The organism is Chryseolinea soli (assembly GCF_003589925.1).
GTDB lineage: Bacteria > Bacteroidota > Bacteroidia > Cytophagales > Cyclobacteriaceae > Chryseolinea > Chryseolinea soli.
Genome location: NZ_CP032382.1, coordinates 3,225,704 through 3,341,046 on the forward strand (window position 1 = coordinate 3,225,704; position 115,343 = coordinate 3,341,046).

The 115,343-nt window shown below is 49.1% G+C and carries 93 protein-coding genes and 1 pseudogene (2 of these 94 running past the window's edge); 48 read left to right on the forward strand and 46 right to left on the reverse strand.

The features are described 5' to 3' along the window. From D4L85_RS13940 to D4L85_RS13955, 4 genes are all read left to right on the forward strand, one after another. Positions 1–2,356 carry the 3' portion of an ABC transporter permease gene (locus tag D4L85_RS13940; RefSeq protein WP_228450889.1) on the forward strand. Its footprint begins 338 nt before the window's first position, so the window shows 2,356 of its 2,694 coding nt (coding positions 339–2,694); its start codon lies off the left edge, out of view; it ends in the stop codon at positions 2,354–2,356. A 125-nt stretch (positions 2,357–2,481) separates the two neighbouring features. Next, positions 2,482–2,778, forward strand: a complete 297-nt coding sequence (locus tag D4L85_RS13945; protein ID WP_119754870.1) for a YciI family protein — start codon at positions 2,482–2,484, stop codon at positions 2,776–2,778. 228 nt (positions 2,779–3,006) lie between these two features. Continuing rightward, on the forward strand, positions 3,007–3,825 hold the full coding sequence (locus D4L85_RS13950; protein WP_119754871.1) for an SDR family NAD(P)-dependent oxidoreductase: 819 nt from the start codon (positions 3,007–3,009) through the stop codon (positions 3,823–3,825). An 81-nt stretch (positions 3,826–3,906) separates the two neighbouring features. Beyond that, entirely contained in the window at positions 3,907–4,818 is a 912-nt protein-coding gene (locus D4L85_RS13955; protein ID WP_119754872.1) for a helix-turn-helix domain-containing protein, read from the forward strand. Positions 4,819–4,834: 16 nt separating this feature from the next. On the opposite strand, the gene D4L85_RS13960 is transcribed toward D4L85_RS13955, so the two are convergent. Then, positions 4,835–5,257 carry a VOC family protein gene (locus tag D4L85_RS13960; RefSeq protein WP_119754873.1) on the reverse strand — a complete coding sequence of 141 codons (423 nt, stop codon included), beginning with the start codon at positions 5,255–5,257 and terminating at the stop codon, positions 4,835–4,837. Between the two features lie 168 nt (positions 5,258–5,425). Continuing rightward, positions 5,426–5,836, reverse strand: a complete 411-nt coding sequence (locus tag D4L85_RS13965) for a DoxX family protein (protein WP_119754874.1) — start codon at positions 5,834–5,836, stop codon at positions 5,426–5,428. A gap of 306 nt (positions 5,837–6,142) precedes the next feature. On the opposite strand from D4L85_RS13965, the gene D4L85_RS13970 reads away from it, so the two are divergent. Together D4L85_RS13970 and pnuC are read left to right on the forward strand one after the other, a co-directional pair. Beyond that, on the forward strand, positions 6,143–7,243 hold the full coding sequence (locus D4L85_RS13970; protein WP_119754875.1) for a family 20 glycosylhydrolase: 1,101 nt from the start codon (positions 6,143–6,145) through the stop codon (positions 7,241–7,243). Positions 7,244–7,406: 163 nt separating this feature from the next. Beyond that, positions 7,407–8,036, forward strand: coding sequence for a nicotinamide riboside transporter PnuC (gene pnuC, locus D4L85_RS13975; RefSeq protein WP_119754876.1), 630 nt, complete (start codon positions 7,407–7,409; stop codon positions 8,034–8,036). A 40-nt stretch (positions 8,037–8,076) separates the two neighbouring features. Here the strand turns inward: pnuC and D4L85_RS13980 are convergent, their stop codons facing one another. The 4 genes from D4L85_RS13980 to D4L85_RS13995 all read right to left on the reverse strand — a co-directional run bounded on the left by D4L85_RS13980 (position 8,077) and on the right by D4L85_RS13995 (position 12,244). After that, the gene (locus D4L85_RS13980; RefSeq protein WP_119754877.1) at positions 8,077–8,763 is read right to left on the reverse strand and encodes a DUF2461 domain-containing protein; all 687 of its coding nucleotides are present in this window, start codon (positions 8,761–8,763) and stop codon (positions 8,077–8,079) included. A 55-nt stretch (positions 8,764–8,818) separates the two neighbouring features. Continuing rightward, complete coding sequence (locus D4L85_RS13985) at positions 8,819–10,279, reverse strand: sulfatase family protein (protein WP_119754878.1); 1,461 nt, start codon at positions 10,277–10,279, stop codon at positions 8,819–8,821. 143 nt (positions 10,280–10,422) lie between these two features. After that, positions 10,423–11,331 carry a sphingomyelin phosphodiesterase gene (locus D4L85_RS13990; RefSeq protein ID WP_119754879.1) on the reverse strand — a complete coding sequence of 303 codons (909 nt, stop codon included), beginning with the start codon at positions 11,329–11,331 and terminating at the stop codon, positions 10,423–10,425. Between the two features lie 277 nt (positions 11,332–11,608). Next, positions 11,609–12,244, reverse strand: coding sequence for a Spy/CpxP family protein refolding chaperone (locus tag D4L85_RS13995; protein ID WP_160143716.1), 636 nt, complete (start codon positions 12,242–12,244; stop codon positions 11,609–11,611). Between the two features lie 387 nt (positions 12,245–12,631). Between D4L85_RS13995 and D4L85_RS14000 the strand changes: the two genes are divergently transcribed. Next, positions 12,632–13,753 carry a helix-turn-helix domain-containing protein gene (locus D4L85_RS14000; protein ID WP_119754881.1) on the forward strand — a complete coding sequence of 374 codons (1,122 nt, stop codon included), beginning with the start codon at positions 12,632–12,634 and terminating at the stop codon, positions 13,751–13,753. A gap of 135 nt (positions 13,754–13,888) precedes the next feature. Next, positions 13,889–14,344: a GyrI-like domain-containing protein gene (locus tag D4L85_RS14005; RefSeq protein ID WP_160143717.1), complete on the forward strand. Its 456-nt coding sequence runs from the start codon at positions 13,889–13,891 to the stop codon at positions 14,342–14,344. Between the two features lie 73 nt (positions 14,345–14,417). Here D4L85_RS14005 and D4L85_RS14010 read toward each other — a convergent pair whose 3' ends face one another. The 3 genes from D4L85_RS14010 to D4L85_RS14020 all read right to left on the reverse strand — a co-directional run bounded on the left by D4L85_RS14010 (position 14,418) and on the right by D4L85_RS14020 (position 17,244). Continuing rightward, positions 14,418–15,224 carry a hypothetical protein gene (locus D4L85_RS14010; RefSeq protein ID WP_160143718.1) on the reverse strand — a complete coding sequence of 269 codons (807 nt, stop codon included), beginning with the start codon at positions 15,222–15,224 and terminating at the stop codon, positions 14,418–14,420. 2 nt (positions 15,225–15,226) lie between these two features. Beyond that, positions 15,227–16,567 (reverse strand): vanadium-dependent haloperoxidase, encoded by a 1,341-nt coding sequence (locus D4L85_RS14015; RefSeq protein WP_119754884.1) that lies wholly within the window; start codon positions 16,565–16,567, stop codon positions 15,227–15,229. 119 nt (positions 16,568–16,686) lie between these two features. Beyond that, complete coding sequence (locus D4L85_RS14020) at positions 16,687–17,244, reverse strand: hypothetical protein (protein ID WP_119754885.1); 558 nt, start codon at positions 17,242–17,244, stop codon at positions 16,687–16,689. A gap of 207 nt (positions 17,245–17,451) precedes the next feature. On the opposite strand from D4L85_RS14020, the gene D4L85_RS14025 reads away from it, so the two are divergent. Then, on the forward strand, positions 17,452–17,934 hold the full coding sequence (locus D4L85_RS14025) for a YdeI/OmpD-associated family protein (RefSeq protein ID WP_119758791.1): 483 nt from the start codon (positions 17,452–17,454) through the stop codon (positions 17,932–17,934). Between the two features lie 6 nt (positions 17,935–17,940). Here D4L85_RS14025 and D4L85_RS14030 read toward each other — a convergent pair whose 3' ends face one another. Next, on the reverse strand, positions 17,941–18,888 hold the full coding sequence (locus D4L85_RS14030) for a DMT family transporter (protein ID WP_228450890.1): 948 nt from the start codon (positions 18,886–18,888) through the stop codon (positions 17,941–17,943). Positions 18,889–19,132: 244 nt separating this feature from the next. Between D4L85_RS14030 and D4L85_RS14035 the strand changes: the two genes are divergently transcribed. Next, entirely contained in the window at positions 19,133–19,918 is a 786-nt protein-coding gene (locus D4L85_RS14035; protein WP_119754886.1) for an outer membrane beta-barrel protein, read from the forward strand. Positions 19,919–20,022: 104 nt separating this feature from the next. Here D4L85_RS14035 and D4L85_RS14040 read toward each other — a convergent pair whose 3' ends face one another. From D4L85_RS14040 to D4L85_RS14055, 4 genes are all read right to left on the reverse strand, one after another. Beyond that, positions 20,023–22,776 carry an IPT/TIG domain-containing protein gene (locus D4L85_RS14040; RefSeq protein ID WP_160143719.1) on the reverse strand — a complete coding sequence of 918 codons (2,754 nt, stop codon included), beginning with the start codon at positions 22,774–22,776 and terminating at the stop codon, positions 20,023–20,025. Positions 22,777–23,227: 451 nt separating this feature from the next. Beyond that, entirely contained in the window at positions 23,228–23,578 is a 351-nt protein-coding gene (locus tag D4L85_RS14045) for a VOC family protein (RefSeq protein WP_119754888.1), read from the reverse strand. Beyond that, positions 23,575–23,913 (reverse strand): ArsR/SmtB family transcription factor, encoded by a 339-nt coding sequence (locus D4L85_RS14050; RefSeq protein ID WP_119754889.1) that lies wholly within the window; start codon positions 23,911–23,913, stop codon positions 23,575–23,577. The genes D4L85_RS14045 and D4L85_RS14050 overlap by 4 nt, the downstream gene beginning before the upstream one ends. Further along, positions 23,900–24,349, reverse strand: a complete 450-nt coding sequence (locus tag D4L85_RS14055; RefSeq protein WP_119754890.1) for an SRPBCC family protein — start codon at positions 24,347–24,349, stop codon at positions 23,900–23,902. Before D4L85_RS14055 ends, D4L85_RS14050 begins: the two co-directional genes overlap by 14 nt. 164 nt (positions 24,350–24,513) lie before the next feature. Here D4L85_RS14055 and D4L85_RS34685 point away from each other — a divergent pair, with 164 nt between their 5' ends. Next, positions 24,514–25,086 (forward strand): hypothetical protein, encoded by a 573-nt coding sequence (locus D4L85_RS34685; protein ID WP_185154866.1) that lies wholly within the window; start codon positions 24,514–24,516, stop codon positions 25,084–25,086. Between the two features lie 272 nt (positions 25,087–25,358). Next, on the forward strand, positions 25,359–27,773 hold the full coding sequence (locus D4L85_RS14065; RefSeq protein WP_119754891.1) for an ABC transporter permease: 2,415 nt from the start codon (positions 25,359–25,361) through the stop codon (positions 27,771–27,773). Between the two features lie 237 nt (positions 27,774–28,010). On the opposite strand, the gene D4L85_RS14070 is transcribed toward D4L85_RS14065, so the two are convergent. From D4L85_RS14070 to D4L85_RS14080, 3 genes are all read right to left on the reverse strand, one after another. Next, complete coding sequence (locus tag D4L85_RS14070; protein WP_160143720.1) at positions 28,011–29,132, reverse strand: acyltransferase family protein; 1,122 nt, start codon at positions 29,130–29,132, stop codon at positions 28,011–28,013. A gap of 80 nt (positions 29,133–29,212) precedes the next feature. Next, entirely contained in the window at positions 29,213–29,749 is a 537-nt protein-coding gene (locus D4L85_RS14075) for a YceI family protein (RefSeq protein WP_119754893.1), read from the reverse strand. Beyond that, entirely contained in the window at positions 29,749–31,263 is a 1,515-nt protein-coding gene (locus D4L85_RS14080; protein WP_119754894.1) for a hypothetical protein, read from the reverse strand. The genes D4L85_RS14075 and D4L85_RS14080 overlap by 1 nt, the downstream gene beginning before the upstream one ends. Positions 31,264–31,457: 194 nt before the next feature. Between D4L85_RS14080 and D4L85_RS14085 the strand changes: the two genes are divergently transcribed. Continuing rightward, entirely contained in the window at positions 31,458–32,219 is a 762-nt protein-coding gene (locus tag D4L85_RS14085; RefSeq protein ID WP_119754895.1) for a LuxR C-terminal-related transcriptional regulator, read from the forward strand. A 124-nt stretch (positions 32,220–32,343) separates the two neighbouring features. Here D4L85_RS14085 and D4L85_RS14090 read toward each other — a convergent pair whose 3' ends face one another. The 3 genes from D4L85_RS14090 to D4L85_RS14100 all read right to left on the reverse strand — a co-directional run bounded on the left by D4L85_RS14090 (position 32,344) and on the right by D4L85_RS14100 (position 34,694). Then, a complete protein-coding gene (locus tag D4L85_RS14090) occupies positions 32,344–32,784 on the reverse strand; it encodes a nuclear transport factor 2 family protein (RefSeq protein ID WP_119754896.1) in 441 nt (146 codons plus the stop codon). An 84-nt stretch (positions 32,785–32,868) separates the two neighbouring features. Further along, complete coding sequence (locus tag D4L85_RS14095; RefSeq protein WP_119754897.1) at positions 32,869–33,135, reverse strand: hypothetical protein; 267 nt, start codon at positions 33,133–33,135, stop codon at positions 32,869–32,871. Between the two features lie 56 nt (positions 33,136–33,191). Continuing rightward, complete coding sequence (locus tag D4L85_RS14100; protein ID WP_228450891.1) at positions 33,192–34,694, reverse strand: DUF1593 domain-containing protein; 1,503 nt, start codon at positions 34,692–34,694, stop codon at positions 33,192–33,194. A 533-nt stretch (positions 34,695–35,227) separates the two neighbouring features. Between D4L85_RS14100 and D4L85_RS14105 the strand changes: the two genes are divergently transcribed. The 3 genes from D4L85_RS14105 (at position 35,228) to D4L85_RS14115 (ending at position 40,178) form a co-directional block, all read left to right on the forward strand. Beyond that, positions 35,228–36,886 (forward strand): ArnT family glycosyltransferase, encoded by a 1,659-nt coding sequence (locus tag D4L85_RS14105; protein WP_160143721.1) that lies wholly within the window; start codon positions 35,228–35,230, stop codon positions 36,884–36,886. Between the two features lie 190 nt (positions 36,887–37,076). Continuing rightward, positions 37,077–37,325, forward strand: a complete 249-nt coding sequence (locus D4L85_RS14110) for a hypothetical protein (RefSeq protein ID WP_119754900.1) — start codon at positions 37,077–37,079, stop codon at positions 37,323–37,325. 489 nt (positions 37,326–37,814) lie between these two features. Then, on the forward strand, positions 37,815–40,178 hold the full coding sequence (locus tag D4L85_RS14115) for an ABC transporter permease (RefSeq protein ID WP_119754901.1): 2,364 nt from the start codon (positions 37,815–37,817) through the stop codon (positions 40,176–40,178). A 111-nt stretch (positions 40,179–40,289) separates the two neighbouring features. Here the strand turns inward: D4L85_RS14115 and D4L85_RS14120 are convergent, their stop codons facing one another. Then, positions 40,290–42,371 carry a beta-galactosidase gene (locus D4L85_RS14120; protein WP_228450892.1) on the reverse strand — a complete coding sequence of 694 codons (2,082 nt, stop codon included), beginning with the start codon at positions 42,369–42,371 and terminating at the stop codon, positions 40,290–40,292. Between the two features lie 226 nt (positions 42,372–42,597). On the opposite strand from D4L85_RS14120, the gene D4L85_RS14125 reads away from it, so the two are divergent. Beyond that, entirely contained in the window at positions 42,598–44,247 is a 1,650-nt protein-coding gene (locus tag D4L85_RS14125; RefSeq protein ID WP_119754902.1) for an alpha-L-rhamnosidase-related protein, read from the forward strand. 55 nt (positions 44,248–44,302) lie between these two features. Here D4L85_RS14125 and D4L85_RS14130 read toward each other — a convergent pair whose 3' ends face one another. After that, positions 44,303–45,991, reverse strand: a complete 1,689-nt coding sequence (locus tag D4L85_RS14130; protein ID WP_119754903.1) for a leucine-rich repeat domain-containing protein — start codon at positions 45,989–45,991, stop codon at positions 44,303–44,305. Positions 45,992–46,197: 206 nt separating this feature from the next. On the opposite strand from D4L85_RS14130, the gene D4L85_RS14135 reads away from it, so the two are divergent. The 4 genes from D4L85_RS14135 (at position 46,198) to D4L85_RS14150 (ending at position 48,398) form a co-directional block, all read left to right on the forward strand. Beyond that, entirely contained in the window at positions 46,198–46,527 is a 330-nt protein-coding gene (locus D4L85_RS14135) for an ArsR/SmtB family transcription factor (RefSeq protein ID WP_119754904.1), read from the forward strand. Next, entirely contained in the window at positions 46,520–46,975 is a 456-nt protein-coding gene (locus tag D4L85_RS14140; protein WP_119754905.1) for an SRPBCC family protein, read from the forward strand. The genes D4L85_RS14135 and D4L85_RS14140 overlap by 8 nt, the downstream gene beginning before the upstream one ends. Before the next feature lie 9 nt (positions 46,976–46,984). Continuing rightward, positions 46,985–47,422: an LIC_13387 family protein gene (locus D4L85_RS14145; RefSeq protein ID WP_160143722.1), complete on the forward strand. Its 438-nt coding sequence runs from the start codon at positions 46,985–46,987 to the stop codon at positions 47,420–47,422. 214 nt (positions 47,423–47,636) lie between these two features. Further along, complete coding sequence (locus D4L85_RS14150) at positions 47,637–48,398, forward strand: GNAT family N-acetyltransferase (RefSeq protein WP_119754907.1); 762 nt, start codon at positions 47,637–47,639, stop codon at positions 48,396–48,398. A gap of 23 nt (positions 48,399–48,421) precedes the next feature. Here D4L85_RS14150 and D4L85_RS14155 read toward each other — a convergent pair whose 3' ends face one another. Next, positions 48,422–49,657, reverse strand: coding sequence for a S41 family peptidase (locus D4L85_RS14155; protein ID WP_119754908.1), 1,236 nt, complete (start codon positions 49,655–49,657; stop codon positions 48,422–48,424). A gap of 382 nt (positions 49,658–50,039) precedes the next feature. On the opposite strand from D4L85_RS14155, the gene D4L85_RS14160 reads away from it, so the two are divergent. Next, a complete protein-coding gene (locus tag D4L85_RS14160) occupies positions 50,040–50,867 on the forward strand; it encodes a helix-turn-helix domain-containing protein (RefSeq protein WP_119754909.1) in 828 nt (275 codons plus the stop codon). Between the two features lie 47 nt (positions 50,868–50,914). Here the strand turns inward: D4L85_RS14160 and D4L85_RS14165 are convergent, their stop codons facing one another. Beyond that, positions 50,915–51,598: a GDSL-type esterase/lipase family protein gene (locus D4L85_RS14165; protein ID WP_119754910.1), complete on the reverse strand. Its 684-nt coding sequence runs from the start codon at positions 51,596–51,598 to the stop codon at positions 50,915–50,917. Between the two features lie 114 nt (positions 51,599–51,712). Between D4L85_RS14165 and D4L85_RS14170 the strand changes: the two genes are divergently transcribed. The 8 genes from D4L85_RS14170 (at position 51,713) to D4L85_RS14200 (ending at position 61,848) form a co-directional block, all read left to right on the forward strand. Continuing rightward, the gene (locus tag D4L85_RS14170; RefSeq protein ID WP_160143723.1) at positions 51,713–52,660 is read left to right on the forward strand and encodes a helix-turn-helix domain-containing protein; all 948 of its coding nucleotides are present in this window, start codon (positions 51,713–51,715) and stop codon (positions 52,658–52,660) included. 179 nt (positions 52,661–52,839) lie between these two features. Next, complete coding sequence (locus D4L85_RS14175) at positions 52,840–53,415, forward strand: RNA polymerase sigma-70 factor (protein WP_119754912.1); 576 nt, start codon at positions 52,840–52,842, stop codon at positions 53,413–53,415. A 60-nt stretch (positions 53,416–53,475) separates the two neighbouring features. Next, entirely contained in the window at positions 53,476–53,667 is a 192-nt protein-coding gene (locus D4L85_RS34420; protein WP_160143724.1) for a hypothetical protein, read from the forward strand. Between the two features lie 74 nt (positions 53,668–53,741). Then, positions 53,742–54,725, forward strand: a complete 984-nt coding sequence (locus D4L85_RS14180; protein ID WP_160143725.1) for a FecR family protein — start codon at positions 53,742–53,744, stop codon at positions 54,723–54,725. A gap of 207 nt (positions 54,726–54,932) precedes the next feature. Further along, the gene (locus tag D4L85_RS14185; protein ID WP_160143726.1) at positions 54,933–58,268 is read left to right on the forward strand and encodes a TonB-dependent receptor; all 3,336 of its coding nucleotides are present in this window, start codon (positions 54,933–54,935) and stop codon (positions 58,266–58,268) included. 6 nt (positions 58,269–58,274) lie between these two features. Beyond that, positions 58,275–59,816 carry a RagB/SusD family nutrient uptake outer membrane protein gene (locus tag D4L85_RS14190; RefSeq protein WP_119754915.1) on the forward strand — a complete coding sequence of 514 codons (1,542 nt, stop codon included), beginning with the start codon at positions 58,275–58,277 and terminating at the stop codon, positions 59,814–59,816. A gap of 151 nt (positions 59,817–59,967) precedes the next feature. Further along, the gene (locus tag D4L85_RS14195; protein WP_119754916.1) at positions 59,968–61,122 is read left to right on the forward strand and encodes a geranylgeranyl reductase family protein; all 1,155 of its coding nucleotides are present in this window, start codon (positions 59,968–59,970) and stop codon (positions 61,120–61,122) included. 228 nt (positions 61,123–61,350) lie between these two features. Further along, positions 61,351–61,848 (forward strand): hypothetical protein, encoded by a 498-nt coding sequence (locus D4L85_RS14200; RefSeq protein ID WP_160143727.1) that lies wholly within the window; start codon positions 61,351–61,353, stop codon positions 61,846–61,848. A gap of 41 nt (positions 61,849–61,889) precedes the next feature. On the opposite strand, the gene D4L85_RS14205 is transcribed toward D4L85_RS14200, so the two are convergent. The 3 genes from D4L85_RS14205 to D4L85_RS14215 are packed head-to-tail and all read right to left on the reverse strand — an operon-like array spanning position 61,890 to position 63,173. Beyond that, positions 61,890–62,255, reverse strand: a complete 366-nt coding sequence (locus D4L85_RS14205) for an iron chaperone (protein ID WP_119754918.1) — start codon at positions 62,253–62,255, stop codon at positions 61,890–61,892. Between the two features lies 1 nt (position 62,256). Further along, entirely contained in the window at positions 62,257–62,745 is a 489-nt protein-coding gene (locus D4L85_RS14210) for a DUF4199 domain-containing protein (protein WP_160143728.1), read from the reverse strand. Positions 62,746–62,747: 2 nt separating this feature from the next. Then, a complete protein-coding gene (locus D4L85_RS14215; RefSeq protein ID WP_119754920.1) occupies positions 62,748–63,173 on the reverse strand; it encodes a VOC family protein in 426 nt (141 codons plus the stop codon). A gap of 107 nt (positions 63,174–63,280) precedes the next feature. Here D4L85_RS14215 and D4L85_RS14220 point away from each other — a divergent pair, with 107 nt between their 5' ends. Next, a complete protein-coding gene (locus tag D4L85_RS14220) occupies positions 63,281–64,255 on the forward strand; it encodes a GlxA family transcriptional regulator (protein ID WP_119754921.1) in 975 nt (324 codons plus the stop codon). A 28-nt stretch (positions 64,256–64,283) separates the two neighbouring features. On the opposite strand, the gene D4L85_RS14225 is transcribed toward D4L85_RS14220, so the two are convergent. Next, complete coding sequence (locus D4L85_RS14225) at positions 64,284–65,408, reverse strand: acyltransferase family protein (protein ID WP_119754922.1); 1,125 nt, start codon at positions 65,406–65,408, stop codon at positions 64,284–64,286. A gap of 234 nt (positions 65,409–65,642) precedes the next feature. Between D4L85_RS14225 and D4L85_RS14230 the strand changes: the two genes are divergently transcribed. Both D4L85_RS14230 and D4L85_RS14235 read left to right on the forward strand, forming a co-directional pair. Continuing rightward, entirely contained in the window at positions 65,643–66,302 is a 660-nt protein-coding gene (locus D4L85_RS14230; RefSeq protein WP_119754923.1) for a hypothetical protein, read from the forward strand. Positions 66,303–66,376: 74 nt separating this feature from the next. Beyond that, positions 66,377–67,063 (forward strand): ArsR/SmtB family transcription factor, encoded by a 687-nt coding sequence (locus tag D4L85_RS14235; RefSeq protein ID WP_119754924.1) that lies wholly within the window; start codon positions 66,377–66,379, stop codon positions 67,061–67,063. Positions 67,064–67,214: 151 nt separating this feature from the next. On the opposite strand, the gene D4L85_RS14240 is transcribed toward D4L85_RS14235, so the two are convergent. Together D4L85_RS14240 and D4L85_RS14245 are read right to left on the reverse strand one after the other, a co-directional pair. Next, positions 67,215–67,586, reverse strand: coding sequence for a VOC family protein (locus D4L85_RS14240; RefSeq protein ID WP_119758794.1), 372 nt, complete (start codon positions 67,584–67,586; stop codon positions 67,215–67,217). Between the two features lie 198 nt (positions 67,587–67,784). After that, positions 67,785–71,921, reverse strand: a complete 4,137-nt coding sequence (locus tag D4L85_RS14245) for a hybrid sensor histidine kinase/response regulator transcription factor (RefSeq protein ID WP_119754925.1) — start codon at positions 71,919–71,921, stop codon at positions 67,785–67,787. Between the two features lie 207 nt (positions 71,922–72,128). Between D4L85_RS14245 and D4L85_RS14250 the strand changes: the two genes are divergently transcribed. From D4L85_RS14250 to D4L85_RS14280, 7 genes are all read left to right on the forward strand, one after another. After that, positions 72,129–73,196 carry a glycoside hydrolase family 130 protein gene (locus D4L85_RS14250; RefSeq protein WP_228450893.1) on the forward strand — a complete coding sequence of 356 codons (1,068 nt, stop codon included), beginning with the start codon at positions 72,129–72,131 and terminating at the stop codon, positions 73,194–73,196. 4 nt (positions 73,197–73,200) lie between these two features. Further along, positions 73,201–74,466, forward strand: coding sequence for an MFS transporter (locus D4L85_RS14255; RefSeq protein WP_228450894.1), 1,266 nt, complete (start codon positions 73,201–73,203; stop codon positions 74,464–74,466). Beyond that, a complete protein-coding gene (locus D4L85_RS14260) occupies positions 74,463–76,235 on the forward strand; it encodes a hypothetical protein (RefSeq protein ID WP_228450895.1) in 1,773 nt (590 codons plus the stop codon). Before D4L85_RS14255 ends, D4L85_RS14260 begins: the two co-directional genes overlap by 4 nt. Positions 76,236–76,246: 11 nt before the next feature. After that, a complete protein-coding gene (locus D4L85_RS14265) occupies positions 76,247–79,330 on the forward strand; it encodes a SusC/RagA family TonB-linked outer membrane protein (RefSeq protein WP_119754926.1) in 3,084 nt (1,027 codons plus the stop codon). An 11-nt stretch (positions 79,331–79,341) separates the two neighbouring features. Beyond that, positions 79,342–80,829: a RagB/SusD family nutrient uptake outer membrane protein gene (locus D4L85_RS14270; RefSeq protein WP_119754927.1), complete on the forward strand. Its 1,488-nt coding sequence runs from the start codon at positions 79,342–79,344 to the stop codon at positions 80,827–80,829. 51 nt (positions 80,830–80,880) lie between these two features. After that, positions 80,881–81,933, forward strand: a complete 1,053-nt coding sequence (locus tag D4L85_RS14275) for a LamG domain-containing protein (RefSeq protein ID WP_160143729.1) — start codon at positions 80,881–80,883, stop codon at positions 81,931–81,933. Between the two features lie 159 nt (positions 81,934–82,092). Next, on the forward strand, positions 82,093–85,161 hold the full coding sequence (locus D4L85_RS14280) for a LamG-like jellyroll fold domain-containing protein (protein WP_160143730.1): 3,069 nt from the start codon (positions 82,093–82,095) through the stop codon (positions 85,159–85,161). A 28-nt stretch (positions 85,162–85,189) separates the two neighbouring features. Here D4L85_RS14280 and D4L85_RS14285 read toward each other — a convergent pair whose 3' ends face one another. After that, on the reverse strand, positions 85,190–85,945 hold the full coding sequence (locus D4L85_RS14285; protein WP_119754930.1) for a phosphodiester glycosidase family protein: 756 nt from the start codon (positions 85,943–85,945) through the stop codon (positions 85,190–85,192). After that, positions 85,942–86,550 carry a hypothetical protein gene (locus D4L85_RS14290; protein ID WP_119754931.1) on the reverse strand — a complete coding sequence of 203 codons (609 nt, stop codon included), beginning with the start codon at positions 86,548–86,550 and terminating at the stop codon, positions 85,942–85,944. The genes D4L85_RS14285 and D4L85_RS14290 overlap by 4 nt, the downstream gene beginning before the upstream one ends. A gap of 348 nt (positions 86,551–86,898) precedes the next feature. Here D4L85_RS14290 and D4L85_RS14295 point away from each other — a divergent pair, with 348 nt between their 5' ends. Beyond that, the gene (locus tag D4L85_RS14295) at positions 86,899–89,430 is read left to right on the forward strand and encodes an ABC transporter permease (RefSeq protein ID WP_228450896.1); all 2,532 of its coding nucleotides are present in this window, start codon (positions 86,899–86,901) and stop codon (positions 89,428–89,430) included. A gap of 88 nt (positions 89,431–89,518) precedes the next feature. Here D4L85_RS14295 and D4L85_RS14300 read toward each other — a convergent pair whose 3' ends face one another. The 3 genes from D4L85_RS14300 to D4L85_RS14310 all read right to left on the reverse strand — a co-directional run bounded on the left by D4L85_RS14300 (position 89,519) and on the right by D4L85_RS14310 (position 93,432). Then, positions 89,519–89,998: a nuclear transport factor 2 family protein gene (locus D4L85_RS14300; protein ID WP_228450897.1), complete on the reverse strand. Its 480-nt coding sequence runs from the start codon at positions 89,996–89,998 to the stop codon at positions 89,519–89,521. Between the two features lie 168 nt (positions 89,999–90,166). After that, positions 90,167–91,096 carry a retron system putative HNH endonuclease gene (locus D4L85_RS14305; RefSeq protein ID WP_119754932.1) on the reverse strand — a complete coding sequence of 310 codons (930 nt, stop codon included), beginning with the start codon at positions 91,094–91,096 and terminating at the stop codon, positions 90,167–90,169. Then, positions 91,093–93,432, reverse strand: a complete 2,340-nt coding sequence (locus tag D4L85_RS14310) for an AAA family ATPase (RefSeq protein ID WP_119754933.1) — start codon at positions 93,430–93,432, stop codon at positions 91,093–91,095. The genes D4L85_RS14305 and D4L85_RS14310 overlap by 4 nt, the downstream gene beginning before the upstream one ends. 408 nt (positions 93,433–93,840) lie before the next feature. Between D4L85_RS14310 and D4L85_RS14315 the strand changes: the two genes are divergently transcribed. Further along, on the forward strand, positions 93,841–94,611 hold the full coding sequence (locus D4L85_RS14315) for an alpha/beta hydrolase (protein WP_119754934.1): 771 nt from the start codon (positions 93,841–93,843) through the stop codon (positions 94,609–94,611). A gap of 86 nt (positions 94,612–94,697) precedes the next feature. Here the strand turns inward: D4L85_RS14315 and D4L85_RS14320 are convergent, their stop codons facing one another. The 3 genes and pseudogenes from D4L85_RS14320 to D4L85_RS14325 form a co-directional block, all read right to left on the reverse strand. Further along, the gene (locus D4L85_RS14320) at positions 94,698–97,103 is read right to left on the reverse strand and encodes an ABC transporter permease (protein WP_160143731.1); all 2,406 of its coding nucleotides are present in this window, start codon (positions 97,101–97,103) and stop codon (positions 94,698–94,700) included. A gap of 99 nt (positions 97,104–97,202) precedes the next feature. Continuing rightward, positions 97,203–97,319, reverse strand: a pseudogene (locus D4L85_RS35115) (permease prefix domain 2-containing transporter); the annotation flags it as partial. Positions 97,320–97,335: 16 nt separating this feature from the next. Next, positions 97,336–97,668: a PadR family transcriptional regulator gene (locus D4L85_RS14325; protein ID WP_119754936.1), complete on the reverse strand. Its 333-nt coding sequence runs from the start codon at positions 97,666–97,668 to the stop codon at positions 97,336–97,338. Between the two features lie 422 nt (positions 97,669–98,090). Between D4L85_RS14325 and D4L85_RS14330 the strand changes: the two genes are divergently transcribed. The 3 genes from D4L85_RS14330 (at position 98,091) to D4L85_RS14340 (ending at position 101,694) form a co-directional block, all read left to right on the forward strand. Continuing rightward, positions 98,091–99,287 carry an FG-GAP repeat domain-containing protein gene (locus tag D4L85_RS14330; protein ID WP_160143732.1) on the forward strand — a complete coding sequence of 399 codons (1,197 nt, stop codon included), beginning with the start codon at positions 98,091–98,093 and terminating at the stop codon, positions 99,285–99,287. 164 nt (positions 99,288–99,451) lie between these two features. Then, the gene (locus tag D4L85_RS14335; protein WP_119754938.1) at positions 99,452–99,973 is read left to right on the forward strand and encodes a dihydrofolate reductase family protein; all 522 of its coding nucleotides are present in this window, start codon (positions 99,452–99,454) and stop codon (positions 99,971–99,973) included. A 65-nt stretch (positions 99,974–100,038) separates the two neighbouring features. Next, positions 100,039–101,694 (forward strand): apiosidase-like domain-containing protein, encoded by a 1,656-nt coding sequence (locus D4L85_RS14340; protein WP_119754939.1) that lies wholly within the window; start codon positions 100,039–100,041, stop codon positions 101,692–101,694. Positions 101,695–101,825: 131 nt separating this feature from the next. On the opposite strand, the gene D4L85_RS14345 is transcribed toward D4L85_RS14340, so the two are convergent. From D4L85_RS14345 to D4L85_RS14355, 3 genes are all read right to left on the reverse strand, one after another. After that, positions 101,826–102,719: a carboxylesterase family protein gene (locus tag D4L85_RS14345; protein WP_119754940.1), complete on the reverse strand. Its 894-nt coding sequence runs from the start codon at positions 102,717–102,719 to the stop codon at positions 101,826–101,828. Between the two features lie 296 nt (positions 102,720–103,015). Further along, positions 103,016–103,888, reverse strand: a complete 873-nt coding sequence (locus tag D4L85_RS14350; RefSeq protein WP_119754941.1) for a carboxylesterase family protein — start codon at positions 103,886–103,888, stop codon at positions 103,016–103,018. A gap of 341 nt (positions 103,889–104,229) precedes the next feature. After that, the gene (locus D4L85_RS14355) at positions 104,230–105,015 is read right to left on the reverse strand and encodes a class I SAM-dependent methyltransferase (RefSeq protein WP_119754942.1); all 786 of its coding nucleotides are present in this window, start codon (positions 105,013–105,015) and stop codon (positions 104,230–104,232) included. Between the two features lie 273 nt (positions 105,016–105,288). Between D4L85_RS14355 and D4L85_RS14360 the strand changes: the two genes are divergently transcribed. From D4L85_RS14360 to D4L85_RS14375, 3 genes are all read left to right on the forward strand, one after another. Then, positions 105,289–106,107, forward strand: a complete 819-nt coding sequence (locus tag D4L85_RS14360; RefSeq protein WP_160143733.1) for an alpha/beta hydrolase — start codon at positions 105,289–105,291, stop codon at positions 106,105–106,107. Positions 106,108–106,208: 101 nt separating this feature from the next. Beyond that, positions 106,209–106,664: a KTSC domain-containing protein gene (locus D4L85_RS14365; RefSeq protein WP_119754944.1), complete on the forward strand. Its 456-nt coding sequence runs from the start codon at positions 106,209–106,211 to the stop codon at positions 106,662–106,664. Between the two features lie 429 nt (positions 106,665–107,093). Continuing rightward, a complete protein-coding gene (locus tag D4L85_RS14375; protein ID WP_119754946.1) occupies positions 107,094–107,753 on the forward strand; it encodes an START domain-containing protein in 660 nt (219 codons plus the stop codon). Positions 107,754–107,950: 197 nt separating this feature from the next. On the opposite strand, the gene D4L85_RS14380 is transcribed toward D4L85_RS14375, so the two are convergent. The 5 genes from D4L85_RS14380 to D4L85_RS14400 all read right to left on the reverse strand — a co-directional run. After that, on the reverse strand, positions 107,951–110,455 hold the full coding sequence (locus D4L85_RS14380; RefSeq protein WP_119754947.1) for an ABC transporter permease: 2,505 nt from the start codon (positions 110,453–110,455) through the stop codon (positions 107,951–107,953). A gap of 360 nt (positions 110,456–110,815) precedes the next feature. Then, positions 110,816–111,913: an MBOAT family O-acyltransferase gene (locus D4L85_RS14385; protein ID WP_119754948.1), complete on the reverse strand. Its 1,098-nt coding sequence runs from the start codon at positions 111,911–111,913 to the stop codon at positions 110,816–110,818. Continuing rightward, positions 111,897–112,838, reverse strand: coding sequence for a hypothetical protein (locus tag D4L85_RS14390; RefSeq protein ID WP_119754949.1), 942 nt, complete (start codon positions 112,836–112,838; stop codon positions 111,897–111,899). Before D4L85_RS14390 ends, D4L85_RS14385 begins: the two co-directional genes overlap by 17 nt. Next, on the reverse strand, positions 112,839–114,674 hold the full coding sequence (locus tag D4L85_RS14395; protein ID WP_119754950.1) for an AMP-binding protein: 1,836 nt from the start codon (positions 114,672–114,674) through the stop codon (positions 112,839–112,841). A 539-nt stretch (positions 114,675–115,213) separates the two neighbouring features. Then, a protein-coding gene (locus tag D4L85_RS14400; protein WP_119754951.1) for a helix-turn-helix domain-containing protein crosses the window boundary here: on the reverse strand, positions 115,214–115,343 show its 3' portion. 785 nt of this gene lie beyond the right edge of the window; 130 of the gene's 915 nt are visible here — the last part of the coding sequence; the start codon falls outside the window, past its right edge; its stop codon occupies positions 115,214–115,216.

The following is a 115,343-nucleotide window of genomic DNA, read 5'->3' on the forward strand; positions in this document are numbered from 1 at the left end:
GTGCTGTATGGCCATCTTCCTTTGGGTGGCCGACGAGAAAGCCGTCGATAACTTTCACGCCAAAGGCGATCATCTTTATAATATCTACATGACCGTTCGCTCGGCGACGGATGTAGAGGGTGTATACAACACGCCGCGACGCTACGACAGTGTGACGCACGTGCTCATCGATGACGCCAAGGAGGCAATTGCAGAGGTACAGGGCCTGGCCTTTTATGCCACGGGGTATTCGATGCCGTGGGGCAAGGCGGAGACCTTTCAGGCGGGAGACAAGATCTACAAGTTGGAGGGTTCCCGGGCCAGCAACGATTTTCTCACAATGTTCAGTTACCCGGTCATCGCCGGCGATCCCAAGACAGCGTTGAAAGATATCAAGGGGCTTGCTATTTCACGAAAGATGGCCAACCTGTTTTTTGGAAGCCCCGAAGAAGCGATCGGCAAAAGTATTCGCTATGAGAATAAGCGCGACTTCGAAATAACCGCCGTCTTCGAAGACCTGACACCACAAAGCTCGCGCAGGTTCGAATTTCTGGCCAATTGGGATGCGCATATGATGCGGGGCGGTATGGAATGGTCTTCGAACAACATGGAGGCTACCTTCCTCCTGGCCGATGGCGCCGACCCCGATCAGGTCGCCGTGAAGCTCAACAAATTGGTGCAGCCCCGTCTCGACAAGGGCCTGCCTTACACCATGGAGATTGGCCTTCAGCCCTACCGTGATCAATATCTCAAATCAAATTTTGCCGATGGCAAGCCCGTGGGAGGTCGCATCGAATACGTACGCATTTTTAGCGGCGTAGCGATCTTCATTCTCATCATTGCCTGTATCAATTTCATGAACCTGGCCACGGCCCGTTCCGTGAAGCGAGCAAAGGAAGTGGGCGTCCGGAAAGTTATCGGTTCGCCGCGCCTCTATCTCATTGGACAGTTTTTTGGCGAGTCGCTTTTGTTGTCATTCTTTGCGCTGGCCTTGTCGTTACTTTTGCTGCAGGTGCTGCTGCCTGTGTTTAATACGGTCACCGGAAAAAATCTGGTGGCACCCATCACCAGCATACCCACGTGGATCACGCTGATTAGCCTGGCGCTGATCACCGGAATCTTGGCAGGAAGCTACCCAGCCTTATTCCTTTCGTCGCTGAAGCCCGTAAGAGTTTTGAAGGGCGCGGTGCAGTTCACGCAAAACGCGATCTGGTTTAGAAAGGGATTGGCTGTGTTCCAGTTTGGCCTTTCCATTTTGCTGCTCATCGCCACGATCGTGGTATCGCAGCAAACCGCCTTTATGCAAAGCATGAACCTCGGTTACAATAAAGAGAACCTGCTTTACTTCACCATCGAGGGTGAACTCTCCAAATACGACAAGTTCCAGGCCTTCAAGCAAAAGGCGTTGCAACTCCCCGGCGTTCGGGCGATCGACCGGAGCAGTGAAGCGCCCCATGCCATGAAATTTATCGTCGACGATAACGACGGCGCGGCCGAAACAGGCGAGGAGGACAACACCGCCATCAAGTGGGAAGGCAGGGAGAAAGGTGAAATGGTGGGCTTCAAACCTACTTCCGTGGGATTCGACTTTGTGAAGCTCATGGACCTGCAGATCGTGGAAGGCCGCAGTTTTTCACGGGAATATGCCACCGACTCTGCCGACGCCTTTCTGGTGAACGAACAAGCCGTTAAGGAAATGGGCATGAAGGATCCCATCGGTAAGTGGGTGTCGGCCTGGCAAAAAAAGGGACACATCATCGGGGTGCTGAAGGACTATAATACCAACTCTTTGCATGAGCGCATTCGTCCGTTGATCGTAGATGTAAAGGAGTATGAATACTTCGGCGTCATTCTCGTGCGCACGGAGGCGGGCAAGGCCAAGGAGGTGCTGGCCGGTATGGAGCAAGTGTATAAAGAACTCAATCCCAACTATCCGTTCAGCTTCCGGTTTGTAGATGAAGACTACAATGACATGTATCGCAATGAACAGGTGATGTCGAAGCTGTCAAACGCCTTTGCCATATTGGCCATCCTGGTATCGTGCCTGGGCTTGTTGGGACTGATCATGTTCTCGGCGGAACAACGCACCCGCGAGATCGGCATTCGCAAAGCGTTGGGTGCCACTGTGTCGAGCATTGTCGGTCTGTTGTCGCAGGATTTTGTGAAGATCGTGCTGGTGTCTTTTGTGTTGGCCACACCCATCGCCGCCTACCTGATGCATCAATGGCTCAATGGGTTTGCTTTCAAGATCGATCTATCGTGGTGGATATTTGGCATCGCGGGAATCGCCGCGTTGCTGGTGGCGTTGGTAACCATTTCGTTCCAGGCCATACAATCGGCGCGTGCAAATCCTGTGGAATCTTTACGGTCTGAGTAGATGATGTAGTTTGTTTGGGTTACAAAAGTTGTTTATTTTAAGACCGAATAAGAACATTGGGATAACGGCAAGGGGCCGCGATCCCTTTGTTTTTTATGGTCCATCCGAAAGCATCAAGCATTACTATGTTCATCATCGATCTGAAATACATCGTCCCCCTCGAACAACTGGATCTGCACATGGCCGATCATGTAGCGTTCCTGCGAAAGTATTATAAGCAAAATCTATTCGTTGCCTCGGGCCGCAAGGTTCCCCGCACGGGTGGCATCATCCTGGCGATGGGTCCGTCGAAGGAACATATCGAAGGGGTGATCCAGGAGGATCCGTTCTATGTTCACAAGTTGGCGGAGTTCACCGTCACTGAATTTCTCACGTCGCAGTATCACCCGGATTTGAAGAAGTTTTTGACGGGGAAGGTTTGATTTTGGTTCTGTTTTGACATTTTCTACGGAGAGCGACGTCCATTTCTTTGCTAATTCAACCGATTGCCTGCAGTTTTCTTGGCTAACGGCCAGATAACCACGTACGATGATTTCATTTATACTTTTTTCACGGGGAAGTAAAATCGTATCATTTTTCCCGATTTCCGTATAAGACCCGCCGCCCACGTCCGCGATAGCTTTGCCTCATCAAATTAATTCACAACACAAATGGCAAAGACAATCTTTATTACCGGCGCTTCCAAAGGATTTGGAAGAATTTGGGCCGAGGCATTTTTGAAACGCGGCGACAAAGTGGTGGCCACGGCAAGAAATGTGGAATCCGTAAAAGACCTGGTGCAACGTTATGGCGCTTCCGTGCTGGCGTTGGCGCTGGATGTAAACAATCGCGCACAATGCTTTGAAGCGATCGCGAAAGCAAAAAAGCATTTTGGCACCATCGACGTGGTGATCAACAACGCCGGCTATGGACTGTTCGGCTCCATAGAAGAGACTTCCGAAAAAGAAGCGCGCGACCAGATTGAGACAAACGTTTTTGGTTTGCTCTGGGTAACGCAAGCGGCACTGCCGGTGATGCGTGAGCAAGGACAGGGTCATATCATTCAAGTGTCGAGCGTGCTGGGCATTGCTGCCTTGCCGGTGCTGGGTCTCTACAACGCCTCGAAGTGGGCCGTGGAGGGGCTGAGCGAAACGCTGGCCTCGGAAGTGAAGGGCTTTGGCATCAATGTTTCCATCGTGGAGCCCAACGGATTTACGACGGATTGGGGTGGAGCGTCCGCCTTCCATACCCAACCCCTGGCGGTATACGACGGCGTGAAAGCTGCGTTCCAAGCCGGTATCACAGAAGATAGTTTTGGAATCCCGGAAGCCACGACAGACGCCGTTTTAAAGCTGGTCGATGCGTCCAACCCACCCCTGCGCCTTTTCCTCGGCAAAGTGGCCTATCCTTGGGTGCAAAACGTCTATGCCGAACGCCTGGCCACCTGGGGCGAATGGAAAGAAGTTGCCGAAAAAGCGCACGGAAAGTAAATTAAAATGCGCGGCGTTTTGTTACCGTAAATATTTCACGGCAGCTGCGGCCAAACCCGCAGCTGCTTTATCTATTGCCTCATGACACATTACAAGACCATCAGCGAACTCCATCGCACCAACGGCTATCCGCTACCCGAAAATCCATTGATGAGCATGGTGACCTGCGATCACAACGAATCGTGCACGCTGAGACAAGACGCATTCACGACCGACTTCTACATGATCGGCTTCAAAAAACTAAAGTCAGGGGTCTTCCGCTATGGCCGTACAAAATACGATCACGACAACGGGTGTCTCTCGTTTGTCAAGCCCAGGCAGCTCATTGAATTGAGGGATATTGCCTTGGAAGAGGACGGCTTTCTTTTGTTCTTCCACGAAGACCTGTTGAATGGTCATGACTTGCACCATGCGATAAAGAAGTATGGCTTCTTCGACTACGAATCCAATGAGGCGCTTCACCTCTCGCCAAAGGAAGAACTGGTGATCTGGGAACTCTATCGCAAAATTGAAACGGAATACCACAACAACCAGGACGAATATAGCAGGGACATTATCCTCACGCACATCGATTCCATTCTCAAATATTCACAGCGCTTTTACAAACGCCAGTTCATCAACCGCGCCACCCTCACGGGCAGAATTGTTTCCCGCTTCAACGACATCCTGGCCGCCTATTTCGAGAAAGGCGACCTCCAACAAAAGGGATTACCTACGGTAAAGTTCATGGCGTCGGAATTGAATCTTTCTTCGCGGTACCTGAGCGACCTGTTAAAACAAGAAACCGGCAAGACGGCCCTGGAGTTGATCCATATCTTTTTGATCTCGGAAGCGAAGAACTTGCTGAAAGGCGCCGATAACACCGTGGCGGAAATTGCCTACGCGCTGGGCTTCGACAATCCTCCCTATTTTTCAAGGCTCTTTAAAAAGGAAGTCGGCGTCACCCCAAACCAATTCAAAAAACAAAACGTGTACGAACCCTCGGACATTTGATTGCCCGGGTGAACGACTACAGGTTTACACTTTGACCACCCCAATCTTCGGGCACCAGGTCTTGGATGGACTGTGAAAAGGTCCAGACGTAACCGTTGAGATCAACGACGGTGTATTGTCGTTCGCCATACGGAAAATCGATCGGCGCATGCAGGATTTTTGCACCGTGTTGCTGTGCACGTTCAAAATGCTGTGTCACATCGCCGACGCGGACCATGATCGAAATGGTAGACAAGCTTCCGTTGGGTGGCGGTCCGGGCTGTCGCGTAACGGCAATGGCTCCGCCCTCGAGGCTCATTTGTGCCCGGTGATCGCCGGCAATCCATCGCACCGAAAAACCAAAGACCCGCGAAAGCCATTCGATGGCCACGTGAAGATCGTCATAGGCCAACACCGGGATCATGGTGCCGGCGGGCATGGTGCGGTTGGTGTTTGACATAGCGGAGAGGTTTTGATGTAAGTAGTCACGTCGACGCATGACAAGTTAAGCTTTGAAGCCTGACCAATCAACCAAGGCACCCTGGATTTTATTGATCGAATAGACGTCATGCAAAAAGCCCGGTAATGTTTTTTACCAGGCTTATGCGGAGCAATCGTGTGAGCGCGATCAGCGGTTGGACGTTTTGAGTTGAAAGAAGCCTTTCAAGACCGGCTGCTGGCAAAGTAGTCCAACCCAAGCCAGCGTACAAAATACTACGGGGAAGGCGAACGCTTGTCCTTGCTGGACCATGATGGCCACGGCACCTCCAAAGTAGGCGGTGAGAAACAGAGCCCCGATGATGGCCGTGCGGGGAATGGTATAGAGGATCGTGATGAGCAGCAACACGATGCCAAGCGGCTGAACCAAGCTGACGGAAAATCCAAGCTGTTTGGTGCCATCCACATAGTGCGATTCGCGGATCAGTTTCATGATCGAGTCCATCAGCAAGAAAAGGATGATCAGTCCGCTGATGATGCGACCGGTCCAGAGCACGGCCTTTGAAGGCGATTTTGCGTTTTGAATTGATAAGGTTTCCATACGTTTTGTTTTTTAGATGATGGTTTTGTTTTGTTTGATGAATCAAAATTACAGCACACCTCGAAACATCACGCTGTGTAAAACCGACAGAATGCAGGGCACATTGCGACATCGTGATTTTCGATGATTCATGTTAGTGTATAGATCACACTTCCGCGAAGAAGGCGCTCCTCATCTCCTTTTTTTACCATTCGTAAGACAATATTGAAGGTATACATAGTGTGTTTGTGTGTGTCGATCGAAGCCTGCTCGCATTGACACATTATTGGTATCTTCGTTTCAGTCAACGATTAAACCTAACTCCCTATGCTTCGTTCTCAACGCCTCTTCTACCTTCTAGGCTGGTTGCTGCTCGGCAGTTTGCCGCTCATAGCCCAACCTAAACTCATCACCACTTTTCCCACACGCGGATTTTGTATTGCCGCCCCCAGGCCTGCCGGGGTGGATGCCTTTGTAAAATTTATACACGAAGAGCTCGCGCCACGCCAGGTCAACGTGCTCATCTTGCGCGTGGATTGGAATTACCAATTCGAAAAACATCCCGAACTACGCGACTCGATCGCCTTGTCGAAAGCGGACGTGAAGAAGTTGGTGAAGGCCTGCAAGGATCATAACATCCGGCTCATTCCCCAGATCAACCTGCTCGGCCATCAATCGTGGGCGGGTACGGTGTATGCGCTCCTCCGTGTCTATCCACAGTTTGACGAAACGCCCCACGTGAAGATGCCCGAGAAATATGAGTGGCCCAATGCCGACGGCCTCTATTGCAAAAGCTACTGCCCGCTGCACCCCGAAGTGCACAGCGTGGTCTTCTCGCTGATCGACGAGATCTGTGATGCCTTTGAAACCAATGCCTTCCACGCCGGTATGGATGAAGTGTTTTATTTAGGGGACGACAAATGTCCACGCTGCGGCGGCCGCGACAAAGCCGAATTGTTTGCAGGCGAGGTGCGCACCCTCCGCGATCACCTGGCCCAGAAAAATCGCGAGCTCTGGATCTGGGGTGATCGCCTGCTCGATGGCAAGACCACCGGCATGGGCATGTGGGAAGCGAGCTTCAACAATACCTACCGCGCCATCGACATGATCCCTAAAGATGTCATGATCTGCGATTGGCACTATGAACGCCCCGACAAAACGGCCGTGCTCTTTGCGATGAAAGGATTGCGTGTGGCCACAGCGCCTTGGCGCAATCCCCAGGTTGGCGCCGCCCAGGTGGCCGACATGGCCAACTTCCGTAAAGATGCTACGCCCGAAACACGCGAGAACTACCAGGGCATCGTCCAAACCGTTTGGTCGGACGCTGAGAATTTTTTGAAAGGCTATTACGCCAAGAAAGACGATCCGAAGTATAACAAGGATGAGAATACGCCCTGGAATTGTTTCAAGACCGTGTTTGCAAAATAGAATAACGACGCAACAAGAATAGTCAAAAGTACTTCACTCAGCCCATCGCATAGTCTCTCCGTTTTTGGGGAGCTATGCGTTTTTTTTTGTCCCGTTATTTTTTCTGGCGCTATAGAAAGCCCGATAAAACCGTACTTTTGGCGGCATCAATTCACTATGTTCCATGGATCTTTTTGCCTGGTTTGATCTTTTTAAGCAACAACTCAAGGAAGCCGATGCTGCACAGTGGGCGGTGTTGATCTTGGGTGTCGCCGAGGTGTTGCTCGCAAAAGCAAATAAGATCTGGTTGTATCCCGCGGGTATCGCGGCCACGATCTTGTCTGTGTACGGCCTTTTCCAGGCACAACTCTACGCCGAATCTTTTCTAAATGTGTACTATCTCGTCATGAGCATCTATGGCTGGTGGTATTGGGTCGCCAAAAAGAATGAGCCTCCCGTGCGGATCACGCATGCGTCGGCCAAGGATTGGAAGATCACCGTCGCCATCGTTGCAGGGGCAGGGGTGTTGCTTTATTTTATCCTGAAGTTGTACACGCCCTCGAACGTGCCAGCCTGGGATGCTTGGGTAAGCGCCACGGCCTGGGCGGGAATGTGGTTGCTGGCCAAACGCAAAGTAGAGAACTGGATCCTGCTGAATATTTCCAATGCGTTTGCTATTCCGTTGTTGTTTTACAAGTCGCTGCCCTTATACGGAGTGCTGACCATCGTTCTCTTTGTTGTGGCCTGCTTTGGTTATTTTGATTGGAAGAGAATAGAAGGGCTGGCCGTTCGTACGGGTGATAAGAATGCCTGAGGCCTGTCAATGCACGAGCGCGTATGAATAAGGAAGGCTTTTAGCGTATGGGCTCCCCGTTCAGATCCGTCCCCAATACATCGCTCATATAATCAAAGAACGGCCGGATACTTTTATACGTTTTGTTTACCTCCAGTAAGAAATCGGGCGATAACGCTTCGCGATCCGTGAAGGATCGTTCGAACCAATATTGTTTAAAACGCAGTAGATCGATGGCCGGATCGTCGGCGGAGAAACCACGGGGTGTGGTTTTCACTTGTTCGCCCACCATCTCACCGAAGTGCGAAGTGATGGCTTTTGAGCGGAGCATTTTTCTCCAGTCGCCTGGATTAGCGGTGATATCAAGACGAATGCGTCTGAGGTCATCGGCATGGGGGTAGGAGAACCCACAGCCTACCCGTGTAACACCGGGGGCGATCCAGATGTAATACCCACCCCGGAGCTGGGGCTTGGATCGCCTCATGTAACCGGCAAAGCGCGGGTTGTAGGGTGATTTGTCTTTCGCAAACCGGACGTCATTATAAATACGATAAAGGCTCTTTTTACCAGATGGTGTTTCCAGCCGGTCGTGTGTATTCATTTTAGCAATGAGTGCATCCATAAACTGCTCCACATTTCCTTTGGCCTTTTCATATTGCGCCTTGTGTGCATTGAACCAATCACGGTCGTTGTTGGCGGAAAGTTTCTTTAAAAAATCGAAGGTTGTTTTTTCAACGAAGGCGTTCATGCTGTGTCGGTCTGTGGGCCAAAATTAGTGCAAACCTTGTACAACGAACGCTTTTTTAGTACTGCTTTGAAAATTTATTATCAAACTTCGGCACATCATTCCGCTTCAACGGTATCTGCATGCCTCCGGTAGCTTCGAGCCAGTCGAACAATTGTGTTGATAATTGTTTTGAAATCTCGCGATACTCGGGGTCGGCAATGAGGTTGTTCATCTCATTCGGGTCCTTTTTCAAATCGTACAACTCATTTTGCGTCCACAATCCATAATAGTGGATGTATTTGTATTGTTCGGTCCGGATGGAAAACATTGTAGGCGTTTGTGGAAAGGCATATTCCCAATAGTATTCATAGAAAATTTTGTCCTTGTGTTGCGTAGCCGTCCCTTTCAGCACATCGAGGAAGGATTTGCCCTGCATAACCTTGGGGATGGGAACGCCTGCCAGTTCCAACAACGTGGGAGCGATGTCGACATTCTGAACCATGGCGTCGGTGGACGAGCCTGCCGCAACGAAGGCAGGATATTTGATCAGCAGGGGCACACGCATCGATTCCTCGTAGGCATGCCGTTTGTCGATGAGGCCGTGTTCGCCAAAGGAGAATCCATTGTCGCCCATGTAGATCACCATCGTGTTTTCTTCCAGGCCGTTCGCCTTCAGGTAGTCCATCACCTTGCCCACGCTTTCGTCGACGCTGAGCAACGTTTCGAAATATTTTCTGTAGAACGTGTCAAAATCGATTTGACCATGGTACATATAGTCCACCCCATGCCAACTGTGCCGTTGCTCCTTTACCCATTCGGGAAGATTGTGTTTTTTATATTCATCCGTCGCCGTGAGCGCGTAGGAGGGTGGCAGGGGAACGGGCTTGTTTTTATAACGGTCGTTGTGCCGCTTGGCGGGCTGGAAGGGAGCATGTACGCCTTTGTGCGATAAGTAAACAAAAAAGGGTTTGTCCTTGCTTCGCTTGTTCAACCAGTCGATGGCGTGATCGGTGAGCAGGTCGGCCACATAGGTGGAGTCTTTGAATTGGATCCGCTGTCCGTCGATGTTCAGGCTGGGATTGTAGTATTCGCCCTGGCCCTTCAACCCTTCCCAATGATGAAAGCCTTTGCGGGGGTGATCGTCGTCGTTGCCCATGTGCCATTTGCCAAAGAAGGCCGTTTGATAATTTGCTTTTTGAAGCAATTGCGGGAAGTATTCAATGTCGCTGGGTTCGGGTGCTGTATTGTCGACCACCGTATGTTTGTGGGCATACTGCCCGGTCAGTATAGAGGCGCGGCTCGGCGAGCAGAGCGCGGTCGATACGAATGCATTTTTTAGATGCTTACCCTCCCGGGCCAGCCGGTCGAGGTTGGGCGTTTCGGCCCAGTCGTTTTTTTTCATGAAGCCCATGGCATCGTAACGATGATCGTCGGCCAGAATGAAGATGATGTTCTTCTGCTTGGCCTGCGCAGACTTTTGGGCGCACACCGTCGTGGTCAGGAAGGGCAACAACAGGAGGAGGAGGCTTTTGTTCATGCGCTTTTCGGGTTAGGTCGGGCCTTGGCTTTCAGGTCGCGTCAGGCCGGTAAGGCAATATAGCCTTCCGCGGGAAAATGCATGTAAGAATTTTGGATATTCTCTGATCAACCAGCCGGTTTAGGGTATGATCGCAGCGTCATTTATTTGCGCACGAGGTTCCCATCCTCTACCAAAAGTTCAGCTTCCAGGGCAAAGTGATCGGAAAGGTCGGCATGTTTCGGGCACCACTGTTGGCGGATGGTTTTGATCTCCCGCCGCAGGAAGGTGACGGCGCCTTGTTCGTTGTTGCGCAGCAGCACATAGTCAATCAGGTGTGGCGGTTCACCTTCGTTGTTCTTTAAATCATTTTCCAACGGATCAAACGAATAGAAGTTGCTACCCGACAATTCCCCATCGGAGGCTTTCAGGATTTGCAGCATCTGGCCATAACCATCCTCGTTCTTCTTGTTGATGTTGAAGTCCCCGCAAATGATCTGGGGAACATAGGGGCGGCCATATTCTTTGAGCAGCTTATGATAGAACTCCACGCACTGGCTATGCCGGATCCAATCGCGGCCAGAGCTTTGAAGATGCGTGCCCACGATTTGAATGGGTTGGTGGTCAACGGTGATCTCGGCAAGTAACCCGCCCTTTCGCGAAAAGGCATCGATGCCCGACCGGTTCTTGAAAATGATGGCATGCGAACCGGTGATGGGATACTTACTAAAGATCCACAGCCCGCTATTGGTTCTGCAGGAGAGCAGTTTCCGGTTGGCCGGCCCCGCCTGGTAGGGATAAACGGCGTCGAGGTAGCGATGGATCTGATGACGTGCTTGTTGGTGAAACGCTTCCTGGAACACAATAATATCGTAGTCACTTTGGGCGAGGATCTTTCCGATCGCTGCCGCGCGGGCTTCGCGCCCCTTCACCTTCACGATGCCGGGAAGCATATAGATGTTCCACGAAAGGATCTTGATTTTTCTGGAGGTCGATGGAGCGGTATCCGCAGACTGGCAAAAGGCGCTGGCGGAAGTAAGGAGAAAGATGACAAATACAAGTTCAGGTTTCATCCTCTAATGGTTGAGCAAAGATGCGCCGAAGATGTTGCTCGGAAGTAAAACCAGCATTATCAATGAATCATCGTATGGCTGGAAATATTATCGCAATCTTACTTTGTCTATTCTTTAGTGACTTAAATAGTTCATAAGGTGGAAAAACGGTTGACCTGGTTGTCCTTTCTACTGGCGACAGTTTCCGTTGTGTGAGTTGCTCCAGTCAAAAATATCGAAAAAAGCAAGGCCCCGCTCTTGACGGGGCCTGCGATTTAATTGATCCTTATTCTTGTTCTTAACCTTTCTGCGTGTGTCCATGCTCATGCCCATGTCTCTTCCGCAAATCGGCCCTCATCGCGGTCCACTTCTGAAATTGCTCAGGCGTGAGGATGCCCTTGATGGCGGCTTCATGATCGGTTTTCAACTTCTCAAAGGCGGCTTTGTCCTTCGTGTCGCTCTTGCGCAGGGCGCTGAATTTTTCCATGAACTGTTGATTGACCGTTTTCATTTTTTGCGATTGGTCGTCGGACAAGTTCAGTGTAGACTTCAGCTTGGCTTCGCGTTGTTCGGAGATCTTTTGAAAATGTTCCTTCTGCTTTTCGCCGCGGGCGGTCTTCAGCTGGTCCCATTTTGTTTTTTGCTCGGGTGTGAGCAAGGCTGCGATCTCGTTCTCTTCGTCGGTGCGCATCGTTCTGAAGGCGGTCCCTTTTGCTTCCCGCGTTTGGGAAGTATCGCCCTTAAGCGCCTCGCGCTTGTTGACGTACTTTTGGTCGATGCTTTTAATAGAAGCATACTGCGCGTCGGTCAGCGCCAGATCGGTTTTCATTTTTTCGAACCGGTCGGTATGTCCTTTGTGTGAATTTTTGGCGTGTTGTGCAAAAATGATCGTACTCGTCATCATCACAATTGCCAGCATTAGGCTCTTTTTCATAATCATTTGTTGTTTTGTTTATACCCTCTTTGACTCAACAAACGCACCAGGGATTAATAAGGCTACACGGTATTAGACGCACGCCATCATTCCATCTATAAATAGGTCAAAAAATACGACCACCGTTTTCTTCTTCAATAACGCCAAACAGCCATCCTGAACCAGCAAAAAAGCCGCTTCTAACAAAATGGACTCTCAATAGGTCTCTTTTTTGATTTTTGAAACTCACCGAAGCTTGAAATTAACACGACCACCAAGAAAGACGGGCAAACGTCGCCATGGATGCAAACTTCCGTGCAGTCGGCGGGTAGGGATCGGCTGCCCTTGAAAAACTCTAAATAGTTTGCAATTTGCAACGGTCCCGTGCGCTGAAACTATCGGCTACTTATGGTCTGGTCGTACCTATTTGGAATCACTATCGCTCATGGCATCTTTTTGCTGGTGCTGATGGTTTTGAAACGTCCAAAGAAAACGCTGGCCCTCTGGCTGATCGCCGGTGTCATCCTGGCTGCCGTCATCACCAATGCCGATTTTTTTCTGATTACATCGGGCTTATATAGAACCGTTCCAAAATTTTTTGGGATGTCATTTGGTATGCTGCTCCTGCTGGGGCCGCTGTATTTTTTATACACGAAAGCCACCACCGATCCTGAATTTACCTGGCGATGGATTTACGCACTTCACTTTATTCCATACGTTCTTCACCTGGTTCTGAACATCCCGCTGTACGTCATGGACACGCCGGCCAAGATCGCGTTTGTGGAAACCTTGCTGAGCGGGCACCTGGCGTTCCGGCCCGCAGAGGTGCTCGTCAATGCTGTGCAGATTGTGATCGCCACGATCTATTTCAGTGTCGCCATCGTCCAGATCAGCAAGGCGAAAGTCCGGTTAGAGGCTGTTCCGTATGTGGTGCCGGTTGGCGAACGGATCCGGTGGCTGAATACCCTGCTGGTTTGCTTTATGGCCTATGTGGCATGCATCATCATCTTGCTGGCTTACCTGGTCGTGAAAGGAAGATTTATACCCGAAGCCAACTACCTCTACACGTTGGCCTGCTCGGCCATTCTTTACATGCTGGGCTTCCGGCTGATCCTGAACCCGGAATTGGTGAACCCCGATTTTCTAAAGAAGTATCAAAACGCCAAACAATTTTCCGACGAAGACCAGGCACGCCACCTCGCGAAACTTCACGACCTGATCGACAACGAAAAACTATTTCTCGATCCGGCGCTGAAACTGAACGACCTGGCCGCCAAGATCGGTATCCCGCCACACCAGCTTTCCAAACTCGTCAATGAACGCTGCGGCAAATCGTTCGTGGAGTTTATCAATGAAAAACGCGTACAGGAATTTATTACCCGGATGGACGACGATCAATACAAGAATTTGTCTCTTCTCGGCATTGCCCTGGACGTAGGCTTCAACAGTAAATCGTCTTTCAACCTGATCTTTAAAAAGGTCACGGGATACACGCCCTCTGAATTCAGGGAAAATAAACACCAGCCATAGATCGCCCGTTCGGGCATGATGCCAGCTCGTAAAAATTTACATGCTAAGGCGTCCTATCTTATGAGATAGGTCGATTCCAGGTGATTTCGCAGATTTCTTTGCGCAAATATTTCAATTACAAACCCCATGATCACGATGAGCAACATTACCGTGCAGCAAATTTCTATTGTCCAACCCATAAAAGCCGTGGGAAAAAACTTTACGGGCGATTACCGCCAATCCTTTGCGTACATAAAAGAAGTGCAAACCCTCTTAGACGCCCTCTCGGTGAAATGGATACCGAACAAAGTACTGGGCATCTACTATGACCATCCCGCAGAAAAAAAGGCTGAAGACCTCCAAAGTTTCCAGGGTGTTTTTACAGAAAACGAACAAGTCATCCCTACCGGGGCCTTATCCACTATAGAACTGGCGGGTTCATTTTTATATACCATAGTTTCGGGCGACCCAACCCAGACCATCGGCGAGGGCTATGCGGCGTTGTTTGAGTATGTCGGGAGACATGCCATAAAGCTTAAATCGAACGCGGGCATTCAAATCGTCACGCTCGAGAACGGCATGGCTCAAACGGAGATCTATTTGGAGCTTTAAACGACATTTATCGGGGCGCTCGTGCCGGGTCAGGGAAGCAATCGCCCAACCTAACCCGGCCGTTGCGACCCGGTCATTTGGCGCTGGCCAGTGGGGCAGCGGTAAAGAAGTTGAGGATCGTATAGTTTCGTTCACGCAAGACCAGCCACAATCCCAACAGCACGCCATAACTTCCCCCGCGTTCCACCCATTCCCAGAGTTCATAGGACGGGTAAAATAGTTCGCTGGCCATCTTCCAAACGAAAACCAATAACACCACTTGCCGGAAGGGTTTCACCAGCAAGAGCGCAGCGCCCCCTACTTCGACCAACCCAACCCGGTGCGCTACCTGAAGCGGGTCGCTAAAGCCCAACGCTTCGTATTGTTTTAATAAACCGGCTTTTCCGATCAGGTTCAACCAACCGTGTCCGGCCAGTAGAGCAAAAGCAATGAGCTGCAGGCCGATGGTGATGGTTCGCCAGTGTTGCTCGTCGTCGATTTCGCGGGGCTCAAGCTTTTGGAGCCAGCCTCTCGGCGTAAACGCACCGGCATGGCTGACGAAAAGTAGGATGAGGGGAGCGCCGTAGTTGCCGGCGCGCTCAAAAAACTCACCAAAGGATTCTCCCGACAGCGGACGCAACAGGGCCGTGAACAATCCCCAGACCACCAGCCACCCTGCGGCTATACGCAGAGGATACGTCAACAGGATGATCCCGAAAGTAATGTCCATGACACCCACGACAGGCATGAGTTGGTAGGCTGTATCCGGACCGATCCCAAACACACCAAAGTAATTGCACCATACCGCCTTCGTGATAATGCCGAATGCACCATGACCGATAAAGCACATGGCGCAGGCAATGCGGAAAATATAGTGCAAGGAATGCGACGTTGTTTTCATGATCATTGGTTTGATGCCACGGCCGTGTTACGTGTTCTCAACCGCCGGTTGATAAACTCCCCAACGGACGTTCCCATGACCACTCCTTTTTCGTTGGCCGGCCGGTAATGAATGCCGCCATACAACCGGCTGCTCGCCGCTTCGAGGGCAGCCTCGCGGAACGATTTGAAGCTGCGTGTCGTCAGACCAAATTCGGTTTCCGTAGAGTCGGTAAAGGCAAAGTTGTCGCCAAAGACACCGGTCAACGTGGTGGCTGCGGCGCTGGAGATCACGCTGTGACCACTCAGGTATTCCGGGAAGGGAGGTGTTTGCAACAAAGGCGCCCAGGTCTCTTCAATATACAAATTGATATAGGTCTCGGGCCGGATCAGCAAGTGACGGTACTTTTCATCCCAACAGGCGATAAACCCATCAGCCAGCCCCAGGGCTACCCGGGCATAAGCTTCGGCGGCGTGCGGCGCATCGGTATGTTCTTTCAAACAGGCCAGGTGCGTGATGTTCATCCAATGTCCACCGGGTGATATTTTTTTTGTGGCAAACATCACATGGCCTTTCACATTCATCACAAAAGGATTGCAGTCCCAGAAACGCGCGATCTCTTTTTGTTCTTCCGTGAGGTGTTTGCCGGTCTCGTATACTTCTATGGCCAGTTTGTAGAACTCGCTGTTCTTGTCCTTCGAGAAAGCGGGCGGTGGCACACCTTTGAATTGAGAAGCCGAGTCGATCACGAATGTGCGGATCTTTTTCCAATGCGGCTCAACCGCATCCATGTAGGCCGGTGGTGTGGGCTTCCAGGTAGACTCGCTGTCCTGGATGGAGTATTTCGGGAACGAACGGGTTTGTTTGTAGTTATCCTTCGACGCCCATTTGAGAATGTGCTCTGATACTTTCGCACCATAATCGATCGAGCGCTGGTAAACTTCTTCGGGCAATCCCGACTGGTGATATTCTTCGAGCAGGGCTTTGTGAAACTCGTCAAGCTTGTCTTCCGAAAAAATAAGCGCCCGTCCCGTCAGCAGGAGGGCTTGCACGGAGGCCAGCGGATAACAATACGCCTTGCCGGCTTCGGGTTGGGGCAAGGGCTCCAATCCATTCAACTGGCCGGCCATCGACACGAGTGTTGAGTCCTGGTGGCGCGCCGCTTCATAGGCGGCAACGCTGGTGTAGGCGTAGATGCGGCTGGCCACGGGTGGCGAGAAAATGTCGTGAACAATAATGTCCGTTATCTTTTTAACCGAACGATGCAAACGGTCCGGGTTTTGCACGTTGGCTTGATAGTCGCTATGCGATGTACAGGAAAGCAGGCATGCTATCGTGCACACCAGGAGTAATAATTTTTTCATTGCTAAAATAAAAATTGAAAAAAGGGAAAGTGTATCACACGTTCATGGGCAAGCGTGGCGCGAGGTCCTGTCAAAACAAGACAGCGTGGTCAGGCTTTACGAATGAAGCGGACAAAAAATCAAGACACTGATTTTGGAGGATGAAAAATGGGCGGGTTGGAATCGTAGCGATAGCGACTGGTAATTTCCGCGAAGGCGCGATCGATGGTCCATCCGGAGTTTAACGACTCGAGGGAGTTTGTTTTTGAGAAACAATATTTTGCCGAAGAGATCACCAGTTTGATGCCGGAGCTTTGCGGCTGCTTGCTCTCGCTGGCAAACGACTTTGAAAAATCTTTGATCTGGTTGCTGGCCTCAGTGGTTTTATAGTCGCGAATACACACCACATAGAGCGTGTCTTTATATAACCGCTGTTTGACGAGTTGATAAACGGTGCCTTCAAAGGAGATCTCGCCGTGGATGGGTTCGTACTCGTGGGAGTCGGCCCCATAGGGAATGGACAACGGCATTTTGATGATCATCTGGGCGCCGGGCTCGTTAAAACCCGATTGCAGTTTTTCGGTGACGCGGCTGGTGAGCTGATTGCGCACCATCACCAAAAAGGAGTAATACCCCACCGTATTCAATCCCATCAGGAACAGGAAGAGGATACTGAAATATTTTCTTAGCGGGGCCATGGCGTAAACAGCAGTGGAGGCTTGGGTTATGGGGATTTCGAAGGATAATATTACGCAATTACAGGTATAACCACAACCCCCCGTTTTGTGGCGGACAGCGACCAACCAAAATCAAGTCTGCAAGGCTTTTGGCCGGCGAAACCCGGGGTATTTGCGTTTATTGGAATACCTTATTTTTGTTTTTACTGCCCGGCGATGGCAACCCGCATGAAACCCCTTGTGAATAAAAAATACGTGCTCGAAAGATTCAACGGCAAAGGCGGATGGACCTTCGCGCGTCTTCCCGAAATACGGAAGGACAAGAAAAATCCTTTCGGCTGGGTAAAGGTGCGGGGAACGATAGATGGTTATGAAATACGCAAATACCACCTGATGCCGATGGGCAACGGTGATTTGTTCCTACCCGTAAAGGCCGAGATACGCAAGCAGATCGGCAAGAAAGCCGGCGACAAGGTTCACGTGATCTTGTTTCCGGACAACGAGCCGCTCGAAGTTCCGGAGGAGATGTTGCTTTGCCTGAGGGATGAGCCGGCAGCTTTGAAATTCTTTAACGCCCTCTCGGAAAGCGAACGCAAGTTCTATATCACCTGGGTGTATTCGGCCAAGCGCGAAGAGACCAAGATCAGCCGCATGGCGAAGACGATAGACCGCCTGGTACGCGGGCTAAAGCTTTATGAAAAGGAAGCGTAAGTCGCTTTAATTCTTCTCTTCGACCGTAGAAAACTTTACGGCAGGTTGATCCGTCGCGGTCGCCGTGTTCTTCTTTTTATTGAGGATATATACCGCTGCGATGCCCAATAGACCACCAACGATCGAGTGGACCTCCGGGATCTCGTTCAGAAAAATCCACGAGCCGAGGGCTGCGGAAAAAGGAACGAGGAAGATAAAGCTGCTGGCTTTGCTTGCTCCAATTTTGGAAGTGGCAACAAAGTAGAACGTTGTGGCGATGGACGTGGTGATGGTAGCACTGAAAAACAGGTTGCCCCAGAAGACGCCGTCGGCTTTGCTGAGAAGTGAGACTGAAGTCGCAGGACCGGAAAAGAAGAACATCATCACGGTACTTACCGCATACATCCAGCAACTGAAAGTGGCGGGCGATCCATAACGCGACGCCCGGGCGGTCACCAAACTCAGCACCGCCCATGCCAGCGAAGCGAGCAAGAAGTAAATGTTGCCTGCACTAAAAAGCGCGGAACCGTCGGTAAAGATCTTTAGCAGGATGACACCGGCCGAGATGCCCAGGGCAAGTCCCCAGAATTCCTGGCGCGTAGGTTTGCGCCGGGCGATGATCAGCATCATGCAATAAGAAATGATCGGGTTTAGCACCGTCACCAGGATCCCCCCGGCACCGGCTTTGCCTACGGTGAGTCCTTTGAAGAAAAGGAAAGTATATAAAGAAATGAGCACCGACGCCAGCAGCATGTCGGGCAACCCTTTCTTGCTGATGCGCAGCGATATTTTGGAGATCCACAAGATGAGGATCAGCGACACGAACGTTAGGGCAAACCGGTAGAAGGAGATGGTCAGGGGAGAACCATACACGGAAAGGATCTTTCCCGAAGTCCAACTGAAACCCCAGCAGGTCATGCTCAGGATCATGCCCAGCAGGAATAGCTTTTGGTTGGAGGCTGTCTTTTCGGTCATGCGCGTTTTGATTTTAGTGGGCGAAAGATAGGGACAGAAATTGTTCCCGGCGTGGATTTAGGAGGGGTTATTTACAGCGGGTTAACGTCGTTGCCCGGGGAAAGATTCCTGGGAAGAAAGATATAGGGCGTGTTTGTATTTATTTTTTTATGAAAATGATGTGATCTAACCTGTCGCGCTTCACGATAAGGCCAGTTTGAATTTCAACCGAATTCGTTAACTTCGGTATACGACCCTCTACGTTATGACAAGAAATTTACTGTTTGCCCTTCTTTTACTGTCCGTCCTAAGTCATGCGCAAACCCACCGCTTCATGTTCCACCTGGGAGCCAACCAGGTGATGCTGCCGGCCGTCGACGCGCAAAGCGAATTGTCCCTGATCATCCCCGTGAACACTGGTACCGGCGACTACAAATATCCGGTCACGATACGCCAGCAGTTCTCGGGTAAAGTAGGTTTCGATTTGGGCGCGAAAGCGGACCTTGTTGTGACCAAACGATTTTTTATCACCACCGGTCTGCAAGCCTCATTCGTAAGATATCAGAGGTCAACCACCCTTGAGGATTTTCCTTTGGCGATTGGATTCTCCGGTGTCCCCACGGGCTCTCCCATGGGCGCTGTGATCCTCCGGCCTGCTCCGTCGGGAAACAATGCGGTGACGCTCAACGGGGGGGATGGTAACACCTCCTTGTGGTATGGACAAATTCCCGTGATGGCGGGCACATCCTTTCTTCATTCCAAATTGGTGGTGCGAGCCGGGGCTCTGTTTTCTGTTCTGGCCTATGCCTCCGAAAATAAAACCCGCTACAGCCTGAGCGCGCCCTACGCTGCCGAGACATACAAAGACACGGATAAAAGTGCGTATCAAACCTTTCAAGCTGGCGCGGCCGTGGAGGCTACCTATTTTATATGGCCTTGGATGGGCATTGATCTACGCTTTAACCATTCGCTCACATCGCTTTATGGCGATCAAGCGAAACCACGAATGTCCGTGGTTTCGCTTGGATTGAATTATTGCATCAGCAAATAATCGCGACGCGCTTCGCACCCTAAGAAATTTTTTAGTCCCTGGTGTCTTCAGTCAGTCTGAATCTTTCATTCACCCGGTAGAGATTGCGTCGAGAAATCCGGTCATCAATGGTTGATGGTAAATGTCAAACTATTGGAAAATTCAACTGGGGTATACGCAATGATCGTCCTTCGGCCGACCCCTAGCCCTGAGGGGACAACGACTTCCAGGGACGTGGTGGAACTTTTGACGATTACGGCCCTCGTCCCCTCAATGGCTACTTGGGTTACTTTGTCCAAATTGTAGCCGCTAATCATAATATGCGCACCGGCCCTTGCAGCAGGAGGGGTGACGGAGTTGAGGACTGGTGTTAAGGAAAGCGTAAAAGAAATGTTGTCGCTTCCCGCACTATTGGAAACAACCACATCACCCGAAACTGCCCCTTGAGGCACTGTAGCGATGATCTGCGTGTCGCTGTTTACGAAAAAAACAGCGGCCACACCGTTGCTGAAGGTAACTTTGGTTACATCCCCCAAGCCGGAGCCATCGATGGTAACCGTACTGCCCACAACAGCCGGTGTGGGATTGATGGAGGTTACATCGGGTGTAACGCCAAAGACGTATCCGGAAGAACCCGTGCCTGCTGCGGTGGTTACGGTGATGGCCCCGGTCCGTGCACCCGGCGGAACCATGGCTTCAATGGAGGTCGTCGATTGCACGGTGTAGGAGGCGGGGACGCCGTTGAACGAGACATCGGTTGCATTGTCAAAATTGGCACCACGGATGCGGACCGGTGTACCGATCGGTCCGGTGGCGGGAGAAAATGAAGTCACTGCCGGCGCCACCGTAAAGCTGCTAGCCGTTGTGTAGGATCCCGCCGGCGTGGTCACCGTAATGCTGCCGGTGGTTGCACCGACCGGGACCTTTGCCGAGATCATGCTGGACGAGTTCACTTGAAAATTTAAACTGCCGGTTTCCGTTCCATTGAACTGCACGGACGAGGCCTGGTCAAAAGAAGAACCCGAGAGGGTGACCGTCGAACCGACGACGCCCATCGACGGACTGAAGGAAATGATTTGAGGCGGCGGAACAACCGTGAAAATCCCGGTGGATGCATCGCCTGCCACGGTCTTGATCTTGATCGCCCCGGAGGTAGCAGCGGTTGGGACATTAAACGAAATCGTATTGGACGTTACCCTGAGCCCTGAAGTGATAGCCATACCGTTGAACTCAACTGTGGCATTGTCGAAATGGGAACCGCTTATGGTGACTGGGGTACCTGCCGGACCAGACGTCGGCATGAAACTGTCTATGTCAGGCGGCTGGATGACCGTAAACTCCTGTGGACTGCTCAAGGTGATGTTTTCAGTGGTCACCGTGATCCTTCCGGTAGTTGAATTCGCCGGTACCCGCACCTGGAGAGAAGTTTCCGACTCCCATGTGAATCCACCCGGGTCTACAGCGACCCCATTGAATTTAACCTTGGACGTATTGTCAAAATCAAAACCGGTAAGGGTGATCAATGTACCGACCGGGCCGCTTGTGGGCGAAAACGCAAGCGCGGATGATGGGTCAACGACGGTGAAGATCGCTGCCGAAACGCCTGTGCCCGAGGGGTTGGTCACCCGCACAGTACCCGTGGAAGCCAGGGTGGGAACTTTCACATCCAGGGAAGTCAGAGAGTTTACAGTAATATTGGCTTGACCCGCCTCTGCGCCGTTGAACTTCACCGATGAAACGTCTTTGAAATTGGTCCCGATGATGGTTATCGTTGTTTTACCGGCCACGCCCCTCACTGGCGTAAAACGATCGATCGATGGCGCCGGGATGACCGAAAAATTATCGTTGCTCTTGCCCGTACCTGCCGCCGTTTCCACGACGATAGGCCCGGAAGTGGCGCCTGCCGGTACCGTTGCTTTTAATTGGTTTTCGTTTACGAAAGTGGTCTTGGCGTAGATGTTGCCGAACAGTACCTTGGCATCCGGAAGAAAATTGCCGCCGTTGATGGTCACTTCCGTGGTGAGCGTTCCGCTGGCAGGGGCAAAGGACGCGACTACGGGGGCGCCTTCTACGACAAAGTCTGTATCGCTGAGGGCCTCTCCTCCGTCGCCAACGACTTTCAACTTCCCGGTAGCGGCTGCCGCGGGAACAATGGCGTCGATCAAGGTGGTGCTCTTCACTTCAAACACAGCGGCCGCATCCTGGAAATAGACTGCCGTGATGCCGTTCAGGCTTGCGCCATAAATGGATACATGTTTCCCGGTTTGGCCCGCCGTTGGAGAAAAGGAAGTGAGGGAAGGTGGAGGCACGACGGTAAACGTTGCTCTTTTGGACACGCCGCTCGCCGTGGTTACCATCACCACTTTTTCTCCAAGCGTGCTGTTGCCTGGAATTTTGATCACCAATTGTGTATTGGAGGAAGCCTCAAACACCGTGATCTTTTGGTCGCCGAAAGTAACTTCTTTCACCTCTGAGAAATAACGGCCAGTCAACGTCACCCGCATGCCTCGCGACCCTTTGGCCGGCACGATCGCCGTGATCTCGGGGATAGCTGCGAGGATCGTGAATTCCACCAGGTTTGAAATGCCGCCAGGGGTCTCGACCGTCAGATTGACTTTCCCCACCGGCAACCCGGCCGGCACTTGCGTGGACACCGCTTTGTTTTCGGCTGCGGTCACCGCACTCTCCACCGTGCCGAAGACAACGCGCGTCGCCTGGCCGAGGAGCAGACCGGAGACCATGATGACGTCACCGGCCTGCCCGCTGTCGGGCGACACCTTTACGATGATGGGTTTGTCTTCATCTTTCTGACACGTGGAAAACATGAGCATGCCAGCCAGCAGCAGGGTTGGGAGGCGGTAGCTAAACATTTTTTTCATACGGAGCATGGATTTATTAAAGCCTTTAAGCGCCGCGGGCGCTGTGGAATCGTGGAGAGCTGATGCTACTGCGAGGGTCGAAAAATGAAAGAGAGGGAGGATTCAAAAAGCAGTTTTGCCGCTGCTAAAAAGCAGTGTCAAAAAACAGGTCAGCTTTGATAAAGAATGGAATCGCCGGGATGTGCTGAAGAAATGCGCGTCAAAAAACGCCACTCAACGAGAGGGCGATAACATGGCCAAACAAAAACGCGATTTCAATGTAGTATAAAATCGTTTCAGTGGAAGGGATGCAGATGAAATTTTTCTGGCTATGCCAGGGGCCTTATTTTTTGCCATTTCTCCGTTCGGCTATGCCGAAATAAACCGGCGCTTCCGCGTTGTGCGTTTTGGAAAAAAAGAAAAACCCGGCGTCCCGGGTTTTGTGATCATGCTGTAAGGCTAAACTTGCGGGTCACGATTGATGCAGGCTCCAGCGATTGCCATCCGGGTCTTTCACGCCGGCAAATCTCCCCCACGGTGTTTTTTCGATTTCTTCTACGGCAATGCCCAGGGATTCGAGCCGCGTCTTTTCTTTTTCAATGTCGTCGGTGCCAATCACAAAGCCTCGCAGGCTGCCGGTGGGCATTTCGGGAAACCAGTTCACCAGCGTGATGGTGGTGCCGCCACCCGGGAGACCCATTTGGATCCACTGCTGGTTGCCAAAGGGTGCTTCGACCACGATGGTGAATCCGAAGGTGAGATAGAATTTCTTGGCGATCTGTTGATCGGATACCGGAACGGAAATGATGTCGATACTTTTCATCGCTTTTTGTTTTTAAGGTTTGCTCTCTTCTTTAACAGTTGTTCGAGGTTGTGGACTTTCGTTTCCCAGAATTGTTCAAAGTGTTCCACCCATTCTTTCACGCCGTTGAAACCGTCGGGGTTCAGACGGCAGAAGCGCTCGCGGCCCACATCTTCATAGTGTAGAAAGCCGGCGTCGTGCAACACCTTGATGTGTTTGGAAACGGCGGGGCGGCTCACATCGAAGTTGGTGGCCAACGTGTTGATGCTTCGTTTCTCTTTGCGGATGAGCATGAGGATGGCGCGCCGGTTTGGGTCGGCCAGTGCGTAGAAGGGGTCGGTGTTATACGTGGGCATGGGTGCGCTTGGTTAAAATTTCCGTAAATCGGCGGATCACATGGTGCGCCCAGCCTTTTTTCATGATCATGGAAGCAATGAGTCCTTTGAATCCACTGAAGCCGGTGTGATCCAGCACGAGACGCGTGCCCCCCGGCTGGGCGATGAGTGTCCAGGTCACTACGCTGTCGAGGGTGAGCGAGCCGTCGCCGGGTCCGCCTTGCCAACGGAAGGAAAGTTTTTCTTCCGAGATCACCTCCAGCACCTGGCAGTAGACGATGCCGTCCCATCCAAAACCCTTCTTTGGCTTATCGCGAAACTGGAACCGGTGCCCGACCACGGGTTGAAAATCGTTTTTCATCAGCCACTGGCCGATCAGCTCGGGGTCCGTGAGACAAGTCCAGACTTCTTGCCGGGGGAAGGCCAGGAACCACTCCAGGTGAATGTCGCGTTTCATATCGTGTAACTTTTAAGTTACGCAAATAAACGTGTAACTTTTGAGTTACACAATAGTTAGCGGATTTTTTTCGCGCTGGAGATTCATCGAAATCGATTATCTTGTCGCTTATCCCGAACACCGGGGATTCAGCTATAGTTTTAGAACTAGCGGCCATCAATATTATGAGAACTGAACTTGCTTATGTTGAATTAAAGTCAGGATACAGCGACAACGGCCCTGCCTGGATCGGCCGTGGCATGTATAATCGGACAGGACTTACTTTTTATTTTAACGGCCGAGTATTTAAAAAGGGACCAGCAGGGACTGAAGGAAACTATTTCGATGTACAAACCGGGGAAGAGTATTGGATTTCCGGTGTAAAAAAGAAAGGCGGAGACAGACATTGGGCAGGTTCCGGGACCATCGCGATCGATAGCAGTGTGGTGGAAGCTTACCTGGAATTGAGAGGATTGATTTCGTTGCCGAAAGGATACAGGGTCGTAACACTTGACAACGTTCCTGCTAAGGAAACGTCCGTTGAATATGAAAACCAAAGTCGTGGAGAGTTTTTTGATGAAAGCCTGCGATTTAAGGACGTTGCGACGTTGACCGATGCTCAGTTGGATGAGTTGATCGACTATTATCGGGACGAGGATTTACCTTCCCTGTATAAAAAAAGAAGAAAAGAATATATCGACACGCTCAACGTGCTGCTGCAGGTTAAGGCATCCCGCGAGACAAAGAATCCTGCTTAGCGAAGGGCCGGATGAAGTCACGAATCCCATTGTATTTGTAACGTACGCACCACGCACAAAATAGCCTTACGGTAGAACCTCTCAGGGAAAGCGGACCATGCACTACAAATCCGAAGAAAATTCTTGGGTCTCTGATGATCCTTGCCTAATTTACTTACACGACATCGTAACCAGGGAATCGGCGATGTAGAAGGACCTTTCTTGCATATTTTATTTCCCAGGCTACGAATTCTTTCGCGACAATCTTATTCTCACCGTAATCGAATTTGCTTATGATCGGTAGTTACATCCGCGTCGCCTTCCGGAATTTTCGTTCCCAAAAGGCATTTACAAGCTTGAATGTTGCCGGCCTTGCGTTGGGGCTAACGGCCAGCTTGCTGATCTTTCAATACGTGAAGTATGAAAGAAGTTTTGATGCTTTTCACTCACGAGCAAAGGACATTTACAGGATTCAATACAATTCCTGGAAAAACGGCCAGTTGGATTTTGAAAGCGCCGTGGCGGTGCCGGCAGTTGGCCCCGCGCTAAAGAACAACTTCCCGGAAGTAGAAGCGTTTACGCGGCTCTATCCGGTGGGCGGATTAATGACCTACCGCAGCCCAACGCGGGGAACCATTTCGTTTCAAGAGGAGAAGGTCCCTTATGCTGACCCGGCACTTTTCACGGTGTTTGATTTTCAGTTGATCCGGGGTGATGAGAAGACGGCCTTGCTGGGGCCCCGCAAAATTGTTTTGTCGGAACAAGCGGCGAAGAAATATTTTGGAGACGAAGACCCTTTGGGAAAAACCATGACCTATGGGGGAGATGAGAATTTTGAAGTGACCGGGATCATGGCCAACATCCCGGAGAACTCACACATCCGGTTTGATCTTCTTTTGTCCTATGAGTCGTTGAAAGAGCACTACACCGATCACTATCAAACTTCCTGGGGCTGGTATGACTTTTATACCTATGTTTTACTGAAACCGGGCACCGACGTAAAAGCGCTGCAAGCCAAATGGGATAGCTATCTTTTAGCCGAAAGAAAAGCCGATTGGGGAGAGGGAAAACAAGAGTTCATTCTCAGGCCGTTGACCGACATCCACCTTTATTCGAATTTACTCTACGAGGCAAACCCGAACGATCAGCGCGACGGCGACTCCATCCAAGCCCTGGAGACCATTGCGTTCTTTATTTTGATCATTGCCGGGATCAATTACATCAACCTGACCACCGCCCGTTCCTTTAGTCGCGCGAACGAAGTGGGTGTCCGGAAGGTGATCGGTGCCATGCGATCGCAATTGATCATTCAGTTTTTTGTTGAGTCTTTCCTGCTGAACGTCATGGCGCTGGCACTGGCCATCGCACTGGTAGCGTTATGCTGGCCGGCATTTTCAAAGCTTTCCGGTTGGAACATCCCGATGGATTTTCTCGCGAAGACCGATTTCTGGATCCAGGTCCTGGCGGTGGTGGTGGGTGGCGTGATCCTTTCGGGTTTTTATCCGGCGCTCGTGATGTCGTCTTTCAAGCCTATTGCTGTGTTGAAGGGCAAAAATGTGAAATCACCCGGAGGAAATTGGTTGCGTCAATCGTTGGTGGTTTTTCAATTTGCTACCTCGGTATTTTTGATTTGTGGCGCCGTGCTCGTCTACCGGCAATTGGAATACATGAAATCCAGCGACCTGGGTATCGTCATCGACAAAACCATTGCTTTGAAAGGTCCCGGGAACGTCGACTCCCTCTACCATCAACACCTCGAGGTCTTCCGGAATGAAGTGATGCAGATCCCCGGCGTGAAAAGTTTTACCTCATCGACCAATATCCCAGGGGTTGAGATCTACTGGACGGGAGGGATCAAACGATTTTCAGAGGGACCGGCAGACTTTATCATGGTTTCCCACGTGGCCGTCGACTATGACTACGTCCCTGGGTTCGGCTTGAAGATCATCGCGGGGCGGAATTTCAGCAAAGACTATCCCGGAGATGACAGACGGCTCCTGGTGAACAGAACGTTCACCAAGGCATTACATTTTAAAACTCCGGCAGATGCCATTGGAGAAAAAGTCTCCCAACAAGGCGATACCTTGGAGATCGTTGGTGTCGTAGAGGACTATCACCAAATGTCCCTAAAAAGTGCGCTGGCGCCGATGGCCTTTATGCTACGGCCGGCGGCCAGATATTATGCCATCAAATTCGAGTCTGCAGACGTGCGACGGGTCTTGGGCGCCATTGAAAAACCCTGGCGAACTTCATTCCCGGAAACGCCCTTGGACTATTTTTTCCTGGATCAGTTCTACAACACACAGTACGACAAAGACAATCGCTTTGGAAAAGTTTTTACGTTGTTCACCGGCCTCGCCATCTTTATTGCATCCCTTGGCCTGCTGGGACTCGCCTCGCACGTTACCGCCGCCCGCGCCAAAGAGATCGGAATCCGCAAAGTTCTTGGCTCAAGCATAGCGGGCATCGTCGTGCTGTTGTTGGAAGGATTCATGATTCCCGTGGCGATCGCTTGCCTTTTAGCATGGCCCCTGAGTTGGTGGGCCACCGAAGTTTGGCTCCAATCCTTTCCTTACCGGGTGTCCACAAGTCCTTTGATGTTCGTCATCTCGGGCGTCGCCATCCTGGTGATCGCATTCTTATGCGTCTTCTATCAAACGTTAAAAGCCGCGCTCCTTTCACCCGCTAAAATGTTAAAATACGAATGACGGCACGCGTCGCCGTTGTTGGTGCTCATCAACAAAGATAGCTCCCGTCACAATCTCAATAATCCCCATACGTATCACCCGTCCCCAACGCCACCAAAAACATAATGACAGAAATTCCAATCCGCTTTATTCCAATTTTAATACGACCCAATAAAACCACGTAAACAAACATTGTTCTGGAGGGGAAGACCGGAACTCGAGGCAAAATGTTGTATGTCGTACTTATTTTTATTCTTGTTACACAATGTCCTTCACCACCGGCACCCGCACGAGCAACGACCCGACCGCAAAGCTGAGGCTCACCGCAATGCTCCCCGTGAGCAAAAACTTAAGAAGCGATGATAGGTGCACATCTTTCAACAGCAGCGAAACCAGCAACAGCACCAACGGGTGAATGATATAAACGGCATAGGCACTCCTTGAAAATTCTTTTGTCGCAGGTCCCTGGTCGTTCCACTTCTGCCGGGCGATGCCCAGCCATGCCATGATCAGCGATATGCCGAGCAGTTGTTCCCACAACGAATTTACGAACGACTGAATCGTCAATCCACCCAGAAACGCATCGAGCTCACTGTGGGTGACGACTTTCAGTAAATAGATACACGGGAATCCTACCACGATCAGCAGCAAGGCAATCCTCAACCAAAACTTGCCCTGTGCATACGAAACGGACGATAGCCATTGATTTGGATACGCCCACAGTCCCACGGTGAATAAGGCGATGTACTGTGGAAAATGCGCGAATTGAAATCCTACCGGATCGAGTGTCCAGCCGATGGGAAACACGAGGCGTACCACGAAGGAGATGAGGCCAAGCCCAAGGCCGAAGAGGAAAATGGTGAGATTACCCGGCAAAGATTTTGGATTGTTCACCTTTGCGGGAACGAGCGACCGGCTCGCCGCATACACTATGGTAAAAAGCAACAACGCTGCCGTAAACCAAAGCACGCCGATATTGATCCATTCATCGCGATCGATAAATACGGCATACCAGGATATCGGTTCATTCATCTTTAACCGGACCAGCATGTAGATCATCACCGGGGTGATGACGAGCGAGTAAAAAACGATCGGTATCCCTAATCGCTTCAGCCGTTCCAGCAGGAAGCGATAGCTGCCTTTGCGCACATAGGAAGCTGGGATGAAGTACGACGACAGCAGGAAAAAGAATCCCATGAAAAAGGCCTGGTTCGTGGAAACAAAAATGGTGAGCAATAACCCCGACACCAGTCCATCTGCCGGCTCGGAATAATACCATCCGCCCGGCCCGCCGTAGGTGATGGCGGTGTGGTGCAGGATCACCAGCGCGGTCAACGCGATGCGGATGTTGTCAATATAGTATTCGCGGGCTTTCTGCATGGGTTTATGTTCATGGACCGCCCAAGATAGGAAAGGTTGCTTGGGGATCAAGATGAACAACCGTCTTTTAAAATAGGCTGTCAATTCCGACGGTATTCCCTAGCCTCTAAGTTGATGCGGACGACGTCATCCAAAACCATGCTCTTCTCGCCAAGAAAAAAGTCGAGCCGGTTTATTTCGAAATGTCCTTCGTAGCGAATGACATTTTTTTCCAGGACACGCGAAAAGACAAGCGTAACAGGCCGGGTGATCGATTTTATGGTGAGGTCAAACTCGCCCGTGAATCTTTGGTGACCCGTTTTTCTGAACTGTTTGGATTGGAGCACCATCAAGGAGTATTGCGCGGTGTTGAAAAAATCTTCCTTCTGCAGATGCTTGTCGCGAATGTTGATGCCCGTTCGAACGGTAGCGGGGCTCGCCGTGGCACGAACCGTACTGTTTTGAAGATCGACGGGATTAAAGTTGATCTCGGCGTGGCCATCGAGCGTGCCGGAGACGGTGATGCCGGCATTTGTTGTCGTGAATGATATATTGACGAGAGTGGTTGGTTCAGGTTGGGTGTTCGCCATCAGGAACAACCCTATGATCGGTGTCAGCCAGGGAATAGATCGGGTCATCACAGGGTTTTTAAAAATGCGATCAATGCTTTCTTATCCGCATCGCTGAGGTCAAGCCCAAAGGGATGGCCTTTCACCGCCATGGTTTTGACATCAGGAGGCAAATAACCGGAAGGAACATAGCCGGCCCGGAGACGCTTGGGATCCAACACCTCTTCCAACGTAGTGAGCTGCCCATGGTGAAAGAAAGCGCCGCGGAACCACACGCCGCGGAGCGACGGGATCTTGTAATAGCCCGTGCCCCGGCGCGCATACAACGCGGCGACCGAATCGGTCTCCACCGAAACGTTGAAGATGTCATATTTCCGGAAGTGATCCGGCGGTGGTGTAAATCCATTGACGGGCGTTAATTTATTGTTGGTATACAAAGGCGGCGTGTGACAGGTTACGCAACCGGCTTTAGCGAATACAATTTTTCCCCGGTTTGTCAAAGCCGCCGGAGAGGCATTCGGATTTTTGGGAGGTTGGAGCGAATAGAGGTATTGTGTCAGGGCATACAGTTGTGCGTCGGAATATCTTTTTCCAACATAGCCAAAGGGATGATTCCACTCGGTGGGAGCGGGCAAGGTCGTGTGATCGCCTTTGGCCGCAGGGATGTAGCCGTTGTAGGCCGTGAGCATGTCCATGCCTTGGTTGAAGGCCGCATAGCGCATCATGTCACCGGGATTGTCATGCCGCATCAGTCCTGTGTGATCGAGGTATTTGATGTCCTTGATGCCGATGAGACTGGGGACGGTCAATGGATACAGGTAGCCGCAGCCTTGGCGATCGACCACGCCGGTGGGTATGGCTTGAAAATAGCGAATGAGTTCTTCCTTTGTGTCGGCCATGGCTTTGAAGATGGCCGGCGCCCAGGGTGCCCACGAGAGTTGTCGCGTGGCTTGCTGCATCACCGGAAAAGGAATCCTTTCCGAGCGGATGGCCTCGACCAGCCCGGCGCTGCTCACCACATTGCCTTGACCCCCGGGCACTATTTCGCCCGATTTCAATATGCGCGTATGACAAGAAGCGCAAGACAGCGAGCCGATCAATAACTTTCCTTTTTCAGTGATCACGTAGCGGTTAAACTCATAGCGACCATCCAAGGTTAGCGATGTCTTCCCCGGAGTGAGATTGCCGGCTTTGAGTGTGGTGTTGTGGCCATTGAACGGAGTGTAGGCCACCGGCCATTGAAAGACCAGCTCGCCGGCCTTGATCCAATCGTCGGTCGTTTTGAGCTTTGCCGGATCGAACATGATCTCCGGCTCAAGCGTTCGCAGCGAATCGACATAGCCGGGCTTTTCAAACTCCTGTACATACACGGGGTATGTTTTGTAGATCACATGCTCGGGGAGCGATTCGTAGTATTCGCGGGGTGCGTACTTCACCGACGCCGTAGAGTCAGGCGGGGGCAAATGAAAATGTTTTATGGCGGCCATATCCCAGGTTACCGGAATGGTTTCGGGAAATCGGCTGAGCACCAATAAAAAAGCGGTGGCAACCAGTGCCACGGAAACAGTGATACGTTTTAGCATAGCAGTAAAAAACAGCCTGCGCTGTAGATGAGGTTTTTTTGAACACGCAAATTTTCACAGAATGAAATCGCTGCGGTATAGCTCCAAAGAACCATTTGGCGTTTCGTCTGTCCGGTGTCACCGTATGGTTGACGTGAGGCGATTCTTTTCTCCACGGGTAATTTCCAATTTCACGTCATAAAACATTGAAACGGATGAGAACTGCCGAGAAGACCGCACGTGCGTTTTTGGATTTGTTTCCTAAGAAAGAAGAGCGGGAAGCTGTCGCGAATTATACAGCGGAAGCGGATCGCGAGATCATTCTGCAAAAACTCCGGTTTGCCGAAAGCGTTTTCCCCGACCGGGCGTTGACCATGTGCCCGATTTCCCATCCCAACTTGTCTTACTTCAGCGTAAATTGTGAGTACATATTGGGTCACCCACACGAGAAACTGGCCAGCATGCACATTTCAGAGTTCCTTCAACTGGGTCACCCGGACGACATACCGTATGTGCAGCAGTGTTTCGCCTTCATAAAGCGCCTGGAACCGTTCGATCCCACGACGCATCGGTTTTCTATTTATTATCGCTTGCGCAATGCTGCGGGCACGTATTTCTATATCCGGAACGAAAACCTGGCGATACAAACTGAGAATAACGCGTGTTTGTACCTCATGCTTTTTAGCAATATTTCCAAGGAAGAAAAGTTTTATCACGTGAAGCTGGAAGTGAGCCGGAAATCAAAAGGCAAATTCATGCCGGTCTATACTTACAATCCCAAACAGGAAGAGCACCCGATCACGCCGCGTCAAAATGATATCGCGCAGTTGATCGCCAAAGGCTACACCAACCAGGAGATCGCAGAGCAACTGCATGTGAGCATATACACCGTTAAAAATCACAAGCAGTTGCTTTTCAAAAAGGTGAACGTCAAGAATTCTGTCGAGCTGGCACACTACGTGAGAAGCCAACGTTAGTCGACTGTTATATAAGCAAGCTATTCCTATTAGACGCGGCCATTCAGGCCACAGTCGATCTTTGGAATTCAAATCACTATCGCGCACTGTCAATTAAGCTGTTTATCCGCCGATGGGGTCAGCATCAAGGTTGTTTTTCATTTGTAGGAAAGCCCTGGCCATTGCCTCCAAAAAAAACTTCGATGGATTTTATTTTCCCGTTGATAAAATTAAAATACTCGACGTTTCGGATCACCTTGTTCTCCTTGGTGATGACGTGGACAATGGCAAAGGCTTCGCGTTCGTTGCCGATAATTTTCGTAAACTCAAATCTTTGGATGTGTTGCGCCTGCACCCAGCATTTCTCCTTGAATTTGGTTACCGAAATGTGGTCATCGGGCGCTGCACTGGTGAACGTAAATCCTTCCGCGAGGTGGGCCGAAACCTGGTTCCAGTCTTTATTGGCCCATCCTGCAAAATAGTCTTTGATGATTTTCTCGTACGCTGGGTCTTTGTCGGAAGTCTGGGCAACGGCGGTGCCGAGGGTTGCAAAAATGCAGAGGAGGGTTAGGATGAAGAGTTTCATAGTGTCTTTGGTTTTGGGGATGAAAAGATCCTTACCCTAAAGACAATCCCGGTTTTGAATTCCGGACATTCCCCCGTAATTTTTTTAATCCTTTAGCCGTGATTTATTTTTCTCATAGTCCCATCCGCCATAGCTTTTTGTCCAGCCCTCGGTTTTGTGCCGATACCAGAAATGCAAAGCAAATGAAGGAACCAGTAGAATGAGAAATGTGATCCACAGCCACGGACTGCCCCAAAGGAAGTAGATCAAAGCCACGATGACTATATATTTCACGATCCTAAACCAGACGGGTTGGGCGTGTTTTGAAAAGGCAACTTCCAGTTCTCGTTTGAGGGCGTGTTTGAGTGGCATTTTCTTTTTTGTTAGTGTAAATGCGGTCGAAGTTGCGGCGCTTATCGCATCATTTTCTACGCTTTGACCGTTACGATAACCCGCTGATAACGCGTCAGTTTTGGTGTTCCTACATCCGTTGCTTCCAAAATTATATGTATCGTGTCTCCCGATTTTGCATCGACCGGGATAGTAAAAGATGCTTTGCTTTTGTCGGCGTTCTGAAGTGACACCTTTCCCGCATACGTGTCAACTTCCTCATATTGCCACCACTTGTAATTTACGGCATTTCCGTCGGGGTCCTTTGCGGATCCCACTAATTTAATTTCTTGTCCCGGTTTTGCGGTTATCAGGTTGGCGTGATTCAATTTCACCAGGGGCGCATGGTTCGCTTTGGCATACGGCAACACGCACCAATCGGCCCGCGCGGCAAAGTCATTTTGCAATACATCGATCCAACGCGTCTGCGGATAGGCGGCGTCGTACTTTTTTGTGTAGGGATTATAGTCGGTCACTTGTTCGCCGTCTTCCCACCGGTTGGGGTCGCTGGCCGATTGCACCATTCTCCCTCCCCAGCCGCCGTACGATGCGTCTTTCAGATTGTCGAGTCCCACGTCGATCAGGTGAAAGAACGCGGGGGAGTCGCCTTCTGAAATAAAATCATATGACGTCATGTTATGTTTCTTGAGTTGGGTAGTGTCGCCGTGCGTATGATCGAAGTCATTTTTTATGCGTGTGCCGTCGCCCCACAAGTAATACGAGGAAAGCAACGGGCCGTGATTGAACTTGATGTGTTCTTTAAACCAGGGGCCTCTCAGGTACGGCTGCAGTTCCGCCGGCACGACGCGCGGCCAGGGATAGGCGAAGTTCCAGAACTGTGCGGAGTTGTAGAGTACTTTGATCTTTGGCCAGTGTGGCGCTACATATTTTTTATAGGTAGCATCCTGGTCGAGCACGGCATAGAGAATGGCTTTGTCGGACACCTTTTGCTCGATGGCCGCCCACTCCCGGGTGTTTTTGTATTCGTCTTCGATGGACTTCAGCGCCCGTGCCACGGTGTTGGTGCCACCCCAGATCTGGAGATAGATCGGATCTTTGGTGTCGTCGAGTAAAAGCTTTTTGATGAAGTCCGAACCTTCGGTGTCTTTTTCCATTTCGCCTTCAAATTCGATGTTGCCCACTTTGACCAAACCATTCAGATAGGCCGGTGAAGGATAGCCGGTGGCATGCTGGCTCAGATTTTTATATACAGCGGCATATTGATCGATAAACTCCTGCATCCAATCGGTTCCCGGCCAACGCAGTTCGGTGCGCTCGCCGTAGAGTTTTTTGGTCATGGCCATTTCGGACGTGAAGGGTGTGCCTTTGCCATCGCCGGTGTAGTGCCATTGTGAACTGCTGTAGACGAGACCGATCACATCAAATTCGTTGCTGTACAACAGCATGCGGATAAATGAATCCTGGTCGTCCACTTCGCCATCGGTGGTGATGATGGTGCGGGTCTTTGCCGGTTTAGGTTGGGCAATTCCAACGTGGCCCGCGAGCGCCAACCCGAGGAGAATATACAGTAGTCTTTTCATGCGCATGGGAGGAAGTAGGTTAGCTCGTTTTGCAGGGATCCTGGCGGAGTCAAAAGTCCGTCGTTCCCGGTGATTGTATTTTATTAAAAATCAATTGGTTATGGTGAATCGAAAGCAAGTCGTCCCGGGGGATGCACCCATCCTAAATCAATCGGGCATGGAAACCTGTCTAAAGTAGAAATGAATCTTTGATATTCATAATGTCGGCGGTGATCCGATCGGATTCGCACGGCTTGGTTCGGACCAATTTTTGATGCATCAAAATCAAAGAAAAGTTCTTCAGATGTGGGTTATCCACCGGAGCATCGCGCAGAGACATTTCAGGTTTCGAAAATTCTGCAACATCATGAACTAAACTAAAGGGATGACGTTCATCATAGCTTAGAGGTGGTACCGGTTTAGGATGAATCGTTAACATTCCCATAACCTGTCAACATTAGAATTCCTGGAATTTTTGGTTTGCCCCAGGCATGGGGTTGTAGAAAGCTGGAGAGAACATGGTTGAAGTGTCGATGCAAGTAAAGACTTTTCGGTTGAAAGGAGTTTCAATCCCGGAAGTGCTGGTTTTTGTTTTGTTGATTGGAAGTTACTTGCGCGGGTTGTGGATCCCTTTGATGGACAACGATTCTGCGCACCACGCCCTCATTGCCATGCGCATGGTGGAAACCGGGAACTATCATGAGCTGATCTTCCGGGACGCAGACTATCTGGACAAACCTCATTTCTTATTTTGGACGGTAGCGCTGTTCTTCAAAATGTTCGGCGTGTCGGCATGGGCCTATAAATTGCTGTCGCTCTTGTTTTCTGCTGCCGGCATTTATGCGACCTATCGATTGGGAAAACGAGTGTTCAATGTGCAGGCCGGGCAGCTCGCCGCCGTCATCTTAACATCGTCTTATGCGTTTTTTCTGGCCAACAACGATGTTCGCATGGATGCCATCCTGACCTCGGCCATCATTTTTACAACGTGGCAGCTAGTGGAATGGATCCACACGCACCGGTGGGGGAACATGTTCATGGCAGCCCTCGGATTTTCCGTGGGCTTTGCCACAAAGGGGGCTATCGGCCTGGTGATGCCGGCTCTGGCGGGTCTGTTATACATGTATCAAATCAATAACTGGAGCGTGTGGAGCAGGATGCGTTGGGCTGGGATGGTCTTAGCGGTAGCCCTCCTGTTGCTCCCGGTTTTTTACAGCCTGTATCTCCAATTCGACCTGCATCCCGAAAAAGTGATCCGGGACACGACCGGCAATTCCGGCGTGCTCTTTTTATTATTTGGACAAAGCGTGGGGCGCTACAGTGGCACAGCCTGGGGCACGTTGGCTCAAAACGAGCCTTTGTTTTTTGTTCACACATTCTTGTGGGCCTTTCTGCCCTGGAGCCTCGTGGTCCTGCTGGCGTTGGCGGATGCTGTGAGGAGCCTTTGGAAAAGCGGCCGTACATTATGGAAAAGAGACGCCATTAAACCCGCTTCATTTTTTCTGGTCGTGACGTTCGCGGTCATATTTGTATTGATCTCCGGTTCGCAGTTCAAGTTGCCACACTATCTCAATATTTTATTTCCATTTTTTGCTATCCTGACCGGTTCTTTTTTCGCTACCCATGCTACATCGCGCATGAAGTTGATCCGCGTCCTTCAATACTTCACCCTCGGAGCCTTGCTTATCGCGACCTGCTTTCTGAATGCTTATGTTTTTCCGGTAGACGGTATAATCGGAAGGGCAGTTGTCGTGGTTCTGATGATCGCCATCGCCGTGTGTGTCTATCAAAGGCGGGAGCAAATACTGCTCGTCACCGTGCTGGTAACGTCCTTTTGCTATGCGTTACTGAATTTTAATTTTTATCCTAAAGCACTCGCCCTGCAAGGTGGCAGTCATCTTGCCGCCTATGTGAAGGAGCAAAACATTTCCGTTGACGATGTGTTTTACGTACAGAACTATGGTCAGTCGAATAGTTTGGATTTTACGTTGGGCAAGGTCATTCCTGCCAAGACCATCGATCAACTCGATGGGTCGGCTTACGTCGTTACGGATGAGCACGGAAGGGATGCCTTGCTAGATGCGGGTCGGCAATTTGTCGAAGTAAAAACGGTCCAGGATTTCAGGGTGTCGGTGTTGAGCAAAGATTGGATGATACCCAAAAACAGGCGTGCGTTTCAGGATAAGCTATACCTGCTTTTCCTGCAGCATTAATTCATTTTGAGAAGCGTGCAAAATGTTGTCATCGTCGGAATTTTTGCAAGTGCTGAAAATTTTAAATTTCAAAAAACCGTGAAATCAACCTGAAATCAAAGACTATCCTAAGTCAATGTTAAGTTTATGTTAACTCATTTAACATTTAATTAATATGAAATATCTTTGTATAGCATAAAAAAACCAACCCATGGACAAAACAAAGAAAGCCGAAATAAAGGAATCTGTAAATAAGGCTTTATCACAAGTACTGGAGCATCTGAAGATCTCCCAACCTTCCAAGAAAACGACGAGGGTCATCACCAAGGCCTCCAAGGTGCTGAAGAAAGAACTGAAGGACATTCTGAAAAAGGAAGACCGGAAGGCTGCGAAGCAAACCAAGGCATCGAAAGTGAAAAAGGAAAAAGGACTGACCAAGGTCATGAAGCACGCCGTGTGAATTTTTTGGAGCAACCTTTTTTCAAAACGTCATTAACCTAAACAGCAAACTTTCGCTTGCGGGTGGAGGCTGCACAAAGCCTTCACCCGGAGAGAAAGATCATCACCCCGCTTCCCGTAAGCAAGCCTCCGGACACTGGCCGGAACGTCCGCTCTGGGCGTCATCCGGGCAATTTTGATTTGCCCCGGTAATTCCATAAATAAATCCCTGAATAATTCCCTAAATTCAATGCACGACCGTAACCATCGCGTGCAGTCGGAGTTTACGCATATGGCTTAGATCCTTGTCGAAGCATGAGAAGTTGAGTGTTATTAACATTCCAAGGTCTGGTCATCGGATTTACCAGCCCTCACAAGGACAACGCTCGCTATGGGAAAGTCGCGCGATGGCACACCATCGTTTTGAGCATCGCCAAAACATTAAACGCAAATCGCTCGCGCCCTGATCCAGGAACAGATGGAAATTGAAGACCACTTAAAATAATACGATATGTTTAGAAATTACCTGAAAGTTGCCTGGAGAAATATCCTTCGCGACAAAGTGTATTCCTGCATCAATATCGGGGGCTTGGCCATCGGCATGGTGGTGGCCGGTCTCATCGGTCTCTGGATTCATGATGAATTGACGATGAACCGTCAACATGCGAACTATGATCGCCTGGCGCAGGTCATGCAGCATGCTTCCGTGGATGGAACGATCGTTACATTCACCTCGCTGCCCATGCCCACATCGGCAGCCATCCGCGATGCATACGGGGAAGATTTTGAGAGCGTCGCTTCCACCTGGGTTGGCGAGCGGACCGTTGCATATAAGGAAAAAGTATTGCTGCAGACCGGGTGCTTTGCCGAAGCTCCCTTTCCCGGCATGATCACACTCGAGATGATCCGTGGCACCACGACCGGTCTCAACGATCCCTCCGCGATTTTCCTCAGCGAGTCGCTGGCCACGTCGCTCTTTGGCGCGAGCGACCCGATCGGGCAAACCGTCACCGTCGACTATGCCAATGCGCAACAGGTGAAAGGCATTTACAAAGATCTGCCCTCCAACTCAAGCTTCACTGGGTTGGCATTTATCGCGCCCATTAAATTGTTGTTTGCAAGCGGACAAAACATGGACAACTGGTATAGTAGTTCCTTTCATATTTTCGCGCAGCTCACACCCAAGGGTGATTTCAAAAAGTCGTCCGAGAAAATAAAAAACATTCTCTACGAACATTCGGAGGATGCCACGAAGCCGGTTCTTTTTCTCAACCCGATGAGCCGTTGGCATTTGTATGAATTCAGAAATGGAATAAGCGTTAACGGCCGCATGAAATTTGTTTGGCTCTTTGGTATCATCGGGAGCTTTGTGCTTTTGCTAGCCTGTATCAATTTCATGAACCTGAGCACAGCGCGCTCCGAGAAAAGGGCAAAAGAAGTCGGCATTCGGAAAGCGATCGGTTCGTTAAAGCAGCAGCTCGTCGGTCAATTCTTATGCGAGTCGTTGCTGGTCGTCAGCATCGGCGCTGTGCTGGCCATGGTTTTGGCGACACTTTGTTTGCCGTTCTTTAATGAATTCTCCGGAAAGAACATAAATATCCCCTGGACACAACCGGGGCTTTGGCTTGTGGTTGCTGGGTTTATTTTTATGGTCGGTCTCTTGGCCGGCAGCTATCCTGCATTTTATCTCTCGTCGTTCCGGTCCATCCGCGCCTTGAAAGGAAGCTTGAAGGCGGGTCGTTTTGCGACCGTTCCTCGCCAGGTGATGGTCGTGGTGCAGTTCACGGTGTCGGTGGTGCTGGTCATCGGGACGTTGGTGGTGTATGAACAGATCCAATTTGCAAAGAACCGGCCGGTGGGTTATAATCGCGAAGGGTTGGTGACCATCAACCAGATCACCAACGAGATCCGCCAACACTATGAAGCCTTCCACCGGGAATTGCTCGCGACCAACGCTGTGACGGGCATCTCTATGGCATCGACGGCCACCACGAGCATCAACTCCTCGGCCGACAACTTGGACTGGACCGGAAAAGATCCGAACACACAATCCCTCTTCGGAACGATCGCTATCGATCAGGAGTATGGCGACGTGGTAAACTGGAAAGTGATCGCCGGTAGGAATTTCTCCCGTGAACTGTCGTCCGATTCACAAGCGTTTATCTTCAACAAGGCGGCCATTCTGCAAATGGGATTGAAAGAACCTGTGGGCGAGACCATCAAGTGGCATGGAAAGAATTGGCATATCATCGGCGTGGTGAACGACATGGTGATGACCTCGCCCTTTGGCACGGCCATGCCCACGGTGTTCATGATCGACAGCCGGGAAAGAACGTACAATGTGATCAACCTAAAGCTGAATCCCGATGCAGGTGCCGCGGAGGCGCTGGTAAAAATTGAAGCCGTCTTCAAAAAATATTCCCCGGCGGCGCCCTTCAACTATCGATTTGCCGACCAGGAATATGGGTTGAAGTTTGCGGCAGAAGAACGGGTTGGAAAACTGGCATCGATCTTTGCTGTGCTCGCCATCACCATCAGTTGCCTGGGCTTGTTTGGATTGGCTTCTTTTATCACCGAGCAACGCACGAAAGAGATCGGCATACGCAAAGTGCTGGGCGCCTCCGTGACCCAACTCTGGCAAATGCTTTCCCGGGATTTTATGATACTCGTTGTCATTTCCTGTTTCATCGCCGTGCCCGTGGCGTGGCGCCTTATGGATCAATGGCTTCAGGCCTACGACTACAAGACCGACATTTCGTGGCAGGTCTTCCTTGTCGCCATAGCCACTGCGGTAGTGGTGACCTTGGTGACCATCAGCTACCAGGTTGTGAAAGCCGCTTTGGCCGACCCGGTGGATAGTCTTCGTTCAGAGTGAGTCTATCCATGAATACATTCTACATTGCAAGACCACCTTTGCGGCTTCTTTGCGTCCTGGCGTTTAAAATGACGGTGAGTAACGTACCCGCCTTAAATAGGGGATGCCTCCCTAATTCTCCTCAATTATTTTCACTCCCCACGGTTCGATCGTCACCTGCTCATCCTTCACGGCAACTTTGTTGGACAACAATTCCGTGCCCTTGCCATGGGGATACCGGATCATGCCTGCGGTGGGGGAGTAGTTGAAATAATAATGAACCACCTTGCCTTTCTGATTCACGCCGCGTTTTGTGATCAACGGGAAGGCAATCTGTTGATCTTCCTTCCAAAGACCGGCATCTTTGATCACGCCCGCTAAGATTTTGGAAGTGACCTCATCACTCGTCCGGCAGCCGATGTACGTGGCGACACCTTTACCAAAAGTATTCCGGGTGATCGCAGCATATTTTCCCCACGCCGGATGATCGTAGTAGGCCAATACTTTTGCTGTAGTGGGCGTAATGAGTTCCATCCAGGTCTTTACTTCATTGCCCGATTTCCCCACCCTGAAGGGATCGCCCTTCAACGACACATTCTGAGGGATAGTAAATTGACTGTATTGAATCCCGCAGGCTTCCCCGATAATCCCCGGCTGAGGGGTTGTTCTTACCTTGACATTTTCATCCGAGAATCCGCTTTTGAACGTGTAAACGATCTGCCCGCCATTTTTTACAAACTGATTTAATCGCTGCAACAAGGCATCCGGCGCAGCGTACAGCAGGGGCACCACCAGCACTTTGTATTTCTCCAACGTCGTGCTGGACGGGTCCACAAAGTCGACACCCACATTCATTTTATACAACGCATCATAAAACGGCCTGAGAACGTCGTTATAATTTTCGCGCACACCATAGCCAAAACCAAACCATTGAAAAGCGGTTTGTGCCTCGTTGCTGAACAGGATGGCTACCTCGTTTGTCTTCTTCAACCCTACCAGCGAGGGACTTAGTTTTTCAAAATCCTTTCCAATGGTTTTCGCTTCCTCATACGTGGGGTTGGGTTCGAAGTCGTGACTCAATAAACCTTTCCAATAGGTTTCCACCGAATTGTGAATGGAGTGCCAATGCCAATACGCGACCATGTTGGCGCCCGAAGCGGTGTGACTGAACGCCTGCAACCGGAGTTGGCCCGGATAAGGAACCCACTGCGGAAAACCCTGTGCCTCCGTTTCGATCACCAGGTAGTTTTGCCCCGATTTCATGGACCGGGCAACGTCACCGCCCAGCGATATTTCTATGCCGGTCAGTTGGTCTTGCGTGGGGTGATAGATGTCTATCCCAGCGATGTCCATCGCCTTGGCGGCAGCAAAGTGATCGACGTCGGGTTGAATCCCATAGGAATAGCCACGCCACTCGAGGTCAAAATTTTGCGTCACAAATTGTCCGGGTTTCTTATACGAATTCACGATTGCCACCTGCCAGGCGAGGTAGTCGGTGACGAGCTTGCGCTGAAACTTGGCGTACTCCGCCGACAGGCTGGCATTGACAGTACCCACCATCGATGGGAAATCTTCCCAGCGATTGATGCGGTTGCTCCAATAGTCGAGTCCGAAGGCTTTGTTGATGACGTCCAGCGAGGTGTACTTGTTTTTCATGTATTGCACAAAAAGTTGCTGCACGTTGTCGCCCGAGGTATGATAGTGTTTCGTCTCGTTGTCCACCTGGTATCCAATGATCGCGGGGTGGTCCTTCACGTGCTCCATGATCTTGCGGATGACCCGTTCGGCGTGGAAACGGAAATCGGTGTTGGCGATGTCCATGTTTTGCCGCATGCCGTATTTGTTCTGGCCGGCCGGCGTGGTGGCCAGAACGGCGGGATACTTTTTTACCAGCCAAGTGGGAACGGCATAGGTTGGCGTTCCCACAATCACCCTGATCCCCCCTTTGTGCATGGCATCAAGAACGCGGTCGATGTGCGTAAAATCGAATACGCCATCCTGGGGTTCCACCGTGCTCCAGGTGGATTCTGCGATACGCACCACGTTGATCCCGGTCTCCTTCATCATCTTCACATCTTTTTCAAGACGGTCATAGGGCATGTATTCGTCATAGTAGGCCACGCCATAAAGAAGCTTGTTCATTTTGAGCTCTTGCGCTTCCGAAAAGGACACCACCGTAAAGATCAGGAGAAAGCAGGCTGGGAGAATCTTCATATGATTAAGTGTAATTATTACATTTGTAAATATAGCAATTTTAGGACACAAAGTGTATTTATTACGCAATGAATAGACTTTTTTCAGAACCCGACCGAACGTACCTGTGTATACTCAACAGAAAGTTGGTCGCACGTTCGGTATGGGACGGGCAGGAGCAGGACGGTTCCGGAAACGGGAAACCTAATTTGCGCGCGAATACAAGTTCTGCTGACCATCTTTGTATATGAAAAATAAATACCGCTTTCGCGTTTTCGTGGTGCTGATCACAGCGCTGTGCTCTTCAAAAGTTGTAACCGCTCAGGATGTTTATCAGGAACAGCGAAACGGATGGCTGCAGTTGGCGGAGAAGAGTCAACCGAAGTTGATCGAAAGCACGAAGGAGCCCGTGTCGCTCGTTTCTATCGAGAAAGACGAAAATGCCTTTCAACATTGGAAAGCGGTGCGATCTTTTCCTGTGGATTCGCTCTACAGCCGTTCGTTTAAAAAACAATCCGGCGTGGTCGCAGATTTTGGCGAGCACCTGACGGGCTTCTTCACCTTTTCGGTGGAGGCTTTTGGGAGAGCGGCCGACGCACCGTTGCGGCTGAAATTTACGTTTGGTGAAGTGCCTTCGGAATTGGCGACGCCCTTTGATCCTTACCCCGGGGGACTGAGCCGCGCCTGGTTGCAAGACGAGATCGTCACCATCTCGGATGTGCCGGCTGTGATCACCATTCCCCGGCGTGTTGCTTTTCGCTATGTGAAGATCGAACTGCTGGGCAGTTCCGTCTATTCCGATTTCCGGATCAACCACATCACGTTCAAAGCGACGACTTCCGTCGATAGCACGCCTTCGCCTTTGGAATCGTCAACAGACAAAATGGTGGCGGACATTGACAGGATCAGCCTGGTCACGCTAAAGGAATGCATGCAGACCGTTTACGAAGACGGACCTAAACGGGATAGGAGATTATGGATCGGCGACTTGTACCTGGAGTCGCTGGCCAATATGTATTCGTTCAAAAATTATGAACTCACAAAACATTGCCTCTATCTCCTTGCCGGGCTGAGCTATGAAAATGGCGTGGCCCCTTCCAATGTTTTCGAACGACCCAGTCCCCACCCGCAGATCAATCCACTCTTCGACTATGCGTTGATCTACAACGTGGCCGTCAAAGAATACTTGCAAGCCACGGGCGATCGCCAAACGGCTGCCGACCTGTGGCCGATCGTAAAGAAACAATTGGAGGTCCCCAAGAAATACCTGGGCAAAGACGGCATGCTGGACTATGAACGTGCGAATAAAGAGTGGTGGCTGTTTTTCGATTGGCGCGTGGGGCTCGACAAACAAGCTGCGTTACAAGGTGTGGTGATCTGGGCCTACAAAAACACCTACGAGCTGGCCAAGATGCTCGGCAAAGAAAAAGAAGTATCGGAGTTGCCCGATCTCATAAAGAAAATGATGGCGGCAACGCATAAGAATCTTTACGATAAGGCAGAAGGCGTCTTTGTGAGTGGAAAGGACCGGCAGGTTTCGTATGCATCGCAAGCGTGGATGGTGCTGAGTGGTGTGGCCACCAAAGCCGAGGGGGCAAAGGCATTGCGCAAGTTACCCGGTATGCAAAACGTAATTTATCCCGGTGCACCTTATTTATATCATTATGTGATCGAAGCGATGATCCAATGCGACATGAGAAAAGAAGCCAAGGACCTGGTCGTCGACTACTGGGGTGGCATGGTGACCAAAGGTGCAGACACCTTTTGGGAAGTCTACGATCCGAAGGATGACTTTTTATCGCCGTATAAATTTTTCCCGGTCAATAGTTATTGTCACGCGTGGAGTTGTACGCCGGCGTATTTTATCCGGAAGTATCCGGAGATTTTTCAACATTAAGAGCAGCGGCGGCGCGATAAGAAGCGTGCAAGGCGCATGATGGCGAGCTTATAGTTTAGAATACGATTTCAACATTCTCAAAAGATTTTTTCAATAGCTCCTTGTCTTTCGGATCGATGGGATTTCCCTGCAGGTATATTTTTTTCAACTTCTTGAGCCCATAGATCGCCTCTGGAAGGTGCGTGATGTGGTTGTCGTGAAGCACCAGGAATTTTAAGTTTTTCAAGGCCCCGATGTTTGCCGGGAGGGACGAGATCTCATTGCCTCCCAAATCCAATACTTCTAATTTTTCCAACCACGTAATTTCCTCGGGAAATGTCTTTAGTTGATTAGAACCCAGTCCGAGAATTTTCAACTTTCGGAGATTTCTAAACGTGATGGGGAGATTTTGAATTTTGTTTTCGAACAAATAAAGTTCTTGAAGTTTCGCTAGCGATTGAATATCGGGGGGCAGACTGGAGAGCTGATTTTTTTCAAGATCCAGGTAGTCCAGATTTTTTAATTTCAAGATCTCCGGTGGAAAAGAATTTAAACCCTTATTGATCAGCGACAGACGCGTGCCTTTCCATTGAAGGGCATCTTTTAGGTTGACAAACCCTTGGTTTGTGCGTTTGCCGCCCAAGGTTACGGAGGAATTTGGATCGATGTATCCCAAAGCACGCCGCTCTCTTTCAATCCCGATGGCGGTCACTTGGATCTCGGTCAACAAACAGGCTCCGGTACTTGGAAACGAAATTTTGGTCTTAAGCGGTTTGCCAATGCCAAAGGCAACCGGCAAAATGAACACGGTGGCCTTGGTCTTTTCCGACAAAGACTTTCCAAGCGAGGCTGGAAGGGTTGACAAAACTCGCTTCACTTCGGCACCACAATTCGTCCCGATGTCTTTCAAGAGCGCGACGGAAATCACATCACCCGCGTCGTTGAGATGAAATTGAGCGTAGACAACGCCTTCAACACCTAGCCGTCTGGCTTCCGCGGGAAACCTGATATTTCGCCCAATGTAGGTGCTGAGATCCTCGACGCTTATCGATTCAGCGGGAGGAGCTGGCGGGGAGCCGACCGGTAATATAAAGTGCTGGGCAACATTTGTTTGTTGCTGGGTCGCGGGCACCCAGACCGGCATGCTTTGAAGAATACGCGCTACCGTGACAAGTTGTGACGAATCCGAGACGGCAATGTTTGAGGCTTTGCCAGTTTCGTCTATCGTAAAGGTGATCGTAAAATCAGGAGGAGGTAGTTTGGGAATTTCTTTGACTAAGGCGTTTCCAATAAACGTATAGAAGCGACCCATTCCCTTGGGAAAAGTGGCATTGGATTCGGCAATCGTAAATCCGGTGGGAGTGATCGGTTCCAGTGTACGATAGAGACTGGTTGTGTCTTTGGGATAAAGACTGAGGTCCAGTGTATGCAATGGAACATAGGCTTTCTTTAAAAAGAACCGGAAATTTTCTGCATCGGGGATCGTCACATCGGCCGTTTTGAAACTCATATGCGAAACCACCAGCGTTTTGTGTTTGGAGGGATCGACCTTGAGTTGAAAGAAGCCGAGGTGATTGCTCACCGTTCCGTCGGTCGTGCCCAACAGGATGATCGTGGCGTTCTTTACAGGCCTTTGCGTTTCGGCGTCAAGAAGGCGCCCGGTAACGGTACGTTCCTGCGAAAAAACGGCGTTGCTCAGGAGCAAGGCGACCAGGGACGTTGTAAAAACCAGTCTCCGGGAATTTGAAATGAACGGTTGTTCCATACATCGATTTGCAAATCAAAATAGGGCTCATATTCCGAAAGTCCAAATGGAGCGTGGGGCATTTTGTGATGCATCACGCGGATTCTGCTTACAAAAACGACGCAATACCTTGCGGGTGTAAAATTTAATGGTAAGTTTGTACTTACGGTAAGTAATCAATTACCGTCAAAAAAGTATCATTTCTTAGACCAGACCCCCAAAACGAAGTGAAAAAGCAACCCCAAAGCAGTTACGACAAAGCCTTCAATGCGCTGGGCGACCCGACCCGCAGGGCCATTTTCGAAAAGCTGCGGGTGCGCCCGCTTGCCGTCGTGGACATAGCCGATGGGTTGCCGGTGAGCCGGCCGGCGGTGTCGCAGCACTTGAAGGTGCTGAAGGATGCCAGGCTGATTCGTGTTCACCGGGAAGGCACCCGCAACCTTTGCCAAATCGATACCCGGGGTGTCCTGGCGATGCGCAATTACTTAGACAATTTCTGGGACATAGCCCTTTCGGCATTCAAACAAGCAGCGGAAAAACACAAGAAACATGAATAATGTAAAAATCGATTCGATTCGAAAGGAACTCCTGGTGGAGGTTTCACAAGAGACGGCCTTTAAAGTATTTACTGAGAAAATGGATCTGTGGTGGCCGCGCACGCATCACATCGGTAAATCGCCCATGACCGAGCTGGTGCTGGAGTCCAAACCCAGGGGGCGCTGGTATTCCCGCCACGAAGATGGTAGCGAGCAAGACGTAGGTTATGTGCTGACGTGGGATCCTTATGGACTTTTGGTCCTTGCCTGGCAGATCAACGGAAACTTTCAGTTTGATCCCGGGCTCATCACCGAGGTGGAAGTTTTTTTTATTGCCGAGGCTCCGGAAGTGACCCGTATTAAATTCGAACACAAAAATATGGAACGTCTCGGCGGCGGCAAAGCGGTGGAAAGTATGGATGAGGGCTGGGGAAAAATTTTGGACCTGTATAAAAATCAGACAAAATAAAGATCATCTATGGCATACAAAATAAAACCAACGCACCTCGTTCGCGTCGCCGCATTATTGATGGCGTTTCATGCGCTCGGACACACGATGGGTGCACTCAACTGGAAAAAAAATCCAAACGAGAACGTTAACCTCGTCATCACCAGCATGCAGACTGAACATTTTGATTTTATGGGAAGATCGGCCACGCTGGGGCAATTCTATGAAGGCTACGGGATCATCATGATCCTGGTGCTGGCCCTGATCAGTTTGCAATTGTGGATGCTGTCGGATGAAACGGGCAATCCGAAGGCCGTGAAAATACTGACATCCATGGCCGTGTTCCTGATCCTGATGGCAGGCTTCGAGTATATTTATTTTTTCCCGCTGGCCGCTACTATCTCGTTCCTGGCTGGAATATGTGTGATCCTTTCTTTGATTGGCAAAAAGACAACAAAGCCCGCCTGATGGGCCAGTGATCTCATCTAACCTCAAAAGCATAAATAATAATGATCAACGGCGATCCTGGCGAACTGCAAGTGGGCATGCCGGCGGCGCGAGCATGGAAAGCGATCCGTAACAAGTAAAGGACGGTGGTCAACCAACCCGGAGATTTGAACAGATTCGATATTCGAAGTGAATTTATTATTATAAATTAGCTGCAGGCCGACTTCATAAGACCATGCATTTGGAAGCTACCCGGTGCGAACTGCGAGACATACAGATCTTCCGGACCCTTTTTCTCACCGAGTCAAATACGCAGATACGGTATAATGCCCGTCACGAACGGGGATGGTCTGATTCATACTTACTATTCGTCGACAATGCCCCGATAGGATATGGGTCCGTTACAGGACAAGAACTATCTGACCGGGATACCATTTTTGAATTCTATATTGTTCCCCCATACCGAAATCTAGCCCAGCAGCTTTTCCGGAAACTCTGGGCAGCCTCCGGGGTTAAATTTATAGAATGCCAAACCAACGACTCCCTATTGCATTCCCTGGCACTTGAGTTTTCAAAGAGCGTCAGTTCATCGGTCATTTTATTCAGCGACCATACCGTCACCCATTTGTATATCCCTGCACTCACTTTCAGGCAGAAGACGGAGGCCGATCTGCTTTTCAAACACCAGGTTGAACCGGAGGGAAGTCACGTTATTGAATGGAAGGGTGAAGTGATTGCAACCGGAGGGTTTTTACTTCATTATAATGTTCCGTTCTGTGATCTGTATATGGAAGTAAGGGAGGATGCAAGAAAGAAGGGTGTGGGGAGTTACCTGATCCAAGAACTTAAAAAGGAATGTTATCGGGCTGGGCGAATTCCTGCGGCGCGTTGTAACATTGAAAACCACCCGTCGAGAGCGACGTTGTTGAAGGCCGGAATGAAGGTGAGTGGATTTATGGTGCTGGGTACATTGGAGAATGCTAATGGATCTTTTTGAATGGTCTACGATGGCGAGTGTCTCTAATGCTGCTTTAACACTTCTTCCAATACCAGGTCACGTCCATTAAAATAGTCAGTGGAGGTAAGCAAGATCTTCATTTGCGGCTCGATGCCTTGCCGGTGATCGCCGGGAATGGATTCGTGGTAGCGATTGGAGATGCTGCAAATGGCCTTGCTGTGCGGCAATTGAATTCCATTTTCTTCTCCCACAAAGTTAGGCTTGGAGCTACTCATCTCTCCCGCAAAAACAGGTTTCAAAAGCAGATCGGCTTTGCTGATAAATATTTGCGCGGCAGAAAACGTGTTGCGTCCCGTAAGAATATAGAGTTGTGCTTTTGCCGAAGAGGATTTAAAGCGCTGTAAGGTTTGTAAAAACGGATCCAGCAGATCGGCATTGCCTCCGTTGTTGTGCCGGACATCGACAACCAATTTTTCAGGGCCCAACGCCTTGACACTGTCGTCGAGACGTTTTGAGAATTGGGCCAGGGACTCGTTTTGGTCGTTCATCACCTGGTTGAACTGAACGTAGACCGTCTTCTCATTTTTTAGCGACTTGATCCAGTAAGCCTGCTCAACATGCTGCAAATAGAGAGGAACCGAAACCTGATTTGTTTTCGACGGAATAAGTTTGGGGATTCCCCGGACCGGCTGAAAGGGAACGACCGGGAACTGTTGTTTCACTTTTTGTCCCGCCTCATCGAAGGTGAGGGAATAGGTTCCCTTCCCATCAACACCCAACGCCTGGAGCATTCCTTCAAGAGACAACATGAAGGGACCGATCCAGTTTATACCCTGATCGTTGTCGCGACTAATGAACCGCCCGACGTCCTTCATGATTTTCTCAGCAGAGACCGCACCGAATTGATCCACCCTTTTCCCGATCCATTTTTCATAGCCGGGTTGTGCGTCGATAACAAAGAGCCCGTCGGCGAACAAATAGAACCGAAGGGGGAGGGCTTTCACGTCTATTCCTTCTGCGCCCCAGGGTAGCACGTAGGTATGGCCATCACCCAGCAGGGCCGATAAGCCTAAAAGCTCAAACAAAATTCGCTGGTCGCTATAGGTATTGAGGTTGGATTTGACTTTTTCAAATTGAAGCTTAAACGGGGGAGGGAGTTCTTCCGAACGATAGACGTAGTGTTGTTTTTTGACTTCGCCCAGCCAGAAATCCATGTCTTCTTTCCAATGGGTGACCCGCTGCGCCTCGCAAGATATGAGGGTCGATAGTGCCAGGAGCAAGAGTAGTTTTGTTTTCATACCGGATTCATTCGGATCATTGAAAATGAGGTGATGTAACCTTCTGGTCAAGTGCTGTGCCATTATCAAGAAAGCCTCAAATTACCGGTTAATCGAGGCGTGCCTAGTTTTGTGTTCAGGCCTGAACAAGTTCTGATCGAATTCGATCGGGGTTACCCTTTAGCTGGGAACTCTAATTCGCAAGCATGACTATTCGGAGGGGAATTTCCAAACGCTCTAATGGATGTGAGTTAAAATTGAAGATTTCAGCGCAATGGATCATCCCAAACTGGTTTGCCGGGCCATTTCCTTCAAATGACGGGCAAATGGCGGGTGAAAATCATATGTGCTGGCTCGCTTCCGCCCGTTAAATCCGTAACATTGTGCCTTTAAAAAAACGACGATGCAACAACCGGAACTGGGAAGACGACTGACCGCTTTGCGCAAGGAAAGGAACCTTACACAAGAAGAATTGGTGGAAAAAAGCCACGTGAGTGTGCGCACGATCCAGCGCATTGAGGCCGGTGAGGTGTTGCCCCGTATGTCGACCGTGAAAATTTTATTGGAGGCACTTGGAGAACGCTACGAGTCATTTTCAGCAAACCCACCCCAAGCCATGGAAACACAAAAAAACATTTTGCCAAACGCCAACCGAAACGCCGTCTTAGTAGCCGCATTGGCCGGGGCGGTTTACCTGGTGTCTCAAATTATTCTCGGAACGCTGGACTTTGCCTGGATCACCGGCGATCGCGACTGGGGATTTGCGACGAACGCTATCTACACGGGCCTCACCGTCGTGACGGTGGTTTCGTATGCCTTATTTGCCCGGGGATTTATCGTGTTGAGTAGGGTATTCGAGAACGCGTTGCTGAAGGCGATCGCCTATATGCTTGTGATCGCTACGGTCGGCTTAGGCATTTTAGATGTCACTTCGTTGTCCGTGGAAGATGTAGAGAGTTTATGGATTCCTTACGCCATGGCCGCGGTGCTCTTTGGTGCTTTAAGCATTGTCTTTGGAGTCGCCCTCATCCGCTTGCAGGACGGCATGGGCGAGCTCTCGCGGATAGCCGGCATGTTGGAAATTGTGATCGGCTGCGCGTTGGTAACCGTGGTGCTATTTTTTATCACCTATGTGATCATGATCCCGGCTGTGATCGTAGAGATCTTGGTACTCTATCGCGGCTACGAATACCTCTCCCGCTCTGCATCTGCCGAGGTTGTTGGTGCATAACCGGTCGCGCGCCGGAGGCAAGAAATCGGGATCAATTTCCCCTGTCCTTATAAATATCTCTTTGCTTTTAAAAGCTTGACCCAAACCTGGTAACCGACTGGGTTAAGGTGGAGCCCATCCGCTTCGGCATACCTCACATCAAGGTTGCCATGCTTGTCGCTAAGGGCTTTGCTCAGATCGATATAGACAAAGCCCATCGGTGTTGCCTGCTGTTTTACTTTTTCGTTGACCCGGTTGGCTATATCATTTTTATGAAAAGCATCAGGGTATTCATTCTTCACGTTGTCGTTCGTAGGCAGGATGCTGTGCACATAAATTTGTGTCCCCGGCGATTGATTTTTTACCCGCGTGACAATGGTCATCACGTTTTTTACAATAAGATCGACCGGGATATCCTGTGCAATGTCATTGATGCCGATCTTGATGAAAAGTTTGTTCGGCTCACGGACGATCACATCGTTCAAGCGGTCTAGAACACCAAACGTATTGTCGCCGGCTATCCCCCGGTTGACGATGGTGGAGTCGTTCAGAAGTTTCTTCCAGTCTCCAAACTCGGTGATGCTATTCCCCAGTAAAATAACCCGGCCCTTTTTTATGGGCTCGCTTTTGAAAAGGGCTACGCGTTCGGCATAATACGCCTTTGCATACCGAATGGTGTCATACCTTAAGTTTTGTCCGTTCGAAAGGGTGGACGTCAGCCCAAGAGAAAGTATAAAGAGAAGCTTTTTCATTTTGTGGTTAAGTCAGTGGGTCTTCACGGGTTCTTTGTCACGCGCAAAGCTATGCCCGGGTGGATGAAATGGAATGTGCGGAAATTCTCAAAAAAATAAAGACGGGCCGGTATTTTGCGTTATTCGTTTGGTATATTAACCTGTACTATGTACTTCACTTCTTTGCCGGATCATACGAAGCCAGGGTTTGATGAGCAGTTGCACTTCAGCAAATTCAAAAAGCACAACATTATTTTTAATGCGCAGAGCAGCCATGCGCATTGCGATGATCATATAGGTTGTCTTTCTTTCAAGACCGTGTTGCGCGGAGAGGAGTGGTATGGGATTAATCATCGCCGGCTGGCCGTAAGCCCGGGACGGTTCCTGATCTTAAACGATGACCAAACGTATTCCTGCCACATCCATAAAGGTGAGCAGGTAAACGTGCTCTCGATTTTCTTTAAAAAAGAATTTGCCTCGGCCGTGCTTCACGATGCCCTGCACAACGAGGAGAATCTGCTCGATGATCCTTTTTCGAGGCCGGGGAAGATACTTGAATTTTCTCAAACTCTCCAAGGTTTGGAGTCACCGCTGAGGTTACAATTGTCCAGCTTGATAGCAGCTTTGGAAACATCCGGTGGCGACGCCGACCAAACAGACGAGCACCTGGTTTTTCTTTTACATGATTTGATCCGGTCGCATCAATCGGAAATAGCCCGTTCGAAAAAAGTAGATGCGGTGAAACCGGCCACCCGGGCGGAGTTGTACAAACGGCTGTGCACGGCCAGGGATGTCCTCCATTCCTCCTATATGGACAAGCTGGATTTAAATAAAATAAGTGAAGTATCGTGTTTGTCTGTTCCTCAATTGATTCGTCAATTCAAAGCGGTTTTCAATACAACACCCCACCGGTATCTTGGAGCGGTCAGGGTGAGACGCGCCGCCGAGCTGTTGGAATTTACCGACAAGCCGGTGCATGAAATCACCTGGGATTGCGGATTTGAGAATGTCAGCGCTTTCTGTCGTGCATTTAAATCAGCGTATGGCGTTCAGCCGCTTCGCTTAAGAAAAAAAGGCGCATGAAGAAAATCACGCCATTGCCCCGGAATCAATGAGCAGCCTAGGCCTGGTTTGAGATTATTATAAGAATACATATCTTCGGTTATAAATCAGAGGGGGCTATTTTTTAACATAGCCTTAATCCATAATGATTTTCACTCACACCCCGCTGCTCTATTTTTGAGATATAATTCCAGACGTTCATGATTTCCCCAACCGGATACATTGATCTTAGCGACGAGAAACTTCTGGCCCTGCTCAAGGATGGCCACGAAGAAGCGTTTGATCAGCTGTATTTCCGTTACCGCAACAAACTGCTTTCGGTTGCTTATAACCGGCTGAAGTCAAAGGAAATAGCGGAGGAGATCGTGCAGGATGTTTTTGCGGACATCTGGCAAAAACGGCAGATCCTTCAGATCAGGAATAACCTCTCGTCGTACCTCTGCACGGCGATCAAATATGCTGTACTGGATTACATCCGCTCACAGGATACCAAAGACGCCTATGTCGCCGAGATGATAAAAGTGTCGGAAACCGCAGCTTCTCCCGTGGAGCAGGGCGTGGAATTCAACGAACTGGATTTTCACCTCAACAAAAGCATCGACGCGCTGCCGGAGAAATGCCGGGAGGTGTTCACGTTAAGCCGCTATGAAAATTATTCCGTGCGCGAGATCGCAGAAAAGCTCGACATCTCGCCCGAAACAGCCAAGTACCACATTGCCCACGCTTTGAAAACGCTCCGGCTGAACCTGAAACACATCTATAACTTTTTTTTATAGTCCACCTACCCATCCGCCCTTCTCATCCGACATACCGGTGTACCCTAACACCCACCGGAAATGAAAAAAAAGGAGAAGCGACTAGAGGATTCTTTATCTGGTAAAAGATTGGAAGACGGAAAAGAGATCCTCGAATTCGAGGACCAGGCCGTGCGTAAAATCGCCGAAAAGCTCAAAATTTCACCCGAAACGGCCAAACATCACATCGCACAGGCCCTGCACGCGGCCGATAAGACCAAAACCATTCAATAATTTTTTTTTGTGGCGCACCTACCCGTTCGCGCTTTTGATCCGACATACTGATATACACGAAATACCGTTTGGCCATGGCAAACAAGAAAAAAGGGCTTCTGGATTTTTTATCCGGCAAAAAATCGGAGGAAGGAAAAAAGATCTTCGAGACCTGGTATAATGCCATGCCCGAAACGGATCATCCCGAATTCGAAGCCTCGGAAGCGACCTTGAAAGAAGAGTTGGCGAAGATCAAAAACAGGGGCGTCGTTCCCTTGAAACAAGAGGAAAGAAGTCCGGTCATGGTCTATTGGAAAGCGGCAGCGGTTGCTTTGCTGGTCGTTTCCGCGGGCATTCTGCTGTATGTGAAGCGCGATCTCTTTACAAAGGAAGAGATCACCTACACCGAGCACTACGTTCCCAAAGGCAAACTCCTGCAGCTTTCATTGTCGGATGGTTCGCAGGTGTGGTTGAACTCGGATACAAAATTCCGCTATCCTGAAACATTCGGCTCGGGCGACCGCGAAGTTTACCTGGAAGGCGAAGCATTCTTTAACGTGAGCAAAGATCCCTCAAGGCCGTTCCGGATCCATTCCGGAGGAAAATTAACGACCACCGTTCTCGGCACCAGCTTCAATGTGAAAGCCTACCGCAACGACGATTTCAATGAAGTAGCGGTCATCACCGGCAAAGTGTCGGTGGTGCATACCACTTCCGATAATCGTTCGTCGGAAGTATTGCTGCAACCCGGACAGAAGGCGGTGCTGGTAAAGACACAGGATCTGCTGAGCAAAGAAACCTTCAGCGATGTGGATCACTACACCTCCTGGAGAGAGGGTAAACTCATTTTCGAGGACGCCCCGGTAGCGGACGTCATTTCATCGCTTCAACGATACTACAACATCGAGATCAACCTGAGTTCCGAAACCCTCAAGGCGTGCCGGGTGACGGCGACGTTTGATCCGATGCCGCTGGAAAAAGTCATGTATTTACTCTGCTTCACGCTGAACGCCGAATACACGCATGCCGGCAAAAAATATTCTATCAGCGGTGCAGGATGCAACCCGAATCACCCCTAATCCCCTAAAACTATGAAAACCTTCAGCAACAAAATAGACTATGGATGATCGCCGCTGCGGACATCACCGATGTCCTGTAAAAAAGAAATAGCGGAGGAGACCCTTGCAAAGCCATTCCGCTACTTCAAAACATTATCCTGATGAACAGAATAACTTCATAAAAATATGAAAATAGAATCTCTACGACATGACCATTGGTTAAAAATAATGAGACTGACCACTGTAGCCTTCCTCCTGACAACCACCGTTTTATCGGTGGCCCGGGCCAGCGACGCCTCCGGTCAGAGCGTGCTCGATCAGCGGGTTTCGTTGCGTGCGAAAGACCAGCCCTTGCGGGACGTCTTTAAGACGTTGCAACAACTGGCAGATGTGAATTTCATGTACAAAAACTCGGATGTAAATGCCGACAAGAAGATCACCTTTTCCGCAGCCAACAAAGAGCTGAAAGAGGTGCTCACCAAGCTGTTAAAGCCGATCGGGCTGGAATATACCGCGGTGGGAAAGAATATCGTCGTAAAGCCGATCCCCAAAACCGAGCCGACGTCGTCGGTGCCTAAGATCAGGGTGACCGGTATGGTTACCACGGCCGACACGGGAGAAACGTTGCCCGGCGTGAGCGTGCTGCTAAAAGGAACCGAAAGAGGAACCACCACGGATGCCGATGGAGCCTATTCCATCGACGTGGATGATGAAGCGTCGGTGTTGATCTTTTCTTTTATCGGCTTTAAGGCGACCGAAGTGATTGTGGGAGCCCAGACAAAAATTGATGTCAAGCTGGAGATCGATGCGGTTCAACTGCAGGACGTCGTGGTGGTGGGCTATGGAACGGCCAAGAAATCGGAAGTGCTCGGTGCCGTGGGTTCACCCAGCCTGAAAGAAGCGTCCAGCAGGAACTATAATACGGCGGCTGAATTGTTGCAGGGTACGGTGCCCGGCGTGACGGTGATGAACAATGGCGGTGATCCTACCGGTTCACCGGATATTCGGATCCGGGGCGTTGGCTCTCTGAACACAGAGTCGCCCTTGATAGTTTTGGATGGAGTGATCTATTGGGGTGCTTTGAGCACGATCAGTCCCAACGACATTGAATCCATTTCGGTATTAAAAGACGCAGCTTCTGCAGCGATCTATGGGGCAAGGGCTTCGGGAGGTGTGATTCTGATCAAGACAAAATCGGGAAAGGCCGACAAGGTGAACGTGGAGGTGAACTATCAATTGGGTGTTCAGCAGGTGGCCAAGAAACTTAAGCCGCTGAATGCAGCAGAACGCGCGGATGCGGCCAACCTTGCTACCGATAATGCAGGGCTGCCGCGCATCCCGGCATTTGATGCGGCACTGAATCCGGATTCACGGATCACCAAAACCAATTGGATGGATGAGATCTTTCAAACCGGTGTGATCGAAAGCCTGGACGCTTCCGTGAGCGGAGGAAGCAAGGCCTCCAGTTATTTTATTTCGGGCGGATACCGGAAGAACGAAGGGATCCTGCTCAATACACAGGCAAAGCGGTATACAGCCCGGATCAATTCCGAGCATGAAATATTCAAGGGCGTACGGCTCGGCGAAAATATGACCTACATGTTTTGGGATGGCCAGACGGGAAACACGTCAAGCGCCTACACCGGTGCGATCATGACGGCACTTTACTATCCTGCCAATGCTACGGTCTATCGTGAGGATGGTTCAGGCAAGTTTGGCGGTGTTCCCGATGCCTATTCAAATGCCTACGGCGATCTGATCAACCCGGTTGCCTATTTGAAACGCCTGGATAACCATACGCCTACCTCAACGTTGGTGATCAATCCGTACCTGGAAGTGGACCTTATCAAAGGTCTTAAGTTCAGAAGTAACTTTGGACTCACACAGATCCGTCGCAACAACAAACAGTTCAATGTGAAGGTGCTGGAGACGGGGAAGATCTTTGACTTCAACGAACTCTATCAGACGACCGATAATCAAAATGTTTTCCTGACGGAGCAAACCTTGTCGTACGAAAAAGCCATTGGCGAAGACCATCATATTTCCGCGTTAGCCGGTTTTACCTACGAGCGAAAGAAAAGTGAATGGTCGACCGTGAAAGGCACCGGTTTCGACAATGAAGACCCTGCGTATCGCTACATGTCGAATGCCACAACGCTCCAAACGATTGGCGCGGGCGGCCCGGAAGAAAAAGTGATGTCGTACCTGGGCCGGGTGAACTATAACTACAAAGGCAAGTATTTGTTAACGGCAGTGCTCCGTAGAGACGGAACGTCCAGGCTGATCTCCGATCTTCGCTGGAAGAACTATCCCTCTGTTTCGGTGGGCTGGAACCTTGCTGAAGAATCGTTCATGGAGGACGTATCGTTGGTTTCAGACCTGAAATTGCGGGCCAGCTGGGGAAAGATTGGAAACTTGGGTGGCTTGCCGCTGTATCCTTTTGCCGTTGGACTGGCGCGTACGCGTGCCTGGATTGGTGGCGACCCCATCATCAACTATGGTTACGCCGAATCGGGTCTGTCAAACCAGAACCTGGTGTGGGAAACTTCCGAGCAAAAAAATATTGGTCTTGATTTCGGTTTGCTCCGGGGAAAACTTAGCGGATCGTTGGATGTATTCCGGAAGACAAACTACGACATGCTTTTCCAAAAAAGTCTTCCCGGCACCGCCGGATCGCCGGACGGTCAATGGATCAACGGTGGCGATGTGGTAAACAAAGGCTTTGAGTTGGGCCTTACCTACCGGAAAAACGAAGGCGCGGTTAAATTTGACATCACGGCCGGCTTCTCCAAAGTGAAAAACGAGATCCGCTCGATCACGGAAGACAATAAGTTCCAGAACGCAGGTCCCGCCGTGAGAACGATGCCCCAGGCAAACATCAACATTGTGGGCAGCGCGTGGAATTCGTTTTACGGGTATCAGACCGCCGGGCTGTTTAAGTCCGACGATGAAGCCGCCAACTACGTGAATGCGAACGGCGTGAAGTATCAACCTGCTGCAAAAGCCGGTGACTTCAAATTTGTGGATAAAGATGGCGACGGCGACATCGACAACAATGACCGCACAATACTGGGAAGTCCTTTTCCGGATTTCACCTATAGCCTCAACGGAAACATCTCTTTCAAAGGTTTTGACCTGAATGTATTCTTTCAGGGCGTACACGGCAACAGCATTTTCAATTCAGCACGGGCACTCGGCCTGAACGCCGGCTATGGTTATAACCTGCTGGAGGAATCGAAGAATGCCTGGAGCCCCACTAACCCGGATGCTACGATCCCGAGACTTTCCATGTCGGATCCCAACAACAACTGGACGCGGGTGTCCGACTTCTTTATCGAAGACGGTTCTTTCCTGCGCCTGAAGAATGTTACACTGGGCTATACGCTGCCGACCCGGATCTTCAACAAAGTGCAGATGAGGATCTATGTTACGGCGCAAAACTTGTTCACCATCACCAACTACTCCGGAATGGATCCCGAAGTGGGGATCACCAATTCGGGTGTAGATGTGGGAATGTATCCACTGGCAAGAGTTTATATGTCTGGTCTTACGCTTAAATTCTAATCACCTATGAAAAAAATATTTTGTGTAGCGGCCATAGCAGGATTGTTGATGGCCACCGGTTGCGATCTGGATGTAGTGCCGCAGGGCTCTCCAACGACAGGAACGTTCTGGAAGACCGAAGCGGATGCGATCGCCGGTATCAATTCGGCGTACGCCGAATTTTCGAACGACGACATGTACGGCCGCGGATTCTTCTGGCTCAGCAATGCCAGCAACGACATCGGCACCAAACCGCGCGCTTTCTCCGAGAACGTAAAAGCCTTTAAGATCACCGGAAACGAAAGTGAAGTAAAGAGCATCTGGAGACTGCACTACCTGACCATGAAACGCTGCAACGACGTGATCCGCAATGTGCCGAACATCCAGATGACAGAATCGCTAAAGAACCGGATCCTCGGAGAAGCCCACTTCCTCCATGCTGTCATGCACCTGGAGTTGGCGTACCACTATGGCGATGACCGGAAAGGTATTCCGATCATTGACCGGGTAGATTATGAAAATGCTTATGTTCCCCGTCCGGCAAACGTGAAGGTCAACTACGATTACATCATCGAAGACCTCAAAGCAGCAGCCGACCTGCTGCCGTATTTCGACGACTACGGACAATCCGATAAAGGACGCCCGCATAAAACGGCTGCCTGGGCATACATCGCCAGGACCGCGCTCTATGCAAAAGACTGGGCAACGGCCGAACTGTATGCCGACAAAGTGATCAGCAGCGGAAAGCACGCGCTGGTTGCAAATTTTGCGGACGTCTTCAAGATTGCGAACAATTTTTCTCCGGAATACATCTGGTCCGTTACATCCAGTGCGAAAGACACCGGTTTGGGCTCGATCTTCCCCGGCGTTCTCCTGGAAGACAAAGGCTGGGGACAGTACAACGGTTGGGGCGTGTTTTATCCCACGCAAGATCTCTATCAAGAGTTCGAAGCCAATGATGAAAGAAGAGAAGCCACGATCCTCAAGACCGGCGACGTGTTTAAGTATTTTGGAGCCGATGCTACATTCAACCAGGGCGCTTATGTCGTAAGTTCCAGTAACCGTACCGGTCTTCAGTTCAGAAAATTCATGGAGCCTTATGGCTATCCGAAAGTAGGCGGTTCGGTGGACATCAACTATGTCAACACCAACGCCGACAAACCGACAACGGCCCTGAACGTACCGCTGTTGCGTTATGCCGACGTGCTGCTCATGATGGCAGAAGCAAAACTGATGCAAGGCAAAAATGCCGACAGCGAGATCAACCAGGTGCGGGAACGCGCAGGGTTAGGAGATCTGTCCGGCGCTACCATGACGGACCTCAAGCATGAAAGACGCTGCGAATTGGCAGGGGAGTGGACCGATCACCACTTTGACCTTGTGCGTTGGGGCGATGCAGAAGCTACGTATGCAAAACCGCTCTACCATGCGTATGCATTGGATAACGGACAGCCGAAAGTGATTTACGCCGGCCGGGTATTCAACCCCGCCGTACACCACGTATGGCCGATCCCCCCGGACGAAATTGCTGTGAGCAAAGGAACGTTGACACAGAACGAAGGTTGGTAGATTTCGCTTGTGAGAATAAAGCCGGTAGCTCCTAGCGACCGGCTTTTTCTATTTCTGGCCATGCGGATCCCCGCAGCAGACCCCACCCACTTTTATTTTCTTCCAATTATTGGTCGCCAATGACTAAATTTCATTTGGAATCCGGGTTTTTATGGCTGATACAGGCACGAAAGAATTTGACGTCATCATTTGTGGAGCAGGTCCTGCGGGGAGCACGTGTGCCCTGGCGCTGGGCGATTCAGGTTTACGCGTTGCCGTTCTGGAGAAAAGCAGTTTTCCGCGCGACAAGACGTGTGGCGATGCGGTGGCGGCCTATGTGCCCAAAGTGCTGGCGACCATCAATAGCGGGTTGACCAAAAGCCTGGAAGGGTTTACAGAGAAGGTCAACGTGAATACCTGCCGTCTGGTAGCGCCCAACCAAAAAGCGTTCGACCTCCGCTTTAGCCAAACGGGATTCATTTCCCGAAGAATGGACTGGGATAATTTTCTCTTTGAAAACGCCGCGGCGCAAAGCAACACCACCTTTTTTTTAAACCATACCATCAGTGATGTAACGATCACCAGCGATGGGGTGACGGTCACGGCCGGCAACACAGAATTTAAAGGCAAAATGGTGATCGGCTGTGACGGTGCGCATTCTGTACTGAACAGAAAAGTAACCGGCACCAGACCGGATCCGGCGCATCATTGTGGTGCGGTTCGCGCATACTACAGCAACGTGTCCGGCATCCCGGATCATACCTTTGAGATCCACCTCGTGAAAGATCTTCTGCCGGGATATTTTTGGATCTTTCCGGTTAAAAATAATTTGGCAAATGTCGGTCTGGGCGTTTTGTCGTCTGTGGTCTCGAAGCGAAGAATGGATTTGCGTGCTTCCCTTCAACGGGTGGTGGATGAAATCCCCTACATCAGCGACCGGTTTAAAAATGCAGAACGCGTCGGGAAGGTCGAAGGATTTGGTCTGCCCTTGGGATCGAGGAAGGTGCCCATGAGCGGCGATCGTTTTATGCTCTGCGGAGATGCGGCGTCGCTTATAGATCCTTTATCAGGCGAAGGCATCGGCCAGGCCATCGTGTCGGGGCGTTATGCGGGGTGGCACGCAAAAACATGTTTTGATAAAAATGATTTTTCCGCTAGCCACATGAAACAGTACGATGCCCAGGTGTATCAGAAATTTTGGTCGAGGCACCGTAAGAACTATTACATCCAACAATTGATGAACAACGAATGGCTCCTGAATGGCGTTTTTAATGCGGCGCTTAAAAGCAGCGTATTCAGGAATGTTGTGTCGAAAAGTTTTACCTGACCCTCGTATGAGAGAGATGATGTTTTTTAATTTTTACGTGAGAACAAATCGAAAAGCCTCTTGAGAATAGGAATCCCCAATTTCATACCCCTTTTTGGATACTTTTTCTTCGGAGCGGGTGGTACAGTCATGGCGATTTCGTTTTTTAACAAAGTCGATTCTGCGACAACAGGAGCAACCATTTTCGTTGTCATCATCATTCTTTTATGTTATGCGATGCTCGGGATTATGAGTTATCGGTTCAAGATCATCGTCATGACAGGCCAGGAACTCATTGCTATTATGCCTTTCAGACTTCAATACAAATGCCTCAAGCTGGATAGCATTAAAAGCCTGAAGTGGGAACTGTGGGAGATCCAGCGGCTGCCCGACTTTCGTAAGCTGAACATTTTGACGGCTTCGGGTTATCGGTTGAATATCTCCGACTTGGAGTTTGTCAACTACGATCGTCTGGAGAAATGGCTGATCGAAAATACCAACGCAGAACGAAACTTAGACTGGAAACTAAATGTCGAGGTAAGACAGGCGAAATACAACCGGTGGGTCAACCTCGTGACCCTCGTGATCATGGTTGTCTTTTTCTTTGTAGTTCCTTTGTCAATAAGACGCGGCGAAAATGTTAAGCTGGTCATTCTCATCACACTATCGGTAATTATTTGGCGACTGGTTGCGCAGCTGATTCGCTATCAAGAGCGAATAGCCGCGGGCAGACGAAAAAGAAGATAGAGCCCAAGGGGCCACCGCTAACCGCCCGGTTTTTTTTTGCGTTAAGTCTTAGCGCCCTTTCGGAATTTTGCCATTTCAGCGATCAATTTTACAGGCACAGGCTTCTCATAGGGAAACTTGATGGCGCTTTTGGAAACTTCGAACGCCGACAATTCATCTTTATATTTTTCAAAAACGGTGAAAGGCGGCGGACACGAGAGCGAGTAATGGTTGGTATAGGTCGAGTAGTAGAAGATCCATACACCATTGCGTTTAAACGCCGGGATTTGATAGCTGATCAATTCTTCCGCATCCGGCACGGCCTTCTGAATGGTTTTCTGAACCAGGCGAAGAATTTTCTGCACGTCCGCTGGAAAACTGGCGATGTAGTCGTCTACGTTTTCAAATTTCTTTTTCGGTGTGGCCATTTTAAGTGTTGATTAATGTTTTTGGATTTTTTGATCTCAGGAAAATGGAAATGATGGCCGCATAGACTAAGCCAAAGACCAGGGCACCAAAAATTCCCTGGACAATAAAACTCGAGAGCGTGAACTGTTTTACCGCATCGGCTTCACTCATTTGGTTGGTTGCAACCACGAATCGGATGGAGTTGTCGAACAGATCCGGTGAGATCAGGTTCGTAAACAGGGGATAAATCGGGCCGAGAATTGTGACCAACAGGGTGAGGACAAGCCCGCTCATGAAAGCCTGTTTGTAGGTGATCTGACCGCCATAGTATCTGATCTTTTTTTCTCGCATCGAGAGCATATAAAGGATCACCGAAGGAATAATGATCAGGGTGTTGAAGATCACACCCGCGGCCAGGTTGGCGTCATGAAACCCCAACCCTTTTCCAAGCAACGACCACACCATCGTCATGACGACATAGACCACGGCCCATTTTAGTTCTGTTTTCATATTCATTTTTGTTTTGGTCTGAAGTTGATCATCCATTGAATTCCGAACGGGTCTTTGCAAATACCGAAAAGGTCGCTCCAGAATTCCTTGCCCAAGGGCATAATGACATCGCCACGCTCCGATAGCGCATCGAAGATCCGGGTCGCTTCCGCTTCATCATCGAGCGTGATGCTGATACTAAAATTGTCGCCCGCCGAGATTTTTTGATTCATCGAGTCCAGTGCATCGGTTCCCATCAAAACATTGTCGCCCACGGGCAGTGCCACATGGAGGATTTTCGTCCGGTCTCCCGGAGACATTTTTTCTCCGCCAGGCATATCGCCAAATCGCATGAGGCTGGTGAAATCGTTCTTGAACACTTTTTTGTAAAAGTTGAATACTTCCTCGGTATTCCCATTAAAATTCAGGTAGGGGTCTAATCGCATCATTTTGGTTGATTTTTAAACAAAACTATGTCTTTAAACCCCGAATCAGTATGGATATTTCGACATTTTGAGGGGGCTATTGCGACAATCAATTGTGTTATCTTCGCTGTATGAAAACCATTGCCATCGTGATCGCGGAAAACGCCGTAGCCTCCAGCATCACGGACACCGTGAGGCTTTTTGATAAGGCAAACGAACTCCTCCAGGCAGGTGGTAAAAAAAAGATGTTCGATGTCAGCCTCGTGGGTTTCTCAAAAGAGATCTTTATCGGCAACAAGCACTTGTTTTTCAAAGCCGACAAAACGCTGGAGGAGGTAGACCACGCCGATCTGATCATTATCCCGGCACTCCTGGGCGACGTCATAAAATCTACGCAGCAAAACAGGCATTACTTTCCCTGGCTGATCAAGCAATACAAACAGGGAACGGAGATTGCAAGCTATTGCGTCGGCGCATTCCTTCTGGCGGCGACCGGCCTTCTGAAAGGAAAGAAATGCGCGACACATTGGATGTATTCGAATGAATTTAATTTTTACTATCCGGACGTTACGTTGGTGGACGACAAGATCATCACGGAACAAAATGGCATTTACACCAGCGGAGGCGGCACATCCTATTGGAACCTGCTTTTGTTTCTGCTGGAGAAATATACGGACCGGGAAATTGTGATTGCCATCACGAAGTTTTTTCTGCTGGACATTCAACGCACCAGCCAGGCTTCGTTTATGATGTTCCGGGGTCAGAAAGGACATGGCGACAAACTGATCGAAGCCGTGCAGGCGTACATTGAAAATAACTTTCATGAAAAATTCAATGTCACCGACATCGCTTCAAAGTTTTCAACCGTCAGGCGAACGCTGGAGCGCAGGTTCAAGAAGGCCACCAAGAATTCGATCGTTGAGTATATTCAGCGTATCAAGGTTGAGGCTGCGAAAAAGGAGTTGGAACTTGGGCGAAAGACCATCAATGAGATCATGTGGGAGATCGGCTATTCCGATATGAAGACGTTCAGAGATCTCTTTCTGAAGACCACAGCCTTAACGCCTGTAGAATACCGGAATCGGTATAACAAGAATGCGGAGTGACAATGGAGAATGCCGGGAAAGAGCCGCATCAATAGAATTTTTTTCGCAGATTCAAAAAGTAAGATTCAATAAACCTGTAGCTGAGCATAGAAAGCGCCATAGACGCTATCAAGGCGATCAAGGCATACAACACCCCGTAGAAGAATCCAGCGAGGGGGTCCAATTTCGAGAATCGGAAGATCAAGATGCTTGCCTGGATCCCAATCGGGTGAAGCAAGTAGAGGGAATAGCTGTACTTGCCAAGGGATGATAAAAGTTTGTGGTCTCCGAATTTATAAAACGATCGTTTTGCAAAATTCTGGTCCACGATGACAAAGCCAAAAAATAAAGATACCACGGTGCTGTCCACCGTATGGGTACCGTACATCAACAGCAGAAAGCCGGACGCATAGATCACACAGACCACCCATCTTGGCATCTGCTCCATCCGGGTAACAAAGGTCTTGTTGTAATACGACAGATAGCCCAACAGTCCACCCACAGCCAAATCGGACATGCGCGAGAAGGTGTGATAGTATAATGCAGGACCCTGCAGAACAAAGGTCCTTAGAAAAAAACTGGATACGATGACGAGAGTGATGGCGATCCAAAATCTTCGTCCACGGAAAAGCAAAAAAAGCACCGGCCAAAAAATATAGAATTGCTCTTCTATGCCAATAGACCAGTTAATCCCAATCATCATGGGAGCGAGGCCGACCAAATCGAACTGGTGTACCTGGATACTATCGAAGTTTCCTAAAAACAGCAGCTGGTATAAAAAATGGTATGGGTTTTCGTTTGGATAGCCCAGTTTAACTTTAATGATCGGGTAGATAAAGAATGTAAATAACAGCGTGGCATAATACAACGGCCAGATCCGCAGCGCTCTGCGTATGTAGAAGTTCCGTATATGAAAAGCTCCCGAGGTTTCCTTTTCTTCGATGATCAAATAGGTGATCAGGTAGCCGCTGAGGGTAAAGAAAAATGAAACGCCGAGGCCGCCGTTTGAAAAAACGCTGACCAATCTTTTAACAAAGTCGAAGGGAATAACCGAGATCAACGTCACACCGAGACGTGAATGGGCAAAAAAGACGACCATCGCCAATACAAATCGAAGACCGTCTAAGTTTGAAAAGTACCGCTTTGGAGCAGTCAGGGAGTCTGTAGTGGTCATGTAAAGTATTTTGTGCCGGCGGTCCGCCCTTTCTTTTTTATTTCTTGACGAGGTTTGATCCCGGCGGCACGTTGAAACGAGCACACGGGTTCAAAAATAGCAACTTAAAAGGAAAGCAAATCGTAGTTTTTTGCGAAATTCTTACGCATCCACCCGGATCGAATTCCATACTTAAGCCGTCGCTGAACTATCGAAAGGGCGGTGACCCTACCTTTGATAGAAAAGCCTTGGACAATGAAAAAATGCCTTCCTTCCGTCGCGTTTTTGTTTTTTATATTTCTGATCCCCTCGATCCGGGCCCAAGTCCCGGTAGAGGAGGATCCCTTCCATAAAATCGTATTCGAAAACAAATTTGTGCGCGTTCTGGACCTGACGATCAGGGGTTCGGATACTACGACAATGCACGTTCATCGCGCTGCGTCCGTGGTAGTGTTCTTGACAAAGTCACCCTTGGTTATTCAAGCCCCCGGCGAAGCAGCGGTCGTCACGCCGGTTGACATTGGGAATATGCTATACCGGCCGTACGACGAGACCCCGACAACACACCGGGTCTGGAGTCAGGATGGGTCCACTATGCGGTGTATGGTGATAGAGATAAAACACGACGCAACACAACGCGATGGTAAGCCCATCGTGGCGCCGGACGTGAACTTGTTGTCCAATCAAAAGCGGGTGAATGTATATGATCTGAAAGGGTCACAAGGCAAAGCATTATCGCTCAGTTCATCTCCGTGCCCGTATTTCTTACTGAATATTTCCGGGCCCCTAACGGCATCGGTATCGGGGGAGAAACATTTTCTGAATGCGGGCGACTTCATTTTTATTCCCGCCCAATCGCAGGCCACCCTGCTTGCAGCGAAGGACAACAAAAGCATTTTAATCCAACTAAAATAAAACCTTTAAAAAATGATCGCCGTAGTTTTGAGGACAGGTCCGGCACCTGTCGGGCTCATTGATTACCTTGCTGTATGGAAAAAGTAAGCCACTTTAGCACCATCGCGCTGCTCATCGGGGAGCCTGCACGCGCTACAATGCTCTGGAAGATCCTGGATGGACGCATGCATACCGCCACGGAACTTGCTATCGCCGCCGATCTGTCCGCGCAAAATGCCAGCATGCATCTGGCCAAACTTGTGAAAGCAGGACTTCTTTCGGTTGTGAAACGCGGCCGGCTCCGGTATTATCAATTTGCCAATCCGAACGTGGCTTACGTGATCGAGGCGATTGCCAACCTGGTGCCAAAAGAAAACCTGATGCCGCCCGATGACATTTCCAATAGCAGCCGCATCAAGTACTGCCGCACGTGCTACGACCACCTCGCCGGCAAAGTCGGGGTTGCCATCACTGAAAAACTTTTGTCCAGGAGGATCATCGAAGTGAACCAGCGAGACTTCGTGATTTCAAGCAGCGGAATAAAATGGTTTGATCGCCTGGAGATCTCCATACCGGAACTGAAAGAGAGCAAGCGAGTCCTTGCCCGCCAATGTCTCGACTGGAGTGAAAAGCGCCCGCACATCTCGGGCGCTGTGGGTGCCGCGCTGGCCAATCGGCTCTTTGAATTGAAATGGCTGCAGCGGGTTAAAAATTCGAGGATCGTTTCCATTACGCCGCTGGGTCAGAAGAAAATTTATGACCTGCTTGGGTTGGTAGTGTGACGGACAATGTTCGTTTGCGCTCCAACTTCGAAGCAAATTTTTCACCGCGGAGACGCAAAGTCAACGCACAGCTTTTCTCTGCGCTAACTTTGCGCCGCTGCGTCTTTGCGGTTCAATTTTGAGTTCCGCCCGGAGCACTCCAACCGATTCGTCATTTCCGTTGACGAAGCTCGATCCGATTTCCATCAGGATCAAGCGCCGCGATTCTCACACCAAAAGCATAATCTTCCGGTTCAGGCTGTAAAAATTTGACACCTTTCGAACGCAACACTTCAAAGTCCTTTCTTAGATCAACTGACTCGATGAAGATGGACCCGAGATTTAAGTCCTTGGAAGTCCCGGGCATCGCTGCTCCTTTCCAAAGCATTATCTCGACATCCTGTCCCTGGTAGCCCAGCGTTAGAAACCGACCTTCAGGACCGGGATAATCTACGCGCTTTTCAAAGCCGAGTTTTGTGTAAAAGTCAAGCGCTTTGTCCTGGTCGCTGACAAACTGTACGAAGTACATGATTTTGATAAACATAAAAGTATATTTTAGTTGTTGCCCTGGTAATGCTCGGAAGACGAGGGATTGGACAGGGAAATCAAAATAATTTGCCGCTGACCCAGGCCGCGCATTTATGCTTGACTGCTTCACCCGTCGATGCATAAAACAAAACCCTCAAATCATTCGACTTGAGGGTTTTTTACTTTCAGTGGATCCTGATAGGAATCGAGCCTCCTAAGCCCCTTTGGCGCGGTCGAAATCTTTCGGATGGCAGTGGAACATTTCATTAAAAGATTTATAGAAATAAGACCGGCTGTTGAAACCGGTTTCGTAGATCACTTCGGAGACACTCAGGTTGGTGTTTCTTAACAGGTCGGCCGCTTTTTTCAGGCGGTATTGTTTTATTAAGCCGTGTGGCGTCATGCCGGTGATGGTCTTCACTTTTTTGTACAGCGAAGCTTTGCTCATGCTGACGTGTTCGGCAATGGTGTCGGCGTTGAATTCGGGTTCGCTCAGGTGAAGCTGGATGCATTCGGTTATTTTGGAAAAGAAGTCGTCGTCTTTTTCGCCGATGCCGGTGGAGAGGTGGGTGAGCTCGAGGTCGTCGAGGTTTTTGAATTTTTTGCGGATCAGCTCCATGCGTTCGATCAGCTTTTCGATGCGGATAAAAAGATGTTCGGGGTGAAAAGGTTTGGGAATGTAAGAATCCGCGCCAACCTGGAGCCCTTCGATGCGGTTCTCGATCTCTCCTTTGGCCGTCAGCAGGATCACGGGGATGTGACTGCTTTGAATATCCTCCTTGATGTTCTTGCACAACGTGAGGCCATCCATGTCGGGCATGATCACGTCGCTGATCACCAGGTCGATGCGTTCTTCTTCGAGGATCTCCAGGGCCTTTTTTCCGTTACGGGCTTTATAGATCTTGTACTTATCGGAAAGCATGTTCTCGAGCAACGAGATGATATTGACATTGTCGTCCACCACCAGCAGCGAATAGGCATGCGCATTTGCAGCAGCGTTCAGGGCCTTTTCGGGTTGATCCGTCACGTAGTGATTGGTGTCAAACTCAAGGGATATTTTCTCCACCAGGTTCGAAGAGGGGAGGATCATGGCATTTTCTTCCGGCAGATCAAGATAGTATTCGCGGGCGACCGGGATCATCACGGTGAAGGTGCTGCCTTTTCCGATCTTGCTTTCTACCTGTATTTCTCCCCGGTGTATTTGCACCATGCTTTTGGTGAGTGACAGCCCGATGCCGGTGCTTTTGGCAAAACCATTGGGGTCGAGCACTTCCGCCGGGTTGTGGTAGAAGCTTTCAAAGATCTTGTTCCGGTTCTCTTCGGCAATGCCGATGCCTTCATCGCGGATGGTGAAAAACGCCCGGCCTTCCCGTTCCTTCAGCGACACGCTGATCATGCCTCCCTTTGTATTGTACTTGATGCCGTTGGAGATCAGGTTGATCAGGATCTTTTCTATTTTTTTATAGTCGACCCGCGCGGGCAGCGATTCCGGCTCCGGATAAAATTCAAGATGCACCTCATAGTCGGTCGCATGCTGCTGGAAGGACTCCACGATTTCCTGCGTGAAGGGTACGAGGTCGATCGTCGAGAGCGTCAGCATGTCCTTGCCGCTTTCTATTTTCCGGAACTGGATGAGTTCGTCGATCAACTTCTGAAGCCGCAGCGAGTTGCTGTAGACCGTTTTCAGCTGCTGCTGGTCATTGACGTCCTTGTTCTTGTGCAACAGGGAGGCTACCGGGCCGAGGATCAAGGTTAGCGGAGTGCGGAACTCGTGGGCGACATTGGTGAAGAACTGCAGCTTGTAGTCGTTGAGCTCTTTTAACTGAAGGGCTTTAAATTTTTCAATCGCCAGCGCTTTCTTTGCCCGCGTTCTCCTCCGGATATACAGGATGATACCGAGTTGCAAGGCAATCGCCAGGAGGATATAGAACCCGTACGCCCAATACGTCTTCCAGAACGGTGGCGTCACGATGATGTTGATGGTTTTGGCTAGCGGAGCCCAATCGCCATTTTCATTGGTGTAGTTGATGTTCAGCTTATATTGGCCCGGCGGAATGTTGGTCAGCGTCACGGCCTGCTGCTGACCGATGTAGTTCCAGTCTTTGTCAAAGTTCTCCAGGAAATAGGCGTATTCGCTTTTCTGTTTATTCCAGTAGTCCAGCGTCGTAAAGAAAAAGCTGATGAAGTTCTGATCATACTTCAGCGTCACGTTTTCGGTCCGGTCGATATTCTCGGTGAGGATCTGGCTGCCGTCGCGGGGCATGATCACGGCGTTCCGCACCTGAAATTCAGTGACCGTGAGGCGTGGGAAATAACTTTGTGTGTTCACCTTGGTGGGGTAGACGACATCCAATCCTTCGATGCCGCCGAAGAAAAGTTTCTCAGAAGTCCTGGACCGGAATGCCGCGCCATCGGTGAACTCGTTGTTCTGCAAGCCGTCGTTCGTATCAAAATTCTTGAACGTATTTTTCGCGGCATCGTGCATGACCAGGCCGTGGTTCGTCGAGAGCCAGATGTTGCCCTTCGGATCTTCGAGTATGCCGTGGATGGTGTTGTTGGGTAGCCCCTCGTGTTGTGTGAAGTGCTCCAGGCGATAGGGCCTGCTTTGAAGGAAGAGCCGGTTCAATCCGCCGCTGGTGCCGATCCAGAGTTGTTCATGCTGATCCAGGTACAGGCTCAGCACATCGTTGTTGCTCAGCCTGTTTTTGTCGCGTGGATCGGCTTGAATGTGATCTTCAATTTTCTTGGTCAACGCATTGTACCGGTAGACGCCTCCTCCGCGTGTGCCAAACCAGAGGGTGTTTGGTTTTTCTTCTACGATGGCGTACACAATATTGCTCTTGATCCAGATCGGCCGGCCTTTGTCGGGGTGCGACAGCTGATCATATTCCTTGAGCCGGTATCCGCGCGGGGTCTTGATCACTTTCAGGTGAATGATGCCATACCCGCTCGTGCCGAGCCAGATGTCGTTGAACGCATCCACGCAGATGGCATAGACCGAGCTGAACGAAAGGTCGTTGTCGTTTTCAAAGTCTTCCGGGAAGTGAAATATTTTGTGCGTGCCCGCTTCGATCATATCGATGCCTTCGCCGTCGAGACCTACCCAGATATTCCCTTCATGGTCTTTGTTAATAGAGAGCACGGCGTTGTTGCTCAGGCCATTCGTGGTGTTGACGATCTTTGTTTTTGTCTGGCCGGGATTGATAATGTTCAGTCCGCCGCCGCGCGTCCCAATATAGAGTGTCCCGGCATTGTCTTCGTAAACCGAGCGGATGATGCTGTGCGAAAGCTGACCGTTTTCCGGCTGGCCTTTCGGGATGGAGTAGAAAGTTTTTGCCCGCGTCAGAAATTTATAAACGCCATCACCATCGGTGCCCACCCACACGATGTCCTGTTTGGTTTCCGTGATGGTCAGGATCTTTATATGCGCTTTTGAAAAAGCCGGGAAATAGGAATTCATGGACTTGACTGAGAGTCCTTCGGCGGCTTCTGTGATCTTGAAAATATCCCCGGCCTCGGTGCCCAGCCAAAGCGCGGTGTGGTCAAGGTTTTCCGATAGCGAGGAGACGGTGACGCTTCCCAGATCAATATGGTCCGGTCCTTTTTCAGCATCGGCCAGATCATATAAGAGCAGTTGACCATCGGTGGTGGCGATGGCCAGCAGGTAACGCGTTCCAAGACGAAGAAAGGTGTGGAAGGCGATCGGCTTTCGGTTTGCCAGCTGTTTGCTGAACACCAACCGGTTGTTGACCGTACACACCAGCTTGCCATCACTGCCAAGAAGATACAGCAGTCCTTCATGTTGTCCAAGGTTGATCACGGACCGAAGCCACGATGCATCAACGCCTTCAAAGTTCACCGGCATGAACGCATTCTTTTCTGCCGCATACCGGCTGATGCCTTTGCCGATGAGGCTGGTCCACACCGCGGAGTCTGCGCCGATGCAGGCGCGGATATTGTATTCCAGGAATGGAATGTCGTTCAGGCTGTCGAGGTAAGTTTGAAACGAGTCGGTGGTGCGGTTGTATTTGTTGATACCCTGGTGGGTCACGATCCACAGGTTTCCTTTTCCGTCTTCCAGGAAATTTCGGATAATGTTGTTGCTGATCGTCCCTTTCAGGAAAGGATCGGGCTTGTATACTTTAATAGAGCTGCCGTCATAGCGGTTCAGTCCGTCCCAGGTGCCCAGCCATACATAGTCATATTGATCCATGTAGACCGAAGTGATCGCGCTGTTGGAGAGTTTTGCCCTTTTGTCGACATGCTGAAAGGGCCAGGGGGAAGCACTGTCGCCCTGTACCAGATTCGATAGCGCCGTAAGAAGCAGAACACCAAACATGATACCGGCCATTCAAGGGGGCCTATACAAACCTAAAGATTCCGGCGCTGGCAAACTCCATTTATTTGTCCACCCGGGTGCTTTTGTGTCCAGCCGGTTCTCAATTTCCAAGGTTGATAACCGGGAGAACTTAATAAAAAGGATGGCGGACAGGTTGGGGGGCGATTTTGGTCACATTGCGCCATGCAATCGAGTGCTATTTCGATTGCAACCCTAACCATGGAGAATGCACTTGCGATCGATCTTGCCAAAAGATTCAAACAAAATCCCCTGCTCAAACCGGCGGATCTGGAGCCCAGCCGGGCTGGGATGGTCATTGAATGCCTGCTGAACCCGGGCGTTTTCAGATTCCAGGACATGACCTGGTTGCTGGTCCGCGTGGCCGAGCGCCCCGTGCAGCAGGCAGGGCACATCAGTGTACCTATATATAATGACTACGGGGGAATCGAGATCCTCCACTTCCGGAAGACCGATCCCGACCTGGATGGTTCCGACCCACGGGTGATCCGCTACAAAGGAAAAGATTACCTCACCACCCTCTCGCATCTCCGGTTGGTTTGCAGCCCTGATGGGAAAGTATTTCACGAGCCGGAAGGCTATACTCCCATCTTCGGAAAGGACAAACTCGAAGCTTACGGCATCGAGGATTGCCGCGTCACCGAGATCGAAGGGACCTTCAACCTCACGTATACGATGGTGTCGGCGTTGGGCGTGGGCGTTGGATTGATCCAGACGAAAGATTGGAACAGCTACGATCGCAGGGGCATGATCTTTCCGCCCCATAATAAAGACTGCGCCATTTTTGAAGAGAAGATCAACGGAAAATATTACGCACTGCACCGCCCCAGCAGCCCGCAGTTGGGTGGGAATTTTATCTGGCTGTCGGAGTCGCCCGACCTGATCCATTGGGGAAATCACAAATGCATTGCCACGACGCGCGCAAATATGTGGGACAGCGCGCGGATCGGGGCCGGTGCAGCACCCATCAAAACCTCCGAGGGCTGGCTGGAGATCTATCACGGCGCGGATGCCGATCACCGGTATTGTCTTGGCGCCTTACTGCTCGATCTGAACGACCCTTCCAACGTACTGGCTAGAACCGAATTTCCCTTGATGGAACCCTCGGAGCCCTATGAATTAAAAGGATTCTTTGGCAACGTGGTCTTCACCAATGGCCACCTGGTGAAAGAGGATACCATCTCCCTATACTACGGCGCCAGCGACGAAGTGATCTGCGGCGCCGAATTGTCTGTCAAATCTATACTCCGGACGCTTTTAATAAAATAAGCCCATGACGTTAACTGCCCTATTAAAAAAGCCACAGGAAGAATATCAATACTTCCTGCACATGCCGAGAGAGATGCGTGTGCTGCTGGTGACCAACATGATCTATGCGTTTGTGCTTCCGGTCATCGAGATATTTGTGGGCGCCTACATCATGCGCAGCTCGAATGATCCGAAAATTGTCGCCGTCTATCAGCTGACCGTATACACGGGTATTCCGATAACCTTTTTGCTCAATGGTTTTTTGCTGAGCCGCATAAAAATTTCCACGCTGTACAGTTTCGGGATGCTATTGAGCGGCCTTTCCATGCTGGTGATGATGAGCCTCCAAAATCTTTCGGTGGCCGGCGTGGGAATAGCCGGGATCCTGATGGGATGCTCCTTTGGTTTCTTCTGGTCTAACCGCGACCTGTTGGCGTTGAACACAACGAATGATTCCAACCGGAACTACTACTACGGACTGGAGACTTTCTTTTATACCATCACTTTTATTCTGGTCCCCGTTGTCGTCGGTGCGTTTCTGGCCACGGCGGATTCGCGCAGATGGTTTGGTGGCAATATGAGCAGCGGCTATCAGATGGTGACGATCGTCGTGTTCCTGCTCACGATACTTTCCAGCGTGGTGATCCACAAGGAGAAATTCAAAAATCCCGAAGAGAAAAAATTCCTCTACTTCAAATTTCACACGCTGTGGAGAAAAATGCTGACGCTGGCCGGGCTAAAAGGTTTGGCGCAAGGCTACCTGGTTACGGCGCCGGCGATCCTGATCATGCGCATGGTGGGTAACGAAGGTTCCCTGGGATTGGCCCAGGGTGTGAGTGGTGTAATAACGGCTTTGATGCTGTACCTCCTGGGGCGCACGACAAAACCCGAACATCGCATTTACATTTTCTCTGCCGGACTGGCCATCTTCTTGTTGGGCACGCTGGTCAACGGCATCCTCTTCTCGGCGTTTGGTGTGATGGTGTTTGTCCTGTGCAAAGTGCTGTTCCAGCCGCTGCACGACATTGCGTACTTCCCCATCCAGATGCAGGTGATCGATGTGGTTTCCAAAATTGAAAAACGGAACAAGTTCACCTACATCTTCAACCATGAGTTCGGACTTTACGTCGGCAGGTTCCTGGGGCTGGGGCTTTTCATCGCCTTTGCCACCTACATCTCCGAGAGCTTTGCTTTAAAATATTCGCTGATCGTGATCGCCGTTGTTCAGCTGGCTTCCATACCGTTGGCGAGACATATTGTTCGGGAATCTTATAAACTACAAACGTCATGATCTTACTGAAGAAGATACGGAATGAGAAGCGGATCGGAGCCCGGGGACAGGTATACTTCCTGCTTGCTTTACTATTCGTTACCGCCTGTCATCCGAAACCTGAAAAAGTCCAGCAAGTCGTCATCGACCGCATCGCGATGATGCCGGACGAGCCCTCACCTTTTAAGATGACGGATTGGTACGAGAAGGCGCACCACTTTGATCAGTATGTATTCAACCTCGAGCTGAAAGGCCAGTATCTTCCATTCATCTGGATCGACAGTGCAAAGCGGAACATGCCGCAAAACACCTTTGGTATGTTCACCGTCATCGGCGACACACGACAAGGACCTGCCGGGAACAAAGAGTATCACGAAGCCCTATGCGCCATGGGTTCCTTACTGGGTGCGGGACTGGTGGGGATCGATAAAACGCATCAGAATGGATTCAACTATGTGAAGATGACGCAGAATTATTTCAATTCTGCCAACGGCTGGAACATCATGATGAACAACACCAATCCCGCCGTCGCTTCGTTGGGGGGTGGCTATGGCCGCGACTGGTGGTATGATGTGTTCCCGAATGTTTTATACTACGGCCTCTGCGAGTTGTTTCCCAACGTACCCCAGGCCGATAGCCTCCAGCACATCATCGCCGAGCAATTCTTTAAAGCGGACTCGGTGTTGAAAGGAAATTATGATTACTCCTACTTCGACTACAGCCAGATGAAGGGTGTGTCCAACAACATCCCGCATCAGCAGGATGTTGCTGCCGGTCATGCGTATGTATTGCTCTGTGCCTATGAGAAATTCGGTGACGAACGTTACCTGCGTGGCGCCAAGTCGGCGATGGATGCGTTTGTGAATCAGAAAGAAAGTCGCTTCTATGAAGTGCTCATGCCGTTTGGCGCGTTGGTGGCCGCGCGACTGAATGCGGAACACGGCACAAATTATCCCGTGAAAAAGATCCTCGACTGGACCTTCGAAGGCTGCAAGGCAAAAGACGGCAGGACCGGCTGGGGCGTGATCGCCGAACGCTGGAACGAATATGATGTGCACGGTTTGCAGGGAAGCATTACCGATGGCGGCGGCTACGCATTTCTGATGAACTCCTTTGATATGTCGTGGCCCTTGGTGCCGATGGTGAAGTACGACAGCCGCTACGCCGAAGCGATCGGCAAATGGATGCTGAACGTGAGCAACGCCGCCCGGTTATTTTATCCCTACGATATCGACGACCAGCATCAATGGCTGCCCGAGAAAAAGGAGATCACCAAGAATGTCATTGCCTATGAAGGACTTCGCAAGGAAGACTATATATATAAGAAAGCATCCTTAAAGGGAACCAGTCCCGTTGCCCTGGGCGATGGCCCGCAGTGGGTGAAGGGCCAGCCGGAAACGTCCATGTTCAGTTTGTACAGTTCTGCCCAGGTGGGGATCTTCGGCGCGATCGTCAAAAAAACGAACGTTGAGAAAATACTCCAGCTTAACTGCACCGCCACAGACTTCTACCAGAAGAATTCACTGCCGACGTACTTGTATTATAACCCATACGATACGCTGAAGTCGGTTTGCTTTTACAACACCGGCAAAGAAAAAGTAGACCTCTACGACGCGCTCACCCACGAGTATGTCAGCCGGGACGTAACGGAAGAAAACTGCTTTGAGATCCCGTCGAAGAAAGCGCGGCTCATTGTGGTGTTGCCTTCCGGAAGTAAAATGGAGATCCACGATGGAAAGTATACCATCGGCTCCAAGATCGTCGCCTATATCCCCTCACTAGCCCGATAAAGTTCAAGTCTATGAAAAAATGTATACATCTTTTTTTGTTCACACTGGCAACGATTGCTGTATCCGTGCAAGCCTCCGCGCAAACCATCGTGACGGGGACGGTCAAATCGCAATCCCAGGAAGCGCTCCCCGGCGTGAATGTGGTCATTAAGAACACGACCTCTGGTGCCATCACCGACCCCAACGGAGTTTTCAACCTCCAGATCCCCGAAGGCCTCAACAACGCTACGCTGATATTCTCACTGATCGGATATATCAGCCAGGAGATACCGGTCGGAGGACAGAAAAATTTCTCCGTGATCCTCGCGGAAGATTCCAAGCTCCTGACGGAAGTCGTTGTGACGGGCTATACGGCACAGGAAAAGCAAAAGATCACCGGCGCCGTCAATACGGTGAGTGCAGAGACCCTGAACAAAGTGCCGGTAGGTTCTATCGATCAGGCCTTGCAGGGCCGGGCACCGGGGGTGGTCGTTTCACAAAACACGGGTGCTCCGGGCGAAGGAGTTTCCGTCCGGATCCGCGGTGTCGGTTCGATCAACAGCGGGAACAGTCCGCTGTACATTGTGGATGGTGTGCCAACACTGGATATCACCTCTGTATCGATGCAGGATGTTGAGAACATCAGTGTGCTGAAAGATGCCAGCGCTGCGGCGGTTTATGGCGCCCGGGCGGCCAACGGTATTGTGATCGTCACGACAAAATCCGGAAGCAGTGGTGCTCCGAAGATCCAGTTCAACAGCCAGGTGGGCATTCAGCGGCCGAGCCGTCTGATCAAAATGGCGAACACGGCACAGTATGCGGAGATCTACAATGAAGCAGCCAACACAGACAACGCCACGAAAACCAACCCGTTGTTTTTCCGCAAGCTGATCACCGACGACATGCTCGCGACACTGCCGGACGTAAACTACGTCGACGAGATCATGCGGCAGGATGCCGTTTTGCAAACCCATAGCATTTCCGTATCGGGTGGGGACAGTAAAACAAGATACTTTGTAGCCGGCAATTACTTCGGACAGCAGGGCATCATCAAGAACAGCGACTATTCGCGGGTGACGGGCCGCGTGAACGTGGATTCGCAAATAAAAAAATGGTTAAAGGCCGGTGTCAACCTGAACGTAGCCAAGGCAACGACCGATCTGGTCGGCAGCTCCGGTGATGGCGCCGGTGGTAATGGCGGCAGTGTTGTGCGCTATGCTTTCTTCCGCACACCCGCCATTCCCATATACGATGGCCAGGGCAATTTTACGGATTTGCCGCAACGGTATGATCTATTCGGCGATGGTTATAATCCCGTGGGCATGCTGGCCTACAATAACAACAAACTGGTGAGCAACCGGTTGTTTGGAAAATTCTTTATTGTCCTTGAGCCTATGGAAGGGCTTAAGTTCACATCGAATGTCGGCATCGACTTTACCAGCCAGAACCAACGAAGGTTCGACCGGATGTGGGGGACCAACAACCGGATCAACAACATAAACCGTCTCGACGTGACGGACGCAAGATTCCAAACCATCACGTTCAGTAATTTTCTAACCTACACGAAGAACTTTAATGATCACCACTTTGCATTCCTGCTCGGCACCGAATCGGTTAAAGTAGACAATTATATACTCAACCCCAGTCAAAAGAATTTTCCGGACCAGGAATCAAACCTGGTCTATCTCGGCAAAGGACTAGGCCTCATTGAAACAAATGAGTCCAAGACCGGCAATGCGCTGCTTTCATTTTTTGGAAAAGTAGATTATGACTTCAAAGAAAAATACGTTGCCTCGGTCACGCTGCGGAGGGATGGCTCTTCCCGGTTTGGGCCGGACAACCGCTGGGGGAATTTTTACGCCGGATCTTTGGGATGGCGACTTGATAAAGAATCATTTCTCGTCGACAACGAGACGATCGACATGTTGAAGCTGCGCGCGGGCTACGGTTCGATCGGTAACCAGGAGATCGGTAACTATGCTTTCACCGACCAGATCAACACCGGCTATAATTATCCATTCGGTGCGGTGAAGGGCGTGGGGTATGCTGTGACCGATCTTGGCAACAGCCGCGTACATTGGGAAACCAGCAACCAGCTTAATGTCGGCGCAGACATCGCGATCCTCAACGGAAAGTTCACGGCCTCGCTGGATTATTTTTATAAAGTAACCACAGACCTGCTGGTAAGACGGCCCTTGCCGTCATCTTCCGGAACAGCAAGTGCGCCCTGGGTAAACGATGGCGAAGTATTGAACCGCGGCGTGGAACTTGCCGTGAGCTACTCCAATGCGATCGGAGCTTTCCGGTATACCATCAGTGGTAACGCGGCGACGTTGCATAACGAAGTGGTGGATATAAGCGCTCCGTTAAGAGCAGGAACTTATGGATCCGATTTCCTAACGCTCACCGAAAAAGGCCATCCCATCGGATCGTTCTACCTCTATGAGACCGAAGGGATCTTTCAGGATGCGGGCGAAGTCTTCACGCACGCTTTACCGGTAAGTGGTGTAAAGCCGGGAGACGTCAAATACAAAGACCAGAACCAGGACGGCGTCATCGATGCCGATCACGACCGGAAACACGTAGGCAGCGCCATTCCCAAAGTTACGGGTGGGCTTACGATCAACCTGGGATTTAAGAACTGGGACTTTTCTGTATTCTTTCAGGGAGCTTACGGCCAAAAAATATTCTCCGTCCTGAATCGTGATATTGAAGGATTCTACCGGCCGTTCAATGTTACGGAACGCTACTACCAAAATCGCTGGACAGGTCAGGGTACGTCGAATGAAATTCCGCGCGCGTCCTGGGACGCATCGGGTAACAACAACATTGTCTACTCCAGCAGATTTCTGGAAAGCGGATCCTATACACGCCTGAAGAACCTCCAGCTTGGCTATACACTTCCTGCGTCTTTACTGGCGAACTATGGATTCTCATCTGTCCGCATTTATTTCTCCGGAACAAACCTGCTCACCTTTACAAAGTACTCGGGGCTTGATCCTGAAATGACGGTAAGCAACAATGCTTTGGGTGAGGGTGACCGCGCCTCCGGAATGGATTGGGGTACATATCCTTCCGCAAAATCATTCAACCTCGGTGTCAGTGCTACTTTCTAAAACAGACAACTATGAAAAAGATCAATACACTCTTTCTGACAGGCTTCATACTCGCGGTAAGCGCCTGCTCTGATTTTTTAAAGGAAGACCTCCAGGGTGCCTACTCGAGTGCCACCTTTTATAAAACAGAATCACAAGCCACCCTGGCGCTGACAGGCATTTACAACGCCGCTTCGTTTACGACGACCGACAATGCCTTGTGGGTATTCGGAGATGTAGCATCCGACGATGCCGTGCGCGGCGGCAAGCCCGGTGACCTGATCGACATTCAGTACATCGACGACTTTAACTACTCCCGCAACAACGGCATCCTCGACAGAATGTGGAAGCGGTTTTATGAAGGCATATCCCGTGCGAACTATTTGCTGTATTACGGTAGCGGAATCGACATGGATGTGACGCGGCGCGAACGCCTGCTGGGTGAAGCAAAATTCCTGCGAGCGTACTTTTATTTTAGCCTCGTCAATATTTTTGGGGAGATCCCTTTAAAGCTGAACCCACCGCTCAACGACAGCGAACTTTACAAACCCAAAGTATCGGTAAGCGACGTTTATGAACAGATCGAAAAAGACCTGAACGAAGCCGCCGCGGTACTGGACGAGTCCTATACCGGTGCCGACATCGGCAGGGCCACAAAAGGTGCGGCCTGGGGCATGCTGGCGAAAGTTTATCTCTACCAGGAGAAATGGACGGAAGCTTTGAACGCCACGGCAGAAGTCGAAGCGATCGGGATCTACCAGCTGGTGCCGGTGTATAAAAATAACTTCATCGACTCCACACAGAACAATGTCGAATCGATTTTTGAGATCCAGCATCTCGCCGGACAATCACCGCTGCTGGGCAGTTACCTCAATCAATATTTTAGTCCGGTGATCTACAATGGATACGTGGTGAATGTGCCCGTGCAAAATTTTATCGACGAGTTTGAAGTAACGGACGCAGCCGTGGTTGATCCGCGACTTGATTACACCGTGGGGAGGGAAGGCCAACTTTGGGTGAACAGTGAAGCATACGTCCCGGCGTGGTCTCCGACCGGGTATCTGCAGAAAAAACATATCCAGCCTTTGCGCGAAGGTCCGGTCAACAATGATGGTGCGCTGAACTACGTCTATATGCGCTACGCCGATATCCTGCTGATAAAAGCAGAAGCGCTCAACGAATTGAATCGCACCAATGAGGCTTTGACCCCTTTGAACGCCGTGCGAAAACGCGCTCGGGAAAGTTATTTATACGATGTGGATCTTCCCGGCGCGGGCGCAGTGCCGACCGACCTCTTGCCCGATATAGCCAACACGGGGCAGCAAGGCGTTCGCACAGCCATCCGTCACGAACGAAGAGTGGAGCTCGGCTTTGAGTTTCACCGCTTCTTCGACCTGATGCGCTACGGCAAAGTCGTCGCCGAAGCCGCGCTGGAAGGAACCGGTTTTTCCTATGACAAGAACCGGTATTTTCTCATACCACAGTCCGAACTCGATACGAATCCTGCCATTGATCAATAGCCCAGTCCAACATGTCGAATTTAAATTTTTAACAACTTAAACTTTATGAAAATGAAACCAGTAAAATTAATGCTCATGGGGATAACACTGCTTTCGGCAATGTTCATTGCCTCCTGCTCCAGTGATGACGGCCCGGTAGAAGGTGATAAGACCGCGCTTAGCGCAGCCATTACAGAGATTGAAGATGCTCTTAGCAGCGCAGAAGAAGGAACACTCGAAGGTCAGTATCAGTCAGGCTCCAAAGCCACACTACAGGCTGCCGTTGACGCTGCTAAAGCAGTCGTCGCCGACAAAGGTGCCGAACAAGCTAAAGTCAACAGTGCGCTGGCCAATTTGCAGGCCGCATTGGTGGCCTTCGAGGCCAAAGTAGTGGAGCCGATTGACCTTGCCAATTTAGTGGCTCGCTGGAAGTTTGACGAAGGTACCGGAACTACCGCAAACGATGAATCGACGAATAATTTTGATGGCGCGTTCAAAACCGGTCCTGCCGGCTGGGGTGCAGGTGTTCCTACATGGTCTACCGATCGTTTTGGCGCAGCAAACAAAGCGCTTCACTTTGACAAAGGTGCCAATATTGAAGTTCCCTATAACACCGCGTTGAATCCGACCAAGATCTCGATTTCCATTTGGGTAAAGGCAGACGAGATCAAACCCGGAAACCGTTTCATCGGTTTACAGTCCTGGATCGGTTATAAATTCGAACTGCAGGAAGCTAACCGTCCTTTCCTGAGCATTGGCAAACCCGATGGTGGAACCTACGATAGAGATTCCCAACAGAATCTTCCGATCAATGAATGGCATCACCTGATTGCCACCTTCGGCGGTGGTAACATGGTCTTCTATGTCGATGGAGAATTGGTGTTGGCATGGGACAATACGCCCGGCGATGCGCGGTCAATCTCCGGTACGCCGTATAATTTTGTGATCGGTCAGGATTTCCCGACGGACAAATACGCTGCTACCGATACGAACTTCGACAACGATCACATTATTCCCTTGGCATGGGGTGGATTCTTCCACGGTTCACTCGATGACATTAGAATTTACAAATCCGTTCTCACGGCTTCGCAAGTGGCCAGCATCTACGCTTCTGAAAAACCGTAATCCACCGTGTTGATAGAAAAAAGGAACAGTGAAAATTTTACTGTTCCTTTTTTTAATTCCATTGCACAAAGGCCACAGACGAAGACACAGGTTCAACCGGGAACTTTAACCAAACTGAAAATGATAAAGGCATGCGCTAGAAAGATAATTTGGTTGAATTTGTTATGGATCAATTTGATCAATGGCTACGCACAACCCGGGCAAATTGACATAGCCCGTGTTCAGCAGATGCCCAATCTTCCTTCGCCCTACCTGATGCGCGATTGGAAAGATGTCGCCGTGAAGTACGATGAATTTATTTTTTCTACCGGTGCCACCGGCGAATTTTTGCCCGTGATCAGTTTGAAATCAAGCGGCACGAATTATCCTGCATTGCAACCTATCCTTCTCGATACCTATGTAGGTTCTCCCGGCAACCCGGCCGAAGCGATCAATATCATTCCGTCTATTGTGGGCGCGACGCTTGTCGGAATTGATAAATCAAATCAGAATGGCGTCAACTGGGCGATCAAAGTCAAAGATTTTTTTAACAAGGCAAACGGACAAAATGTATACCTCAATGGCTACGCCACGACCAGCGGCAGCGATTGGTGGTATGACGTGATGCCGAATGTTTATTTCTACCAGTTGTATTCACAATATCCAACCCTGACCGATTTTAATGAACAACTCACCACGATCGCAGACCGCTGGCTCGACGCGGTGAAAACAATGGGTGGCACCACCACGCCCTGGGCAGCTCCTCAAATGAACTACCGTGGCTTTAACCTGCTCACCATGACACCGAACGGCAACGGTGTGATAGAACCTGAATCGGCCGGAACCATTGCCTGGCTGCTATACCATGCCTATGGAAAAACCGGCGATAAAAAATATTTAGAGGGCGCTCAAATGGCGCTCGAGTTTTTGTCAACACTAACCGCCAATCCGTCGTATGAGCTCCAGCTTCCGTATGGCACTTTCATGGCGGCAAAAATGAATGCGGAAACGGGGACAGCCTATGATGTGGAAAAGATGGTCAACTGGAGTTTTAACCGCGGTCCACTCAGAGGCTGGGGGACCATTGTCGGCAACTGGAATGGGGCCGATGTTTCGGGTCTCATCGGGGAGGCAAATGATGGAGGAAGCGATTATGCGTTTGTCATGAATGGATTTCAGCAGGCGGCGGCGCTTGTGCCCATGGTGAAATACGATAAACGTTTCGCACGCGCCATAGCGAAATGGACGCTCAACCTGGCGAACGCCAGTCGTTTGTTTTATTCCCAATACCTGCCACAAACCAGCCAGGATGATTTTGACTGGAGCTCGGCGCACGATCCGCAGTCGGTCATTGCCTACGAAGCTTTGAAAGAAGACAAAGACGGAAAAAAATTATATGCTACCGGCGATGCCGTAAATGGGGGATGGGCAGAAACGAACTTGAGTTTGTACAGCTCATCGAGTGTGGGATATCTTGCGGCAGTTGTCGATCCGACCGATGTTGATGGTATTTTATTGCTCGATGTTAATAAAACAGATTTCTTTGGTCAGCATAAATTTCCTTCGTTCCTGGCCTATAATCCTTACGGCGTACCCAAAGTAGTAACGCTTCCATTAGGAGCCCAAACGTATGACATCTACAACGCTATTTCAGAGACTGTAATAAAGACCTCCGTTACCGGAAATACCACCCTTACCATACCAGCCGATGAAGCTGTGTTGTTGGTATATCTTCCTCAAAACGCAACAACGGTTGCAAAGGCTGGAAAACTATACGTCGGCAACGACGTGGTGGACTATCATTATGGATATGATTTCACAGGCAAGCTCCGGATCAAATCCCTTGATACCAAAGAGGAGCGCGCTGAATTTAATCAGGTGGTAGATGTTTACGGCGCGGCGGAAAATGCGACGGGGGCGACCACATACAGCTGGTATGTTAACGATATTTTAAAAGAATCGTCTTCATCAGGTATCTTTCATTGGACTGTTCCGGAAGTGGAGGGAACGTATAAGATTTTGCTTAAGATAACTTCAGGTGCAGCTTCCGCAAAAGATAGTATCAACCTCACCGTCGTAGAAAGAATTCCGGTCCCGCCGGTCATTGCTGGGTTTACTGCCGATAAGAAATGGTTTGTTACCGGCAGTGAATCATCCATCATCTGCAATGCCACCAACAGTCACGGAGGTCCGTTACAATACACCTGGAGTTTTTCCGGCGGCGTCCTCGTCAATCAAAACGATTCGCTGATCCGTTGGAGTGCTCCACAAAATGAAGGGTTGTACACGATTACATGCGAGGTTTCCAACGAAGATGACCTGAAGGCGACAGGGCAACAGCAAGTCCTCGTGAAGAAATTAAGTGATGGCACGACGGCCTCGTTTGCCTACTATCCCCTGGACGGCGATGTCAAAGACTACAGCGGCAACGGCCGCAACGCGCACAGAGAGGGCACACAGCAAACAAACGACGCGCGCGGCGAGCCGGATAAAGCCTATAAATTTTCATCCGGAAGTGATATTATTTATGTCGACAATTCGACAGGCCTGAATTTTCAAAACGAGATAACTCTTTCCTTCTGGGTAAAGCTCGATGCCGTGACAGAGGAATCCTTCATACTATCGCACGGCAGTTGGGAAGAACGATGGAAAGTATCCGTCACCCCCACAAAGAGGTTGCGCTGGACCGTGAAATCGGCGTCCGGCACAAAAGACCTGGACAGCTCTTTTCCATTGGAGCTAGATCGCTTTTATCATTTCACCGTCGTATACACGCCCTATTCCATGGAACTTTATAGCGACGGAACCCTGGATACTTTTTCCGCCGCTTCCGGCTTGATGTCGACAACGGCAAAAGCCATTACCTTTGGCCGGAAGGCCGTAGACGAAGCCGCCTACTATTTAAAAGGCACGCTCGACGAAGTGCGTATCTACGATAAAGCGTTGGCTCCTGACGAAATTGAAACTTTGAAATCATTGTGGAATGAAATCACCGCTGTCCCAGCCGAAACCGACCATCAGCTCACCCTATATCCAAATCCGTCGCATGGCGTTGTCATCATCGAACGCGTTCAAGACGTGAAGCGCATAGACCTCATGACAATAACCGGAGCGAGAATTAACGCATCCTATTCGTACGATGAAGCGAGAGACAACTACCACCTTGAATTCAACACGCATCCTGGAATGATCATCCTCCGGGTCGAAACTTCAACTGGAGTTTTTTATAAGAAGGTTTCCGTTGAGTAAGGAGTCACTCCAAGCAGTGAGCGCATGCTTAATAAAAAGCAATAAGAGCGCTTTGATTATCCTGAAAGCTCCCATACGTGTAGACAGTGTTGTTCCCCTTCACCACAAGCGTCTCAGAGCCGCCGCCGGCAAGATTTAAAACTTCTTTTGACTTTAGATCTGTGTTGCTGGTTCCACTCAGAAAGGTAGCCATCTGTAACAAGGTAACAGGCTCTGTAGTTACGGCCACAACGACTTTGTTATTGGTATTTATCGCGACGATTGCCCGGTTATAGGCCCTGTATGATGCCTCTGAACTTGGCCTAAAGACAACGGAACCACCCTGGACGAGAAAGGGACCCGTCTGAAATCCTTCATAGACTTTGTCAATGGACTCGTTACTACATCTCAATAACGAAAGTTTGCCACCATTAACGCCAGCGACACCGTTATAACCGCCTGCCCTTAACGCACTGATCGTTGCACCATCGATCTTCAAAAAACCGTTTGGGATCAGGGGATAAAAACTTGACACAAAACCTCCCCCCAGCACTACCTTCGCACCGGTCCTGACAACTTCAACAGCTGTTCTGCCGTTGGAATGACGTTGCGTCAAGCCTTGGATCTTAGCCTTAAGATGTTTCGGTTCAATGATGACAACAAATAGGGTAGTGCTAAACTCACGCGTTCGAATAACATATTTCTTGAGCACATAATCCGGGTGCTTAAAAATGACGGTTTCACCGGAATCCTGCAAAATGAAGCCTAAACTTAAAAAAGCGAAGAAAAGCACGATGGTTCTCATAGCATGTATTGTTTCCCAAATACTAAAATTATACAGCTGATGAAAATTTCGTCCCTGGAATCGTAGCCTTGCTGCTCTAAGTCTAGTCGAAACCCAAACGTATGAAGATTCAACTCCATGTCGGGTGACGACGTTTTGTGCAAGACAATTTCGCGCAAACCACCACCATGCTCGAAGATTGATTTTCCTTCATATTGCTTTATGCCATCGATTTCCAGATAAAATTTTCGCCGCCGGGATTCCTTAGAAAAGAATCTGTGCTGTGCACTGATCAAGTAGCGAACTTTTTGACCTGGTTCCGCATAAAACTTAAGATATCCTGACTCGTTGATCGCGGGGTCGCCTTTTCTTAGAATAAAGTCTTTGCTGTAGGCGGTGATGAGGACCGTGTCGGGCTGGATCCTAAAATTGCTCGGAAACATTTGGCTATGCACGTTGCGATAGATGGTCATGCCATCCACAAAGTACCAGAGCGGGATGGCAATCGCCACCAGAATACCAATAGACCATAAAGTAAATTTCAAAACAATCCGGGCTGTTTTGATTTTGTCATCTATAACTTCGTTACAGACCTTTTTTATTTCCTCAAGTTCTCTGTTGGTCATACACCGAAGGGTTAAAAAAGTTTCAAATTGTTGTTTAATTCTTTGTCAACCGATGGACATTGGATTCCGCGATAAAGCGCAGACAGGTAAGTGCCTTTTGTAGTTAGTTGCTGCATGCAAGTCGCTTGATGTTTCAACATGCTTACGCCCCTCCGAAATGCTTGAGGCGATTCAGTTGATTCCGGTGCTGTGAAAACACGGCAACACCTATCGGGTTGTGAGTTTTAGAGCCCGGTAAACACAAAGCCCATCCAATACCGCGATTGGACGCAGTCACTGGATGGGCTCCCTTTAGTGAATATACAATATTGTGCATCACTTTCTACGCTCCAAACAATCCTTTTTTGGATGAGGTGGTTGTCTATCACCTTGCCTCGCGCGAACATCGCGGCCCAGTTTGAATATTTTTTCGCGGTAGCCTGTAACTATTCATTATATCGCGAGTTTCCCCCGGAAACCAACACCTGCCGCTCCATGATCAAAAGCTACCTCACCATCGCCTGGAGAAATCTCGTCAAGAACAAAGGCTACGCCATCATCAATATCGGCGGTCTTGCCACCGGTATGGCCATCGCCATCCTCATCGGACTCTATATTTTTGATGAACTCTCCTGGAACAAGAATTTCAAAAACTACGCCCGCATCGCCCGCGTTCTCGTCAACAACGAAAATTCCTCCGGTTGGTATCAGCAATGGGGGACGGCAACGCCGCTCGCCGCCGAGATCCGCGCAGCCTACGGTGGTGACTTTGATCAGGTGCTCCTCTCTTCGCAGGGAATGACGGCCGTGCTGTCTACAGGTGATACAAAGATCAGTCAGGATGGTTACTATTTTGAGCCGGGTGTAGCCGACATGCTTTCGTTCGAGATGGTTCGCGGCTCGCGCGACGGGCTCCGGAATCCGGAGTCCATTATGCTTTCGGAATCTGCGGCGAAGTCTCTTTTTGGAAGCGACGACGCGCTGAACAAAAGCGTCAGGATAGACGGTCAGACGGAACTGATGGTTACGGGCGTCTACAAGGACATCCCGGCCAATGCTGATTTCAATGACATGCGCTTTGTTCTGCCCTGGCAACTGGCCGTCCAAAAAAACTTCAACAACAACAATGGCAACCAATGGGATCACAACGGTTTCATCACGTGGGTGCAGATCACAGGCAAGACCGATATGGCCACCGTTACCCATCGCATCAAGGACGTGATGCTCAAACGCGTCGACGCCGAGTTTGCTCAACACAAGCCCCAACTTTATCTTCATCCCATGAGCCGTTGGCGGCTTTATTCGGAGTTTGAAAGTCCCCAACACGCCGGTGGCCGCATCCGGTTTATCTGGCTGTATGGAAGCATCGGCTGCTTTGTGTTGCTGCTGGCTTGCATAAACTTCATGAACCTCGCGACGGCACGTTCCGAAAAGCGCGCGAAAGAGGTGGGCATCCGCAAGTCCGTTGGCTCGGCGCGAAAACAACTGATCAGCCAGTTCTTCAGCGAGTCATTGCTGGTCACCTTGCTGGCGTTTTGTTTTTCCCTGGTGTTGTCGCAGATAGCCATTCCGTTGTTTAACAGCGTGGCAGAAAAGCAAATGCACATTCCATGGGACAACGCGATGTTCTGGTTATCGGGGCTGACCTTTGTTGTGTTTACCGGACTGTGTGCCGGCAGTTACCCGGCGCTGTACCTTTCTTCGTTTCAACCCGCGAAGGTGTTGAAGGGCGGCTCCGGTTCATCCCGTTCAGGCGCCTTACCAAGGAAGGTGCTCGTGGTATTGCAGTTTTCGGTTTCCATTACGCTCATCATTGGTGTGATCGTGGTGTTCCGGCAAATCGAGTTTGGAAAGAGCCGGTCGTTGGGATACAACCAGGACGGCCTCATCTACACCTGGACACCCACCCGCGAGATCCATGACCACTACGATGTGCTCCGCCACGAACTGCTGGGCTCGGGCGTGGTCACCAGCATGGCCGAATCCGTAAACACCCCGACAAACGTCGGCTTCCACATCGGTGGATATGACTGGACCGGAACCGGTATTGGCGATGGTGGTTTCGGCACAGCGTGGGTATCCCCGGATTTTGGAAAGACGATGGGATGGGATTTCATTGCGGGGCGTGACTTCTCCTATGAGTTTGCCAGCGACTCGAATGCCATAATCCTGAATGAATCGGCCGTAAAGTTTATGCACCTCGAAAACCCGGTGGGCCAAACAATAAAGTCCACCATCTTTGATAAGACCACCACCTACACCGTGATCGGCGTGATCCGCGACATGCTCCAAGAGTCGCCGTTCGAACCTGTGGGCAAAACCATTTACATGTTCGACAAGGGTATGTGGAGCAAGAACGGTGGGACCTTGGTCAATCTCCGGATCAACCCCGGCATGAACACGCGGGAGGCGCTCATAGAAATTGAACGCGCCTGGAAAAAATACGATCCTTCAAGTCCGTTCCAATACACCTTTGTGGATGCCGACTACGCCAGGAAATTCAGTGAAGAAGAAAGGATCGCCAAATTAGCCTTTGTTTTTGCGGCAATGGCCATTGGCATCAGTTGCCTCGGGATCCTGGGACTTGCCTCGTACATGGCCGAACAGCGAACGCGTGAGATCGGTATCCGGAAAGTATTGGGCGCGACGGTGACAAATCTCTGGGCGCTGCTTTCGAAAGATTTTGTCGTGCTGGTCCTGGTTTCGTGCGCGATCGCAATACCGGTTGCATGGTATTTCATGAACGGTTGGTTGCAGAACTACAGCTACCGGACAGATCTGTCGTGGTATATTTTCGTCGCTGCCGCGATCGGTTCGTTGATCATCACGCTGCTAACCGTTAGTTACCAGGCCATCAAGGCAGCGATGGCAAATCCGGTGCGAAGTCTGAGGTCGGAATGATCGATCCAGCAGCGATCACCAAAATTAGTTCCTCGCCGGTTTGAGTTTGATGATAGTCCTATCCGGACAATTTGCTGCGTGCAACGAATTAGTGCAGGCTGATCACCCTCGTTATTCTCCATTTGTTGTTTTCCCTTTTCCAGACGTGAACAAATTTTGAATAATGAAGCTGCTCCGGGACCGGACCCTTGCTCGGATAAAATCCATGCAGACCCATTTCAACTGCGCCATATCCTTTGATCGGGTATACTTCAAGACTGCCGTTCTTCAGTGCTCTCTTTACTTTGCCACAGATATTAGCTTTCAGCGCCTCGTTCAATTTTTGTTTTGACGTCATCAAGCCTCCCTGGTCATGATAAAATTCGAGATCTTCGCTTATGACTTCCTCCATGACTTCGAGCTTACAGTTATTGTAAGCATCCTCCCATCGGGCGTCCATCGCTGCAATGCTGTCGTATAGGGACATGGTTTCTGGCTCCAGGTGTGCAGTAATGGGCCTCGTCGTAAAACCCATAAAGATGAGTGCAAGGAGGACGGACAGTGAAAGAAAGCTTGAGATATTCTTCATGGTAGAATGTTTAGCGTCGGTTAAGTCAACTTCTATGCCAACGCAAATTCAGGGCAATTCATGATGATCTTCCTGGATCTGCGTTCACAAATGAACAGCCAGGTGTTCAGTTACTTCATGAAAATGATCGGCGAACCACGCTGCAGAAGGAAAAACCTGCGAGCTTTTTCAAATCAAACCGTTCTCTTTTAGAAATGGCGTAATAACCTGTTTTGCCAAGGCAGAATAGCTACTTTTGTCGTTCTCGTATTTTTGTAAAAAGGCAATCTTTCTCTTCATCCTGCCCTCCAGCTTATTCAATCTGGCCATATCATTTTTCTCAGTCGCTTCGATCATGTCGTCGAATATTTCCTTCATCTCTGAGATCTGAAATTTGATTGCCTGAAATAATTCTAACCGATCGTCTACCAGCGGCTTTCGGTACAAAGCATAAACTTGTATTGACGATTCTGCCTTCTTGCTCACTTCTCCTGTTTTCAAAACTTTCGCCTGGATGGCTCCGTTTTCGAGATACAACAAATGTTCTTCCGGGTGGTCGATACAAGGATTTAATAAAAGCCTGCCTTCCTCTTCTAACGCCGTTACGTCTTTGGTGTCATCAAGACATCGATACTTGTGCTCCAATAAGGGAAACTGATTACCCTTTCCCATTCCCTCTTCATTTCCGTTAGCGGTTTCTTGTGTTGTTTTCCGATTACAATTATTGCAGGAAAGCAATAGATTATTCCAATCGTAAGCTAACCAGTAGTAGCCCGGAATTAGCTTCTTTTTTTGCTCATCAATGATTTCTCCTTTTGGACGGAAATGTTCAATGTCGCCAACGGTAACAGTCGTTATCTTGGTCTCGCAATAAGCACATTTGCCGTAGAACAAGTCTTTCAAGGCACGTTTTATGTCTTTGCTATTGTACGCTTTAAACTCAAAAGTAGTTTTTGGCTTTGATGCAGGCGTTTTTTTCTTGACGGGTGGGATCGGCGCTTTGCCTTTTTTTATTGCCGTAAACCAGGCAATAGCTTCGGCTTTTTCTTTCTGGGCTGTTCCTTGCGGATCAGTTAGTTCCTGTGGAACAGGGATCCTATTTCGATCGATAAAAATCATGTCGATTCTTTCTTATTCCACAATGCACGAATTCTTGTTCTTACATCGTCCTCTGCTTTTCTTCTGATTTCATTTGCAGATTTAGCGATTCCCGTTGGTCCTTGTTCCTTGTTCGTTCCTTGGTTCGAGTTTATGGCAAATTGGTCGGGAGTTTTGATGTCACTTTTGGCAATTACCTCATCGACTGCTTTATAGATCAATTCTTCTCTCCAGGTGCTACCCAAGTGCATCCTCGGGGTTAGTTTGGCTTCAAGGACTTCCATCCTCGTTTTCTCGTCCGGTGATGGTTCTGCCTTGCGAAGCAATAAATAGTATTCGTTAAATTCTTTTTCCAGTGCGGGATCAACCACGCTGCTCAACCCAAAGAAGGGAGAAGTCAGCAACTGATCAACCCGGTATTCACTCGAATCCGGCAAATCATCAATAGCGAATACCCGTCTATTTTCATCTTTATCAAAAACCACGATCTCTCCCTTTTTTAGTCCGCGCAGACATAGCGGATCATGGGTAGTGACAATAAATTGGAGACCTGGAAATACATTTCTGAATTTTTTAACCACTTGCATCCGCCACCTCGGATGAAGGTGAGTGCCTATTTCATCAAGCAGGACGATACCCTGCGCCGTGTCGAAGACCACATTATCCTTCCACAAGGCCTTTATGATATCCACCGTGACGGCCACTACCGATTTATACCCGTCACTGAGCTCATCCAATGTATCGCGTTTCTTATTTCCGTAGTCGATATACACTTCGCCTCTTATGACCACGAGCTCCTCTGGTCCTTTGAGCAACAACAAATCCCTTATGGCGCGACCAATGTTGTGAAACAAATCTTCGTATTTTTTATTCGTCTTTGATTTTTTATACACCTCCAATATAAACCCCCTGGAATCTGCCAGTGCCACGTCATAACTGAACATGTTCTTTACTTTGATCTTTCCGGTTGCCTTTTCTTCCCGTAATAAACGGGTTGGAAAAAGTCGGGTCGATCCATATCCCAGTAGATAGGAAATGGGCTCTGTATAATCCGAACGAATACCTCCTCCTTTAGAGAATTTAATAGAAATTGGTTTAATACTTTCCTGATGATAGATCTTTACAAATCCACTGCCGGCTCCATGTCGCAAAATGTGATTTGCTTTTATTCCATGTTTCGATAGATATTTTTTACCCATTAATGTGAGCGCTATGGCCTGGAGAAAGGAGCTTTTACCCACACCATTTTCACCTAATAACATTAGCCACGGCTCATACTTATCATGCGTCTCATTGACGTCCTGTCCCATTTCATTGACCACATCATAGGAGGGAAAATTGACAGTAATGTTTTCAATTGATTTAAAGTTATAGATTTCGATCTTTTCGAGGAAAAGTTTTTGAGTCCTGATGCTTTTTATTTTCGGGAGACCTTTTTTAGACACAAGGGTAGTAACCCGTTGTTCTTCGGTTTTTACTTTAGTGGATGCAGGCTTTTTGATCGGTTTGCCTTTTTCAATAAGTTTTTCTAGGAACTTTTCGTTCAATTCCAGAATGGTGGTGTCGAATTTTGATTTTAGCCATTTTTGAATGATAACCTTTTTTTGTGCGATATAGGGTTCAGTTGGCGATATGTGTGCCATTAAACTATGCATTCTATCGTCAAGTGACTTCTGTAGTGCCGTTCCAACCTTTGCATTTTTCTTGTCCAGCGACTTAATCAATTCCAACGTAGATTCAATTTCACTCATTTGAAATTGCAATGTCTTGATAGCCATCAGTCTCTGTTCAACGAGAGGTTTACGATTCAACAGAAATATTTCAATGGTCGCTTCCCCTTTGCGCGAAAGCGAAATGGCAAGGCCTGTTTCATCAAAGGTGATGTGTTCTTCCGGTAAATCATGGCAGGGATCGACTAACAATGACTTTTCTCTCAGCACTTCTTCATAGGCAGCCAGGAGGTTGGCCCTCTTGCCTTCAACCGGGAAAATATTTCTCTTCGCGCGGCCACATATGCTGCAACTTAGGTAAAGGTTTCTCCATTCATAACAAAGCCACCAGTAATGGTCAGGATCTAATGTCTTACTTAATGAAACTGCCCCACCTTTTGGTCTGAAATTCTCGATTTCACCCGGAGAAGTTGCTACAACACTAGACTCGCAGAAGGCACATTTCCCATTAAAGGTTCTTGAAATCGCTTCCCTGATTTCCTTGCTACTATAGATTCTGAATTCAAATCGTTGCTGTCTTCGCTTCCCAATTGGTGCGTTGTAGAATTCCCTTGCAGCATTAAACTCTGCCATCATTCTATCGGACTTGAAAATACCGGGTTCGGCGCCTCGATTGATATAGATCATTGCACAAAGTTGTTGATAACGAGTAACTAAAGTTCGGTAAACTTTTTGATCATATCAATACCGGTGAAACGAAGTTTCGAAGGTGGCAACATGGATGTAGTCACGGTCTACCCATTGAATGTTGGGGCCTGTTTTTCGTTTTGGACTGGGTAGACCCTGGCAATGAATCTGTATAACTAGCTGATGCATTAGCCATCAACATACTTTTTATAGTTGAAATGCGCGAAATCAAATCTCAAATTTCTATATTCATATCTATCAAAGTTAAACTATATCTATATGACCTGCTTCTTTCAAGCATAAGCTATCCTATCCAGCCACCACTACCACCTCAGCGCAAACGATAGCTTCGCATAATTCACCCGACGTGACAAGAAATGGTTATCAACTTAAAACCCCCCAATAACTATGTCAAAATCAAAAACAATCGTACTCATTCATGGAAATTTCGTGAACAACACCAGTTGGACAGAATGGAAGCGTTACTATGAACAAAAAGGCTATAAGGTTTATTCACCCGCAAACCCCGGACACGAAGGCAATCCCGCAGCGTTGCGGGCAAACGTTCATCCTGACCTTACGAAAACAGGTTTTATCGACGTTGTGAATAACCTGGATAAGCTAATAAGCACCTTACCTGAAAAGCCATTAGTCATTGGTCATTCCATGGCAGGAATGGCAACATTGAAATTGGTCGAAATGGGGAAAGCGGCAGCGGGCGTGAGCATTGATGGAGCTCCGCCGAAAAATGTTTTCCCGCCATTTCAAACGCTGAAGACGGTGTTGCCGGCCTTTGGATTTTTTTCCTTTGATAAATATTTTATGGGTAGTCGAAAATGGTACGATTATTCATTTTTCAATACCCTGCCGGAAGCAGAGCGGGAAAAAGCGTTTGAAAAAATTGCGGTACCCGAAAGTTACAAGGTCAGTCGTCAATTGGTTTTAAATTCTTTTTCAAATATAGATTTTAAGAAACCACATGTGCCGATTTTATTTGTAGGCGGCGGCAGCGACCATATTTTCCCGCCCAATCTTACGCAGACAATAGCGGGAAGTTATAAGGACAAAAATAGCAGCGTGGATATAAAAATATTTGAAGGCAAAAGTCACTTCATCTGTGGGGAACCGGGTTGGGAAAAGGTGGCCGATTATATTTTGGATTGGTACGAAAATAAGTAATACCGAATGCAACAGGGGCACATGGTTTTTTTGGAGTCATGAGAGAATGGGTTATCCATGGGCCCTTGTTGAATACAGTCTTAAGGCTACTCCTCCCTTAGCCCACGCAGCACGCTAACCCTCGCGGCTTTTATGGTCTTCAAGGCTACTGCTAACCATGAGACAACCAGTGCGACGATGGCGGCAAGCGCAAAATGCCACCAGGCGAGGTCAATCCGCTCGGCAAATCCAGACAACCATTCCTTGGCCAGGTAGAAGCTGATGGGCAACCCGAGGACGATGGCGACCAGTACCGGAACCGTGAACTCCCGCGACAAGACGCGCACAATGTCCGTCGGCGTTGAGCCGAATACTTTTCGTATGCTGATCTCCTTCATCCGCCGGTCTGCAGCAAATGCCGCGAGCCCAAAAAGTCCCAGGCATGAAATGATGATGGCCACCATGGAAAGATACTTGGAGAGGGAAGCCATGGAAGTCTCCGGGGCATAGAGCGCCAGGTATTCATCGTCCATGAATGTGGCATCAAAGGTGTAGCCGGGCAAAAAGGTGGCGTATACTTTATGTAGTTCGTTGATCGCCTGCTGTTCCTGGCCGGGGCGAATTTTAACCATCACCGTCCGGCCATTGGGATCGCACCGGAAGATCAACGGCTGCACGGTCTCGTGAAGGGAGCCGTAATGAAAATCGCGCACAACGCCAACGACTTCGCTACCCCCATTCAGATCGATCGTTTTGCCAACCGGGTTCCGAAGCCCCATGAGCTTCACGGCCGACTCATTCAGGATGACCTTCGAATAGTCGTCATGGCGCTCCTTGGCGAACGTGCGGCCTTCACGCATTTCAATTCCCAACGTTTCTATGAAATCGAATCCCACTACGGGCGATTGAAATACATAGTTCCGCTCGCTTTCCTGGCCGCTCCAGGTGATGCCACTTTGCCCGGGAATATTATCCAGAATATTACCCGACAGGTTGGTGGCATGAAGCACGGGAGGTAAATCCCTGATCCGGGCCATGAACGATTCAAACTCCTGATTGGTTTTTCCTTCCCCGAGCCCGTTCCACATATTATACAGCTTTCCCTTCCATGGAAAGCTGATGATATTATAGCGGTTATAGCCCAGGTCTTTCGTCTGCGTGAATTCAATTTGCTGATGGATCACTTGTACGGCGACGAGGAATACAACGACGAGGGCAAATTGAAAAACAACCAGACTCCTCCTGAAAGTCCATTGGCCACGGGATTCCGCCAGCTTTCCCTTCAACACGGCCACCGGCTTGAAGCGGGAAAGATGGGTCGCGGGGTATGCGCCCGCAATGATCGCCGTGAGCAACACAATTCCTCCCAATCCAACGATGTGCCGGGGTTCGATCTCCGACAAGAGATCCCGGCCCACCAGATCATTCAGATGGGGCGTGATGAGCACCACCAGGATCACGGCAACAACGGCAGAGATAAGCGTCATGACCAGCGACTCGACAAAAAATCGATGTACCATCAACCACTGACTCGCTCCCATCGTTTTCTTGACACCGATCTCTTTCATCCTTAAAGATCCCTCGGCAGTGGAAAGATTGATGAAGTTGACACAAGCAATCAACAAGATGAACAACGCCAACGCCGAGAAGAGCCTGACGTTGTCGATGCGTCCACCCGAGGGTATGCCGTTCACATAGTTGCCATGAAGATAGCGTTCACTGTACCGCTGGCTGAAGAGCGAAAACTTATCCAGGCCCGGGTCTTTCGATTTCAGAAATCCTTTCAGCTTTGCGTCAAACTGATTAACATCGGCGCCTTCCTTCAGCAACACAAAGGTCTGGGCATAGTCGCCGGTCCACTTTGCGGCATAACGATCGTTATCCAGTAACACCTCCATGCTGAGCAGGAAATCAAACTGGGCCGACGAAGTCGCGGGAAGGTTTTCAAAGACTCCGGAAACGAGAAATGTACCCTCGAACAAAGGATGCTTCCATTGAACACTCTTGCCGATCGCATCGCTGCTATTCGGGAAGAGCCGCCGGGCAGTCTCTTCCGAAATGACGATGCTGTTTTTGTCCGTGAGCACACGGTTCACGTCGCCCTGAAGTAACCGGAAAGAGAATACTTTAAAAAAATCAGGGCCCGCATGCCAGCCGGTTCCCTGAATGCTTTTGTCCCCCGCCGATAAAATTCCGTCCCTCGTTTCCCAGGAGAAAAAATTATTGGTGGCGACGGCGCGCTCAACTTCGGGAAATTCGGCGACCAGCGCAGACGCCAGCGGTACCGGTGTTATATCCAGTGTAAGGGTATTTTGAAATTGAAGGTTGTTCATGACCTGATAAAGCCGTGAATCATGCTCATGAAATCGATCGACAGCGAGCTCATGTTGAACCCAAAGCCCGATCAGCAATACGCACATTAAACCGCTCGAAAGACCGATCACATTGATGGCAAATGTAGTTTTGTGACGGGCAAAACTTCTGAAGGATACCGTTAGATTGTGTGTTAGCATAGCGGTAATGTTTTTGTTTCGACGGAAGAGATCAGAACTCCTGACAAGCCCCGGACGGCACAGAAGAAGTACATCCCGGATCAGCAAAAGATGCGCGCGACGGCGCCCAACACTTTCGGCCCGGCGATAGTAGAGCTGGACCAGATCACCCTCGATGTCTGGAAGGTATTCAGGCTTGCAGAACCATCTGAGGAGTTTCAGGGGGAAGCCGGGCACCGATGTGTTTTCTTTCTTATTCAAGCTTGAAGGTCAGTTGTGGTAAAGCACTCCATAATTCATCGCGTGTACTGCGCGTATGCAAAAGCGCCCGCTTTCCGCCGGCCGTTAAGACAAAGTAAAGTTTTGGACGGCCTCCGCGGTTTTTCTCGGTCCCACCAGGTTTCGATTTCAAATGTCCCTTGTCCTCTAACCGTCGGAGGGTGACCTGGAGTGCGCCAACACTGACCTCGCGTTTCAGGCGATTCTCTATTTCGTCCTTGATCGTCACGCCGTAGGCATCTCCGTCGAGTATCCCCACCGTCAGCAGTACAATTTCCTCAAATTCTCCGAGCTGATATTTCTTCATAACCAGGGCATTGCATGATCAATAGTACAAATATTTTTGTTCAATTACTACTTTGTAGTAATAATGTGGGCAAGTTGTGTTTTTCGAATACGACGAAGTAAGGGAGGCTTTTTATTCCACTTTCGAAAAAAACTGTTCGCAGGCGGACTATTCATTAAAGAACCGGGTCTTTATTCGTTGTTGTTTCGCTGGTTATTTCTGGCACCATTCTTTCTGAACATGGAGCGGTCATTTGTGATGAAAAGTTGAGCGGATTGAATCTCCTCATCCTAACCCAACGCCTATGAGCATGACTGCGTGTTGCTGCCGGTACAAATTCCTTGCGCAAATAATTATGAATGGAAAGGCAGAAACCGTTCGGGTTTTACTGAAATTGTCAACGCGATGAAATTTTGTTTCGGAAATAACTTTTAATGAATCTCATGAGAATTTACCTCTTTATTGTGTGTCTTGCAGGTACTATGACGCAGAACATTCTTGCTCAAAAGAACAGTCATGCTTCTGATCACAAGCAGGAAAAAAAGGAAAAGTACAGTCATGATCTTCCCGACTTCGATCGTTATGTAGAACTGGAAACCAAAGTGGATACAACGGGGAGTGTAAGTTGCGCCGATTTCGATGGCGATGGTCATCTTGACATTCTCCTGGTGAAAGGACGACATTGGCCTATTGTCGACCGGGTCCTTCTCGGTGATGGGTTAGGCGGGATCCGAAAGGCTTATGACCTCGGGAAGGTAGCAGACCGCTCATACACCGGCGGTGTAGCTGATTTGAACGGCGATGGTTCCCCTGACATTGCGGTTAGCAATGATGACCCGGATCGGAAACTGATTTATTTTAATGACGGGAAAGGTAATTTTAAAATGGAGTCTGAATTCGGGAGCCCTGAGTGGTCGACCCGGAATTTGTCCATTGCGGATATCAATGGTGATCGATGGCCGGATCTCATTTTGGCGAACCGCGGTGATTTGGGAAGAACATCAAATGATATCTGCTTAAACAATGGGAAAGGACAGTTTGCCAAATGCATCTCATTTGCCCCATATCCTGCCACGGCAATCTATCCTGTGGACATTAACAAAGATGGTTTCGTAGACCTTGTTGTGCCGCATCGCGACGGTGGCCAGAGTTACGTATACCTCGGCAGTTCAAATGCAACCTTCCCGGACACGCATCGCATTCCCTTCGGGCCACCGAACGCTACGATTCGTATTGCAGCGGCAGCAGATTTCAATGGAGATAGTATACTTGACATTGTAGCGATAGACCAAAACAAAGGGGTAGATCTTTATTTTGGACAAGAAGATCAGACTTTTTCCGAAGGCATTTCCTTAGCAGGCCCAAAGATCGTCCCCTATGCACTGGAAATAGCGGATCTGGATAATGACAAAAAGATTGATATTATCGTAGGCTATGTAGAAGCGCCATCAACGGTATTTTTTAATGACGGTACAGGCCGCAACTTTAAATCGATTTCTTTCGGCGATGCGAAGGGCACAGCGTATGGTTTTGGAGTTGGCGATTTCAATGAAGACGGAGTGCTTGACATCGCGGCTGCCCGCTCAGACGCTACGAATGTTTTGTACTTTGGCAATAGCAAAGCAAAAAAAAGTAAATGAACAATGTTAAGGGCGACAGAAGAGAAGGTCACTCAGCCAAAGTAAAATGGGAGTGACGCGATAACACCTGACAAAGTCGCAAATACCCTTCATGAGTTATAATCCCACGTCTTAAATTTGCTTGATCACAAAATGAATGGTCACAGCTTAAAATTCAAAGACACATGAGAAAATTAAAAGTGCAAATGAACATTTCCCTCGACAACAAATGGGACAGTGGAATGTCAAATTTTAGTTTGGACAATCTTAAGGACGTGGACTGTCTTTTACACGGACGAAAGACCGGCGAGGGTTTTATTCCTTACTGGGCGGAAGTAGCAAACAATGCAAACGACACCGAGCATAAACTGGGAAAACGATTCTCAGAGATCCCGAATGTTGTTTTTTCAAATACACTCACGGAAAGCAAGTGGGAGAACACAACTCTTATAAAAGGTGATCTCCAACGGGAGATAGAAGTCTTAAAAAACAAAAACGGCAAAACGATCATGGTTTACGGCGGAGATTCATTTGTGGCATCGCTGATCGAACATGACCTGATTGACGAGCTCTATTTACTGATAAACCCTGCAACGATTGGGAACGGACAACAAACCTTCAATCCTTTAAAAAAGGATCTAAAGCTGAAGCTTGTGAAATGTAGCCCTTTCGATTCGGGTACCGTTGTGCTGTGTTATACAAGATGAAAGCCAGATGAGATCGATGTAAAAAAATACCTACAAAGTCATGGTATTTTGGCGAAATTGGGGGAATGAAGCATCTTATTACCCTCTCAGCGCTATGGCTCTTTCTCTACTCTACCGCGCCTGCTCAAAAGCGTTTGGTATTCAGCCCCGGCAAACGGGTGTCCACAACGGTCTATCAACCCGTGGATATTGTATTCGATGCCGGAAAGCTTCCTTCGACCAATCCATTTGACATCACGTTTGGGGCGACGGTCACCAATAGCTCCAACCAGTCCGATACCATTTATGGATTTTACAATGGCGGCAAGGAGTTTGTTCTGAGATTTAACCCTACAAAACAAGGAGATCATCCGTTTCAAACCTTCTCCACGGTCAAAAAGCTTTCCGCATTGAAAGGCGTGATCAGGGCAGAAGCAAACACGGATTCGGACATACACGGTAGGGTTAAAGTCTCTGCCAGCGCTCCACAAAAATTTGAATACCAGGATGGCACACCCTACTTTGCGCTCCCATTCGAGCTCGATTGGCTATTTGCTTTGGATATCGACAACCCGTCGGCTTTACCCAAAACAACGGAGATCGTGCAGGCCGTAAAGGAAAACGGTTTCAATCAAATTGTGATGAATGTTTATGCCTACGAAACATCATGGAAAACGGATGCCACCACGCCTCGGCAGTACAGTTATAAAGATCCGCCCTACACCGTGTTTGGCGGAACCAATGAAAAGCCTGATTTCACCAGCCTGAATGTTTCATTTTTTAAACATTTCGATCGCGTCATTCAATACGTACATGAACGCGGCATTGTAGCGCACGTCATGATCTACGTTTGGAATAAGAAAGTGAACTGGCCCGCGATGTACAGCGCAGAAGACAATCGATATTATGATTACATCATCAAACGATATCAAGCGTACCCCAACGTGATTTGGGACGTTTCCAAAGAAGCGCTGGACTATGGTCGTTGTGACATTCCTTACATCAACGAACGCATTGAACGGACCCGGAAACTGGACGCCTATCACCACCTCGTAACCGTTCATGACTATGAATATTGTTCGCGCGAACCGGACAGGGTTGACTTCATCTCCATCCAGAATTGGAGACCCGATCTGTATTCCTTGAGTCTGGAAGCGTATCTCAAACATTCTAATAAGCCGGTAATGAATATTGAACATGGTGGATATGAAGAAGGACCCTTTTCAACCTTTACCGGTAACTATACCAATGCGGAAGTGTGCCTGGAGCGAACCTATGCTTGCGTTTTTGCAGGTGTCTACGGATCCTATTACTGGCAAAACACTTCGTGGGATATCGTGATTCATGATATTATGAATCCAAATCAAACCGCGTTTCGCAAGCCGCGATTTGATTACTACAAGCACCTTCAACAACTTTTTTCAACATATGAATTTGCGAAGTTGAGCCCCCACAAGCCGAAGCTCACGACCAACTCAAAGGAAGGCTTTGACAATCTTGCCTTCAGCGGATATGCCCTCACCGACAACAAAGCACTGTACCTCTACTATGTTCCCAAAGACAACTATAGTATTTGGACAAATATTCCCAAGCCGCCGTCAGGGGAGGTAACGTCTTCATGGTTCAACATCTTCACTGGCGAAACCACCCCGGAGGTTAAAGCGAAGAGTGGTGGCTTCGGGATGTATCAGTCACCGTGGAAAGGTCAGTCAGCGGTTCTGATATTGAAAGCTGGTCAATGAAGATCTTCGCTTCGCCATGCGACCCGGTCCGGAAATGAAAAACCCAAATGAGCCACACCGTGACTTCACTTGGGTTCCCATTCTGTAAATTTCCTTTTAAGGTTTACAAGACCTTTGGCTTCCTCATCACGCTAATGTTTTCCCTTGGTGTATTGATTCATCCAGGTATAGATGTCCATCGAGAAGGGATCGTAAGCCGGATCTTCGTGGCCCATGCCGGTAGCGGTATAGGTCATTTCCCCGCATAAATGACCCACCCCAGGGTATAAGGTCAGCTTCGCGCGGACCTCGGGGTTCAAGGCGTTGATGGCAGACACCAGTTGCTTCGGGAAATCCGGGGAAGCGACCTCATCGGCCTCGCCATGGAAGATCCACACAGGCACCTTGGCCGTGCGCTGGGTAAACAAGTCGTTCATGACACCGGTGGCACCGATCGGTACGGCGGCGGCGATCTGGTTGTCGTCGAACGAGTTCAATTGATCGAGTGTTGCGTTGCCACCCATGCTGATGCCGGTGAGGTAAATGCGCGTGGTATCGATGCGATACGTGGTGCTCACAAAGCGGATGAACGCACGAAGGTGTTCGCGCTCCCACCATCCTTCGTGACACTGCGGCGAGATGACGACCATCGGGTGCGAAGGTGCCCAGTGTTTTTCGGCAATCATTCTTGACGGACCGAAAGCCAACACCTTGTCGAGGTCAGATGGCGACACCTGGCTGTTGCCGACTTCGCCGGAGCCATGCAAATAAATTAGCAGCGGGTATCGCAACGTATCGGTCGCGTAAGCTTCGGGTGTATACAACCAGTATCCGAACGGCGCGGCGTCTGTGCCCAGCGGCACAGGTCTTTGTGTACCTTTATCGTCGGTTACCGGAAGCGTGGTGTCTCCGGGGATATTCGTTGTGTCGCCCGGTGTGTTTGGATTGGACGGATCCGGATTGGGATTTACAGGCTGCACAGGGTCCTTCGAGCATCCCAAAGCGATCAGCCAAGTCGCCAACAAAATGAAGAGTTTGTTTTTCATAGCGAAGGGTCATTAGGGTCATTGATCTAACGGGGAGCTGCAAACAATATACCGCCGTGTATGCCGGCAGTGAGGCATAAGGATGACCTTCTAAATTTGGCTGAAAATGGTCTTTTTCAAATGGCGTGGGTAAAAAATTACACGGTTCTCGCAACAGGCAGTGCGGAAAAAAAAGCCACATAGAACGAAATATTCCACAACTCCCCAACCCTGGCTATGGGTTTTTTGCGTCTATTTTTTCCGAAGACAACGTTGTTGGTTAACACAGATCACCCCATGGTCATCACGCCGGTGTTTTACTTTGTGTATTGATACATCCAGGTATAGATGTCCATCGTGAAAGGATCGAAAGCGGGATTTTCGTGGCCCATACCTGAACCCGTATAGGTCATTTCCCCGCATAAATGACTCACCCCAGGGTATAAGGTCAGTTTCGCCCGAACCTCGGGGTTCAATGCGTTGATGGCGGACACGAGTTGCATCGGAAATTCCGGCGAAGCGACCTCGTCTGCCTCGCCATGGAACATCCACAGCGGCACTTTGGCGGTGCGCTGGGTAAACAAGTCGTTCATTGTACCGGCAGCTCCAATCGGTATGGCGGCGGCAATCTGGATGTTGTCGAATGAGTTCAATTGATCGAGTGTCGCGTTGCCACCCATGCTGATACCGGTGAGGTAGATGCGCGTGGTGTCGATACGATACGTTTTGCTAACGAAGCGAATGAACGCGCGAACGTGTTCGCGATCCCACCACACTTCGTGACACTGTGGCGAAACCACTACCATGGGGTGCGAAGGGGCCCACTGCTTTTCGGCAATCATTTTTGACGGACCGAACGCCAACACTTTGTTGAGCTCGGTTGGCGACGACTGGCTGTTGCCGACTTCGCCGGAGCCATGCAAATAGATCAGCAGCGGATATTTCAATGTATTGGTTGCATAACCTTCCGGCGTGTACACCCAGTATCCGAAAGGTGCGGCGTCAGTGCCAAGCGGCATGGGCGTTTGTGTGCCTTTATCGTGGGTTGTCGGATGTTGCGTAGTGTCTCCGGGCGTATGCGTAGTGTCACCTGGTGGGTTTGGATTGGGATTTACGGGCTGCACGGGATCCTTGGAACATCCCAAAGCGATCAGCCCAATCGTCAACAAAATGAAGAGATTCTTTTTCATAGTGAAGGTCAATTAGGGGCAGTCAATCTTGACTAATGGGGAGCCGCAAACAATATACCGCCGAATGCGCCGCCGGGGGAGTGTAGGCGACCTTCTCAATTTAACAAAAAAAAAGCCTTTTTCAGTTGGCGTGGGTAAAAAACTACACGGTTCCCCAACAGGCAGTGCGGAAAAAAGGCCAAGTCAAACCAAATATTCCACAAATCCCCAGCGCCTGGCTTTGGGATTTCCAGGGTATTTGTGATACGCTTTACTTCTATTTGAGGCCAGAAGCCATTAAGAGATGAACGATTATCAATCCGTGGGAGCATGGAAAGCCCCCAGGGTAAGGCACTCCATGATCATAATTTTTCGGCTACTGTTAATGACATTGAAAAGTGCTTATCTATTTTGCCTTGAAACTTATCATGAATTAAGTTTTCTATTTCCTCGAAAAAAGCGTGTTGAACTTCTTTCGTCGCAGCAAGATGGTTGGAGAATGTGCCTAATAACTGCACGAAACTTTTCGCGCTATAGGTAATGACTACCGGAAAGCGTTTAAAATTTATTAATCGAAATAGCCTTTCATCAATAGCGTCAGCTTGGAGGTCTTTGCTTTTTGGCAATTCAGGTTTTCGATGTTTGTCCGTAAAATCATAGCGGTCGAAAATCGGTTGGGAGACCTTAAAAAAACGATCGCCACGTTCATCTGAAATATGATGGGTATGGATAATTGCCAAATGTCCCTTAGGCTTTAGCACTTCATGGGTTTTTATAAATTTTAATGAGGGATCAATCCAGTGAAAAGAAGTTGCTGCAAAAACTAAATCAAAGGATGCTGCGGGCAGTGGTATTTCTTCAAAGGCGCCTTTTATTATCTGAATGTTTTCATAGTCGCGCAGCTCATATTTTGCTATTTCCGCCAAAGCTTCACCCAATTCGATTGCCGTAATGTCAAATCCTTTTTCTGCTAGCGGCTTTGTCGCTTGCCCTGTTCCTGGGCCGATTTCGAGAAGCTTTGCACCTCCGGATATTTCTGTGGAGTCAATTAGGGCAGAAAACAAATCATCCGGGTAACGAGGTCTGGCTTCATGGTATAAAGAGGCCGCCTCATTAAAAGTATGTCTAAGGGAGTGATGGTCAGTCATAAATTTCAGGAAGGTGGGAACCGGTCTAAAAATCCCATGTGGCAATTTAATACGATGAAATGAGAAAAGTCATAAATAAAACTCCCTCCAACTAAGCTTCGGTGTGTGATGTAGCCCCAAGGTTACGGGTTAAAATGAGGTTATTGAAAACTTAAAGAAATTCAATGATTTGCAGCTTAAAACTATTTTATTAGTTTTATACCTAAATAATTAGTTATTATGACAGGCCGAACGACATTTTATCGATTTGGTAGAAACCAACATCTATTTAATATGACCAGACTCAACTTGGTTTTCGTGGGCTGCCTGTTAATTTTCTTGCCAAAACCGCTATCGGGTCAAACCAAAAAAGTCCACGAAAATCCAATTACAATTGGACAGATTATTACCCTGAAATCTGCGGTGCTAAAAGAAGAAAGGCAGATTTACGTATCCTTACCTGACGGCTACGATACGTTGACCTCCAACCTTCCTGTTATGTATGTGTTAGATGCCGAATATCGGTTCGGGATTGCTCAAAGTATCCGATCCTATTTTAATATAACCACAAAAATTCCTCAGACAATTTTAATAGGTATCGCCAACCCCACAAAAGAAACACGTCAAAGAGATTATTTGCCAAAGGCCTATGGAGGTGAAGCGGAGAAATTTTCAGAATTCTTGTCCGAAGAGGTTTTTGAATTTGTCCAACAAAAGTATAAAGCCAGTAAGAAAAGATATTTAGCCGGACACTCTCATGGAGGCGTCTTTGTGGTCTACACGCTGTTAAATAAGCCGGATTTTTTTGAAGGCTACATCGCTATAGATCCTAGTCTAAAATATATTTACAGTGAAGGCGACACACTACTGAATAGGGAGTTAAAGGATAAGAGACTGTATTTGGCTTCAAGTGATGTAGCCTATGGATATTTAGAAGATGTAGCGGCTGACATGCAGGCTGATTTTGCCGTCTTCAAAAACCGTTTATATCAAACTCGTGAAAAGAATAACCTGAGTTTTAAAATTGATCATATTGATGACGACCATGGCAATTCATACATTCACGGCTTCAGTAGAGGCCTGAGGTACATATTCAATTGGCGATTCGAATAAGAAATGGTAACGATTGTTTTCTATCTACCGTAGTTTGACAGTCGATTTACCGATATTTTCACACCCGCACTCTGGTTTTTATTTGTACCTTTGCGGCCGTTATGAAAAGAATAATCGCAGCCCGAAAACTGTTAGCTGTAGAGAAAGGGGCAACTTTACAGGAATTGAAGGCCATTTACAGGAATTTTATGAAGGAATGGCATCCGGACAAAATCCAGGATAGCCCTGCAGCCAAACAGGAAGCCGAAGAGCGAAGCGCAGCATTTATTGATGCCTACCATCTTCTGGTGAGTGTTGCCCCCGAAACACACGAGACGCAGCGCGACCAGTACGAGCAGACGATGAATACCTCACGTCTGATCGACTTCCAATATAAGGGCACAACGCTGCTCATCAACTTTGCTGACGGAAGCAGCTACGAATACTTTGGAATACCCAAAAGTGTGTACAACAACCTCATCAATTCAACCACGCCCGACCGTTTTGCGCGCAGGAATATTTACCACAGCTATGTTTATCGGAAGGCAAGCAAGGCGATGGAGGTTGCGGCGGTGTAAGCGTGAATGTAAAAAAGCCAGTAGCCTTTCGCCCTCGCTCTGACATTCACTCTGTTTTTTTCAAGACTATTTTCGAAGGCAAGTCGCTCGGTGCACGGTTTGAGTTGGAGTGTGAGCGCGAAGAAAAAAAGAGTGAACTTGTGTCATCCTCGCTTTCACACTCACCCTTATCAGAGACTTGAAGAACTTCAGCGAATTTGAAGGCCAAATAATTCAACATCATCCAAAATCCTTCACCACCTGTTGCATTTCCCAAAAGCCGACACCAGGTGACGAAGACGAATTTGTCGACATACCTCATGAGGACCAATGGATTTAAAAGAATATAAATCGATCAGCCTCATGGTTCAAGAAAGCCACGACAAAAAAAGAGAAAGTGAAAATTAAACTTTCGTTACCCTGCTCAAAACAAACTGCTTACATTGCACAATGGGTTTTACAATTGCCAGTAACCGTATTGAAAGAGTCTTGACGATCGGCTTCCTGTTGGTTTCCATTTCGTTAACAGGTCAATCCTGGGAGCTTAAGAATGAAGAAGAAGGAATAAAGGTGTACACACGCACGGTCGAAAACTCAGACATAAAAGCCGTTAAAGTAGAATGCACGATTGAAGCCACACTTTCGCAGCTGACCGCCGTGTTACTTGATATTCCTGCCAGCAGCGAGTGGATCTATGCCACGAAATTCTGTCGAGTACAAGAAAACATTTCTTCTTCGGAATTAATCTATCATTCTGAAATTGATGTACCCTGGCCGGCTAGCAACCGCGATTTTATCGTGCGCGTGAAATTTGAACAGGACAGTATCACCAAAAAGCTGACGATAGACGGAGAAAATCTACCCCATTACCTAAAGGAGCAAGAAGATGTAGTGCGCATTATGCACACCGAGAGCAACTGGACTGTAACGCCAAGGAATAAATACCTCGATATTGTCTTTACACTTCACGTGCATCCGGGTGGTTCAATTCCGGCATGGCTTATTAACCTGTTTGCCACCCGCGGTCCACTGGAGACCTTTCGTAATTTAAGAAGGCAGGTAAACAAGCCGGAATATAAAGAGGCGAGCTTCTTGTTCCTGGTGGATTAGTTCTATTGAACAGGGTAAGGCTGGCGGATGTTACGCACTTGCTGGCACGTGGATCATTGAGACAACTGTTTACGGCCCTTGTTTTCTTCGGACCGGTGACGCGGAGTTAGCGAAGCATTTTTAATGATGCTGGGGAGCAGGCGAAAGGGATCCGATTCTCCATATATTTCTTAAAAGATACTCCCGGACAAAAGTGGTCACTCCGTCCGGAGTGTTTCGACAGGATTTGTCGTAGCGGCCCGCATACTGATCGCAACGATCGTCAAGGTTGAAATGATCAACAGCATCACCGGAGGGACCACAAATATGATCCATTCCAATCCAATGTGGAAGGCAAAGTTGTTGAGCCACGACTGAACACCCAACCAAACAACAGGAAGCGCAATCGAACAGGATCCGGCCAGCAGGTAGAGCGAATCTTTGCAGAAGAGCAAGAGGATCGATGAAACAGGAGCACCCAATACTTTGCGGATCCCGATCTCACGAATACGTTGCGCAACATTGTAAATGCCGAGACCCAGCAATCCCAGGCAAGAGATGAAGATGGCAACCACCGTTAACACCGTGAAGACGTGCTCGAACTTCTGCTCCACGTTGTATTGCTCATTGAAATACTCGTCCACAAAATAATATTCAAAGGGATTGCCCGGAAAAGCGGCTGCATAGTTCTTGCGGATCTTTTCAATTGTTCCAGGAAGATCAGTGGTCGTCAAGCGAATGGAAATGCTTGGCCATTGTTCGAAGTCGCCAAAGAAATAGAAAATGGGTTCATAGTTCTTGTGCAGCGACTGCTGGTGGTAGTTCTTGACAACGCCGGCAATCTCACCCGTAAATTCATCCCAAAGGCGAAAACGTACTTTCTGATGGATGGCTTCTTGTGGATCTTTGAAGCCCAGCTTTTTACTCAGTTCTTCGTTGATGATGATCTTATTCCGTTCAGGGTGGAAGGTTCTGTCATGTGGAAGGATCAAAGTCGGAATATCCGGATAGTTGGGAAACGAAAACCGGTCATCTTCTGAGAAATCAGCTCCGGCAATCAATGGTATTTCAAAAGTCGAGAAAAACTGGTCGTCAATACTCATCTCGTAGGCGGCCACGTTTTCGCTTACAGGCGTTCCGAACGGCCGAATTTCGTTGACAAAGAGCATCATCCGGCCGGGCACGTCGAGCGACCTGCCCATCTTTATGATCTCGGGCAATTTCATCTGCTCATTCCGGAAATATTGAAAGCGCGTACCGCTCGTGGAGTCGACGGCGGAGGGGCCTTTGACCACCAGGACCTGCTCTTGAGTATACCCGAGATCCTGTGCCTGCATAAAACTGACCTGGCGGGAGATGGTGATGGTGCCGGCGATCAGGATCACAGACAAAACGTATTGAAAGCCGACGAGGCCCTTGCGCAGAAGGGCGCCGGTAGAAGACTTTACAAATTTTCCCTTCAGTACCGACAAGGGTTTAAAGGACGACAACAGCAGCGCGGGATAAACGCCAACCACCAGGATCCCGGCAATCAGCACCATCACCGGAATGATCCAAAAAGAGAATGTCGCCCATACTCCTGTGCCCGTAAGAATGGCTGAAATCGGAGAACCAGCCAGCCGTTCAAAGGCAGGGAGAAAGGCCGTCGTAAGCACTACGGTCAACAGGACGGCGAGGCAATTGATGAGCGAGGCATCGAGGAGAAATTGTGTGACGAGTTGCTTTCGCGTAGCACCGGAAACCTTTCGCATGCCTACTTCCTTGGCGCGTTCCATCGCGCGCGCAGTGGATATGTTGATATAGTTGATCCAGGCGATCGCCAGGATCATCACGCCCAGCATCCCAATGAAATAGACGGTGCGCTCGTCTCCGTTGTCTTTCATTTCGCGGTCAAAGTGCGACTTCAGGTGGATTTCGGAAATGGGCTGCAAGTGGATGGCTGTTTTATATCCCAGTCCTGCTTCCCGGGTGCGGACATATTTGTCAAGCAGCGCGGGGAATTTTGCTTCAAGGGCAGCAACATCCGTCTGCGGTTTGACCTTTATGTAGGTTAGGAATTGCGTCCACCCCCAGTCACTCACTCCAAAATCTTTGTGCGGATAGGAGGACAGTAACTCAAAATCCAGATGTGTATAAGGTGGCAAATCGGCCATTACGCCGGTGACTTTGTAATCTTCATTATTCACACGAATAGATCTTCCCAACGCGGATTCATCGCCAAAATATTTCACGGCAGCCTTTTTGGTTAAGACCAGCGATCTCGGTTCTTCAAGACTGGTGGCCGGATCGCCCTCCAGCATTTTGAAACCAAACAACGGAATGAAGGTCGGATCGGCAAAATAGAGTTTGGTTTCGTTAAACTGGATTGACTTGTGCTGATCTTCGTAGCTGACGACGGTGGCAGCAACCCAGGTAGTCGAAGGGTTGATGTGGGCGGAAATTTCTACTTCGGGATAATTTGCTTTTAAGGCCGACGCAAGCCCTGCATGGTTGGCGGCGTCGACATCGGGAATGCTGCTGCCATTGTAGTAGTACGACAACGGAACGCGATAGATCCGATCGCTGTCCGGGCTAAACCTGTCAAAACTTCGCTCGGATTGAACATAAAAGTAGATGAGCATCACGGCGGTCATTCCGATCGACAACCCGGAGATATTGATCAGTGAGAACACCTTGTGGCGGAGCACATTGCGCCAGGCGACCAGCAAGTAGGATATTAGCATAAGGTCAGGTTTGGCGAATGATATCCCAATTTCCTGCCAAAAACGAAAACCACACCTCGCACTTTAATTTGGCAGCAGACCTGCAGTGCAAATGGTCGGATCTGGGACGAACAGCCCGTCTACGGGCACTTCACTTTATCCGTGAGCGCCAGATGTTCTTTGTACTTCCTAAATAAGTGAGCAATTCGGGAGCCCGCTTCAAAACTGGGTGCCTCGGTCACCAACCGACGTACTGAAACGTTCTTTGCGCGAAGGCAATTCCACAGTATAAGTTCACTATGATCAGAAGGAAGTACCACAAAGCCATGGCGATGTTGGCAAGGGTCTTCGGAAGAAAGGTCGTTAAGAATTTATACATGATCAGTTAATAAAGAACAAGGTTTTATAAACATTAAGCGCTTTTACGAATTCATAGTCGATGATCACACAACTCAGGCAGAAGTAATTGAATACAAAAACTCTTCCCAGGTTCTTGCTAACCAATGAAGTTGGCGTATCCTTAAAAAGGAACGCCAGATAGATTCCGAAAGCTTGCAACGATCCCCAGATCAAAAAAGGTAAGGTGATTTCGTGCCATAGCGCGATGATGATCATCGTGATAATAACCCCTAACATTGGTTTCCTGAAGTAAGAAGCAAGAGGAGTATAAATATAGTCGCGGCAAAATGAGGTAAGCGACATGTGATATTTTGACCAAAACTCCTGCATATTACTGGCCAGGAACGGAAAATTGAAGTTTTCCATTACACGGAAACCAAGCAACAGTGAAATACCAATGGCGATGTCAGAGTAGCCAGCAAACTGGAAGTATGCTTTCAGTACTACGGTGATTGTCTCCAGGTATACCTTGAGCCAATGTTTGCTTTCGTCTATGTTGGAAATGAGGGTAGAAAATTTTAAGCTGAGGATGTAGCTTCCGATAATCATGATCTTCGAAAAGCCATATAAAATGCGCTGAAAGCCCAATGAGAAATATGCACTGTTTACTCGTCTTCTTTGCCAATCCCTTATGAACTCTGGATAACGATTGATTGGACCAATGATCAGCACAGGTAGAAAAAAGTTATAAGCGAGGTAGAACAGCAGACTCTCATTTTGAATCCTGCCATGGTAGCTCTCAATTGTATAATGGATGTTTCGGAAAATGTAATAGGACATCCCAAGGGGGATTATCCAATGGTCATGAATGGTAAATAGAATTTTGGCTGACACAATAAGCAACACCAAAATCCCCAAGCTGATCACAATCTTTATAGACTGTCGCAAAACCGCTTTGTGCAATAAATAGTAATTGCCGAACGTGATCGTGCCAAGAATGGCAAAAGATAAAGGTGATTGATACGCGATGAAAAGTGCAGTGATAATGATCTGGGAAAGCAATACATATTTTTTTGGCAACGTCCATGCCAATAGGATCATGGGCATTGCGAACAATATGACTTCAATGAGTAGCCTCATAACATTTTTTTGACGCAATTTCAGACACGAACCATTTTTGATATTGCATTCCACCCTTTGAGTTCAAGTGAGCGCCGTCGGTGAAAAATGAATTATCCATAACGTAGGGGAAGCGCCAATAATCAACATGATATTGAGTTTTATAGACTGTCAAGAGCTTGTTGAGCTCAGACGCTGTTTGTTGATCCATGAAATTATGGGGAAACAATTTATTCAAGGGTATGTCCAGGAGAACCACTCTTGTGTTGTTTTTCGCTAACGCATCGAATGCGGTGTTGATGACATTGTTTTGCCACATTTTTCTAACCGAAGACTTTGAATGAAGGAGTTTTTTGAACATCACACTGTCAAACTCGTGCGTGTAGTAGATATCATCGGGTTGTGGTTTTCCGTCGAAGGTATACCACTTGACGTAGTAATTATCATGTGCGGGCTCCCCAATTGCATTCCGAATAATATTCCGGACGTTCAGTAGGGCCATATTGATGGGGTCAGGCGTCAGGGCGGTCGTATCGCCATGAGTCAGATTGAAACTGAAATTTTCAACGAACAAATAATTGGGGGGATATTTGACGATATAGTCAAAAAAGTCAATGTCTTGAGCAACCGTGGGGGTAAGATAATTCAACGCCACACGAAGCACTTTCGCTTTTCTGTTTGTTAGCTTGTAAATACTGTCTTCAAGCGCGCGAGGATCCACCAGAGCGTGTTCGGTCAAAGAAGAGCCAAAGATGACGATCGATAACGCGGATGTATCGCGGGTATTTTCAATTAGTGCGCTTTCGAGATTCTTATTCGAGAGCGCTACCGTTTTGGCATAAGGTCCGTTATTCGAATAACTGTAATAAAGAAATGAAAGTACAATAGCAAGACTTGCAAGGATAGGGAAGACCCATGTTCGTAACGGAGGTGCATCGTCAGTCATCTATTGTAGCTTTTTTTGAATGACATTTCGAATAGCACGTATGGACGTCATCACCATAGCATCAGAAGTTGAAAACTTGATGTCAAATACTTGTTCGAGTCGGGTTATCAGGGCCAGATGATTCAGCGAATCCCACCCGGAAACGGTTCGTGTTGAACTCATTTCGGTGATGTCAGTGTGCTTGACCTTGAAAATAGTTGCGGCATTCTTGACTATTGTTTCCAGAACTCCTTCGCTTTTTGCAATAGGCGCGGCGTGTTTTTTAATCACGATCTTTTTTAATTCCTCTATCTGGATCTTGCCGCTGATTCCACGAGGAAATGAATCGATGACAAACATATCCTGAGGTACTTTTTCGGGTTCAAGATTTTCGCGCAAAAACTTATAGATCACCAGTTCATCTACTACGACATTGTCCTTTGGCTTTATACACGCGATCATTTTTTCCGTCAGGATAGGGTCCGTTAGCCCAATAACTTTACATTCATCTACTTCGTTAAGTTTGAGAAGGAGCTCTTCTATTTCTTCTGGTTGAACTCGGAATCCCCCGGAATTGATCATACTCTTTTTTCGGCCAACGATTTTAATAAATCCTCCCTCGTCTTCACGTGCGATATCTCCGGAATAGAGCCACCCGTCGATCAACACCTTGTTAGTAGCCTCGGGGTTATTAAAGTAACCGACCATCACGTGATCGCCTTTCAATAGAAGTTCACCTTTTTCACCTTTCTTGACTTCCTGCCCTTCTTCATTAATGATTTTGATGCTGCAGTCGGCGGGTTTACCTACTGTGCCTATCTTAAAGGTGTCTGCGCTGGGTCCGCAATAGACACTTCCCGTTACCGTTTCGGTGAGACCATAAATGTTTGCGACCTGAATCTTAAATATAGAGGAAACCGAATGCCATAATCGTTCTTCCAACAATGCTGCTACAGAGACAGCGAATTTAAAGTCAGGTGTCTTGAAACTATCCTCAAAACCTTCATGATATTTTTCAAAGAAGGCTAGTAACGTAGGCACAACGAACAGGTGTGTGACCTCATATTTGTAAATGCCATCGTAGATAAGGTCCAATCTGGAGGTGTCCAGCCTAAACGGACTTATCCATGTACCTCCGCAATAGAAAGCTAACAAAGGTCCCTGGTTGATCCCGTCCGTATGATATAAATTCAGGACGTTCAGGATCCTGACTTTGTCATCCATTCCATAAACATTCTTAAGCGTTTCCAGGTGTGAGAACAAATTCTTATGGGATATCACCACACCTTTGGGATCAGAGGTGGATCCGGACGTGTACATCATGTATGCAACACATGACGAGTCAATGAATGGTGGGTATGTTGGTGGTGTGTTTTCGAGGCCTTTCAAACAAGCTGGATATGTGCGATCAGACTGAAGATCGCTACCGTTCGTGTTCCGTGAAAAGATGCTTTTGAAAACATTCTTTTTTTCTTCGCGAATATTGTTGATCTCAACGGTATTTGTTCCCTCCATTCTCCACGCCGAAACCAGGTCATGGTCAATGAAGAATGCAACGGGACTAGCTTGGTCGATGATGGAATGTATCCTGTCAGCCTTAGCGTTGGGATCCGTTAATATGACAGTTAACCCAAACCTGTATGCAGCAATTGTAATTTCGGCAAGCGCTCTTTTGTCATTTGTCGATAATACGATCTTATCTCCTTGCTTAAGATTTAGTCGCTGAAAAATTACGCTTAGCTTGTCTACCGTAGCAAGTAGATTACCGTAGGTGACGGCCTCCCCATCGTGCAGCACGGCAAACACTTTTTTAGGATAGAGTTTTGCACGGCCCACTAACTCAACGATACTTTTCATTATATCCTTTTTCGAATTATTAAATGCCGGTCAATGCCTACCGCAAGGCTGTGCATGCCGGTGTAAAAACTTGGGAGATTTAAGTCACCGGTGTTTCCAGTGGACCGCTTAACTCGACCAAAAACCATCTGTCCCCTCTAATCAGAAAACCGAATCGCAAAAAATCAAATTACCAATAGTAGATGCGCTGAATAACAACTTAGTAAATGTAATGAATAAAATCAGCAAAGAAAACACGTGTTTCGGCAGTATAGCACGTTTACCAGCCTACCCATAAGCGCCATCTTTGGATGTTCGAAACATGCAGTGTTTAGCCGTGTGTTATTCTACACCCCATGTACACTACGAAATAATTAAGCGCTAGACCAAACGGGCTCTGCCGACAGTTGTTTCATATTTCATTAAAAATAATTATGAGCAGGCAAAAAGTGGTTTGTCACCGGAGCATTCAGAGGCATGGGCCTGAGAGCCTTTCTCTGCCAGCAGTAGCTAGTGGCGCGGGCTACTCGATTTGTGGCAGTGTTTTTTTTTATCGTCTTTTAGTTGAACGACTGTCTGAACTCCAAAGGCGAAACATTTGTCTTTATCTTGAAAAGTTTGCTGAACGATTGTGAATGTTCAAAGCCCAATTCGTAAGCAATTTCTGAAACGGAAAGATTTGTTGTTGAT

Coding starts and splice junctions, on each gene's coding strand:
- D4L85_RS14285 (WP_119754930.1), bottom strand. CDS start 85,945: ATGAGAACCATCGTGCTTTTCTTCGCTTTTTTAAGTTTAGGCTTCATT.
- D4L85_RS14300 (WP_228450897.1), bottom strand. CDS start 89,998: ATGAAGAATATCTCAAGCTTTCTTTCACTGTCCGTCCTCCTTGCACTC.
- D4L85_RS14265 (WP_119754926.1), top strand. CDS start 76,247: ATGAAAAAATGTATACATCTTTTTTTGTTCACACTGGCAACGATTGCT.
- D4L85_RS14270 (WP_119754927.1), top strand. CDS start 79,342: ATGAAAAAGATCAATACACTCTTTCTGACAGGCTTCATACTCGCGGTA.
- D4L85_RS13960 (WP_119754873.1), bottom strand. CDS start 5,257: ATGTCAAACACCAACCGCACCATGCCCGCCGGCACCATGATCCCGGTG.
- D4L85_RS14045 (WP_119754888.1), bottom strand. CDS start 23,578: ATGAAAAGTATCGACATCATTTCCGTTCCGGTATCCGATCAACAGATC.
- D4L85_RS13965 (WP_119754874.1), bottom strand. CDS start 5,836: ATGGAAACCTTATCAATTCAAAACGCAAAATCGCCTTCAAAGGCCGTG.
- D4L85_RS14275 (WP_160143729.1), top strand. CDS start 80,881: ATGAAACCAGTAAAATTAATGCTCATGGGGATAACACTGCTTTCGGCA.
- D4L85_RS14020 (WP_119754885.1), bottom strand. CDS start 17,244: ATGGCCCCGCTAAGAAAATATTTCAGTATCCTCTTCCTGTTCCTGATG.
- D4L85_RS14090 (WP_119754896.1), bottom strand. CDS start 32,784: ATGAAACTCTTCATCCTAACCCTCCTCTGCATTTTTGCAACCCTCGGC.
- D4L85_RS14220 (WP_119754921.1), top strand. CDS start 63,281: ATGAAAACCATTGCCATCGTGATCGCGGAAAACGCCGTAGCCTCCAGC.
- D4L85_RS14250 (WP_228450893.1), top strand. CDS start 72,129: ATGGAGAATGCACTTGCGATCGATCTTGCCAAAAGATTCAAACAAAAT.
- D4L85_RS14010 (WP_160143718.1), bottom strand. CDS start 15,224: ATGAAAACAACGTCGCATTCCTTGCACTATATTTTCCGCATTGCCTGC.
- D4L85_RS14215 (WP_119754920.1), bottom strand. CDS start 63,173: ATGATGCGATTAGACCCCTACCTGAATTTTAATGGGAATACCGAGGAA.
- D4L85_RS14030 (WP_228450890.1), bottom strand. CDS start 18,888: ATGACCGAAAAGACAGCCTCCAACCAAAAGCTATTCCTGCTGGGCATG.
- D4L85_RS14305 (WP_119754932.1), bottom strand. CDS start 91,096: ATGATTTTTATCGATCGAAATAGGATCCCTGTTCCACAGGAACTAACT.
- D4L85_RS14095 (WP_119754897.1), bottom strand. CDS start 33,135: ATGCCACTCAAACACGCCCTCAAACGAGAACTGGAAGTTGCCTTTTCA.
- D4L85_RS14375 (WP_119754946.1), top strand. CDS start 107,094: ATGGGTTTTACAATTGCCAGTAACCGTATTGAAAGAGTCTTGACGATC.
- D4L85_RS14160 (WP_119754909.1), top strand. CDS start 50,040: ATGCAACAACCGGAACTGGGAAGACGACTGACCGCTTTGCGCAAGGAA.
- D4L85_RS14185 (WP_160143726.1), top strand. CDS start 54,933: ATGAGACTGACCACTGTAGCCTTCCTCCTGACAACCACCGTTTTATCG.
- D4L85_RS14190 (WP_119754915.1), top strand. CDS start 58,275: ATGAAAAAAATATTTTGTGTAGCGGCCATAGCAGGATTGTTGATGGCC.
- D4L85_RS14365 (WP_119754944.1), top strand. CDS start 106,209: ATGAAAAGAATAATCGCAGCCCGAAAACTGTTAGCTGTAGAGAAAGGG.
- D4L85_RS14225 (WP_119754922.1), bottom strand. CDS start 65,408: ATGACCACTACAGACTCCCTGACTGCTCCAAAGCGGTACTTTTCAAAC.
- D4L85_RS14310 (WP_119754933.1), bottom strand. CDS start 93,432: ATGATCTATATCAATCGAGGCGCCGAACCCGGTATTTTCAAGTCCGAT.
- D4L85_RS34685 (WP_185154866.1), top strand. CDS start 24,514: ATGAGAACTGAACTTGCTTATGTTGAATTAAAGTCAGGATACAGCGAC.
- D4L85_RS13970 (WP_119754875.1), top strand. CDS start 6,143: ATGCTTCGTTCTCAACGCCTCTTCTACCTTCTAGGCTGGTTGCTGCTC.
- D4L85_RS13995 (WP_160143716.1), bottom strand. CDS start 12,244: ATGAAAAAGAGCCTAATGCTGGCAATTGTGATGATGACGAGTACGATC.
- D4L85_RS14085 (WP_119754895.1), top strand. CDS start 31,458: ATGAGAACTGCCGAGAAGACCGCACGTGCGTTTTTGGATTTGTTTCCT.
- D4L85_RS14200 (WP_160143727.1), top strand. CDS start 61,351: ATGAGTTATCGGTTCAAGATCATCGTCATGACAGGCCAGGAACTCATT.
- D4L85_RS14175 (WP_119754912.1), top strand. CDS start 52,840: ATGATTTCCCCAACCGGATACATTGATCTTAGCGACGAGAAACTTCTG.
- D4L85_RS14155 (WP_119754908.1), bottom strand. CDS start 49,657: ATGAAAACAAAACTACTCTTGCTCCTGGCACTATCGACCCTCATATCT.
- D4L85_RS14235 (WP_119754924.1), top strand. CDS start 66,377: ATGGAAAAAGTAAGCCACTTTAGCACCATCGCGCTGCTCATCGGGGAG.
- D4L85_RS14195 (WP_119754916.1), top strand. CDS start 59,968: ATGGCTGATACAGGCACGAAAGAATTTGACGTCATCATTTGTGGAGCA.
- D4L85_RS14180 (WP_160143725.1), top strand. CDS start 53,742: ATGGCAAACAAGAAAAAAGGGCTTCTGGATTTTTTATCCGGCAAAAAA.
- D4L85_RS13980 (WP_119754877.1), bottom strand. CDS start 8,763: ATGAACGCCTTCGTTGAAAAAACAACCTTCGATTTTTTAAAGAAACTT.
- D4L85_RS14015 (WP_119754884.1), bottom strand. CDS start 16,567: ATGAAAAAATTATTACTCCTGGTGTGCACGATAGCATGCCTGCTTTCC.
- D4L85_RS14075 (WP_119754893.1), bottom strand. CDS start 29,749: ATGACCCGATCTATTCCCTGGCTGACACCGATCATAGGGTTGTTCCTG.
- D4L85_RS14335 (WP_119754938.1), top strand. CDS start 99,452: ATGAGAAAATTAAAAGTGCAAATGAACATTTCCCTCGACAACAAATGG.
- D4L85_RS14065 (WP_119754891.1), top strand. CDS start 25,359: ATGATCGGTAGTTACATCCGCGTCGCCTTCCGGAATTTTCGTTCCCAA.
- D4L85_RS14070 (WP_160143720.1), bottom strand. CDS start 29,132: ATGCAGAAAGCCCGCGAATACTATATTGACAACATCCGCATCGCGTTG.
- D4L85_RS14245 (WP_119754925.1), bottom strand. CDS start 71,921: ATGGCCGGTATCATGTTTGGTGTTCTGCTTCTTACGGCGCTATCGAAT.
- D4L85_RS14390 (WP_119754949.1), bottom strand. CDS start 112,838: ATGACTGACGATGCACCTCCGTTACGAACATGGGTCTTCCCTATCCTT.
- D4L85_RS14120 (WP_228450892.1), bottom strand. CDS start 42,371: ATGAAGATTCTCCCAGCCTGCTTTCTCCTGATCTTTACGGTGGTGTCC.
- D4L85_RS14000 (WP_119754881.1), top strand. CDS start 12,632: ATGGTCTGGTCGTACCTATTTGGAATCACTATCGCTCATGGCATCTTT.
- D4L85_RS14150 (WP_119754907.1), top strand. CDS start 47,637: ATGCATTTGGAAGCTACCCGGTGCGAACTGCGAGACATACAGATCTTC.
- D4L85_RS14320 (WP_160143731.1), bottom strand. CDS start 97,103: ATGCTAACACACAATCTAACGGTATCCTTCAGAAGTTTTGCCCGTCAC.
- D4L85_RS14380 (WP_119754947.1), bottom strand. CDS start 110,455: ATGCTAATATCCTACTTGCTGGTCGCCTGGCGCAATGTGCTCCGCCAC.
- D4L85_RS13990 (WP_119754879.1), bottom strand. CDS start 11,331: ATGAAACCTGAACTTGTATTTGTCATCTTTCTCCTTACTTCCGCCAGC.
- D4L85_RS14165 (WP_119754910.1), bottom strand. CDS start 51,598: ATGAAAAAGCTTCTCTTTATACTTTCTCTTGGGCTGACGTCCACCCTT.
- D4L85_RS14025 (WP_119758791.1), top strand. CDS start 17,452: ATGAAACCCCTTGTGAATAAAAAATACGTGCTCGAAAGATTCAACGGC.
- D4L85_RS14360 (WP_160143733.1), top strand. CDS start 105,289: ATGACCAGACTCAACTTGGTTTTCGTGGGCTGCCTGTTAATTTTCTTG.
- D4L85_RS14005 (WP_160143717.1), top strand. CDS start 13,889: ATGAGCAACATTACCGTGCAGCAAATTTCTATTGTCCAACCCATAAAA.
- D4L85_RS14290 (WP_119754931.1), bottom strand. CDS start 86,550: ATGACCAACAGAGAACTTGAGGAAATAAAAAAGGTCTGTAACGAAGTT.
- D4L85_RS14240 (WP_119758794.1), bottom strand. CDS start 67,586: ATGTTTATCAAAATCATGTACTTCGTACAGTTTGTCAGCGACCAGGAC.
- D4L85_RS14100 (WP_228450891.1), bottom strand. CDS start 34,694: ATGAAAAGACTACTGTATATTCTCCTCGGGTTGGCGCTCGCGGGCCAC.
- D4L85_RS14345 (WP_119754940.1), bottom strand. CDS start 102,719: ATGAAAAACAAACTCTTCATTTTGTTGGCGACTTGGCTGATCGCTTTG.
- D4L85_RS14110 (WP_119754900.1), top strand. CDS start 37,077: ATGGACAAAACAAAGAAAGCCGAAATAAAGGAATCTGTAAATAAGGCT.
- D4L85_RS14340 (WP_119754939.1), top strand. CDS start 100,039: ATGAAGCATCTTATTACCCTCTCAGCGCTATGGCTCTTTCTCTACTCT.
- D4L85_RS14350 (WP_119754941.1), bottom strand. CDS start 103,888: ATGAAAAAGAATCTCTTCATTTTGTTGACGATTGGGCTGATCGCTTTG.
- D4L85_RS14130 (WP_119754903.1), bottom strand. CDS start 45,991: ATGGAACAACCGTTCATTTCAAATTCCCGGAGACTGGTTTTTACAACG.
- D4L85_RS14210 (WP_160143728.1), bottom strand. CDS start 62,745: ATGAAAACAGAACTAAAATGGGCCGTGGTCTATGTCGTCATGACGATG.
- D4L85_RS14325 (WP_119754936.1), bottom strand. CDS start 97,668: ATGAAGAAATATCAGCTCGGAGAATTTGAGGAAATTGTACTGCTGACG.
- D4L85_RS14035 (WP_119754886.1), top strand. CDS start 19,133: ATGACAAGAAATTTACTGTTTGCCCTTCTTTTACTGTCCGTCCTAAGT.
- pnuC (WP_119754876.1), top strand. CDS start 7,407: ATGGATCTTTTTGCCTGGTTTGATCTTTTTAAGCAACAACTCAAGGAA.
- D4L85_RS14355 (WP_119754942.1), bottom strand. CDS start 105,015: ATGACTGACCATCACTCCCTTAGACATACTTTTAATGAGGCGGCCTCT.
- D4L85_RS14040 (WP_160143719.1), bottom strand. CDS start 22,776: ATGAAAAAAATGTTTAGCTACCGCCTCCCAACCCTGCTGCTGGCTGGC.
- D4L85_RS14115 (WP_119754901.1), top strand. CDS start 37,815: ATGTTTAGAAATTACCTGAAAGTTGCCTGGAGAAATATCCTTCGCGAC.
- D4L85_RS14255 (WP_228450894.1), top strand. CDS start 73,201: ATGACGTTAACTGCCCTATTAAAAAAGCCACAGGAAGAATATCAATAC.
- D4L85_RS14315 (WP_119754934.1), top strand. CDS start 93,841: ATGTCAAAATCAAAAACAATCGTACTCATTCATGGAAATTTCGTGAAC.
- D4L85_RS14395 (WP_119754950.1), bottom strand. CDS start 114,674: ATGAAAAGTATCGTTGAGTTAGTGGGCCGTGCAAAACTCTATCCTAAA.
- D4L85_RS14385 (WP_119754948.1), bottom strand. CDS start 111,913: ATGAGGCTACTCATTGAAGTCATATTGTTCGCAATGCCCATGATCCTA.
- D4L85_RS14260 (WP_228450895.1), top strand. CDS start 74,463: ATGATCTTACTGAAGAAGATACGGAATGAGAAGCGGATCGGAGCCCGG.
- D4L85_RS13950 (WP_119754871.1), top strand. CDS start 3,007: ATGGCAAAGACAATCTTTATTACCGGCGCTTCCAAAGGATTTGGAAGA.
- D4L85_RS14080 (WP_119754894.1), bottom strand. CDS start 31,263: ATGCTAAAACGTATCACTGTTTCCGTGGCACTGGTTGCCACCGCTTTT.
- D4L85_RS14230 (WP_119754923.1), top strand. CDS start 65,643: ATGAAAAAATGCCTTCCTTCCGTCGCGTTTTTGTTTTTTATATTTCTG.
- D4L85_RS14055 (WP_119754890.1), bottom strand. CDS start 24,349: ATGAAACGCGACATTCACCTGGAGTGGTTCCTGGCCTTCCCCCGGCAA.
- D4L85_RS34420 (WP_160143724.1), top strand. CDS start 53,476: ATGAAAAAAAAGGAGAAGCGACTAGAGGATTCTTTATCTGGTAAAAGA.
- D4L85_RS14050 (WP_119754889.1), bottom strand. CDS start 23,913: ATGCCCACGTATAACACCGACCCCTTCTACGCACTGGCCGACCCAAAC.
- D4L85_RS14205 (WP_119754918.1), bottom strand. CDS start 62,255: ATGGCCACACCGAAAAAGAAATTTGAAAACGTAGACGACTACATCGCC.
- D4L85_RS14125 (WP_119754902.1), top strand. CDS start 42,598: ATGAAAAATAAATACCGCTTTCGCGTTTTCGTGGTGCTGATCACAGCG.
- D4L85_RS14295 (WP_228450896.1), top strand. CDS start 86,899: ATGAGGTGGTTGTCTATCACCTTGCCTCGCGCGAACATCGCGGCCCAG.
- D4L85_RS13955 (WP_119754872.1), top strand. CDS start 3,907: ATGACACATTACAAGACCATCAGCGAACTCCATCGCACCAACGGCTAT.
- D4L85_RS13945 (WP_119754870.1), top strand. CDS start 2,482: ATGTTCATCATCGATCTGAAATACATCGTCCCCCTCGAACAACTGGAT.
- D4L85_RS14145 (WP_160143722.1), top strand. CDS start 46,985: ATGGCATACAAAATAAAACCAACGCACCTCGTTCGCGTCGCCGCATTA.
- D4L85_RS13985 (WP_119754878.1), bottom strand. CDS start 10,279: ATGAACAAAAGCCTCCTCCTCCTGTTGTTGCCCTTCCTGACCACGACG.
- D4L85_RS14140 (WP_119754905.1), top strand. CDS start 46,520: ATGAATAATGTAAAAATCGATTCGATTCGAAAGGAACTCCTGGTGGAG.
- D4L85_RS14330 (WP_160143732.1), top strand. CDS start 98,091: ATGAGAATTTACCTCTTTATTGTGTGTCTTGCAGGTACTATGACGCAG.